This is a genomic window from Paucibacter sp. DJ2R-2, assembly GCF_025717675.1.
GTDB lineage: Bacteria > Pseudomonadota > Gammaproteobacteria > Burkholderiales > Burkholderiaceae_C > Paucibacter_A.
Genome location: NZ_JAJIRT010000010.1, coordinates 113,683 through 222,428, shown reverse-complemented (window position 1 = coordinate 222,428; position 108,746 = coordinate 113,683). Strand labels below are relative to the sequence as shown.

The window sequence follows — 108,746 nt, the reverse complement described above, 5'->3', positions numbered from 1 at the left end:
ATCTCACCGTGCGCAAAATTGATCAGGTTGATGATGCCGTACACCATCGTGTACCCCAGCGCCACCAGCGCATACATGCTCCCGAGCACCAGCCCGTTGATGATTTGCTGGAAAAAAGTTTCCATGAAGCCTCTCCGGTTCGGGGATCCACGCCGCGCGCAGACCCACCCATTGGTTGTGCTGAAAGACGAGCAAAAAAAAGGCCCGCCACAAAGTCGGCGGGCCCACTTGGCCATCTAGTCCTGCAGCCTGCGAGTCATTGTAGGAGTCGCTTTCCGCCGGACTTCGCTGGTAAATACCCCTAGCGCGGGCCGCAAAAAACCTCGGCAAATTGGACTCATTCGTCGCCCCCGCGAGCTTCTTCATTGCGCCGCCGCAGCTCGGCCAGCCGCTCACCGATGCGCAACTCCAAACCCCGGCCAACAGGCTCGTAAAAGCGTTGATCCTCCAGCCCATCAGGGAGGTAATGCACGCCCGCCGCAAAGCCCTCGGGCTCATCGTGGGCATAGCGGTACTCACGTCCATACCCTAGCTCGCTCATCAAGCGGGTGGGAGCGTTGCGCAGATGCAGCGGAACCGGTCGGCTGGCATCGGTTTTCACGAAAGCCCGCACCGCCTTGTAAGCGCTGTAGACGGCGTTGGACTTCGGTGCCACAGCCAAAAACACCAGGGCCTGCGCCAGGGTGAGCTCGCCCTCAGGCGAACCCAGGCGCTCGTAGGTCTCGGCAGCATCGAGGCAGATGCGCAGCGCGCGCGGATCGGCCAGACCGATGTCTTCACTGGCCATGCGGATCAGGCGGCGAGCAATATAGCGCGCATCGACACCGCCATCGAGCATGCGGGCGAACCAGTACAGCGCGGCGTCGGGGTCTGAGCCGCGCACGGACTTGTGCAGGGCCGAAATGACGTCGTAGAACTGTTCGCCGCCCTTGTCATAACGGCGCAGTTGCTCGCCCAGGGCACGCTCAAGCACAGCCTCGTCAATCTCGGCGATGCCAGCGGGCGCGAGTGAAGCGACCGACTCCACGGCATTGAGCAGGCGCCGGGCATCACCGTCGGCATAGGCGGCCAGGCGTTTGGCCGCCGCCGGCGTGATCGGCGGGCAAGCCAGCAGCTGCGTGCCGCGCTGCACCAGATTGAGCAGGTCCTGCTCATCCAGAGCCTTGAGCACATGGACGGTGGCCCGCGACAGCAGCGCCGAGTTCACCTCAAACGACGGGTTCTCGGTGGTGGCCCCAATGAAGGTGAACAGGCCCGACTCGACATGCGGCAAGAACGCGTCCTGCTGCGATTTGTTGAAGCGGTGGACTTCGTCCACGAACAGAACGGTGCGCCGCCCTTGCGCCGATACGCTGAGTGCCCGCTCGACCGCATCGCGGATGTCCTTGACCCCGCCCAAGACGGCCGAAATGCTGATGAACTGAGCCTCGAAGGACTGCGCCATCAGGCGCGCCAGCGTGGTCTTGCCGACTCCAGGCGGCCCCCAAAGAATCATGGAATGCAGGCGCCCCGATTCAAAGGCGGTTCGCAAGGGCATGCCGGGGCCGAGCAACTGGCGCTGGCCGATCACCTCGTCCAGGTGCTGAGGCCGCAATCGTTCGGCAAGCGGAGGATGCAAAGAAGACTGCACTTGCGAGGACCCCGGCGCGGAAATTCGAGCCGGAGCCGGCTCACTCTCAGGAAACAGGGAATCGTTCATCAACACTCAATCAAGCCAGCCCGCAGCGGCTGACGGGTCGCAGGCCTCATTGCTCGACCAGATCCGCACCGGCTGGCAGCACAAAACGAAAGCGCTCGGCCGGCAGGTTCGCATTCGTCGCCATGGCGCTGAAGTCCAGGCGCGACTGCTGCCCAAAGCCATCGACGATTTCCAGCGCCGCCAATTCGCGCCCCTTGAAGCCGATTTTGAGCGACTGGAAACCGCCGTCGGCCTGCCGCGGCAAGGCCTGGACCCAGTCCAGCCCACCCTCACTGGGCAGGGCCTTGAGGCTGAAATCGCGCTCGAGATTGCCGCCCGCCAAAAGGGCCGCAGGCGTAGCGCCCAAGGCCTGCGACATGCGCCGCGAGCTGGCCTGATTCAGGTCCGGATCGAAGATCCACACCTTCTGTCCATCACCGACGATCAGCTGTTCGAAAGGCTTGCTGTAGGCAAAGCGGAACTGGTTGGGCCGCTGGAACTCAAAGCTGCCCATGGACACTTTTTTGCGCTTGCCGTCGGGCGAATTGACCGTCTGCTTGAACTGGGCACTGGCGCTCTTGACCTCACCGACAAAGGCTTTCAACGCCGCCACGGCGTCCGCCTGAGCCGTCAGGGTTGCGCTCACCAGCAGGGTCGCGCACAGGCCGTTCTTCAGGGACATCAGTCGCTGTCTCATTCATTCATCTCGCTTGGGCACGATCAAATCGCGGTTGCCATTGGTGGCCATGCTGCTGACCAGGCCCGATTTCTCCATCTGCTCGAGCAAGCGGGCGGCACGGTTGTAGCCGATGCGCAGATGGCGCTGGACCAGTGAAATCGAGGCCCGGCGGTGCTGCAGCACGATGGCCACGGCCTGGTCGTACATGGGGTCGGCCTCGCCTTCGCCGGCACCACCACCGGCCGCACCCGCCTCACCGCCCTCACCTTCGAGCACGCCGCCTTCCAGAATGCCCTCGATGTAATTGGGTTCGCCCTGGCTCTTCAAGTACTCGACCACCCGGTGCACCTCCTCATCGCTGACAAAGGCACCATGGACACGAATCGGCAGGCCGGTGCCCGAGGGCATGTACAGCATGTCACCCATGCCGAGCAGGGCTTCGGCGCCCATCTGGTCGAGGATGGTGCGGCTGTCGATCTTGGAGCTGACCTGGAAGGACAGACGGGTCGGGATATTGGCCTTGATCAGGCCAGTGATGACATCGACCGAGGGCCGCTGCGTGGCCAGGATCAGGTGGATGCCGGCCGCCCGGGCCTTCTGGGCCAGGCGCGCGATCAGCTCTTCGATCTTTTTGCCGACCACCATCATCAGGTCGGCCAGCTCGTCGATCACGACGACGATGAAGGGCAGACGCTCCAGCGGCTCCGGTTCTTCCGGCGTCAGGCTGAAGGGGTTGCCGATGTGCTCACCGCGCTCCTTGGCCTCGTCGATCTTCTTGTTGTAGCCGGCCAGATTGCGCACGCCCATCTTGCTCATCAGCTTGTAGCGGCGCTCCATTTCGCCGACACACCAGTTCAGCGCATTGCTGGCCTGCTTCATGTCGGTGACCACAGGCGCCAGCAGATGCGGGATGCCTTCGTAGACGCTCATTTCAAGCATCTTGGGGTCGATCAGGATCAGGCGAACGTCGCGCGCTTCGGCCTTGTAGAGCAAGGACAGGATCATGGCATTGATACCGACCGACTTGCCCGAGCCGGTGGTACCGGCCACCAGGCAGTGCGGCATCTTGGCCAGATCAGCCACCACCGGCAGGCCGACGATGTCCTTGCCCAGGCCCATGGTCAGCTGCGAGCTGGCATCGGCATAAACCTGGGAGCCCAGAATTTCCGAGAGGCGAATGGTCTGGCGACGCGCATTGGGCAGCTCCAAGGCCATGAAGTTCTTGCCCGGAATGGTTTCCACCACACGGATGGACACCAAGCTCAGCGAACGCGCCAAGTCCTTGGCCAGGCCGACGATTTGCGAGCCCTTGACGCCGGTGGCCGGCTCGATCTCGTAGCGCGTGATCACTGGGCCCGGCGATGCCGCCACCACGCGCACTTCGACGCCGAAGTCACGCAGCTTCTTTTCAATCATGCGCGAGGTCATTTCCAGAGACTCGGGCGTGACCGACACCACCTGCACCGGCGCTGTGTCCAACAGGTCGACTTGGGGCAGCTTGGTGTCGCTGGAGTCAACAAACAGCGTGGTCTGGCGCTCCTTGGCGACCCGCGTGGACTTTGGAACCTCCATCACCGGCGCTTCGATGACGATGGGAATGTGGTGTTCCTCCACCACCTGCCGCTCGACCTCCACCACCAGTTCGCGCTCTTGCGCGGCCTGCTCGCCAAAGCGCTGGTCCTCGGCCTTCTCGCGCTTCTCGAGGCGCTGTTCGCGCCATTGATCCAGGCGCGCACCCAGTTGTTCGGCCAGATGGGCCCAGGAAAACTTCAGCGCCAGACCGGTGCCAAGCAGCAAAAGGCTGATCCAGACCACGCCAGAACCGGCGAAGCCGAGCACCCGCATGCTCCAGGGGCCGAGCGAGTAACCCAGCACACCGCCGGCATGACCAGGCAGACGGGTTTCCCAGGAATAGAGCCGGGTCCATTCGAGCGCCGAACTCGCACACAGCAACAGCAGCAAGCCCAGGAACCAAAAAATCAGCGGTCGCCGGCTGCCCGGCGCTGGCGAACTCTCGGCGCGCAGCAGGTCGGCGAGGTGACTCAGCCAGACGCGCAGCCCGATCAGAAGCAGCCACCAGGCCGAAAAACCGAAGCTGAACAGCAGCAGATCCGCGATCCAGGCCCCAACGGCACCCATGCGGTTGCCATACATGGCGTGCTGCCCTGAAATGGAGAAGGCCGCGTCGGCGCGGTCGTAACTCACAAGGGCCAGCACCACCAGGCACCAGACGGCGCCGCTCAGCAATAGCCAGACCGGCGTACGCAAGGGGTTGGTGCGCGGCGGCGGTGGCGCTGCCGCCTTCTTGGATTGGCGTTTGTAGACTTTGTCGGGCGCGCCGACCTCGTCGTCACGCAACAGGGAACCCAGCGGAAAACTCATGCCACCATTGTGGCGCAGGATTCACACGAACCAGTCCTGCCGGCTAAGCCGACGCCACCATCAGGCAAGGGGGTCAGCCTGGGAATCGTTCCTTGATGACCACCGAGCCGTTTTCCAGGGTCTCGATGACACCGCGCTCCTCCAGATCCTTCATCACCCGGCTGACCATCTCGCGCGAGGCGCCGACGACCTTGGCCATGTCCTGGCGGGACACCTTGCCGCGGATGATCTTGAGGCCCTTTTCTTCTTCGGACATGTCCAGCAAGGTGCGAGCGACCCGGCCATAGACATCCAACAAGGCCAGGGATTCGATCTGGCGGTCGGCATTGCGCAGGCGCGCCACCAGGCCGCGCAGGATGGCGTAAGACAGGCTGCTGCTCTCGGGCAGGCAACGGGCAAACTCATTGCGCCCCAGCACCAGCATGTCGGTCTGAACTTCGGCACGCACGGTGGCCGAATGCGGTTCGTGGTCGATCAGGCTCATTTCACCGACGTAGTCGCCGGGCTGCAGCACAGCCAGGATGACTTCGCGGCCACGCGTGTCGGCCGTCAGCACCCGCGCACGGCCGTTCAGCAAGATGAACAAGGCATTGGACTTGGTGCCCTGCTCGACGATCAACTCACCGCGCTTGAAGCGACGCTTGACCACGCTGTCGGCGATCGACTGCGCCTGGTCGGTGGTGAGCAGAGAAAACAAGGGCACCCTGCGGATCAGATCCAGATTGGACAACATCGCCATGAACAGCCTCCTTTGGATTAAGCCTGAATTTGGCACGCCCTCAGAGCGTCCGTGACATGCCTAGAATGCACGGGATTGTGCCCACCCGCCTCATATTTCAAACCATGTTTAGCCGGGAAAATCCGGCCATTACCGCCGACGCAACAGCACAGGCCGGAGGCACGAAAGATGCGCGATCCTGCTGCTTTCGACTTGGCCTTTAACTTCCCGCGCTTGCGAAACGATCCAACCGCCCCATCTGAGCCCCCATGAACGCAAACACCCAACACCATACGCTGCTGATCCTGGGTTCCGGCCCGGCCGGCTACACCGCCGCCATCTACGCCGCTCGCGCCAATCTGAAGCCGACATTGCTCACCGGCATGGCCCAGGGCGGCCAACTGATGACCACCACCGAGGTGGACAACTGGCCCGCCGATGTGATGGGTGTGCAAGGCCCGGAACTGATGGAGCGCTTCCAGAAGCACGCCGAGCGCTTCCAAACGCAGATGATCTTCGATCACATCAACGAGGTCGATTTTTCCCAGCGCCCCTTCAAGCTCAAAGGCGACAGCGCCAGCTACAGCTGTGACGCTCTGATCATCGCCACCGGCGCATCGGCCAAGTACCTCGGCCTGCCCTCGGAAGAGGCTTTCATGGGCCGCGGCGTCAGTGGCTGCGCCACCTGCGATGGCTTTTTCTATCGTGGCCAGGAAGTTTGTGTGGTCGGAGGCGGCAACACTGCAGTCGAAGAAGCGCTCTACCTGAGCAATATCGCCAGCAAGGTGCACGTGATCCACCGTCGCGACAAGTTCCGTGCTGAGCCCATCTTGATCGACAAGCTGATGGCCAAAGCCGAGTCCGGCAATGTGGTTCTCCACCTCTGGAACACGCTGGACGAGGTGCTGGGTGACCAGAGCGGCGTGACCGGCGTTCGCATCAAGAGCACCCAAGGTGGCGGAACGCAAGACTTGACCCTGCAAGGCTGCTTCATTGCCATCGGCCACCAGCCGAACACCGACATCTTCAAGGGCCAGCTGGAAATGAAGGATGGCTACATCGTCACCAAGAGCGGCTTGAACGGTTTCGCCACCATGACCAGCGTGCCGGGCGTCTTTGCCGCCGGCGACGTCCAGGACCATGTCTATCGCCAGGCCATCACCAGCGCCGGCACCGGCTGCATGGCCGCCCTGGATGCGCAGCGCTTCCTGGAGCAGCAAGAGCAAGGCTGAGCGACAGCACAAGTCTGCCCCAAGGGCACGCCAGGGCAAGCGGCCTGGCGTGCCTTTTCATTTTCAGCTATACTCTTTGGCTTGCTTGCTGGATGGACCGCGCCCAGAAGACAGATACCAGGGCAACCTGCGTGATGTCAGATAGGTTTAGCTTGCATAAAGCGGTCATGAGGTCATCGCGGGTCTTGAGTGTGCGGAAAGCAGGCTCGACCGAGATGGCTGGTCATCAAATCAAACCGGAGAAGCGTCATGGCACGCGTCTGTCAAGTCACGGGCAAGAAGCCCATGGTGGGAAACAATGTTTCTCACGCCAATAACAAAACGAAGCGTCGCTTCCTGCCGAATCTGCAGTACCGCCGTTTCTTCCTGGAAACCGAGAACCGCTGGGTTCGTCTGCGTATCAGCAATGCTGCTCTGCGTTTGATTGACAAGGTCGGCATCGACCAAGTCGTCGCCGATCTGCGCGCCAAGGGCGAGCTCTGATCTAGTACTGAGAATCAAGGAGCATCATCATGGCAAAAGGCGCACGCGAAAAGATCAAGTTGGAGTCGACCGCAGGTACGGGTCACTTCTACACGACCGACAAGAACAAGAAGACCACGACCGGCAAGCTCGAATTCATGAAATTCGACCCCAAGGCTCGTAAGCATGTTCTGTACAAGGAAACCAAGCTGAAGTGATTCAGCTCGGCGACTCCCCGGCAACGGGGAGTTCCACAAAAAACCCCGCAAGGCGCAAGCCGGCGGGGTTTTTTCATGGGCGAGGCAAACTCAAGGCTGCGGGATCTTCGCCTCAGCCACGGCCGGCGCCTTGAACTCATCCCGGAACCAGTTGTCGATCATGCGGCGCTCATAGCGGATCGGGTCAGAGTCGGAGTAGCGATTGAAATTGGACATGTAAGCCATATCGTGCAGCCGGATCTTGCCGCTCTGCAGCGTCTTGCCCTTCTCGCTGAGCACATAGCTGAATTCGATGGCTGGAGAACTGACACCGCGCAGCACCCGAATCATCTCCATGCGAGGCCCGACAGGTTCCCAATCTCCTGCCAGATCGATATTGCTGATTTCAAACTTGAGATCCTTGCCGGGCAACTGAGCACCGAGTTTCTCCAGATGCGCCTTGATCCCATCCAGGACCGGCGCACGCTCGCGGCGGCTGAAGTCGGCGCTGGCGTCACTGAACTTTTCTGGCTCGATGAAACGAACCTCGACATCGGCCAGAGCCAGCGAAGCCGAGGCACTCAAAGCCAGAACCAGACCGGCAGTACGAAGCAGTTTGCTCATGGTGACTCTCCTTGTGTGTTCCGTTGCTGTGCCTTCAGTCTAATCCTCGGACGCAAAAAAGGCGCCTCTCAGGGCGCCCTTTTACCGCAGGATTACTTGCGGTCACAGACGGCAGACCAGCCGTCACAAACTGTCAAATCAAGCGGCCACTCAAACCCTCGCCATGCGCAGATTCATGGAGAAGCTGCGCAACTCTGCAATGCCGCTCTCCTCGGCACGGCGGCACCAAGCCTGCAAATCAGCCACCAGCTGCTCGGCCGACACATTGGTACGCGTCCACAGCTGACGCAGCTCTTCGCGCATGGTCAGGAGCTTGTCCAGCGCCGGGCTGGCAGCGCGGGCCTTGGCGATCTGCGGCAGAAGACTGTCAGGAATATTGACTTCGTCGCGATGCGACCAGCGCATGGCCAATTTGAATTCCGCCCATTGCGCACTGTGCTCCTGGCCTTGCGCCTTGAGCTTGTCTAACTCCAATGCGCAGGTCGCCTTCAAACCGCGACCATACTTGGCCATCACTTCATAGCGATTGGCGATGATGGCCTCCAGCGTGTCCTTGTCGGCAGGCTTGATGTCACCGTGACGCAGCTTGGGCGCGGTCTTGCGGACCTTGGCCCAGCCCAGCATCTCGAAGGCACGGATATAGCCCCAACCGATATCGAACTCGAAGGGCTTGACCGAGAACTTGGCCGAGGTTGGGTAGGTGTGGTGGTTGTTGTGCAGTTCTTCGCCGCCAATCAGGATGCCCCAGGGCGAAACATTGGTCGAGGCATCGGGTGCCTCGAAATTTCGATAGCCCCAAAAGTGACCGATGCCGTTGATGACGCCGGTCGCCCAGACCGGGATCCAGACCATCTGGATGGCCCAGACCGTGGCACCGATGGCGCCAAACAGCGCCAGGTTGATGATCAGCATCAAGCCCACGCCTTGCCAGGAGAAGCGGGTGTAGAGATTGCGCTCGATCCAGTCATTTGGCGTGCCCAGACCATATTTGGCGATGGTCTCGGGATTCTTGGCTTCGGCGCGATAGAGCTCCACGCCGGTCAGCAACAAGGCCTTGAGGCCGCGGGTCTGCGGGCTGTGCGGGTCTTCCTCGGTCTCGCACTTCGCGTGGTGCTTGCGATGCACGGCCACGAATTCCTTGGTCACCATGCCTGTGGTCAGCCACAGCACGGCGCGGAAGAAATGCGAGGGAATGGGCCCCAGGTCCAGCGCTCGGTGCGCTTGCGCACGGTGCAGGAAGATGGTCACGGCGAGGATGGTGAAGTGCGTGATGACCAGAGTGAATGCCACCACCTGCCATGCACTGGCCTCGAGCAGGCCATGGGCCAGCATCTGGACCACCGCATCGTGTACCGACATCAAGAAGTTCATGGGTTCCTAATCCTGCCCAGTGCTGGGCAAATCTGTGGATTCAAGTCGCTGAATTGTAGGTGCCGGACTCTAAGCACCTCAGTGCATAAGTCTGCTTCAGGTCAAGAACGGGCAACTTTCGACCGGGGCCTGGGCTGACAGGCCCCGCCGGCGATCAGCTGGGCTGTTTTTCCCACACCGCGGCGAAGAAGCCATCGGTCTGGTGCTGGTGCGGCCAGAGGCGCAAATAGCCGTTCTCAACCAGACGGTCCGCCTGCTCGACATGGGCGCGGCTCAGCACCTCGGCGGCGTCGAGCTTCTTGAACTGGGGATGAGCGGCCGAGAAGGCTTCGGCGATCGCCTCGTTCTCAGCATCCAGCAGGCTGCAAGTGGCATAGACCAGCCGACCGCCCGATTTCAGCAAGCGCGCGGCACTGGCCAGAATGGCCGTCTGCTTGGCCTGCAGCTCTTGTATCGCATGCAAAGACTGGCGCCATTTCAGATCCGGATTGCGGCGCAAGGTACCCAGGCCCGAGCACGGCGCATCGACCAGCACTCGGTCGATCTTGCCGGACAGGCGCTTGATGCGCTCATCACGCTCATGGGCGATCTGAGTCGGATAAATATTCGACAGACCACTGCGCGCCAAGCGAGGCTTCAAGGAAGCCAAGCGGTGACCCGAGGTGTCGAAGGCATAGAGCCGGCCAGTGTTGCGCATGGATGCACCGAGGGCCAGGGTCTTGCCGCCGGCACCAGCGCAGAAGTCCACCACCATCTCGCTGCGCTTGGCGTCCAGCATCAGGGCCAGCAACTGGCTGCCTTCGTCCTGGACCTCGACACCGCCGCCAGTGAACAGCTCTAGCTTGTTCAAGGCCGGCTTGCCGTGAATGCGCAGGCCCACAGGCGAGAACGGCGTGAGTTCAGCCGCGATGCCGGCAGCCGCCAAAGTGGCCTGAGCCTCTTCGCGCTTGCCTTTCAAGGTGTTGACGCGCAGATCCAGCGGAGCCTGCTCATTCATGCTGGCGGCCAAGGACCAGAACTGTTCCTCGCCGAGGCGGGCCATCAAAGGCTGGGCCAGCCACTCGGGCAGGTTGTGGCGCAGGCGCGGCGCGAGCTGGGTCTTGTCAATTTGACGGACCTGCTCCAGCCATTGCTGTTCTTGGGTGTTCAGGGCGCCACGCAAAAAGGCCTCGTTGCCCTGCCAGCCCAGAATGGCCAGGCGGCGCTCGATCGGGCCACTGCCAGACTGGGCCAAATGCTGCAGCAGCGGGCGCTGACGCAGCACGGTGTATGCGGTCTCGGCCAAAGCATGGCGTTCGCGCTGGCCCAAGGCCTTGTGTTTGCGGAAGAAGGCGGACACCACGCTGTCGGCGGGAGTGTCCAACTGGAGGACAGCGCGCAAGAGCTCGCTGCTCATTTCAAGAAGGGCATTAGGATGCATCTCGCGATTATCCCAGGCCCGAGGGCTTCCCCTGCCCTGCCGCCGTATTTATCCCTTGCTGCCCCCGACATGAGTGCCGACGACCTGCCCCCCCTGCCCGCCACACCGCTGGGCCGCTACCGCCATTACAAGGGCGGCGAATACGAAGTGATCGGTACCGCCAGGCATAGCGAAACGCTGGAACCCTTGGTGGTCTACCGCCCGCTGTACAACGCCACCGGCTTGTGGGTGCGGCCTCATGCCATGTTCTTCGGCAGCCTGAAAGTGGGCGGCGCGCTGACGGCGCGCTTCAGCGCCATCGACGACGCGCCGGCGCCCTGATGATGCGCGCGCCCCGCTGGCTGCAACAGCTGCGCCTTCGCCCGCGCCTTTTGCTGGCCCTGGGTCTGGGCGTGCTGGTCGGCCTCGCCTGCCCTTCGCATTGGAGCTTGTCGGCGCGCCTGCTCTGCGGCTGGAATGCCGGCGTCTGGTTCTATTTGCTGGCCGTGCTGCAGATGATGCTGGCCGCTGACCATGAGCATGTACAGCGCAAAAGCGTGGCGCAGGCGGACGGTGTGGCCGCCGTGCTGCTGCTGGCGGCGGCCGGCGCACTGGCCAGCCTGGCGGCCATCACTTTAGAGCTGCGCCAACCGGCCGGCCCGCCAGGCGCCACCTTGGCGCTGGCCTTGTTGACGGTGGCGGGCAGCTGGCTGCTGCTGCCGGTCGAGTTTGCCCTGGCCTATGCCAGCCTCTACCACCGTAACACGGGCCAGGACAAAGGACCGCACGGCCTGGAGTTTCCTGGCCTGCAAGGTCTACCGGACTACACCGACTTCATGTACTTCGCTGTCACCCTGGCCGCGACCTCGCAGACCTCGGATGTGGCGGTCAGCGCCAGGCCCATGCGGCGCTTGGTCTTGCTGCACGCCTTGCTGTCCTTCATGTTCAACACCGGGGTACTGGCGCTCTTGATCAATATCCTGGCCGGCATGATCCGCTGAAGGTTCAGCTGAACGACTGACTCGCCCCGCTGAGTTGCTCGACACGGCCATCGACCCGGCGTAGCTGGCCTTCGACAAACCAGCGCACAGCCTGCGGATACATGCGGTGCTCCAGCTTGAGCACGCGGGCCGACAGCGTGTCTTCATCATCACCGGGCAGCACCGGCGCCACGGCCTGAGCGACGATAGCGCCATGGTCAAGCTCTGCGGTCACGAAATGCACGGTGGCGCCGACGAATTTGCAGCCCATCTCCAAGGCCCGTGCGTGCGTGTGCAGGCCGGTGAAGGCCGGCAACAGCGAGGGGTGGATGTTGAGCATGCGCTCGGCATAGTGGGCGGTGAAGGCCGGAGTCAGGATGCGCATGAACCCCGCCAGCACCACCAGATCGGGCGCAAAACCATCGATCACTCGCTGCAGCTCGGCATCAAAAGCCTCGCGGGCCTGCTGCGCATCCATGCCGGGCTGGCGAAACGCCTTGTGGTCGACCACGGCCGTGGCAATGCCGTGCTCGGCTGCAAAGCTCAGGCCGGCGGCATCAGGCTTGTTGCTGATCACGGCGGCGATCTGGGCCGGCCAGCCCTCGGCGGCACAGGCGCGCACGATGGCCTCCATATTGGAGCCACGGCCGGAAATCAGGATGACGATGCGTTTCATGGGGCGGCAGTGTAGCTGCCTACAATGCCCGACCTGATCTTTGCTGCGGCCCGCCGATGAGCTCCCTGCCTTCCCCCGAACCGACTTCCGCCGCCACGCGTCCGCGCGTGCTCTCGGGCATGCGCCCGACCGGCGCCCTGCACCTGGGTCATTACCATGGCGCGCTGAAGAACTGGGTTCGCCTGCAGAGCACACACGACTGTTTCTTCTTCGTCGCCGACTGGCATGCCCTGACCACCCAGTACCAGGACCGTCAGAACCGCAACAGCATCGAACGCAATGTCTACGACATGGTGGTCGACTGGCTGGCCGCCGGCATCGACCCCGAGAAGGCCACGCTCTTCATCCAAAGCCGCATGCCCGAGCACGCCGAGCTCTTCACCCTGCTGGCCATGAGCACGCCCACCTCCTGGCTGGAACGCATTCCCAGTTACAAGGACGCGGTCGAGAAGCAACGCGCCAGCAGCACCCCGGGTGAAGGCGCCACCTACGGCTTCCTCGGCTACCCCCTGCTGCAGGCCGCCGACATCCTGATCTACAAGGCCGGCTTCGTGCCGGTCGGCGAAGACCAGGCCGCCCATGTGGAAGTGACCCGCGAGGTGGCACGCCGCTTTAACCGCATCTACAGCCCGGATGCGCCCATCCTGCCCGAGCCGCAAGAGCTGCTGACCGAGACCGCGCGCCTGCCCGGCCTGGACGGCCAGAAGATGAGCAAGAGCTACAACAATGCCGTCGCCATGCGCGATGCGCCCGAGGTGGTGGACGAGAAGATCCGCACCATGCCCACCGACCCGCAGCGCGTGCGCCGCAGCGATGCCGGCGAGCCCAGCCGCTGCCCGGTCTGGCCCCTGCACCAGCTCTACTGCGACGAGTCCACCCGCAGCTGGGCGGCCGAGGGCTGCCGCTCGGCCAGCATCGGCTGCCTGGACTGCAAAAAACCTTTGATTGAGGCCATCCAGAAAGAGCAAGCGCCTTGGCGCGAGCGGGCCAATGAATACCTGGCCAATCCCAAGCAGGTGCAATGGATTGTCGAAGTCGGCACCGAGCGGGCCCGCGCCGTTGCCCGCAAGACCTTGCGGGAAGTCCGCACCGCCATGGGCCTGGCCTACTGAATCCGCATGAGCGGCATCCACATCACCGACATTGAGGCCGCCATCAACTGGTGGCGCGAGCGTCACCCGTCGACCGACGGCCTGAGCGCCTGCCCCGAGGTGCAAGCCCTGGCCGAGGTCTACGGCCTGCTGGTCTACCACCGCGATCATGAGTGCGACGAAGACAGCATGCCCGCCGTCGCCAAGGCCGCCTGGCTGCGCTGGTACGACAGCACACCCGACGCGCCCTGTATCGCCATCTGTTCCACCAGCCAGGGCGACGCCTTGTGCAAGGGCTGCGGCCGCACCTTTGACGAAGTTCAGCACTGGCCGGTGATGAGCCCGGCCGAGAAGCGCATCACCTGGCGCCGCATCACCCAGGAAGGCACGGCTTGGCGCTTCAACCGCTATGCCGAGCGTGCGCGCGAGTTCAGCGGCCTCGACCACCCCCAGCAGCAGACAACAGCCCAGCCGCCGGCGGAGCCGGCATGATGGGCCGCGCCCATCTCGAGAGCCTGCGCCGCATCGCGCCGCTGGCCTGGCCGGTGCTGGTCGGGCAGCTGGCCGTGCTGGCCTTCAGCACCATCGACACCGTGCTGGTGGCCCGGTACTCGGCCGTCGACCTGGCTGCGCTGGCCGTGGGCAGCGCGATCTTCATCACCGTCTTCGTGGGCTTGATGGGCGTGGTGCTGGCGATCTCACCCATCGTCGGCCGCCTGTTCGGCGCCGGCCAGATGCGGGAAGCTGGGGCGCAGTTGCATCAGACTCTGTGGCTCTGCCTCGGCTTGATGGTCCTGGGCAGCCTGATCCTGCTGCTGCCCGAGCCCTTTCTGGCGGTGTCGCAGGCCAGCCCCGAGGTTGAGGCCAAGGTACGCCATTACCTGATGGCCCTGGCCGCCAGCCTGCCGGCCACGCTGTTCTTTACCGCCTTCCGCGGCTTCAATGTGGCGGTTTCCCGGCCCAAGGCGGTCATGGCCTTGCAGGTCGGCGGCCTGCTGCTCAAGCTGCCGCTGAGCCTCTTGCTCATTCAAGGCTTTGCGCTCGGCCCTTGGCAGGTGCCGGCCTTGGGCGCCGTGGGTTGTGGCATTGCCACGGCGATCGCCATGTGGGCCCAGGCCGCCATCGCCTTCGCTTGGATGCGGCGAGACCCTTTTTACGAGCCCTTCGGCTTGCGCCGCGGCGGCCTGCAAGCGCCCCACTGGCCCGACATCCGCGCCTTGCTCAAGCTGGGTGTGCCCATGGGCGGTTCCATCTTGATCGAGGTGACCGGTTTCACCTTCATGGCCATCTTCATTGCCCGCCTGGGCGCCACGCCCGTGGCCGGCCACCAGCTGGCGGTCAATCTGATCAGCCTGATGTTCATGCTGCCCCTGGCCCTGGCCAATGCGACCGGCACCCTGGTGGCGCAGTCGGTCGGCGCCCATGACCCGGCCGGCGCACGGCGCCTGGGCTGGCATGGTCTGGAGATCGGCCTGGCCGCGTCCTTCCTGATCGGTGCCCTGGTGTTTTTTGCACGCGAAGCGGTGCTGGGCCTGTACACCAGCGACCCGGTGATCCTGGGCGCCGCCCTGCCCTTGCTGCTCTGGGTCTGGCTTTTTCACGTGGCCGATGCCGGACAGACCCTGGCAGCCTTCGTGCTTCGCGCCCACCACATCGCCACCGCACCCATGGTCATTTACGCGCTGGCGATCTGGGGCGTGGGCCTGGGCGGCGGCTACTGGCTGGCCTTCGGCCACAGCCCCTCGATCCCGGCCGAGTTCCAGGGCGCGCGCGGCTTCTGGTCAGCGGCCACAGCCGGCCTGGTGCTGGCAGCCGTGGGATTGAGCGCCTTCCTGGCCTGGGTGCACCGCCAGGAAGAACGCGAGCAGGCCGCCGCTGCCCTCAGTTCGCCGCGTTCGGCAGGCTGAAGACAAACACACTGCCACCGCCGGGCCGCGCTTCGCAGCGCACCTGGCCTTGGTGGCGCAAGGCAATCTGCTTGACCAAGCTCAGACCGAGCCCCACCCCTCCAGCCTGTTCGGCGTGGCCGGGCAGGCGGAAAAACGCCTCGAAAATCTGTTCGCGCATGGCCTCGGGGACGCCGGGGCCACGGTCGCTCACGCGCAGCTCGGCCTGGCCCTCGCTGCCTCGCGAGAGCTCCAGCAAAAGCTCCTTCCCGCCGTAGCGCTTGCCGTTTTCCAGCAAATTGCGCAGAGCGCGGCGCAGCAGGCGCTCGTCGCCAGGCACGACCAGTTCAGTCAAGCCTGCAGCAGGCTGAAAGTCCGCAGCGCTGCGCGCCGCCTCTTCAGCCGCCAGACCCATCAAGTCGACCTTGAACTCATGCACAGCCGGCGTCGCCGCGCGGGCGGCCGCTTCCAGGCGGCTGGCCAGCAACACCTCTTCGACCAGGGCGTCCAGCTCTGAAATATTGGTATGGATCTCGGCTTGCAGGCGCACACGCTGCTCCGGGCCGGCGTTGTCCAGCATGGAAAAAGCCATCTTCAGCCGCGCCAGGGGCGAGCGCAGCTCATGGCTGGCATTGGCCAACAGCGACTGCTGAGAGCGCAGCAAGGTCTCGATTTGGGCCGCCGCGCGGTTGAAGCTGCCGGCCAGCGCCGCGACCTCGTCGCTGCCGCTGTCATCGACCCGCTGTGTCAGCTGGCCCGAACCAAACTGCTCGACACCGGCCTTCAGGCTTTCCAGACGCCGGGTCAGTCGTCGCACCACCGGGTAGGCACCTAGGGCGACGCCAAGGAACAGCAGCACCAATAAGACCAACAGGACCTGACCGTTGGGACGAGGCCCAAGGAAAGGCAGACCCCAGGGCAAGGGGGCGTTGTCTCCGCGTTTGAAGAAGGGCCGGTCTGGCCCCGGACCACCACCCAAGCGAGCGCCCGGCCCAATGCGAAAGCCACCGCGCATCACCAGGAGACTGCGGCGATCTTCCAAAGGCACACGCACGCTGGGCGGCCCCCCCATGGTTTCACGTTCGATGAATTCTTCGGAGGCGGCAATACGTTCGCCTCGCTCATCAATCAGGGCGATGGCCATATGCAGGCGCTGCCCCCATTCCTGCAAGGCCTCGGCTTGCTCGGAGCGGGGTGCCGTAGCGGGCGGCAGGGAGCCATGAATCAGTTCGGCAATCGCCAACACGCGCTCGTTGGCGGAGGACTCGAAACTGCCACGCTCCTGCTCGAAATGGCGCTGGAACAACCAGGCCGAGCCGAAAGCAAAGGCCAGCAGCACGACCACCAAGGTCAGGTAGATGCGCAGGTACAGCGACTTCATCTCAGACGCCCCAGCGGCATCGCGCCTCAATGGCCATGGTCGGCGTCCTGCTTGCGGGCAAACACATAGCCGGCACCGCGCACGGTCAACACCCGGCGCGGGGTCTTGGGATCCTCTTCGATCAGCGCGCGGATGCGCGAAATGTGGACATCGATCGAGCGGTCAAAGGCATCGAGCGGATGGCCCTTGAGCGCGTCCATGATTTGGTCGCGCGAGAGCACGCGGCCTGGGCTTTGCGCCAGCACCACCAGCAAGTCGAACTGATGGCCGGTGAAATCAAGCGGCTTGCCGTCCAGGCGTGCCATGCGTGCGGCCAGATCAATCTCAAGGCGACCGAAGCGCAGCACATCATCGGCCGGCGCCTCGGGTTCGGCGCGGCGCAGCAAGGCTTTGATGCGGGCTTGCAGCTCACGCGGTTCGAAAGGCTTGGCCAGGTAATCGTCGGCGCCCAGTTCCAGACCCAGGATGCGATCCATGGGTTCACCACGCGCCGAGAGCATGAGCACAGGCAGGCGGCGCGTGAGCGCATCGCTGCGCAATTCACGGCAGAAATCCAGGCCGTCACCGTCAGGCAGCATCAGGTCCAGCACCAGCAGGTCAAAGGCCTGCTCGGCCAAGGCGGCGCGGCCGGCGGCCAGGGAAGCTGCCAGGGTCACCTCGAAACCGGCCGCACTCAGGTAGTCGCACAACATGGCCGTGAGCCGGGTGTCGTCGTCAATCAGCAGCAGTCTGGAACTCATGGCGGATGCAAAAGGGAAAGTGGCCGAGACCGTTCGCCGGCCTCGTCGCGGCGCAGGTTCAATGTGCGCGACGCCACTGAGCATAAACGAGCGCGGCAACTCAGCTGCCATGCTTGCCGCCGCGCATCTCCTGGTGCTTGGCCATGCGGGCCTGCATCTTCTTCATGCGCTCGGCCATCTTGGCACGCTGCTCCGGGCTCAGCACCCGGGCGGCGTCCACCATGGCCTGGCTCATGCGCTTGCTGATCACGTCGTGATGAGCGCTCATCTGCAGACGCAGGGCCTCGATGGCAGCGGCATCGACATTCGGCGCGGCGAACAGGGTCTGCGCCTGATCGCGCAGCTTGCGGGCGGTCTCGTGCTCGGCCTTCATATCGGCCCGCGCGGCGTCCATGATCTGCTTGATCTGGCTGCGCTGCGCATCGCTCGCGTCCACCATGTCCAGCATGTGCTCAACATGACCGCCGCCCATGGCCATCATCTCGTGGCCGCCACGGTGGCCCATAGGACCCTGGGCCTGAGCCAGCAGGCCCGACAAGGACAGGCTGGCTGCCACGGCGCCGAGGGCGAACAACTTCTTCAGATTCAGCTGGGACATGACAGATCTCCGTCGGGGTTGGGGTGAATGAATCTTCAGCCCCGCACGTAAGCCTGCTGTGCCCCGGCAGTAAAGATCTGTGAATGCCCGGCGCCAATGAAAAGAGCGCCCACAGGCGCTCTTTCGTTCAGCCGCGAACACCCTCCTGACTGCACAGGACGGTGGCTGGCAGCATCACTTGATCGGCTTGAAGCGCATGCGCTTGGGGCGCGCGCCTTCCTCGCCCAGGCGCTTCTTCTTGTCGGCTTCGTACTCGTGGAAGTTGCCGTCAAAGAAGAACCACTGCGAATTGCCTTCGCAGGCCAGGATGTGGGTGCAGATGCGGTCCAGGAACCAGCGATCATGGGAGATCACCATGGCCGAGCCGGCGAACTCCAGCAGTGCCTCTTCCAGCGCGCGCAGAGTTTCGACGTCCAGGTCGTTCGACGGTTCATCGAGCATCAGCACGTTGCCGCCCTGGGCCAGGGTCTTGGCCAGGTGCAAACGACCACGCTCACCGCCCGACAGGCTGCCCACCAGCTTTTGCTGGTCATTGCCCTTGAAGTTGAAGCGGCCCAGATAGGCGCGGCTGGGCATCACGAACTTGCCGACCGTGATGTTGTCCAGGCCACCCGACACGTCTTGCCACACGGTCTTGTCAGCTTCCAGGCTGGCGCGGCTCTGGTCCACAAAAGCCATCTTGGCGGTCTTACCGATCTTGACGGTGCCGCTGTCCGGAGTCTCGGTGCCTTGCAGCATGCGGAACAGCGTCGACTTACCGGCGCCGTTGGGGCCGATGATGCCGACGATGGCGCCGGCGGGCACCTTGAAGCTCAGGTTGTCGATCAGCACGCGGTCGCCAAAGCTCTTGCTGACGTTTTCGAACTCGAGCACTTCATTGCCCAGGCGCTCGGCCACGGGAATGAAGATTTCGTTGGTGACGTTGCGCTGCTGGTACTCGACGTCCGACAGTTCCTCGAAGCGGGCCAGACGCGCCTTGCTCTTGGCCTGACGGCCCTTGGCGTTCGAGCGCACCCACTTCAGCTCTTCCTTCATCGCCTTCATGCGGGCGTCTTCGGACTTCTGTTCACCTTCCAGGCGCTTTTCCTTCTGGTCCAGCCAGTCGGAGTAGTTGCCCTTCCAAGGAATGCCGTGGCCGCGGTCCAGTTCCAGAATCCACTCAGCGGCGTTGTCCAGGAAGTAGCGATCGTGGGTGATGGCCACCACGGTGCCGGGGAAGCGCTGCAGGAACTGCTCCAGCCACTCGACCGATTCGGCGTCCAAGTGGTTGGTCGGCTCGTCGAGCAGCAGCATGTCGGGCTTGCTCAGCAGCAGGCGGCACAAGGCCACGCGGCGCTTCTCGCCACCGGACAGCACGCCGATCACGGCGTCCCACGGCGGCAGGTTCAGTGCGTCGGCGGCCAGCTCCAGCTGCAGATCGGTGTTTTCGCTGCCGGCGGCGGCGATGATGGACTCCAGCTCACCCTGCTCGGCGGCCAGCGCGTCGAAGTCAGCGTCTTCTTCGGCATAGGCGGCATAGACCTCGTCCAGGCGCTTCTTCGCGGCCAGCACGCCGCCGATGCCCTCTTCGACCGCTTCACGCACGGTCTGGGTTTCGTTCAGGCGCGGTTCCTGCTCCAAATAGCCGATCTTGATGCCGGGCATGGCGATGGCTTCGCCTTCGTACTCCTTGTCCACGCCAGCCATGATCTTCAAGATGGTGGACTTGCCCGAACCGTTCACACCCAGCACGCCGATCTTGGCACCGGGGAAGAAGGACAGGGAAATGTCCTTGAGGATGTGGCGTTTCGGGGGAACCGTCTTGTTGACGCGGTTCATGGAAAAGACATATTGCGCCATGGCGTGATTCCTGGAGAGTGCGGGTTCGGTACGAAGTGCTGAGAGCGCGGGGCCAGCCCGAAAGTTGACCGGGCCGCAGGGACGCGGGCCGGGCGTGGCGCCAAACCGCACATTGTCGCAGCATCTGCGGCACGGTCGACGCGGACCTGCGTCACAAGATCACGGCTCATGGCCCGCCCCACAGGGAGAAACCCGGCCGCGCCACCCTGGCCGGCTATACTGCGAGCTGTCGCCACGGCTACCAGTCTTGCCGTGGCGTTCATTTTTTTGAGCTCCAGCGCCCCTCCTTTTCGCAGGCTCGAAGACTGGCGATGCACCCCGTGCACGCGGCCCAGCACCCGATGAGTTGCGCTCAACAAGCAATCAATGACATTTGAATCTTTGGGCCTTGCCGCGCCCCTGCTGAAGGCCATCGCCGACGCCGGCTACACCACCCCCACCCCGATCCAAGCACAAGCGATCCCCGCCGTCATGCAAGGCGGCGACCTGATGGCCGGCGCCCAGACCGGCACCGGCAAGACCGCCGGCTTCACCCTGCCCCTGCTGCACCGCTTGAGCGAAGGCGCTCCGGTGCTGAACAAGCGCGGCAAGCCCGCCATCCGCGCCCTGGTGCTGACCCCCACCCGCGAACTTGCGGCCCAGGTCGAAGAAAGCGTCAAGACCTACGGCAAGTACCTGCCCCTGAAGAGCATGGTCATGTTCGGCGGCGTGGGCATGCAGCCGCAAATCAACCGTCTGCGTGACGGCGTCGACATCCTGGTGGCCACCCCCGGCCGCCTGCTCGACCATGCGCAGCAAGGCACGCTGGATCTCTCACAAGTGCAGATCCTGGTGCTGGACGAAGCCGACCGCATGCTGGACATGGGCTTTGTGCATGACATCAAGAAGGTCCTGGCCCTGCTGCCCGCGAAGAAGCAGTCGCTGCTGTTCAGCGCCACTTTCAGCGATGACATCAAGAACCTGGCCGACCGCCTGCTGAACCAGCCCGCCCTGATCGAAGTGGCCCGCCGCAACCAGACCAACGAGTCGATTGCGCAGAAGGTCCACCCGGTCGGCCGCGAGCGCAAGAAGGAACTGCTGGTCCACCTGATCAAGGGCGGCCTGGACGGAGCGCCTTGGCACCAGGTGCTGGTGTTCACGCGCATGAAGCATGGCGCCAACCGCCTGACCGACTACCTGAATGACCAGGGCATCAGTGCCATGGCCATCCACGGCAACAAGAGCCAAGGTGCACGCACCAAGGCCCTCGCCGACTTCAAGAGCGGTGAGCTGACCTGCCTGGTGGCGACCGACATCGCCGCGCGCGGTATCGACATCGACCAGCTGCCCCACGTCGTCAACTACGAACTGCCCAATGTCCCCGAGGACTATGTGCACCGCATCGGCCGCACCGGCCGCGCCGGCGCCCAGGGCGAGGCGGTCAGCCTGGTCTGCGTGGACGAGAACGGCTTCCTGCGCGAGATCGAAAAGCTGATCAAGCGCGAGATCCCCAAGGAAATCGTGGCCGGCTTCGCACCCGACCCGAGCGAGCGCCCCGAGCCCATCGTGCTGGGCCGCATGATCCTGAACACCAACGGCAGCCGCTCCGGCGGCGGTGGCCGTGGCGGCAACTCGCGCGGCGGTGGTGGTGGCGGTGGCCGCCCCGGCGCGCGCCCCGGTGGCGCACCGGGCCAGAGCCGTGACGGCGGCGCCCCGCGCTCGGCCGCGCCGCAAGGTCGCTCCGGCGGTGGCGGCGGTGGTGGCGGTGGACGTCCCTCGGCAGGCCGCCCGGCCGGCGGTGGCGGCGGCCGTCCCCAAGGTGGTGGTGGCGGCGGTGGTGGTGGTGGCGCAGGCCGCGGCCAAGGCTCACGCCTGACCAGCCCCAAGCGCTGAACACGTTTCAGCCCTGACCCGAGCCCGGCCCACGCCGGGCTTTTTTCATGGCCGCGCGGACGTAGGATGCAGGCCACGCATATCGCGGATTGGAGTCATCGCTTGAGCCCACACATGCCCAAGGTCTGGATCGCCGGCGCCACCGGCCTGGTCGGCCGCGCGCTGCTGGCCGAGCTTTTGGCCCGGCCGCTGGAAGTCCACGCCCTGCTGCGTCGCGACGCGCCAGAACTGGGCCGCCACGCGAACCTGCATCCCCAGCGCGTCAACTTCGGCCGCCCCGATCTGGGCCCGGCCCATATTCCGGCACCGGACGAGCTCTACATCACCCTGGGCACCACGATTGCTGCGGCGGGCTCACAAGAAGCCTTCCGCGAGGTGGACTTCGACGCTGTGCTCCACGTCGCCCGGGTCGCCCGGGCCGGTGGTGCACGCCGCTGCGCCGTCGTCTCGGCCATGGGGGCCGCCCCGAGCTCGCGGGTGTTCTACAACCGCGTCAAAGGTGAGATGGAGCAGGCCTTGATGGGCTTGCACTTCAAGCGCCTGGTGATCGCCCGCCCGGCCCTTCTGCTCGGCGAACGCGGCGGCCTGGGCCAGCCACACCGTGCCGGCGAGGCTTGGGGCCAGCGCTTGCTGCGCCCTTTGAGCCCCCTGCTACCAGCACGCTGGCGGCCGATTCAAGCGGACACCGTGGCGCGGGCACTCACCCTTGCCCTGCATCAAGACGGGCCGGCCGTACAGGTGCTGGAATCCGATGCCTTGCAAAACCTGGGAGCCCTGCCCTCATGAAGCTGACCTTTCTCGGCGCCGCCGACTGCGTCACCGGTTCGCGCCATTTGCTGGAACTGGGCAAGCAGCGCCTGCTGCTCGATTGCGGACTGTTCCAGGGCTTCAAGACCCTGCGCGAACGCAACTGGGCACCGCTGGGCGTGGCGGCTGCCAGCGTCGATGCGGTGCTGCTCAGCCATGCCCACCTCGACCACAGCGGCTACATCCCGGCGCTGCGCCGCCAGGGTTTCCGGGGTCAGGTCTTTTCCACCTCGGCCACCCGGGACCTGTGTGAGGTGTTGCTGCTGGACAGCGCCCATCTGCAGGAAGAAGACGCACGCCAGGCCAACCGCCACGGCACCTCCAAGCATGAGAAAGCCCTGCCGCTCTACACCGTCAGCGAAACCAAGAAGGTGATCGAGCATTTCGTCGGCGTCCACCGCGACGGCCGCCTCAAGCTCGGCAAGGCCGAGATCCGCTTCACGCCGGTCGGCCACCTGCTGGGCGCCTGTGCCATCACGGTGCGCCATGGCGGCAAGACCCTGGTCTACAGCGGCGATGTCGGCCGCAGCAATGATTTGCTGATGCCGGCGCCGCAGCGTCTGGAAGAGGCCGATGTGCTGCTGATCGAATCGACCTACGGCAACCGCCAGCACCCGCCCGAGGACGTGCAGGCACGCCTGGCGCAAGTCCTGCGGCAGACCTTCCAGCGCGGCGGCAGCGTCCTGCTGCCCAGTTTCGCGGTCGGCCGGGCGCAAGCCCTGCTGCTGGTGCTGCAGCGTCTGCGCGAAGCGGGTGAGCTGAGCCAGGATGTGCCCATCTACCTGGACAGCCCCATGGCCATCGAGGCCACAGAGCTGACCCTCAAGCACAAGAAGCTGCTGCGCATCTCCCCGTCCGACGCCCAGGGCTTGTGCGACGGTGTCACCGTCATCAGCAAATCGGCCGAGTCCATGAAGCTGGCGCGCAGCATGAGCAGCCCGCGCACCCGGCCTTCCATCATCATCTCGGCCAGTGGCATGGCCACCGGCGGCCGCGTGCTCAACCACATCGAGACCATGGCGCCGCAGGCCCGCCACCACATCGCCTTCCCGGGCTTCCAGGTCGGCGGCAGCCGCGGCGCCAAGATGGTGGCCGGCGAACGCCAGATCAAGCTGCATGGCCAGTATGTGCCGGTCAATGCCGAGATCAGCCATCTCGAAGGCTTCTCCGGCCATGCCGACGCCGACGGCCTGATGGCCTGGCTGCGCGGCTTCAAGCGCGCGCCCGAGCAGGTCTTCGTGGTGCACGGTGAACCGGGCGCCAGCGACGCCTTGCGCAGCCGCATTCAAGACGAACTCGGTTGGCGCGTGCGCGTGCCGCAACATGGGGAAACGGTCGAGCTCGGATGAATCTGCTGGAACAAGCATTTGGTGCCCAAGCTGGCTTGGCCATGGGCTTGATGGCCGCCCTGGGCAGCGGGCTCTTGATCGGACTGGAGCGCGAGCGCCACAAAGGCCGAGGCCACGCGGGCACGCGTGCCCAAGAGCCTGCCGGCCTGCGCACCTTCACCATCGCCGCCCTGGCCGGCGCCTTGGCTCATGGCCTGGCTGTGCCGGGCTTGGTGGCGGTGGGCGCGCTGGCGATCACGGTGCTGGCGGCCATGGCCTACTTCCGCAGCAGCGAGCGAGACCCGGGTCTGACCACCGAGATGGCCCTGCTGGCGACCTATCTCATCGGCGTGCTGTGCGTGCAAGCGCCGCTGCTGGGCGCACCGGCCGCGGTCACCCTGACCGCCTTGCTCAGCGCCCGCACCGCCCTGCACCGCTTTGCCACCCGCATGCTGCGCGAGGATGAATTGCACGACGGACTGCTGCTGGCAGCCCTGGCCCTGGTCGTGCTGCCCCTGATGCCGACCGAGCCCCTGCCCTGGCTGGCGGGCATGAAGGCACATTCGCTGATGGGCCTGATGCTCTTGCTGCTGGGCCTGCAGGCTTTCGGTTATGTGGCGCTGCGTCTGCTGGGTGCGCAGACCGGCTTGGCGCTTTCGGGCTTGATGTCGGGTCTGGTATCCAGCACCGCCACCATCGCCGCCATGGGCCAGCGCGCGCGCGCCGAACCGCCGCTGTTCCTGGCCTGTGCGGCCGGCGCTGTCATGTCCAGCGCGGCCACCTGGCTGCAGGCCAGCTTGATGCTGCTGGCCCTGGCACCGGAGGCGGCCATGAGTTTTCTGCCCATGGGCGGGGCCGGTATCGCGGTGGCTGGCGGGGCCGGTTTGCTATTGGCTCGCCAGGCCCGCCTTACTCAGAAAGCGCAAGCCAGCGACGCAGCGCCCGCGACGGCCAAGGCCGTGCAGCGCGGCGGGCCGCTGCGGCTGAAGGAAGCGGCACTGATTGCCTTGCTTTTGAGCGTGGTGACCGTGGTGGTCAGCTGGGCCGAGCAGCGCTTCGGCAGCTCGGGCCTGTTCGGCGCGGTGGCGCTGACCGGTCTGGCCGATGCCCACGCGCCGGTGGCTTCACTGGCCGGCCTGGCCCATGCCGGCCAGATCGACGCCCGCCTGATGTGCCAGGGTGTGCTGGCCGCCATCGCCAGCAACAGCCTGACGCGCAGCCTGACCGCCTGGCTGGCGGGCGGCCCGCGCTTCGCCCTGATCGTGGCCTCGGTGCTGTTCAGCTCCCTGGCGCTGGCCGCCGCCCTGCTGTGGCTGCTGCTGCCTTTTCTGAGCTGACGATGTCGATCCGAAACAAGAAGCTCGTCACACTGACACCCGCCCGCATCGACTTCGCCGACCCCAGCGCACCGCTGGCGCCGGATTTCGGCGATGTCTATCACAGCCGCGCCGGCGCCCTGGCCCAGGCCCGCCATGTCTTTCTCGGCGCCAACGGCCTGCCCGGTCGCTGGGCCGGGCGCGATGAGTTCGTGATCCTGGAGACCGGCTTCGGCCTGGGCAACAACTTCCTGGCCACCTGGGAGGCCTGGCGCCAGGACTCGCAGCGCTGCGAGCGCCTGGTCTTCATCAGCATCGAGAAGCACCCCGTGCTGCGCGCCGACCTGACACGCGCCCATGCACAGAGCGAGCTGCCCGAGCAGGCGGCGGCGCTGCTGGCCGCCTGGCCACCGCTGACGCCCGATCTGCACCGCCTCAGCTTCGAGCAAGGCCAGGTGCAGCTGCTGCTGTGCTTCGGGGACGCCCAGCACTGGCTGCGCGAACTGGTGGCCGAGGTCGATGCCTTTTACCTGGACGGTTTCAACCCACAGCAGAACCCGGAGATGTGGGACCGCCACCTGCTCAAGGCTCTGGGCCGCCATGCAGCTCCTGGCGCCACGGCCGGCAGCTGGAGCGTGGCGCCGCAGGTGCGCGAGGGTCTGACGGCAGCCGGCTTCGAGGTCGAGCGCCAGCGTGGCTTTGCCAACAAGGGTGGCATGTGTGTGGCCCGCTATCTGCCGCGCCATCAGCTGCAGAAGCCAGCCGCCAGGGCCGCCCTGGCGCCGGGCGCGCGCACGGCCCTGGTGCTGGGCGCGGGTCTGGCCGGTGCAGCCTGCGCCTGGGCCTTGGCGCAGCGCGGCATTGCGTGCACGGTGATCGATGAGCATGGCGGGCCGGCCCAGGCCAGCTCGGGCAACCCGGGTGGCTTGTTCCACGGCACCCTCAACCCCGACGACGGCATCCACGCCCGCTTCAACCGCGCCGCTGCCTTGGAGACCGAGCGGGTGCTGCGCAGCCTGCCCGATTTGCCCTGGCTGCAGCGCGGGCTGCTGCGCGTCGAGAGCGAACGTGATGCCGTGCAGATGCAGGCCTTGATCGAGCGGCTGAGCCTGCCGCCCGACTATGTCCAGGCAATGGATGCAGCGCAGGCGCAAGCGCTCAGCGGCCTGGCCCTGGACCGGCCGGCCTGGTTCTACCCCGGCGGTGGCGCCTTGCCGCCGGCCGCCTATGTCGCAGCCCTGCTGGCACACAGCCGCGCGGCGCTGCGCTGGCACAGTCCGGTGCTGCGCCTCAGCCAAAACACGGATGCCAGCTGGCAGGCTTGGGGGGCGGACGGGCAATTGCTCGGCGAGGCCCCGCTGCTGGTGTTGGCGGGCGGCCACCGGGCGCAGGCCTTGCTGCAAGACCTGGCCCCGGATCTGCCGCTTCTGCGCCTGCGCGGCCAGCTCAGCCATGTGGCCGAGGGTGGGCCTCGACCGCTGCGGCCGGTGGCCGGGCAAGGCTATGCCATCGCTGACCCTGACAAGGGCTTCTGGTGCGGCGCCACCAGCCAAGAAAACGACCCGGAGGCCGAGTTGAGGGTCGCCGACCATGCGCACAACCTGGGCCAGTTCGCCGACCTGGCCGGCTTGGGCCTGGCTCAAGCCGAGCGCCTGCAAGCCAGCGGCGGCCGCGTGGGCTGGCGCCTGGCCACGCCGGACCGCCTGCCGCTGGTCGGTGGCCTGACACAGACTGCACCGGCTCCATCTACTGAGGAGTCGGCCAGCGCCCTGCCGGACCAGCTCCGATTCATGCCGCGCCGGACCGGCCTGGCGGTCTGCATGGCCCTGGGCTCCCGTGGCATCGGCTGGGCGGCCTTGTGCGCGCAGGTGCTGGCGGCACAGGTGACCGGGGCACCGGTGCCCTTGCCGGCCAGCCTGATTGAGGCCATTGACCCGGCGCGCTTCCTGCTGCGCCGGCAGCGACAGGGCCGCAGCGCGGGCTGAATGCGCAACCCGGCGTCTATGGCCTGTTAACACTGCGCCGATGCGACAAAAGCTGCACAGTTTTCGCAAAGCGTCGGTTGTGCGATAGGCGAGCCGCCACGCCCTCGCTTAGCATGGACCCCAGCGCCCCGATTTGCCGCGGGCGCCAGCCGTCCACTCTCCAGGCCGACATGAGCGACATCGACCGCCCTGGCATGCCCAACACCGCGCCCCTGAGCGAGGGCGGCGCCATCGACCGGACGCTGGAGCAGGCACGCTCTCATGCCACCAGCTTCGAGCAGTCCTTCTTTGCCGAGCGCCTGAGCCAGTTGCAGGACCAGGCCTTGACGACCGAGCAAGCGCTAGAACTCGAGGCCTTCCGACTGCTCGCCCTCGCGACGGCGCCCGCAGTCGAGCCTCAAGACCTGCTGCTCAAGGGTCGGGACCTGCTCGATCTGTCCCAGGCCCACGGCTTCAAGCTGGCCGAAGCCGCTTGCTGGCGAGCCATCCAGTGGGTGCAGACGCGGCTCAAGCTTCACCATGCGGCCCTGGAAAGCATTGCCCACGCGGCGGCCTTGTACGAGCAAGCCGAGCGCCTCGATCTGGCGCAGCTGATGCGTGTGGCGCGCTGCCCCGTGCTCTTCATGGCCGAGATGTACCCGGAGCTGCGCCAGACCAGCGCGGCCTTGCTGCAGCAGCGTGCCGAGCTGCCGCCGGCTTTGCAGCAGCTGGTGCTCAACAATGCAGCCTCGGCGGCCTATTACCTCGCCAATGAAGAGGTCGACGCCAGCCAGGCTCGCCGCTTCTGGGAGGAATGCCTGGCGCTCCATCAGGAAAGCCTGTGCCTGACACAGGCCCATGGTCTGGGCTATGCCGAGCTGGTGGCCCACTTGAACCTGGCGGTGGTGCACGCCACCTTGGGCCACGGCAGCGCCTGCCGAGAGCATCTCAGCCGGCTTCATGCCCAGGCCGGCGACGGCCCGTTGCAGCCGTCCTGGCTGCTGTGGGAGCGCCTGTGCGGCGTGCTGCTGCGCTGCCGCGAAGGCGGGCGAGACGAGGCCTGGCATGCCCTGCTGGCGCTCGACGCTGAGCTGAGCAAAGCGCCGGCGATCAGCGTCGGGCACCGCGATGCAGTACTGCACGCCCTGCGCTATTTCGGTGAGCGCTGGGGCTTTATGGACCAGGCCTTGCGGGCCAGCCTGACCCAGCTGCAGCAGGAACGCGAGCGCAAACGCGAGCTCTCACGCGCACTCGGTGAGACCGTCCAAGCCGTGATGGAACGGCCGCGCCTCTTGCAGGCGAATGAGCTGCTGAGCCGCCACGGCAGCGAGCTGGAGCAGTCGCTCGCTCAGCGCAACCAGGAGCTCAGCCATGCCTTGGCCAAGGTGCAGGCCGAGGCCAGCATCCGCGCGGCGGCAGAAGCGGCCCTGAAGCGTGCCCATGATGAGCTGGAAGCCCAGGTGCTGCAGCGCACGGCCGAGCTGGAGGTCGCCCTACGCACCTTGATGCAACAGGAAAAGCAGCTGGCGCTCTCGCGCATGGTGGTCGGCGTGGCGCATGAGATGAACACCCCGCTCGGCAATGCGCGCATGGCGGCCAGCACCATGCAGGACCAATGCCAGTCCTTGCGCCAGCAGGCCCGCGACGGCCTGCTGCGACGCAGCGATTTAGACCAAGGCCTCGCGCGCCTGCAAGAAGGCAGTGCCATGGTGGACCGCGGCCTGGCGCGCGCCGGCCAGTTGGTCGAGCGCTTCAAGGCCCTGGCCATCAGCCAGCACCAGGAAGTCGCCCAGGACTTCGATCTGGCAGTGCAGCTGCGTGAATGGGCTGAGGTTTGGCGCGGCCGGCTGCCGGGCGCAGGTTTTCAGCTGGAGCTCTGCGGCCTGCCGCCCACCCTGCCCTGGCACGGTCATCGGCGCGCCCTGCACGAAGTGCTGGAGCAGCTCTTTGACAACAGCATTCAGCATGCTTGGGCAGGACGCAACGCTGGCCGCATCGTGGTCAAGCTGGGCCTCAAGGCGGGTGAGCCCCTGCTCGGCTTGGATTGGCAAGACGACGGGCCGGGCATTCCGCCCGAGCATCTGCCCCATGTGCTGGAGCCCTTCTTCAGCGCCCGGCTCGGCCAGGGCGGCAGCGGCTTGGGCCTGAGCACGGTGCACAGCCTGGTCTGCGCCCTGATGGGAGGGCGCATGGCCGTACACAGCGAAGCCGGCCAGGGCTGCCGAGTGGCCATCGAGCTGCCCGCCCGACCCAACCGCGCCGCAGCCGCCATTCCGGATGATGTGCCCATGCCACTGGGCGAAGCACAGCACCGCACTTGAACAGACACATGAGCAGCAGTCGCAGTACCCAGCCCGCAAATCCGCAGCCCCAGGCCAATGAAGCGCCCAGCAGCAGCAGCAACAACACGGTCGGAACGGTCGGGGAACGTCTGGCCCGCTTGCGCCATGCCCTGATCGGCTGGTTGGACCTGCAGGCCAAAGAAGAGTTGCGCCTGCTGCAGACCCAGGGGCCGAGCAGCGCCGAGGCGGTCGAGATCGAGGCCTACACCTTGCTGCTCGATCTGCGCAACGAGCCGCAGCAGGCGCTGCTGGCCCTGCAGCGCTGCAGCGAGCTGATGAGCTTGGCCCAGGGCTTGAAGAAGCCGCTGTGTGAAGCGGCGGTCTGGCGTGTCATGCAGACGCTGCAGAGCTTTCTGATGCTGCACCCGGCGGCCCTGCACAGCGTTGGCATGGCGGCCCGGCTCTACGCCGAAAGTGGCGAGCCCGAGCTCGAGCAGATGATGCTCGAGTCGCGCCACTATGTGCTCTTCCATGCGCAGATGTATGAGGAGCTCTACCGCTCTTGCCAGGCCCAGCTGAGCCTGCCCGGCAACCGCGAGCGCAGCTTCGGCTACCGTCTGCTCTCGGGGGCCGCCGGCGCCGCTTACAACATGGGCATACGCTGCCCGGATGCACGGGCCCGGCAGACCTGGTGGCGCGAGGCCCTTCAGCTGCACCGCGAGGCCCTGGACATGAGCCGGCAGCAAGGTCAGCGCATGATGGAGGCGATCAGCCTGCTCAATATGTGCGTGGTGCTGGCCTCGCTGGGTGAAGTCGAGGAAGCGCGCAACGCCCTGCGCGGGGTCGATGCCTTGCCTCAAGTCGACCAGGGCCGGCCCGGCTGGATGGCCTGGTACCGCTTGGCCGAGGCCTTGATCCAGGTGCACGAAGATCCCACGCAGACCGCTGCGGCCACGACCGCCTGGACTGGGCTGCTGGAGATCACACGCTCGCTTCAGGACGGCGGACTCAACCACGCCGCCGCCGCGGAAGTGGCGCTGCGCACGGTGCGCATCCTAGGCCAGGAGCGCGGCCAACTGCAGGACGCACTCTGGGCCGCCGACACCTTGCTGGAGCAGCAGGTGCGCAGCATGCGTGAGCTGGCGCAGAACATGTCCGACACCTTGAGCGCCGTCATCGAGCGCCCCCGTCTGATGCAGGAGAAAGAGCGCCTGGCCGAGCATGGCTTTGCGCTCGAAAGCTCGCTGGCTCAGCGCAATGCCGAGTTGTCCTCGGCCCTGGCCAAGGTGCAGGCCGAAGCCAGCATCCGCGCCGCGGCCGAAGCGGCCCTGAAGCGGGCCCACGACGAACTGGAAGCACAGGTGCAACAACGCACGGCCGAGCTGGAGCAGGCCATGCGGGCCCTGATGAAGCAGGAGAAGCAGCTGGCCTTGTCACGCATGGTGGCCGGCATGGCCCATGAAATGAACACGCCGCTGGGCAACGCCCGCATGGCCGCCAGCGCCATACAGGCCCAGGGCGAAGGCTTGAGCCGAAGCATGGCGGCAGGCACGGTCAAACGCAGCCAGCTCAGCGAGCTGATCGCCGGCTTGCACAAGGGCAGTTCGCTGATGGACCGTTCCCTGCAAAGAGTGGCCGCCCTGGTGGAGCGCTTCAAGTCCCTGGACAGCCAAGGCACGAGCGAGAGCGCCCAAACCTTCGATCTTTGCGCCCTGGTTCAGGAGCTGAGCCTCAGCTGGCAAAACCAGCTCAAGGAAGGACAGATCCTGCTGCAGCTGGAAATGCCGGCCTCACTTGAGATCCACGGCCACGCCCATGCCTGCGTGCAGGTGCTTCAAGAGCTGTTCGCCAACAGCTTGAGCCACGGCCTGGCCGGCCAGCAAGAGCCGCCTCCGCACCTGCGTCTCACCCTGCGCCTGCGCCCCGACCTGGGTCAGGGCCAAGGCCGTGAGCTGATCGAGCTGAACTGGCATGACAACGGCGCCGGTGTCGCCGCCGAGCATCTGGCGCGGGTGCTGGAGCCTTTTTTCTCCACCCGTTTGGGCCAGAGTGGTGCGGGCCTGGGCTTGTCCATGGTTCACAACTTGGTGGTCGATCTCATGGGGGGCCAGATCCAGGTCATCAGCCCGGACCGGCCGGCCGACCGAGGCACCTGTGTTCAGCTGCTATGGCCGCGTGCTTTGCCTGGCCCTGACAGGAGCTCCAAAGACACCCAGGCCAGCCCAGAAGCCCGGCCGGGCACCTCACTCAATCAAAGCTGAGTGTCTTGACGCCTTCGCTGGTGCCAAGCAGGCAGACCGAGGCCCGGTTGCGCGCGAACACACCGACGGTCACAACACCGGGCCATTGATTGACATCGGCCTCGAAGGCGCGCGGGTCGGTGATCTGCAGGCCGGTGACATCGAGGATGTGGCAGCCGTTGTCGGTGACGACGCCAGCTCGCAGGGTAGCCACGCCGCCCTGTGCGGCAAAACGACGCGCCAGTTGCGCGGCGGCCATGGGAATCACCTCGACCGGCAGCGGGAACTTGCCCAGGGCCTGGACCAGCTTGGATTCGTCGGCAATGCAGACAAACTGCTGCGCCAGATCGGCCACGATCTTCTCGCGCGTCAGTGCGGCGCCGCCGCCCTTGATCATGTGGCCGCCATGGTCGATCTCATCGGCACCGTCGATGTAAACGCCCAGGCTTTGCACCTCGGCGGCATCGAGCACGGGAATGCCCAGAGCCTTCATGCGCTCGGTGGAGCGCACCGAGCTGGACACAGCACCCGCCACCTTGATGTCGCTGGCGGCCAGTGCGTCGATGAACTTGTCCACCGTCGAGCCGGTACCGACGCCGACGATGCTGCCCGGCTTCACATATTGCAGAGCGGCTTGGCCAACCAGGGTCTTGAGTTCGTCTTGGGTCATGGTGCGTCGAGAGCAAAAAGGGAATGAAAGAGCGGCGCGCTTCGAGCACGCCGCAGCCGCGACATTATCGACGAGGCGCCAGCCCAACCCCGCTTGGACCGCGCTGCCCCCGTGAATGCGCTCCGCATACCCCCATGGCAAGACCCTCGAACAAATACTGTTTGCACATACAGCTGTTTGTTTATACAGTTGCCTCAGCGCTGCGACGGGACACCCGGTCTTCCGCATCTGCAGCCCGCGCCCAAACCTGAGACTCTGGAGCACTGACGATGAACCTGGCACCCCACCCCACCCCCGCGGCACAAACCCACGAAGCACAAGGCCAAGCGTCCCACCTGCCCGCCTGGGTGGCGCGCGTCGGTCAAGCGCCTCAACGCAACTTCCAAGGTAGCTTTCAAGGCAGAAACACGCCAGGCAGCCGCGCAAACGGCAAGGTCGGAGCAGGTATTGGCCGCAACCCCGTCACCCGTCTCTTGCGCCTGCTGCGCGACCCACAATCCTGGATCACGGCCATCGCCGTGCTCACCGTGGTGGGCCTCAGCGGCGGTGCCTTTGAGGCAGAAGAGTCCCACAGCGAACGCAGCGTCCTGCACCTGAACAGCGGCATGACCAATGACGCGGTGGTGGCCGAATTGAGCAGCAGCCAGCGCTGAAGGTTCAAAGTGAACGAGTGAATGAATGAACAGGTGACAGGCCCACCGGCTCGATTCACGATTCACGATTCACGATTCACGATTCACGATTCACCTGTTCACCTGTTCACCTGTTCACCTGTTCACACCCTCCCCATAGAACTTGCCGTGGAAGCCGTAAGTGACCCAGTACGGCAACCACACCCGGGCCAGCGGACCGGCGCTGAGCGCCTGGGCATCGAAGACGCTGGCAAAGCTGCGCTGGCGGCGGCAGTCATAGCCCAGGCCCAGCAACCAGCCTTGTCCCTCGCCGGCCGCCCCTTGCGGCGTGCCGGGCTTGGGCACCAGCACATGTTCTTCCAGCACTACTTCGGGGCCGAAGGCGAAGCGTTCGCGGCGGCCGCTGTCCAGGTCCAGGTGCATCAAGCCGTTGAAGCCCCAGCGTGAGCCCAGGTCCACGGCGGTCGGATAGTAGACATGGCGATGGCGCTGGCCGACCACGCGTGGGTCCACCACCGGGAACTCGACCGATTCGCTGCGCGACTGCAGCGTGATGCGGCCCGCTGATGCGGGGCTGAGTCCGGCAGCACCCGCCGCGGCCGCCCCCATCTGCAAGCGCATGAAGCGCGGCTGCGAACTCTGCGGCACCGGCCGCTCACCGCGCATCACCTGGCGCAGTTCAGCATTGACCTGAGGCAAGGGACGAGACTCCACATAGTCCAGATGCAAGGTCTCGGCACCGGCCGGCCCCTCGTCCCATGCGTTGCCGAAGTGAAAGACCAGGCTGGCCGGCATTTCGAAGACCCGACGGCGGCTGAAATCTGCCTTGTCCACCACCAGCACCCGGGTCGCGTCTTGCGCCTGCCAGCGCATCGAATCCAGCATGCTTTGACCACCGCGCAAGGCGGCCATGTCCAGTTGAATCGGCGGCAGCAGAAACACCAGAAAGCGCTGCGAGACCGCGAAGTCGTGGACCATGGGCACGGGGACGGGTGAATCAAACACCTCGCTGCGCAAGACCTGACCCTGGGCCGAGATCTGGTAGACCGCCATGCGATCGCCGGCCGTGCCAAAGTTCCAGACCGTGCCGTCCGGCTCCACCTTGGGGTGGGCCGAGAACGGCATGCCGGCCAACTCGGGCGACCAAACCCGCGGGCCGCGGGTGGCCAGGGTCTGCGGATCCAACTCGTAGGCGCTGCCGCCTTCCCAGAGTGCATGAAGGCGGCCATTCAGCAGCAGCACGCTGGTGTTGGCCACATTGAGGCTGTCGGGGTTTTGGATGGCCATGCGCGGCGGAATCGCCGTGCCAAAGGCTGGCAACAAGAAACGCCCGGCTTCCGCCTCGGCCTTGAACTTGCGCGTCTGCACAAAGCGCGCCTTGTGCGTCACCTGGGCCCGACCGGCGCTACCGCCGAAGGTCCAGGCCTGGACCAGACCATCGCCATCGAACCAATGGCGGTAGCGCTCCTCGCCGCGCGCCATCAGGCCGGGGCCGTTGCGGTAATAGGTACCGCGCAGGCCATCAGGCAGGCGGCCTTCGATCTGCAGGTCACGAGCGTCCAGGTCCTGGCCTCGCAAGCCCTGCAGCGGGGCCAGTTCGGGCGCGGCGCTGGCGAAGGCCGGCGCCGCCAAGCCCTGAGCCAAGGCTTCTTGCACACCGCTCCAGGCCAGGCCGCCGGCCACACCGAGCTTGAGCCAGTCGCGTCTTTGCATCTTCATGTTCATGGCATCCACTCCTTGTTGCGTCCGCTGCCCAGTCACTTCAAAGACACGCTCAAGCGCGCACCGGCCTTCACCTCGAACAGCGCCGCCTCGAACTTCGGCGGACCGAACATGCCGGTGGCATTGTTGGAAAAGGCAAAGGGTTCGGTGGGCATGCGCATGGCGTTCATGTCCAAGCGGCCATTGCTGTTGAGGTCATGGGCCACGTTCAAGGCCAGGCGGCCGGCCGGCAGAGCGCCGAGCTTGATCAGCAGGCGCCCATCTTTTTGCGAGCTGGCCTCGGCGCGCACGACGGCCACCGGTTTCTTGAGCCAGTCCTCGGGCGAGGCAAACACGCTGATCAGGATCTGGCCCTCGCTGCTGGCGATGCCGGTCAGCTCCAGTTCCATGTCGGCCGTCGCAGCGCCAGCGGCAGGCACAACATCGGCCGCCCAGGCCGGCCCGGCCGGCAGGCTCAAGGCCAGAGCCGCGCTCAGCGCGAGCCCGCAGGAAGCAAGAGACAAAAACATGCGCAGTGCAAGCGGCTTGCGGTTCGACTTCTTCATGGCAGGACCTCTGGGGTTCAGTGACGATGGCTGAACTCTAGAAAGACCTGCGGCGCCGGCCCAGCGCGATGCGACCAAGCGAAGCGCTGCGGTGCCAGCGGCAGCCGGCGGGCGCGAAATGAAGGGCTGCGGTCCGATCCCTAGGGCCAAGCCCCGACCCGGAAAGAAAAAGGGCGACCGCACGCGGTCGCCCCAGATTTGATGAAGGTCGGACGCAGAGGGTGAGAAGTTTTGTAGCGAGCGGCAGTCAGACTAGGCGGGCGAAGCGCAGGAACCGGAACGTACTCTATGTACGTGAGGATTCCGAGCATTCGACCAACGACGTATGGCAGCCGCGCAGTAAAAAGTTCTCAGCCTCTCAGCCGCGCCGTGCACGCACGGCTGCCGCCAGTTCGCGCAGCAGTGGCTCGGTCTGCGACCAGCCCAGGCAAGCGTCGGTGATGGAGACACCAGGCAACAGGTCGTGCTTGGTCTGACCATCAGCCAGGTCCTGCCGGCCCGGCTGCAGATGCGACTCGATCATCACGCCGGTGATGCGTGCGTCGCCGCCGGCGATCTGTGCGGCCACGTCGCGGCCGACATCAATCTGGCGCTCGAACTTCTTGCTCGAATTGGCATGCGAGAAGTCCACCATCACCTGCTCGCGCAGGCCGGCGCTGCGCATGGCCTCGCAGGCCGCGGCAACAGACGCCGCGTCGTAATTGGGCGCCTTGCCACCGCGCAGAATGATGTGGCAGTCGTCGTTGCCGCGGGTTTCGAAAATCGCAGCCGCGCCCATCTTGGTCATGCCCATGAAAGCATGGCTGGCCTGGGCGGCCTGCACCGCATCGCTGGCGACCTTGATGCCGCCGTCGGTGCCGTTCTTGAAGCCCACGGGGCAGGACAGGCCGGAAGCCAGCTGGCGGTGGCTCTGGCTCTCGGTCGTGCGCGCGCCGATGGCGCCCCAGGACACCAGATCGCTGATGTACTGCGGCGACAGCAGGTCCAGGAACTCGGTACCGGCCGGCAGGCCCAGGGCCGTCACATCGAGCAGCAGCTTGCGCGCCAGGCGCAGGCCTTCGTTCATGTGGAAGCTGCCGTCCAGGCGCGGGTCATTGATGTAGCCCTTCCAGCCGACTGTGGTGCGCGGCTTTTCGAAGTACACGCGCATGACGATCAGCAGGTCTTTCTGCAGCTCGGCGCGCAGGTCCTTGAGCAAGCGGGCGTAGTCCATGGCCTGGTCGTGGTCATGGATGGAGCATGGGCCCACCACCACCAGCAGGCGGTCATCGCGGCCATGCAGCACATCGCTGATGTCGCGGCGTGCTTGCTCGACCAGCTGCAGCGAACTGTCCGGCGGCGGCAACTCATCCAGCAGCAGGGCCGGCGAAATCAAGGGGCGAACGGCGCCGATGCGGGTGTCATCGGTGCGGGTGCTGTCCAGCGTGCTGGCATCGCCAGCATCGCTGCGGCGGCCGATTTCGCGGTCCTTTGCGGGGTTGTCGAGAGACTGCATGACTCAAACTCCAAGAAACATTGCAGGCATTATCCGTGCAGGGCCTAAGCCGGTGTCCGCGCGGACAAGAAGACCGCAGCTGCCGACAACGCCAGGCCCAGCAAAGCCAAGACCGGCAAAGCCTCCCCAAGCAAGGCCCAGCCCATCAGCGTGGACATGGCCGGGATCAGGAAGAACAGCGCCGCCACCCGGCTGGCCGAGCCGCGCCGCACCATGCTGAACATCAGGCTGAAGGCACCAATCGAATTGACCCCGGCCAGCCACAGCAGCACCCACCAAAGCTCCTCGCTGCGCCACTCGACCTGCACGCCGCCCTCGACCACCACAGCAAGCACCAGCATGGCCAGCGCTGCCACCGTCATCTGGATGGCGCTGCCGCTGCGCAAATCCATGCCGGCGCAGAAGCGCTTCTGGTACAGCGTGCCCAGGACCAAACCGGCCAAGCCCAGCAGACCCATGCCGTAGGCAAGCCCCGCCGTGCCGCCGTCCCCCGCACCCTGCTGGGCGATAGGCTTGGCCAGCACCACCAGGCCTACACCCGCCAAACCCAAGGCCAGGCCCCAAGCCTGGCGAGGCCGTATGCGTTCGGCCAGCCAGAGATGGCCGCCCAGGGCCGTCAGCAAGGGCATGAGCCCGATCAGCAGCGCGGCCACGCCGCTGTGCAGGCCCCAGCGCATGGCCTGGTAGACGCCGGCGAAATGCAGTACCTGGATCAAAAGCCCCACCACGCCCAGATGCAGCCAGGCCCGCGCCGACTGCGGCCATGGCGCGCGGCTGAAGCCCGCGATCGCCACCAAGAGCAGCGCCGCCAAACCAAAACGAAGGCTGAGCAGGCTCAGCGGTGCCGCGTGCGCCAGGCCCAGCTTGCCCATGGGATAGCCGCTGCTCCAGAACAGAATGAACAGCCAGGGCAAGGCCCGCGTTGGAACGGCCGCAGCGGATGACGCCGAGGCGGGTGAAGCCGAAGCAGGTGAGCGATGGGGAACCAAGACCGGTGCAGCAGGATTCATCAGGTGCCGGCGCAAACGCCGCTCGCTGGAAACAAGAAAGAGGTGAAGCCACTGTAGAAACAAGCTAGTCAAGCCACAATCCATCAACTCTTCATTTCAAAGTTTCCACGAAGGAAACAATCACGGCGCCGAAATTGGCCATAGAACGGGTGAACATGGGGCGTTTGGAAGACTTGCAGAGCTTTGTCCGCATCGTCGAGACGCGCAGCTTCTCGGCCGGCGCACGGCTGGTGGGCAGCAGCAAATCGGCGCTGAGCAAGCAGATCAGCCGGCTGGAAGCCGAGCTGGGCACGCGCTTGCTGCACCGCAGCACCCGCAGCCTGAGCCCCACGCCAGAAGGCCAGGCCGTCTACGAGCGCGCCCTGCGCCTGCTGGACGATGCCCAGGCCCTGGACGCCGAGCTGCGCGACCGGCGCGAACAACCGCGCGGCCTCTTGCGCCTGAGCACATCCACCTCCTTCGGCAATCTGCAACTGACCGCGCTCCTGGCCGGCTTTTGCCGCCAGCACCCGCAGCTGCAGGTGGTGCTGGGTTTGAATGACCGTTACGTTGACCTGGCCGAGGAAGGCTTTGATGTAGTGCTGCGCCTGACCGGCGCGCCCTCACCAGGCCTGGTGGCGCGGCGCTTGGCACCCATCCACTACCGCCTCTGTGCCTCGCCGGCTTACCTGGCCGAAGCGGGCCAGCCCGAGGCTGTGGCCGACTTGGCTTCGCACCGCTGCCTGCGTTTTGGCTATCTGCAAGCGCCCGAGCGCTGGCGCTTTCGCCACGCCGGCAGCGGGCAGGAGAACAGCGTCGATGTGCAAGGCGCCCTGCGTTTTGAGAGCGGCCTGACCGTCAACAGCAGCGAATCGCTGCGCGTGGCCTCACTGGCGGGATTGGGCATCGCCGTGCTGCCCAGCTATGCCGTGGGCGCCGATCTGCGCGAGAGCCGGCTGGTGCAGCTGCTGCCCGAATGGCGGCCGATCAGCGGCATTGCCGAGGCCGACACCCTCTATGCCGTCTACCTGCCCAACCGCCAGCCCAGCACCAAGGTGCGGGCCTTGATTGACTACCTGCTGGAGCAGTTGGACGAGCTGCCGCCCTGGGACCGCGAACCGGCCACCCAGCCAGCCACCTAGGCTGCGCAGCTCAAAGCTGCGCAGGGGGCGGGGTCGGGCCAATGCGACAATTCCCCGCTATGCCTCTGATCCCCTACGCCCTCACCCGCCCTTTTCTGTTCGGCCTGGACCCCGAACATGCCCATGAGCTGACGCTGGGCGCCATCGCCCGGCTGCAGAACACACCGGCGCAATGCCTGTGGTCGCAGCCGCGCATCGCCGATCCGATCGAGCTGGCCGGGCTGAAGTTCCCCAACCGCATCGGCCTGGCCGCCGGCCTGGACAAGAACGGCCGCTGCATCGACGGCCTGGGTGCCATGGGTTTCGGTTTCATCGAGGTGGGCACGGTCACGCCCAAAGGCCAGCCCGGCAACGACAAGCCGCGCATGTTCCGCCTGCCCGAGGCCGGCGCCCTGATCAACCGCCTGGGTTTCAACAACGAAGGCCTGGCCAGTTTCCTGGCCAACGTCCAGCGCGCACACAGCTTCCGCGCGGCCGGCGGCCTGCTGGGCCTGAACATCGGCAAGAACGCGGTCACTCCGATTGAAGACGCGGCCAGCGACTACCTGCTGGGCCTGGACGGTGTGTTCCCGCACGCCGACTACATCACCGTCAACATCTCCAGCCCCAACACCAAGAACCTGCGCGCCCTGCAAAGCGACGAAGCCTTGGACGCCCTGCTCGGCCGCCTGCAGGAACGCAAGCTGCAGCTGGAAGCGAATGCCAAGCGCCAGGTGCCCATGTTCGTCAAGATCGCGCCCGATCTGGATGAAGAGCAGGTGGCCGTGATCGCCCAAACCCTGCAAAAGAACGGCATCGACGGCGTGATCGCCACCAACACCACCATCTCCCGAGAGGCCGTCAAAGGCATGACGCACGCCGAGGAAACCGGTGGCCTCTCGGGCCGGCCGGTGTTCGAGGCCAGCAACCGCGTGATCCGCCTGCTGCGCTCGGCCCTGGGGGGCAACTACCCCATCATCGGCGTGGGTGGCGTGATGAGCGGCGAAGACGCTCGCGCCAAGCTGCAAGCCGGCGCCGACCTGGTGCAGATCTACACCGGCCTGATTTACCAAGGGCCTGCCCTGGTGCGCGACTGCGCTCGCGCCATGGCCCGAGTCTGATCGGCCACGTCTCATGGCGGTCGAAATCGAACGCAAATTCCTGGTCCTCGGCGAGGCCTGGAAGGCCAACGGCCCCGGCGAGTTCATCAGCCAGGGCTATCTGAACCGCGACCCGGCGCGCACGGTGCGTGTGCGCATCAAGGGCGAACAGGCCTGGCTGACCATTAAAGGCCGCAGCGAAGGCGTGGCCCGGGCCGAATTTGAATACCCCGTGCCGGTGGCCGACGCGCGCGAGCTGCTGGCCCTGTGCGAAGGCCCGCGGGTCGAGAAGATCCGCCGCGAGATCCGCCACGCCGGCATGCTCTGGGAAGTGGACGAATTCCTCGGCGACAACGCCGGCCTGGTGGTGGCCGAGATCGAGCTCAGCGAGGCTGACCAGGCCTTCGAGCGCCCCGACTGGCTGGGCGAGGAAGTCAGCCAGGACCCGCGCTATTTCAACTCGGCGCTCAGCAAGCTGCCCTACAGCCGCTGGTGAACCCGGCCAGGCCGGCCACGCCGACCCATCGGGTTAGTCCCGAGATGCAACGAAACCACGTTTGCATCCATTCTTTCGTTTTGGGCGCATTCCGTACAAGCCGCCCGCGCTGAGTTTCACGACCATGGCGCTCCGTCATCCCCTGGTTGGGCCACCCGCTCGACCGCAACCGATGGAGCATGCCCATGAAGCATTGGAACCCACTCTCACTCTCGATTCCTGGCGCCGCTTTGGCGCTCTTCGCCGTCACGGCACAGGCCCAAGACCTGCTGCTGCGGCTGTCCGCCGACGCCAGGCTCGGCAGCACCAGCCTCGACATCAGCCATGCCCAACGCGGCAGCTTTGCCCAGCCAGGCGCCAAGCGAACGCCGCGCGAGGGCGACCTGCTCGTGATCGGGCGCAATGCCCAAGGGCAGGAGCTGTTTCGCCGCTCGGTCGCCAACCCCAGCCGCAAGACGGCCGAGATCTTCCATGAGGAGACAGGGCACATCGAGTTGTCACGCCCCCTGGCAGCCCAGGGTGCGATCGAACTGAGCATCCCAGAGCCCAGCCAGCTCGCCAGCATTGAGTTGAGCGAATACCGCAGCCAGCTGGGCCTGAGCGCGACTCCAGGCCGACGCCTCGGCCGCAAGGAGCTGGATGCCCTGGTTCAACGCACAGAGCAGCAAAACGCCTTGGCGGCGAGCGCCGTGCCAACGGGCAGCACCCTGCTCTGGGAAAGCGGCAGCAGCGCTCAGCGCATGGACATCGTGATCATCGGCGATGGCTTCACGCGGGCCGAAATGCCGGCCTGGCAAACCGCGGCCAAGCGGGTGTCGGACGGCATCCTGGCCGACCCGCTGTTCGCCCGCTTCAAGGGCGCGCTGAACATCCGCCGCGTCGACATCGAGAGCGCCCAGTCGGGCGTGAGCGAAGGCGGGGTGGTGCGCAACTCGGCGCTGGGCAGCCAGGTGGGCTGCTTCAATATCGCGCGCCTGGTGTGCACCGACGAGGCCAAGGTGCTGGCGGCCGTGTCGGCCGTGGCGCCGGCCAATGGCCGAGATGTGATCATCGTGCTGGTCAACAGCAGCACCTATGCCGGTGCCGCCAGCGGCAATATCGGCGGCTTCTCCCTGCACCCCCAGTCGATCGAAATCGCCCTGCATGAGATCGGCCATGCCGCGCTCCAGCTGGCCGACGAATACGACAACGGAAGCTGCGACACCAGCAGCGAACCCCGCGCCGCCAATGTCACCCGCGTGGCCACGCGCAGCGGGGTCAAATGGGCGCCGTTGATCGCCGCCACCACGCCGGTGCCGACCAACCCGGGCTCGGTCAGCAATGGCACGGTCGGGGTGTTCCAGGGCGCCGACTACTGCCCCAGCGGCAAGTACCGCCCGACCGAAACCTCGCGCATGCGCGCCCTGTCCAACCCCTGGCATGCCGTCAACGAAGCGCGGGCCAAGGTGGTGTTCGACAGCTACACCGGTGGCGCTGGCGACGCACTGCCCGTGATCAGCAGCCCGCCGCGCAGCGTGACGGTCAATGCCGGCCAAAGCGCCAACTTCAGCGTCAGCGCCAGCGGCAACGGCCTGGGCTATCAATGGCGCAAGAACGGCAGCGCCATCGCCGGCGCCACGGCAGCTAGCTACAGCACCGGCCCCACCAGCCTCAGCGACAACGGCGGGCAGTTCACGGTGCTGGTCAGCAACAGCGCCGGCAGCGTGAGCAGCGCGGCAGCCACGCTGACGGTCAAGAGCAGCGAGGTCCTGCCGCCCACCATCAGCAGCCAGCCGGCCAGTGTCAGCGTTCGCCTGGGCAGCCCGGCCAGCTTCTCGGTGAGCGCGGCCGGCACCGGGCCGCTGAGCTACCAATGGCGCAGGAACGGCAGCGCCATCGCCGGCGCCACAGCGGCCAGCTACACGACCGCCGCCAGCACCAGCGCCGACAACGGCGCGCAGTTCAGCGTCGTCGTGGCCAACAGTGCCGGCAGCGTCACCAGTGCCAACGCCACCTTGACCGTCACCGCGGACAACGGCGGCGGCAGCACCGTGAACAGCACGCTGGCGGCAGGCGCCAGCCTGACCTACCCCAGCGGCAGCCCGGGCTACCACCAAAGCAGCGCCGGGGGCAGCTTCAGCGCCACGCTCAAGGGCCCGGCCGGCGCCGACTTCGACCTCTACCTGTACAAGTGGAATGGCAGCAGCTGGGCCGTGGTCGCCAAGTCTGAAGGACCGGACGCCAACGAGGCCTTCAGCTACACCGGAACGCCCGGCTTCTACTACCTGCAGCTCCAGTCCTACGCCGGCAGCGGCGCGTTCACACTGAGCTACACCCTGCCGAAGTAAGGCCTTAGTTCACCACACCCAGCCCCAACGCCCGCCCGCTGCGCTCCAAGCCGCAGCGAGGCGCCCTGGCGCGCCCTCTCGAACGAACTCACCACAGACACAGCAGGGCGGCGCCAGCCATGGCACGCCCCCGCTGCAGGCGCAGGCACGATCGTCAGCGCCATGTTTCAAACACATAAGGAGACTTCCATGAGACACATCTTCAAGCAATGGACCTTGTCCTTGCTGGCCGCCCTGGCGCTCAGCGCCTGCGGCGGCGGCCAAGACCGCAGGCCCGAGCTGGCCATGAAGGCCGAGTCGGCCCCGATGCGCAAAGCACAAGCGGCAGCAGCATCCCCGACCACAGCGGCCGCCCAGCAAGGCATCGCCTTGGGTGACATCGACAAAGGCAGCTTCTGCTACAGCGAGCCCATCAACTTCAGCGCCGATGTCAGCGACCTGAAGGCGTCCTACCAAGCCAACAACTGGCTGCAAACCATCACCGGGGTCTACGGCCGCCGCTGGCCCAGCGGCAAGGCCCTGGCCACCGCTCAAGCCAATGATCAGTACTTCAAGGGCTTCGTCGACACCAGCAGCTTCAACAAGCTGGCCGAGTCCCTGATGGTGGCCATCCATGAAGAGACCCATATGTGGGACCTGGCGGCCGAACGGACGCAATGGAACAACTACAGCTCGTCCTGGATTGACGAGCAGACGCAGTTCCTCAAGTTCAATCTCTACGACAGCGACGGCGGCTTTGCGCGCAAGGAGATCTTGAGCCTCATCACCGATGACGCCTCGTCCGAGACCGATGAGGTCTATCTCAAGAATGCCCAGCAAGGGGAGTACCACCTGCACGGCGTCACGGCCGAACTCAATGCCAGCTTGATGGGCCTGCCGGCGGCGGCGGCGGTCGGGGAGTTCATCGACGGCATCGGCGCCAGCAACTCGCGTGACCTGGCTTTGACCAACACCAGCTATCTGCAGCTGTATCTGCGCGTGGCCAAGTCCAAGCACAGCGCCTACTACGACAAGCTCAAGAGCGACCCCACGCTGCGCAAATGGGTGCTGGTTCAGTTCCTGCGCAATGCCTACCACATCAAACAATCGGAGCGCTGGGCGGCCAAGCTGGGCAGCGCCAAGGTGCCGCGTCTGATCGCGCGGGTCTACGCCGCAGAGAACCTGGCCATTCTGGAAGACTTCACCGGCTACACCCTGCCCAAGACCATCGACAGCGCCTGCATGGGCGCCGCCGGTGCACCGGTCATCAACAGCCAGCCGCAGAACGTCGTGGCCAACGTCGGCCAGACGGTCAGCTTCAGCGTTCAGGCCAGCGGCTCGGGCCTGAGCTACCAGTGGCGCAAGAACGGCAGCCATCTGGGCAGCAACAGCAGCTCGGCCAGCTACAGCATCGGCGCCGTGCAAGCCAGCGATGCCGGCAGCTACAGCGTGCTGGTCAGCAACTCGCTGGGTTCGGTCAGCAGCAGTGCCGCTTCCTTGACGGTCAACCCAGCCAGTGAGATCCGCATCAGCATCACCCCGGCCTCGGTGACCCTCAGCCCCGGCGGCAGCCAGCAGTTCAGCGCCAATGTCACCGGCAGCAGCAACACGGCGGTCAGCTGGCGCGTGCTCGATGCCGGCGGCGGCAGCATCAGCAGCAGCGGCCGCTACACCGCGCCTCAGGTCGCGGGCAGCTACCGCGTCCAGGCCAGCAGCGTGGCCGACGCCAGCAAGACCGCGCAAGCGACCATCACCGTGAGCGGCGGTGGCGGCGGCAGCACCGTGAGCGGCTCGCTCAGCGGCGCGGGTGCCAGCGCCACCGTGCCAGGCGGCAGCCCGGGCTATCTGCGCACCACCGTGCAAGGCCTGTTCAAGGCCCAGCTCAGCGGCCCCGCCAACAGCGACTTCGATCTCTACCTCTACCGCTGGAACGGCAGCAGCTGGGCCGTGGTGGCCAAGTCCGAAGGCCCGGCATCCAACGAAGCCCTCAGCTACACAGGCGCCGCCGGCTTCTACTACTTCCAGATCAAGTCCTATGCGGGTGGCGGCGCTTACACCCTGAGCTACAGCACGCCCAAGTGAGGCGGGCGACCAGAGCCGATCGGCCCCGCCTTCAGCGCGCCGCCTCTGCCGGCGGCGGCGCAATCAGCTGAGCCAGGGCGCGCGTGGCCAGCTCCGCATGGGCCGCCTCCAACGCGGCCTGCGGCTGGCTGGAGCCGCTCATGAACACCGCCATCAGGATGGGCGCGCGGTCGGGTGGGAAAAACACCGCCACATCGTTGACCGCGCCGCGGGCACCGGTGCCGGTCTTGTCGGCCGCAGGCCAGCCCTGCGGTGCCCCGGCGCGCAAGCGGCGCAGGCCGGTCTCCGAGGCATTCATCCAGACCAGCAGCTGCTGTCGCAACTCCTCCGACAGCACGGAGCCAAGAATGCGATCCAGCAGGCTGACGAAGGCCGCAGGCGTACTGCTGTCGCGCGGGTCCTCGGGCTCATTGCTGTTGAGCGCCGGTTCGATGCGGTCCAGCCGGGTGATCGGGTCGCCCTGCTCGCGCGCGAAGCGGGTCAGGCCCGGCGGGCCGCCGACCAAAGGCAGCAGCAGATTGGCGGCCGGGTTGTCGCTGTGCACCAGGATGGCCGCACACAACTCGGCCACCGTCAGCGAGGCCGATTGCGAGCCGCCCGACAGCAGTGCGCCGGTGACCGGCGCATGCGGCAGCAGATCACGCGGGCCATAACGCAGGCGTTGATCGGATCGCAGCTGGCCGGCGTCGATGCGCGCCAGCACGGCGGCGGCCAGCAGCAGCTTGAAGGTGGAGCACATGGCGAAGCGCTCATCGGCGCGGTAACCAAGCTGCATCTGGTTCTCGGTGTTCAGCGCAAACACACCGATCTGACCACCGAGCCTCGCTTCAAGCGCCTGACAGGCAGCCTGGAAATCGAGGCTATCCAGGCTCACGGCCGTGGCCCAGGACGGCCGGACCAGGCTCGCCCCCAGGCCTACGGCTGCCAGGCCTCGCCTCAGAAAGTCGCGACGCATCGATCAGGGCGCCAGCACGCGCAAGACCTTCTGGAAGGCTTCGACCGGCTTGCCCTTGCGGGCGCGCTTGCCGGCATAACTGGCCAGGCCCACGCCCTTGAGGGTTTCCTCCTTGGGCTTGGCGCCGCGGCCGGTGCCGATCACCAGCAGGCTTTGCGTGAAGGCGGCCACGCTGAGCAGCGCGTCCTTGTCCTCCAGGTCGACCAGGGTCAGGCCACGGCCACCCTTGGGTTGGTGCTTGAGTTCGTCCAGACCATAGGTCAGCAGGCGGCCACTCAGGCTCAGGCAGGCCAGCTGCACGCCCAGCACCTCACCCGCGGGCACCACGGCCGGCGGCAGGGGCTGCTCCGTGCCTTCCAGGCTCAGGAAGGTCTTGCCCGCTTTTTGCCGGCCAACCAAGTCGCCCACCTGGGCGATCAAGCCGAAGCCGCCGGTGCCGGCCAGCACCAGGCGCTGCTGGGCATTGCCGGCGAAGTAATGCGCAATCTGGCTGCCACTTTCCAGCTCGATCAGGGTGGTGATGGGCTGGCCATCGCCGCGCCCGCCGGGCAGGGCCGACACCGGCACCGAGTAGACCCGGCCGTTGTTGCCGAAGACGATCAGCGGGTCGACGCTGCGGCAGGGGAAGGTGCCGTAGAGCTGGTCGCCCGACTTGAAGGCCAGAGCCGCAGGCTCGACCTCATGGCCCTTGAGTGCGCGCACCCAGCCCTTCAAGCTGACCACCACGGTGACGGGTTCATCCACCACCTTGACTTCGGCGGTGGCGCGCTTTTCTTCCTGAATCAGGGTGCGGCGATCGTCGCCGTACTGCTTGGCGTCGGCCTCGATTTCCTTGATGACGGTGCGCTTGAGCACGCTCGGATTGGCCAGGATGTCGGCCAGCTTGGCCTCGTCCTCGCGCAGGCTCTTGAGCTCCTGCTCGATCTTGATCGCCTCCAGGCGCGCCAGCTGGCGCAGGCGGATTTCCAGAATGTCCTCGGCCTGGCGGTCGGACAGGCGGAAACGCTCGATCAGAGCCGGCTTCGGCTCATCGGCGTTGCGGATGATGCGGATCACCTCGTCGATATTCAGCAGCACCAGCTGCCGGCCTTCCAGCACATGGATGCGGTCACGCACCTTGTCCAGGCGGTGCTGGGTGCGGCGCTGCACCGTGGTCTGGCGGAAGCCCAGCCATTCGCTCAGAATCTGGCGCAGCCCTTTTTGCGTCGGCCGGCCGTCGGCACCGACCATGGTCAGGTTCAGCGAGGCCGAAGTCTCCAGGCTGGTGTGGGCCAGCAAGGTGCTGATCAAGTCCTGCTGCTCAACGGTGCGACTCTTGGGCTCGAAGACCAGGCGCACGGCGGCGTCTTTGCTCGACTCATCGCGCACGCAGTCCAGCACGGCCAACACACTGGCTTTGAGCTGCACCTGCTCCTGGCTCAAGGCCTTCTTGCCGGCCTTGACCTTGGGGTTGGAAAGCTCCTCGATCTCTTCCAGCACCTTCTGCGAGCTGCAGCCATGCGGCAACTCGGTGACAACCAGTTGCCACTGACCCCGCGCCAGGTCTTCAATCTTCCAGCGCGCGCGCAGCTTCATGCTGCCGCGGCCGCTGAGGTAGGCCGCGCGGATGTCATCGGCCGGGCTGATCAGCTGGCCGCCGCCGGGGTAGTCCGGGCCGGGCAGCAGGGTGAAGAGCTCGTCGTCGCTGAGGTTCTCGTTCTTCAGCAAGGCCACGGAGGCGGCCGCCACCTCGCGCAGATTGTGGCTGGGCACCTCGGTGGCCATGCCCACGGCAATGCCGCTGGCGCCGTTGAGCAGCACGAAAGGCAGGCGCGCCGGCAGCTGGCGCGGCTCTTGGGTGGAACCGTCGTAATTGGGTGTGAAGTCCACCGTGCCTTCATCGATCTCGTCGAGCAGCAGGCGGGCGATCGGCGACAGCCGCGCCTCGGTGTAACGCATGGCGGCCGCACCGTCGCCGTCGCGGCTGCCGAAATTGCCCTGGCCATCGATCAGCGGGTAGCGCAGGGAAAAGTCTTGGGCCATGCGCACCAGGGCGTCGTAGACCGATTGATCACCGTGTGGGTGCAACTTGCCCATCACATCGCCGACCACGCGCGCGCCCTTGACCGGCTTGGCGCCGGTGTTGCCGCTGTAGGACAGGCCCATGCGCTCCATGGTGTAGAGGATGCGGCGCTGCACCGGCTTCTGGCCGTCGCAGACATCAGGCAGAGCCCGGCCCTTGACCACGCTCAGCGCATATTCGAGGTAAGCACGCTCGGCGTAATGGCCCAGGGTCAGGTTGTCACCGTCGCCCGCGCCGCCGCTGCCACCGCCACCGGAGTTCGGCGGCGGGTTGTCAAAAATGGAAGTCTGCTGGGTCATGCGATTCGTCGTCAGGGTTCGTTCTTGTGAATCTTGAGTTGCTGGGCTTGGGCGGGCAGGCTGTGTTGCAGCAAGGCCCAGTACAGCTCCAGCACCAGGTGAACATGGGCTTGGGTTTCGGCAAAGGGCGGCATGCCGCCACTGTGGCGGCGCACCGCACCCTCGCCGGCATTCCAGGCCGCCAGGGCCGCATCGATGCGGCCGAAGCGTTGAATCAGATCGGCCAGCATGCGGGCGCCGGTCAGCACATTGGTGCGCGGGTCCAGCATTTGCTTCTTGCTCGGCGCGCTCTTGGCCACCGGGCCGTAGCGCTGGGCGGCCTCGGGCATCAGCTGCATCAGACCGAGCGCACCGCGCTTGGATTCAGCATCATGCTTGTAGCCCGACTCGACCGCGATCACGGCCTTGAGCAGTTCCATATCGACACCATGCCGGGCCGCGGCCTCGCGCAAAAAAGGCTGGACCGCCTTGACCTCGGGCGCGAACTCCAGCCAGGTCAAGAGGCCCTGGCCGCCGTCGCTCTTGCCCGGCACCTGCGATTGGGCCGCGGCCGCACGCCGCGCCTGCGTACCGCCCAGCACCAGGCTGTAGCGGCTGTCGACCTGGTGCGGCGCCAGATGCGCCATGCCCTGGCCATCGACATAACCCCAGAGTTCGGCTCGCGCGCCGCCGGCCAGGCTGAGCAGCAGCCCAAACAAAAGGAAAAGGCGACTCAAGCCCCCTCCTCGCCCAGGGCCAGGCGGGCCTGGTATTCGCGATCCAGCAGGGACATCACGACCAGGCTGTCATAACCATCGGCGCCCTCGGTGGTGACGCGCACGCTTTCGCGCAGGCGGCCCTCTTCAACAAAGCCCTCGCTGGCGTAGAGCTTGAGTGCGCGCGTGTTGAGCGCTTTGACGTCCAGCCAGAAACGGTGCGCCTTGAGCTGGGTGAAGGCCAGAGCCTTGAGCAGGCGCACCGAGCGCCGACCCAGACCCGCGCCCTTGGGGCCCAGCACGATGCGCTTGAGCTCGACCGAGCCATGCGGGTTGCGGCAGCCCTGCAGGATGACAAAACCGGCGCGCGTGGCCTCGGGCCCGGCCTCGATGATGAAGTGGCGAGAGTCGGGGAAGCGCAGCGCACCCTCGTGCTGCACCCGTTCCCAGGGCGTGATGAAGGGGCGGTTGGCGCCGTCCTGCTCGATGGAGACGACATAGTCCAGGTCCGACAACATGGTCGGACGCAGGTGCACGCGCGGCGCGGCCTTGCTCATGGCCGGGGCTCGAAACCTTGCAACACCGCGACCACGTTGTGGCCAATGGCCTCGGTGGCATAACCGCCTTCCTGCAGGAACAGGGTGCGGGCGCCGAAGGCCGCCAAGCGCTGACCGAGGCGACTGAACTCGGGGCGATCCAGCTTGAAATGAGAGATCGGGTCGCCGCCGTAGGTGTCCACGCCCAGGGAGACGATCAGCAGCTCGGGCGCATAGGCTTGCAGTCGTTCCAGCGCGGCCTCCAGCGCGGTGAACCAGGCCTCGTTGCTGGCGCCAGCCGGCAGCGGGAAGTTGGCATTGAAGCCCTGGCCGGCGCCGGCGCCAGTCTCGTCGGCATGGCCGAGGAAGAAGGGAAACTCCGTCTGCGGGTCGCCATGCAGGCTGGCATAAAAAACGTCCGCACGGTCGTAAAAAATGGCCTGCGTGCCATTGCCGTGGTGGTAGTCCACATCGAGGATGGCCACGCGCTGCAGGCCGGCATCGAGCGCCGCCTGGGCCGCCACCGCCGCGTTGTTGACAAAGCAGTAGCCGCCAAAGAAATCCGCCCCGGCATGGTGGCCCGGCGGGCGGGTCAGCACATAGGCGCTGCGCTCGCCTGCCAGCACCTGGTCCAGGCCGGTCAGGCTGGCTTGCGCGCCCCAGTAGGCGGCCTCCCAGCTGCCGGACGTCAGCGGCGTGCCGCTGTCCATCGAGTACAGGCCCATGCGGGCGGCAAAGCTGGGCGGCACAACATCGCTACGAAGCGAGCGAACCGGCCAGACAGCGGGGAAAGCATCACCCTCGCCGCCCAAAGCCTGCCACTCGGCCCAAGCGCCTTGCACAAATCGCAGGTAGGCCGGCGCGTGAACGCGCTCCAAGGGCGCCAGGCCATGGTCTACCGGCTCCAGCAACGCACCCAGCTGGGCGGCCTGCACAGCCGCCAGCACATAGTCGGCCCGGGCCGGCACCTCGAAGGCCGGCACCAGGCGGCCGCGGAAGAACTCGTGTGTGGCCGCATGCGCCGCATGTCGGGCGTTGTAAACGGTTTTCATGGTGGCCGATTCAAACGTCCACTTCGACCGAGTCGCCGTGGATTTCCATCAGCTCGCGGCGCGAGGAGGCCTCGCCCTTGCCCATCAACTTGTTGATGGCGACCTCGGTTTCGCCCAGGTCGAGCGCGCCGTAGGTGACCGGGCTCAGGCGGCGCGTCTCGGGGTTGAGTGTGGTGTCCCAGAGCTGCTCGGCACTCATTTCGCCCAGGCCTTTGAAGCGGCTGATGCTCCAGCTGCCTTCGCGGGCGCCTTCCTTGCGCAGCTTGTCCAGGGTGGCGCTGAGTTCGCCTTCATCGAGCGCATAGATCTTGGCGGCCGGCTTCTTGCCGCGCGCCGGTGCGTCGACGCGGTAGAGCGGCGGCCGTGAGACGAAGATGTGGCCGGTTTCGATCAGCTTGGGGAAATGGCGGAAGAACAGGGTCAGCAAGAGCACTTGAATGTGCGAACCGTCCACGTCCGCATCGGACAAGATGCAGACCTTGCCGTAGCGCAGGCCGCTGAGGTCGGGCGAATCGTTCTTGCCATGCGGGTCCACCCCCAAGGCCACCGAGATGTCGTGGATCTCGTTGTTGGCGAACAGGCGGTCGCGCTCGACCTCCCAGGTGTTCAGCACCTTGCCGCGCAGGGGAAGCACGGCTTGGGTTTCCTTGTTGCGGCCCATCTTGGCGCTGCCGCCGGCCGAATCACCTTCGACCAGAAAGACCTCGTTGTGCAACAGATCGCGGCTTTCGCAATCGGTCAGCTTGCCCGGCAGCACAGCCACGCCCGAGCCCTTGCGCTTCTCGACTTTCTGCGAGGCGCGCTGGCGGGTCTGCGCCTGCTTGATGACCAACTCGGCCAGCTTTTTGCCGAACTCCACATGCTGGTTCAGCCACAGCTCCAAGCCCGGCTTCACATAGGTGGACACCAGGCGCAAGGCGTCGCGGCTGTTCAGGCGCTCCTTGGTCTGGCCCTGGAACTGCGGGTCCAGCACCTTGGCCGAGAGCACGAAGGACGCGCGCGAGAACACATCGTCCGGCATCAGCTTGACGCCCTTGGGCAGCAGGCTGTGCAGCTCAATGAAGCCCTTGATGGCGCCGAACAGGCCATCTTTCAGGCCCGACTCATGCGTACCGCCGGCCACAGTAGGGATCAGGTTGACATAGCTCTCGCGCATGGTCTGGCCTTCTTCGGTGAAGGCCACGCACCAGGCGGCGCCTTCGCCCTCGGCGAAGTTCTCGGTCTCGCTGCGGCCGGCGTACTGCTCGCCTTCGAACAGCGGGATCAGCGCGTCGGCCGTCAGGGTCTGCTGAAGATAGTCACGCAGGCCGCCTTTGTAGGACCAGGTCTGCACATCACCGGTTTTCTCGTTCGTCAGCGTGACGATGACGCCCGGCATCAGCACCGCCTTGCTGCGCAGCAGGTGGACCAGCTCGTTCTTGGGCAGCTCGGCGCTTTCGAAATACTTGGCATCGGGCCAGACGCGCACCGTCGTGCCCTGCTTGCGGTCGCCGCGCTCGGCCTTGCGGGCCGTGACCGGCTCGACCACATCGCCGTTCTCGAACGCGAGGCTGGCCACTTCGCCGCCACGCCAGACCGTCACCTCCAGGCGCTTGGCCAGGGCATTGGTGACACTGACGCCGACGCCGTGCAGGCCGCCCGAGAAGCTGTAGGCGCCGCCCGAGCCCTTGTCGAACTTGCCGCCGGCATGCAGGCGGGTGAAGACGATCTCGACCACGGGCACCCCTTCTTCGGGGTGCAGGCCGAAGGGAATGCCACGGCCGTCGTCGGCAATGGAGATGGAGCCGTCGCTGTGCTGGATCAGGTCGATGCGCTTGCCGAAACCGGCCAGAGCCTCGTCGGCCGCGTTGTCGATGACCTCCTGGATGGTGTGCAGGGGGTTGTCGGTCCGGGTGTACATCCCCGGGCGCTGCTTGACAGGCTCCAGGCCCTTGAGCACGCGGATCGAGCCCTCGCCGTAGCTGCCGGGCGTGGCGGAAGAAGTGTTGGGAGAGGAGGAAGCTTTGGTGGCCATGGGGGCGGATTCTAGGGTTTGCCTCGGGGGCGGCCGGCAAATCGGAGCTGGGGTGTGCACTCTCAAACTCGCTACCATGCCCGGCCTATGCCAGCATTTGCCACTTTCCTGTTCCGCCCGGCCGGCGCTTGCGCCACCGCTCTGGCCCTGTTTCTTTTCACAGCACCCGGCCGGGCACAGAGCCAGCCTCTGCCTGCGGAAGACGATCTACGCCCCGGCGCCTCGGTGACCATGGAGCTGAAAAACGCCCAATGGTTCGACGGTCAGGGCTTCCGCTCCGGCACGCTGTACGTCAAGGACGGCAAGTTCAGCGGCCAGAAGATCAAAAAAGCCCAGCGGCACATGAATCTGAAGGGCCAGTTCCTGATTCCACCTTTGGCCGACGCGCACAACCACAATCTGCAAAACGCCTGGGCCTGGGGCCGCTACGGCCAAGGCTATCTGCGCGACGGCGTGTTCTACGCCCTGATGCAATGCGCCGAACCCAAGGGCGCCGGCGCCGTACGCGCCCTGGCCGCCGCCGGCGCCCAGGCAGCCGGGCCGGAGCTGGTGTTCGTGACCGCCTGCATCACCTCTCCGGACGGCCAGCCCTTGGCCCAGTTGCTCAGCGAAGAGCCGAATTCCGCTGGCCCGAAGCCCAAGCCCGAGGACCACATCGACAAGACCGTGCTGGTGATGGACAGCCTAGAGCAGGTCGAGAAGAAGTGGCCACTGGTACAAGCACGCAAGAGCGAGGCGCTCAAGTTCATGCTCAGCCGCTCGGAAAGCCCCGAGCTGCACGCCGACCCCAAGCAGTTCGGCCGCCTGGGCCTCAAGCCCGAGCTGCCCGCGGCCATCGTCAAGAAAGCGCTGCAGGACCGTTTGCTGGTGATCGCCCAGGCCGACACGGCCGCCGACTTCAACATCGCCGTACTGTCCGGCGCCCACTGGGTGGCGCGTCTGCCGGGCCTGTTTTTTTTTGAGGGGACGGGCGCCGAGAGCTACCGCATCAGCCCCGAGATGGCCGCCGAGGCCGCGCGCCGCAAGGTGGCCGTCATCACCGCCACGGCCGCCAGCGAGCTGTTCCGCATGTCGCCCGAGCAGCTGACCAAGGTGCGCGCCCAACAGGCCGACAATTTGCGCACCCTGCAAGCGGCCGGCGTGCCCTTGCTGCTGGGCTCGGACCTGTTCAACGGCTCGGTGTTGGGTGAGCTGCGCAACCTCGACCGCCTGGGCGTGATCGGCCGCCCGCAGCTGCTCAAGATGGCCACCATCACCACGCCCCATGTGCTCTTTCCCAAGCGCCGCCTGGGCTGCTTCGAGCCCGGCTGCGAGGCCAGCTTCCTGCTGCTGCCAGCCAACCCGATCCACGATCTGGACGCGCTGAGCAAGATCCAGATGCGGGTGCGCCAGGGACGGGTGCTGGGCGCCGGCTGAGCGCTTTGGTTACAGTCGCTCGATGACCGCCAGCCCCACGCCCACCGCCGCCCCGCGCCTGTCCATGTTCCAGGTGCTGCTCTGCGGCGCCATGATCGTGACCATGTCCATGGGCATACGACATGGCTTCGGCCTGTGGCTGCAGCCCATCACCATGGACCGTGGCTGGACACGCGAGACCTTTGCCTTTGCGCTGGCGGTGCAAAACATCGCTTGGGGCGTCGCAGGGCCGTTTGCCGGCATGCTGGCCGACCGCTTCGGCCCCTTCCGGGTCTTGCTGGTCGGCGGCCTGCTCTATGCCCTGGGCCTGGTGCTGATGGCGCTCTCGACCTCGGGCTTGGCCTTCACGGGCAGCGCCGGCCTCCTGATCGGCATCGCCCAATCGGGCACCACCTATGCCGTGATTTACGGCGTGATCGGACGCAATGTGGCGGCCGACAAGCGCTCCTGGGCCATGGGGGTGGCAGCCGCAGCCGGTTCCTTTGGCCAGTTCCTCATGGTGCCGGTGGAGAACTGGCTGATCGCCACGACCGGCTGGCAGAACGCGCTATTCATCCTCGCTTGCGCTGCCCTGGTCATCCTGCCCTTGGCCCTGGGTCTGCGCGAGCCCAAAGTGGCCAAACCGGTGCACAGCCAATCGCAGAGCATCGTCCAGGCCTTGCGCGAAGCCTTCGGCTACCGCAGCTTCCAACTGCTGATGGCCGGCTACTTCGTCTGCGGCTTCCAAGTCGTGTTCATCGGCGTGCACATGCCCAGCTACCTCAAGGATCAGGGCCTGTCGCCCCAGGTGGCCACCTACGCCTTGGCCCTGATCGGCCTCTTCAATGTCTTCGGCACCTACGGCGCCGGCGTGCTGGGCCAGCGCTACCCCAAGCGCTACCTGCTCTCGGCCATCTACGGCCTGCGCTCCGTGGCCATCGTCGTTTTCTTGCTCACGCCGCTGACACCGATGTCGGTCTACATTTTTTCGGCGGTGATGGGCGTGCTCTGGCTGTCCACCGTGCCGCCCACCAATGCGGTGCTGGCGCAGATCTTCGGCGTGCAGCACATGTCCATGCTCAGCGGTTTCGTGTTCCTGAGTCACCAGGTGGGCAGCTTCCTGGGGGTCTGGCTGGGCGGCAAGCTCTACGACAGCACCGGCAGCTACGACGTGGTCTGGTGGCTGGCCGTGGCCCTGGGCGTGGCGGCAGCCCTGGTGAACCTGCCGGTGCGTGAAGGCCCGATCTTGCGCGGCGAGCCGCGCCCCCAAGCCGCATGATTTCGGCCCAGATTTCCGCCAAAATCAAGCCGGCGCTGCGCTGGGTTTTGATCCTGCTGGTGCTGGGCCTGGTGTTTCTGGCCTATCTGCAGCCGGCGCTGATGGTGCAGCTATCGGAACAAATCTGGGCTTGTTTCTGAGCATGAGCATTGAGATTTCCCCCTGGTTGCGCCGCTGGACCCAGGCCCAGACCGCCGGTGCCACGGCGCTGGATCTGGCCTGCGGATCGGGCCGCCATCTGCGCCACCTGGCCGCACAGGGCATGAAGGTCTGCGGGGTCGACCGGGATGCGGCGGCACTCGCCGCCTCTGAAAGCGCGGCGGCCGAACTAATCTGCGCCGACATCGAGAACGGTCCCTGGCCGCTGGAAGGCCGTCAGTTCGACCTGGTGCTGGTCAGCAACTACCTGTGGCGGCAGCTGTTCCCACAGATCCGTGCGGCCGTGGCGCCCGGCGGCTGGCTCATCTACGAAACCTTTGCGTTGGGGCAGCACCGCATCGGCCGCCCGGCGCGGCCGGATTTTCTGCTTCAGCCCGGTGAATTGCTGAGCCTGTGTCAGGGCCTGCGCATCGTCGCCTTTGAAGATGGCTTTGAAAAAGGCCGTGAGGGCGTCAACCCGCGCTATGTCCAGCGCGTTGCCGCTGTTTGCGAAGCGCCGAGCGCCACCTCGGGCACAGTTTTTCAGGCCTATGCACTCGATTGAGCCGCCCGGCCCTGAGCGCACACGCGCCGCTGAGTAGAATCCACCGCATCAAATAGGACATTCCTCCATGAACCCGATTGTTGGCAGCATCGTTGCGCTCGTGACGCCGATGCAAGAAGACGGCAGCGTTGACTACCCGGCCCTGCGCGGCCTGATCGACTGGCATATCGCCGAAGGCACCGACTGCATCTGCGTCGTTGGCACGACCGGCGAGTCCCCCACGGTCAGCATGGAAGAAAACCGCCAGATCATCCAGGCGGCCGTCGAGCATGCCCGCGGCCGTGTGCCCATCATGGCCGGCACCGGCGCCAACAGCACCTCGGAAGCCATCGAGCTGAGCCGCTTCGCCAAGGAAGTCGGCGCCGACTGCACCCTGTCGGTCGTGCCCTACTACAACAAGCCCTCGCAAGAAGGCATCTATCAGCACTACAAGGCCATCGCCGAGGCTGTCGACATCCCCATGATGTTGTACAATGTGCCCGGCCGCACCGTGGCCGATATGGCGCCAGAGACCACCCTGCGCTGCGCCACGCTGCCGGGTGTCTTCGGCGTCAAGGAAGCGACCGGCAATATCGAACGCGCCGCGCAGTTGATCAAGTCGGCCCCCAAGGGTTTTCACATCTACTCGGGCGACGACGGCACTGCCATCGCCCTGATGCTGCTGGGCGGCAGCGGCAATGTCAGCGTGACTGCCAATGTGGCGCCGCGTGCCATGCACGAGCTGTGCAAGGCGTCCCTGGCCGGCAATATCGCTGAGGCCCGCCGCATCCACTTCCAGCTGCTGGGCCTGCACAAGCACCTGTTCTGCGAACCCAGCCCTGCGCCTGCCAAGTGGGCGCTGTCGCAGCTGGGCCGCATCAAGAACCAGTTGCGCCTGCCCATCGTGCCCCTGACCGAAGCCGGCCAGGCCCAGGTTGGCGCCGCCATGCGCGAGGCCGGCCTGCTCTGAGCAGGCGCTGCGCGCAATTTCCATTGCTCACCATTTCCAGTCTGCTCTAATCCGCAGCAGCTTTGCGTGCCACCCGCCCCTCGGGGCCGGCTCACAAAGCCCAACCGTCGCTCCCTTGCCCCCGGAGATGTCTAGCGTGACTCGTTCCTCCTCTTTTGTTTCCTCCTCGGCCACCCCGGTGCGCCTGGCTTGCCTGCTGATGCTGGGTTCGCTGGCTGCCTGCAGCACGACGGACGGCATCTTTTCCTCGGACAAGGTCGATTACCGCGCCAACGCCCGCCAGACCGCCGGCCTGGACGTGCCACCGGATCTGACCCAACTGGCCCGCGACAGCCGCAGTGGAAATGCTGGCGGTTCGGTCAGCGCCAACGCGCTGCAACAAGCCAATACCGCACCCAAGGTCAGCGCCAGCGGCCTGAGCCCGGCCAACACCGTGGCCCTGAACGCCGTCGGGGACATGCGCCTGGAGCGCAATGCCAACACGCGCTGGTTGCGCAGCTCGCTCACGCCCGAGCAACTCTGGCCACAGCTGCGTGAGTTCTGGCAACAGCGCGGCTTCGAGCTGAGCAAGGACGCCGCCGAAGTCGGCGTCATGGAAACCAACTGGAACGAGAACCGCGCCAAGCTGCCGCAGGACCTCATCCGCTCCACCATTGGCAAGGTCTTCGACGGCCTCTACTCGACCGGTGAGCGCGATATGTTCCGCACCCGCATCGAGCGTGCCGCCGATGGCAAGGGCACCGAGATTTTCATCAGCCACCGCGGCATGATCGAGGTCTACACCGGCCCGCAAAAAGACAACACCGCCTGGCAGCCGCGCCCGAATGACCCGCAGCTGGAAGCCGAACTGCTGTCGCGCCTGATGCTCAAGCTGGGCGCCAAGGAAGAGCTGGCCAAGGCAGCCGTGGCCGATGTGCCGGCCGCCGCGCCGGGCAAGAGCGCCGCTCCGACCACCGTGATCACAGCCGGCCGTCCGCTGTCGGAAGTGCCGGACGCCATCAAGGTCAGCGAAGGCTTCGAGCGCGCCTGGCGCCGTGTTGGCCAATCGCTGGACCGCCACGGCTTCACGGTGGAAGACCGCGACCGCAAGCAGGGCCTGTTCTTCCTGCGTTACGCCGACCCCAACCAGGCCGGCAAGGAAGAACCCAACTTCTTCGAGCGCCTGTTCAGCGGCGACAAGGCCGCCACGTCCACGCGTTACCGCGTCTCGGTCAAGTCCGAGGGCGAGCAGTCGACCGTCACCGTGCTCGACGACAAGGGCCAGCAACAGACCAACGAGATTGCCAAGCGCATCCTCAATCTGCTGATGGACGATCTGCGCTGATCGTCAGAAGACAGCCGGACCAAGCAGCAACGCCGCCGCCCCAAGGGTGGGCGGCGTTTTTCATTGACCATCAGGATCGAACAAGCAGCATGGCCATGCGTTTTTGCAGCCTGGGCAGCGGCAGCGGCGGCAACGCCACGCTGATCGAGGCCAGTCAGGGCATCACCGACACGCAGATCCTGGTTGACTGCGGCTTCAGTCTGCGCGAACTGAAACGGCGCCTGATGCGCGCCGGCAGCACGCCGGAGGCGCTCAGCGCGGTCTTCATCACCCATGAACATGGCGACCATGCCGGCTGCGTGCTCAAGCTGGCGCAAGCGCACCGGATTCCGATCTGGACGAGCCGCGGCACTTGGGGCGCCATTGAGCGCCGCGCCGCTGACCTGGACGGCTTCGACCGCAAGCTGCTGCATTTCACCCGCAGCGGCGACACCCTGGAACTCGGTGACTTGCAGCTGCAGCCCTTCGCCGTGCCGCATGACGCCGAAGAACCGCTGCAGCTGCGCTGCAACGATGGGCGACAGCATCTGGGTGTGATCACCGACTTGGGCCATGTCTGCGCCAGCGTGGTTCAGGCACTGCAAGGCCTGGACGCCTTGCTGCTGGAATGCAATCACGACGAGGCGCTGCTGCGCGCCTCCAACTACCCGGCCAGCCTCAAGCGCCGCATCCTCGGCAGCCACGGCCATTTATCCAACGAGGCCAGCGCAAGCTTGCTGACTTCACTGCTTCATTCGGGCCTTGGCGCCGTGGCCGCCGCCCACCTGAGCGAACGCAACAACCGCCCGGATCTGGCCGCGGCGGCCGTGGCAGCGGTGCGCGGCTGCCGGCCCGAGGAAGTGGCCGTGGCCTCGCAAGCCGAAGGGCTCGACTGGATCACGCTCTGAAGCGCGGGGCCGGCAGAAAACAACAGACGTGAAAAAACCGCCGGGCCTTGCGACCGGGCGGTTTTATCAAGTGATCGGAGACCGATTACTTGCTGGCAGCAGCCGAAGCAGCGTCAGCAGCGGCAGGAGCCGATGCGTCAGCAGCAGGAGCCGAAGCGTCCATGGCGGGAGCAGCAGGAGCCGAAGCTTCCACAGCGGGAGCGGCCACGGGAGCGGCTTCTTCCTTCTTGCCGCAAGCGGTCAGAGCAACAGCAGCCAGCACAGCAGCCAACAGGATCGACTTGTTCATACTTGTCCTCAAAATTCGTTAAACGAAGATGCAATTACCGGTAATTTTTTGAAGCAACGCCACGACGCAAACACTTTTCAGCAGCGCGCCGTCGCAGAACTTCGGCATGACAAGGCGAGGAAAACCTCGAGCGCTTTCTTCACCTAGCCGCCAATTATAGCCATTGCTTTTGGCATCTTTTACAGGCCCAAGGTGGTCGCTGCAAAGCTTTCGTAAGAATGTTGTGCGATCGCGTCAAACCATTCCTTCCATCGCACAAGTTCGGCCGCATCGAAAGACACGCTGCCGCGCCAGTTGCGCGTACTCAACAAACGCACGGTGACACAGGCCAACTCAGAGCGGGCCCAGAACAAGGCCACCGGCCCGCCCGGCCCGACAGCGGCCATGGCCTCGGGCTCGAAGGCCCGCGCTTGCACGCAGTGCCCGTAGCGCCCCCGCCAGGCCACAAAACGCGGATGCGCACGGCGCATGCCGTCGAACTGCGGCGCAAGCAAGCGCAGGCAGCGAGCGGATGGCAGCGGCCGCGCCCAGCCGCTCAGCTGGTCCAGCAGCCCAGCCTCTGACCAGGGCCAAAGGCTGAAATCCGGATCGAACGCACCGAGCTCAACACTGTCCTGCGCGCATGCCTGGGCGACAGCCAGACGCAAGGCCTGCTGAAACTCGGCACGGCCGCTGAACTCACCGGCTTGCAGCGGAGCTGGGCCCGCTGCCAATCAAGCCTCCGCGCTGGCATCGGACACTCGCACCCAACCGTCTTCGGCCCAGAGGTTCAGCAAGTCGCGCGCATCCTCGGACAGCTGCAGCACCTGCTTGGCCGTCAGCTCGCGCTGGTCAGCCAAGACCCGCATCAGGCGCGCATCGCGGCCGCCGGCTCGGAAGGACTCGCCGTTGATGAAGACATGGGCCGCGTCGTACATCATGCGGCTGCGACGATCCAGGCAGGCACCCGCCCCAGCCGGCAAGGTTTGCCCCGGATCGAACCACACCCGCGGCTTGGGCTCGGTGAGCGCCTCGCCCAGCGCCCGTTCCAGGGCCAAAGGCTCGCGCAACGCACGCTCGACCGCGTCGCGGGAGAAGTCCAGCAACTGCTGCGGCACCAAGCCCGGCGCCTCGGTGGCCAGCTGCTTGGGGTCGGCATACATGCGGTTGGCATAACTCTTGGAATCATCGTCCATCAAGCGCTGGAGCAGCTCGCGCGCCAGCTCGGCACGCCAGGGCGTGCGAAAGCCCACCGAGCAGGTCATGCACTCGCCGATGGCAATGCCGTCGTGAGCCCAGCCGGGCGGCAGGTAGAGCATGTCGCCGGCTTCGAGCACGAACTCTTCTTCCGGCTCGAAATCAGCCAACAGCTTGACCGGCACGCCTTCACGCAGCTCACCCGTGGTCGCCACACCCTGGCGGCCGATGCGCCAGCGGCGCTGGCCATGAACCTGGATCAGGAAGACATCGTAGGAATCGAAGTGCGGGCCAACGCCGCCGCCGTCGCTGGCGTAGGAGATCATCAAGTCGTCCAGCCGCGCCTCGGGCACGAAACGGAACTGCGCCAGCAGCTCATGCGCAGCCTGCACGTGCAAATCCAAGCCTTGAACCAAGAGAGTCCATCCCGGCTTGCTGAAAGGCGGCAGCTTGGCCACCGGCCCCTGCTTGAGGGCCCACTTGTCGTTGAATTGCGAGACCAGGCGTGACTCCACATCCTCGTTGGCAGCCAGCACAGCCAACTCGCTACGGCTGACCGGCGGGCGGATGCCGGGCAAAGCCTGACGCACCAGCAGCGGCTTTTTCTGCCAATGGCGACGCATGAATTGTTCGGGGCTGAGGCCGCCCAGCAGCGGAAGTTTGGCTTGGATGTTCATGAGCGCATTGTCGCCTGTGCCTCGCCGGCCGCTGTCCCGAAAGCGGGACGGGATGCCGATCCGCCGTCCCAATATCGCAATGCCTCCCCTGGCATTGGGTGCCGATCCGTGTCGCCAAGCCCTTGAACACGGCCCTGGCGCGCCTGCCACGCAGCTGGCACGGCTCCTGCAGTAGCTTGAGGCATGGACCTTCACAGAACCCTCACCCCCGCCCAGCGCTGGCGGCGCCGCGCCAGCCGGCCGGCCTTTCTGATCCTGGCCTTGCTGCTGGTCTTGAGCTTGGCCGGCGGACTGCTGGCCCTGCGCCTGCGGGCCGCGCCGATCGAGCTGACCGCATCCGCTCGCGGCATCCAATTCGCCGCCGTCGAACGCGGGCCGCTGGCCCTTGATGTGCGGGGCAGCGGCGTGCTGGTGTCCAGCGATCCGCGCTGGATCACCGCGCAAAGCGAGGCCCGCGTGGAGCGCCTGCTGGCCCAGGCCGGCAGCAGCCTGCGCCAAGGCGAGCCCCTGATGGTGCTGAGCAACCCGCAGCTGCAGCAACGCGCCCAGGAAAGCCGCTGGCAGCTGGAACAAGCGCAGGCCGAGCTCAAGGCCTTGCAGGCCAGCCTGGACAGCCAGGCCATGAATGCCCAGGCGGCAGTGCAGCGCGCGGAATTCAGCGCCCGCAGCGCCGAGCTGCAATGGCAGGCCGACCAAGAGCTGCTCAAGGACGGCATGGTCTCCAAGCTGGCCTTCCAGCGCAGCCGCTTCAGCGTCGAGCAAGCCGGCCAGACCTTGCAACTGGAGCGCGAGCTGCTGCTGCAGCACCGCGCCGCCATGCAAGCGCAACTCGCTGCCAAACGAGCGGCGCTGGCACGCCTGCACAAAGCCTGGCAACGCGATCTGGAACTGGTCGAGGCCCTGCAGGTGCGTGCGCCCAGCGACGGCGTCGTGCAAGAGCTGACCCTGCAAGCCGGCCAGAGCGTGGCCGCCGGCGCGCTGCTGGCCAAGCTGGCCCGCGCCGACGCCTTGTACGCGGAAATCCAGGTGCAGGAGGCACAGGCGCGCGACATCGCCGTCGGCCAGAGCGCGCAGATCGACCTGCGCAGCGGCGAGCCCGCGGGCCTGCTGCGGGCCGAGGTCAGCCGGGTGGCACCCAAGCTCAGCAACAGCCTGCTCAAGGTGGATCTGCGCCTGCTCGACCCCCTGCCCCGCGGCGCCCGACCCGACCTCGGCATCGACGGCAGCATCGCCCTGAGTCGCCTGGCCGAGGCCGTGCAGGTCCAGCGCCCGGTCTTCAGCCAGGCCATGAGCCAGACCCAGGTCTACCGCCTGGTCGGCGACGACCTGGTCGAGCGGGTCAGCGTGCAGTACGGCCCCGCCTCGGTCGGCCGCATCGTTATCCAAAGCGGTTTGCAAGCCGGCGACCGCATCGTCATTTCTGACACCAGCAGCTGGCGCCTGGCCGAGCGCGTGCGCCTGCGCTGAACAGCACCAGTTTTTTGAGCCCTATATTCATCGCCACGAAGAAAAGAGAGATACGCACCATGAACCCGAACAGCAACCAGCACAGCCAGGCGGTCGAAGCCCCGCTGATTCGCCTGCAAGGCATCCAGAAAAGCTTCCTCAGCGACGAGCTGGAGACGCGCGCGCTCGACGAGGTCAGCCTGGAGGTGCGCAGCGGCGAGTTCCTGGCCGTCAGCGGCCCTTCAGGTTGTGGCAAGTCCAGCCTGCTGTCCATCCTCGGCCTGCTCGACAGCCCCAGCGCCGGGCGCTATGAACTGAACGGCCAGCGTGTCGACCAGTTGGACAAGCGCGCCCGTGCCCTGCTGCGCAACCGCCAGATCGGCTTTGTCTTCCAGGCCTTCAATTTGATCGGCGACCTGAACGTCGAAGACAACGTCGCCCTGCCGCTGAGCTACCGACCCGAGATGAGCCGCGCCGAGCGACGCGCCCGCGTGGCCGAGGCCCTGGCTCAAGTGGACATGGCTCACCGGGCTCGCCACCATCCAGCCCAGCTCTCGGGCGGCCAGCAGCAGCGCGTGGCCATCGCCCGCGCCCTGGTCGGCCAGCCCAGCCTGATCCTGGCGGACGAACCCACCGGTAACCTCGACTCACGCAATGCCGAGCTGGTGATGGAGCTGCTGCAAAGCGTTCATGCTCGAGGGGCCACACTCTGCATGGTCACCCACGACCCGCGCTACGCCGCACTGGCCCAGCGCACCGTGGCCCTGTTCGATGGCCGCATGGTGGCGGATCTGCCGACGGCTGCCTTGTACCCCGGCAGCGCCAAAGCGGCTGCAGGTGCGTCCGCAGCGGCGGAGGCCCTGTGATGCTGGACGATCTGCGCCACACCTGGCAGTCCTTGCTGCGCCATCCCGGCCATGCCCTGCTGAGCCTGCTGACTCTGAGCTGCGGCCTGGGCTTCGCCATCTACGCCGCTGGCGTGTACTTCAGCTTCACCGCCGGTGACCTGCCCTTCCCAGAGCCCGAACGCCTGGTCGCCATCGAAGCCAGTCGCGACGGAGAGCGCAGCCAGGCCAAGAGCGTGCACTACCTCGACTTGCTCGAGTACCAGCGCCAGACGCCCAGCCTGGAGGGGCTGCTGCCCCTGCAGACGGGCATTGCCACCCTGGGCGGCCACAAGCAGTACCCGGCCAATTTTCAGGTGGCCCATATACCGGCCGAGATCTGGCCCTGGCTGGGCGCGGCGGCTCGCCCGCAGCTGGGCCGAGCCCTGCAAGCCAGTGACAGCCAACCCGGCGCTGCACCGGTGGCGGTGATCGGCGCCGAGCTCTGGCGTCGCTTTCTCGGCGCCGACCCCTCCATCGTCGGCAGCCGGCTCAAGATCAACGGCGTGGACACCGAGATCGTCGGTGTCTTGCCCGGCGCCTTGCGCTTTCCCATGACACAGGAACTCTGGCTGCCCTTCCGGCCGCCGGCCGGTCCGCTCACACGCGGCCAGAGCTACTCCATGGGTACGCCGCAGCATGTGTTGGCCCTGGGTCGACTCAAGCCCGGCGCCAGCCGGGAACAAGCCACGAACGAGCTGAACTTGAGCGCCCAGCGCCTGGCCCAGGACTTTCCGGCGAGCAACCGCCGCGTCGGCGCCCTGGCCCTGCCCTATGCCGCCTGGGGCATGCCGGATGTCGAGATGATTTATCTAGGCCTGGCCGGCGCCGGAGCGTTGTTGCTGGCCCTGGTCTGCCTGAACACCGCCAATCTGCTGCTGGCGCGCGCCAACGAACGGCGGCAAGAGCTGGCCGTGCGTGCCGCCCTGGGAGCGCCGCGCGGCCGCCTGGTGATGCAAATGCTGATCGAGACCTGGCTGCTCTGCCTGGTCGCCGCCGCACTGGGAGTGTTCTTCAGCGCCTGGGCCCTGGAAGCCACCCAGCAGGCCGTGGCCGCCACGGCCGATGGACGCCTGCCCTTCTGGATTCATTTCGCCATGCGTCCGCAAGCGGCCCTTGTCGGCCTGGGCCTGAGCTTGCTGACGGCCCTGGCCACCGGCCTGCTGCCGGCCTGGCGCGCCTCGGCGGTGGACCTGAACGCTGTGCTGCGTGACGGCCGCGGAGGCCAGGGCCGGGCCAGCGGACGATTCGCCCGCGCCCTGGTCTGCTTGCAGATCGCACTCTCGAGCCTGCTGCTGCTGGCCTCGGGCCTGCAAACCTATGTGGTGCACCAGCGCCTGACGGCAGGCACCGGCGCTCGCATGGAGGGCGTGTTGACTGCCCGTCTGACGCCGCGCCAGGCCGAATACGCTGGCAACAGCGACGCAGCCCGCGCGGCACGTGAGGGCTTGTGGAACCGCCTGGAGGCCCGGCTGGCCGAGGCCGCCGCCAGCGCCGGAGCCCGTCTGGCCCTGTCCACCAGCCTGCCCGGCGGCGGCATGATCGACACCGATGAAATCCTGCCCGAAGGCATGACGGTGCAGGAGAACCACTACCCCCTGGGCGGCAACTACCGCATCAACGCTGGCTTCTTCCAGGCCATGGAAGTGAAGCTGCTGGCCGGTCGCGAGTTCGGCCCGCAGGACCGCGTCGACAGCCTCAAGGTGGCGGTGGTCAACCAGAACTTTGCCCAGCAGCACTGGCCCGGGCAAGACCCGCTGGGCAAGCGCTTTGCCATCGTCGAAGGCGATGCGCAAAAGCGCATCGGCGCCTGGATCACCGTGGTCGGCGTCACCCCGCATGTGCTGCAAGGCATCGGCCGGGAGAGAGGCCTGCGGGCCGCCAACTTCTACCTGCCGATCAGCCAGCACGCGCCGGGCGATATGGGCATCGCCCTGGTCGGCGTGCCCGACAACACCGCCAGCCGCGAGCTGCTGGCCCGCGCCGTGGCCCAGACCGACCCAGGCTTGGCGCTGGAGCAGGTGTTCAGTGCCGAAGAACGCCAACGCATCGCCCACGGCGGCGAAGACGTGATGGCCGCCATGAGCCTGATCCTCGGTCTGCTGACCCTGGGCCTGGCCAGCAGCGGCATCTACGGCGTGACCAGCCGCGCGGTGCAACTGCGCAGCCAGGAAATCGGCGTGCGCCGTGCCGTCGGCGCGAACGATGCGCAGCTGATGCGCATGCTGCTGGGTCAGGCCTTGCGTCTGCTGGCCCTGGCCCTGCCCCTGGGTTTGCTCGGCGGCGCCCTTGCCCTGGCTGGCGAGCTGGGCAGCAGCTTGCCGCTGGGACTGGGCGTCACGGCCGTGGCCTTGCTGATCACGGGCCTGGTGCTGTTCTCGACCTGGCTGCCGGCGCGACGGGCCTTGCGCCAATCGCCCACGGCGGCCCTGAACAGCCCTTGAAAGCCGACCCGAAAGCCTGGGCGAGAATGCCCTTGCCATGAGTCCAACGCATCGATGAGCGCCACACCTGCTTCCAGCCTGCCCATCCTGGTGGTCGACGACGACGCGGCCGTGCGCAGTGCCTTGCGCATGTTCATCAAGAGCGAGGGCTGGTCCTGCGAGCTGGCTGACTCGCCCGAGCAGGCCCTGGCGGTCCTGGCCAAGGCGGAATTCGGTCTGCTGTTGGCCGACCTCAACTACGCCCGCGACACCACCTCGGGCCAGGAGGGTCTGGACCTGATCGCCCGCGCCCGCGCGCTCGATGCCCATCTGCCCATCGTCGCCATGACGGCCTGGGGCAGCGTGCCCCTGGTCGTGCAAGCGCTGCAGGGCGGCGCCAACGACTTCATCGAAAAGCCCTGGGACAACACCCGCCTGGCCGGCATCATCCGCAGCCAGCTGGCCTTGGGAGAGAGCCAGCGTCGCGCCCAGCGCCTCGCGGCAGAGAACGCGCTCTTGCAAGCCGGCAGCGGTGAACGCCCCTGGATCGGCCGCTCGGCACCCATGCAGGCCTTGATGGCCCAGGTGGCGGCGGTGGCGCCGGCGGATGTGAACCTGCTCATCCGGGGTGAAAACGGCAGCGGCAAGAGCCAGTTGGCGCAGGCCATCCACCGCCAGTCCGCGCGCGCCGCTGGGCCTTTCATCAGCGTCAATATGGGCGCCATCCCCGAGACCTTGTTCGAGAGCGAGATGTTCGGCCACGAGAAAGGCGCCTTCACCGACGCCCGCCAGGCCCGCATCGGCCGCTTCGAGCTGGCCGACGGTGGCACGCTGTTTCTGGATGAGATAGGCAACATCCCCCTCGGCCAGCAGGCCAAGCTGCTGCAGGTGCTGGAAGGCGGGCAGTTCGAACGCCTGGGCTCGGCCCGCTCGCGCCGCGCCGATGTGCGCCTGATCGCGGCCAGCAATGCCGATCTGGACGCCATGGTCGAGCAGGGCCTGTTCCGGCGCGACCTGCTGTACCGAATCAACAGCGTGCAACTGACCCTGCCACCGCTGCGCGAGCGCGGCCAGGACATCCTGGACCTGGCTCGGCATTACCTGGCTGAGTTCGAGCGCCGCTACCAGCGGCCGCCCAAGCAATTGAACGAGGCGGCGCAGGCCGTGCTGCTGGCCCATGCCTGGCCCGGCAATGTGCGGGAACTGGCCCATTGCATGGAACGCGTCAGCCTGCTGGCACCGGCGGAGCAGATCACGCCGGCCGACCTCGGCTTGAGCCCAGCGGCTACGACGGTTCCGGCCAGCTCCTTGCTACCGGCCGAGTTGACGCTGGAGGAGGCCGAAAAGCTGTTGATCCGCACCGCCTTGCGCCGCTGCGGCGGCAATGCCTTGCAGGCGGCCCAGGCCCTGGGCCTGAGCCGCTCGGCCTTCTACCGCCGGCTGGAGAAGTACCAGCTGTGAGCACTGCGAGCGAAGGCGTCACTCCGGGGCTGGCACTGGCGGCCGGTCGCGGCTTTGCAGGCCAACTGCGCCGCGCAGCCCTGATCGGCGGCGCGCCGGCCTGGGCTCTGGTCTGTCTGCTGGTCTGGCAACAAACCTGGCTGATCTATCCCAAGCTGCTGTGCATCGCCCTATGCAGCCTGGCCTGGCTGGGCACGGCCGCCTGGCTGCATGCGCGGGCCGAACACCAGAGGCGCCTGCTCGGCCATGTCATCGAAGCCATGGCCAGCGGCGACTACAGCCAGCGCCTGCGCCTGCAAGGCGGCTCGGCCGAGCCCGACGAGCTGGCCACCCAGCTCAACACCCTGGTCGACAGCCTGCACCGCCAGCGCCTGCAATCCCTGGCCGCCGAGCGCCTGGCCGAGAACGTGGTGCAAACCTTGGATGTGGCGGTGTTCGCCTTTGACGCGCAGCAGCGGCTGCAGCTGGCCAACCCCAGCGCCCTGGGCCTGCTGCAACGGCGCCGCGAACAGGCCATCGGCCGCAGCGCCACCGAGCTGGGCCTGGACGAACTGCTGGGTGCCGACCCCGAGGCCTTGCGCGAACAGGTCTTTCCCGGCGCCGCCGGTCTCTGGCGGCTGCGCCAGCATCACTACGAGGTCGAGGGCCAAGCGCGCCGCCTGCTCTTCGTCAGCGACCTCAAGCAAGTCTTGCGCAGCGAGGAGCTGCAAGCCTGGCAGCGCCTGCTGCGCGTGCTCAGCCACGAAGTGAACAACTCGCTGGCGCCGATTGCCAGCCTCAGCGACACACTGCAGCGGCGCCTGGAGGCCCTGGGGCCCGAGACATCAGAACCCAGCGCCGATTGGCGCGCCGAGCAGGCCGAAGCCCTGAGCCTGATCCACGAACGGGCCCGCCACCTGGCCGATTTTGTGCGCCGCCATGCGCAGCTGGCGCGGCCTCTGGAGCCGCGCAAGCGTGTGTTTGACCTTCTGGCCCTGCTGCGCCGTCTGCCGGCTCTGCTGCCACAAGCGCAGCTGACGCTGGAATTCGACGGCAGCATGCCGGAGGCCCTCGAGTTCTACGGCGACCCGGGTTTGATGGAGCAGCTCTTCATCAATTTGCTGAAGAACGGCATCGAGGCCGGCGGCGCGCCGCTGCAGCTGCGCTTGCAGGCCGAACCGCTGCAGATCACCTTGCTGGACCGCGGCTGCGGCCTGGCCAACCCGGCCAATCTGTTTGTGCCCTACTACACCACCAAGCCCCAGGGCAGCGGCATCGGCCTGGTTCTGGCGCGCCAGATCGCCGAGTGCCACCAAGGCAGCTTGCAGTTGCAGGCGCGCTCGGACGGCCCGGGTTGCCAAGCCCAGCTGCGCTTTGCCCGGCCCCAGGGCTGAGCCAGGGCAAACCCTTGTGGAACAATACGGCCATGCAAATTTCCGCCCCCTGTGTGATCTCCCTGAGCTGGAGACTCGAAGATGCCCAAGGCCAGTTGATCGACGAGCTGGCCGAACCGCTGGAGTTTTTCTACGGTGGCAATGATCTGTTCGCCAAGGTTGAAGAAGCCCTGCTTGGCCAGGAAGCCGGCTTCGAAGCGGCCGTGGCCCTGGAGCCCGAGCATGCCTTCGGCGACTACGACTCCCGTCTGGTCTGTTTCGAGGCGCGCAGCCTCTTCCCCGATGGCGTCGAACCCGGAATGCAGATCGAAGGCCTGCCCGAAGGCGCCGTGACCGAAGACATGCCGGACGGTCTGATCTTCACCGTCACCGAAGCCTACCCCGAGCATGTGGTGCTGGACGGCAACCACCCGCTGGCCGGTGTGGGCCTGCGCATGTACATCAAGGTGCGCGATGTGCGCGAGGCCACGGCCGAGGAAATCGAGGTCGGCAGCCTGGGCGAAGCCGTGTTCAGCGTCGGCATGGCCGGCGCACCGGACGGTGAGCCGCTGCACTGAAGTCGCGAAGTCGCCTCAGTAGTGAGGCGGCAATTCGTCGCGCAGGCTGCGAAAGCCCGGCCCGCTCGCTTCGGCAGCCGGCCGCTCACGCAAGGCCAGCAGTTCCCGCGTCAAGGCGTGGAGCTGCTGCTGCTGGCGAACGATGATCTGATTCAGCTGTTCCACCAGGTCTTCGGTGAACGAAGCCTTGATTTCCAGATCGACCAGGCGGGTCTCGATATTCTGCAGGGTGTCCATCTGCACATTGGAACACCGGCCACGCCGACCTGACTGCCTACAATTCGCCCGACCATGCCGAACGCCAACGCCCTGCCCGTTCTCAATATTTCTTCCTACAAGTTCGTGCCGCTGCCGGACTGCGCAGCGCTGCGCGACCTACTGCACGAGCGCGCCCTGGCCCTGGAGCTCAAGGGCACGGTGCTGCTGGCGGAAGAAGGCATCAATCTGTTTCTGGCCGGCCCCGGCGAGGCGGTGATGGCCTGGGTGGACGCCTTGCGCCAGGATGCACGCTTTGCCGACCTGACGCCCAAGGAAAGCTGGAGCGAGGCCGTGCCCTTCAAGAAGCTGCTGGTCAAGGTGAAGCCGGAAATCATCCGCATGAACCACCCGACCATACGCCCCGACCAGCAGGCGCGCGCCCCGGCCCTGCCCGCCGCGACTCTGGCCCGCTGGCTGGACCAAGGCCATGACGACGAAGGCAGGCCGGTGGTGACCCTGGACACACGCAATGCTTTCGAGGTCGACTACGGCACCTTTGAAGGTGCCATCGATTGGCGCATCCACAAGTTCAGCGAGTTTCCCGAGGCCGTACAGGCCCATCGCGAAGAGTTGCTGGGCAAGACCGTGGTGAGCTTCTGCACCGGCGGCATCCGCTGTGAAAAGGCGGCCATCTATCTGCAGCAGCAGAATCTGGACGGCCCGGTCTATCAGCTCGAAGGCGGCATCCTCAAGTATTTCGAAGAGACCGGCGGCCCGCATTACCAGGGCAGTTGCTTTGTCTTCGACCAGCGCGAGGCCTTGGGCGCCGCGCTGGAGCCGGCCACCGAAATCCAGCGCCCGGCCAGCGAGGCCCACCGCGCCGCGGCGCCACGATGAGCCGCCGGCCTCTCAAGGAGGACGCCGACGGCGGGCGAACCATGGGGCACAAGCTGGCCGCTTGGTCGCTGCGTGTCTTCGGCGCGCTGCTGTTCATCGCGGCGCTGCTGTTCGGCGCCAGCAAGGCCCCGGACCGCAGCCTGGAAAGCCTGGTGCCGCAATGGGCACCGCCGCCCTCGGACTTCATCGAACTGCGCGGTCAGCCCATCCACATACGTGACCAGGGCCCGACCGGCGACTCCGTGCCTGTGCTCCTGCTGCACGGCACCAGCAGCAGCCTGCACACCTGGGAAGGCTGGGTGAAGACTTTGGCGGCCCAGCGCCGAGTCATCAGCGTCGATCTGCCCGGCTTCGGCCTCAGCGGCCCCAGTCCCACGGCCGACTACCGCGACGAGGCTTACCTCGATTTCATGGCCGCCCTGCTCGATCATCTGAAGCTGGAGCGTGTCATCCTCGGCGGCAACTCCCTGGGCGGGCAGATCGCCTGGCAATACGCCGTGCGAGCGCCCGAGCGGGTGCAGGCCCTGATCTTGGTCGATGCCGCCGGCTACCCCTTCGCACCTCAAGAGGTGCCGCTGGCCTGGCAGGCGAGCCGCCTGCCCTTGATCGGACCGCTGAGCGAGCATGTGCTGCCACGCAAGCTGGTCGAGTACAGCGTCCGCCAGGTCTATGGCAACCCGAATCTCGTCAACACTGCGCTGGTGGATCGTTACTTCGAGCTGACGCTGCGGGCCGGCAATCGCACAGCACTGCGCCAGCGTCTGGACCAATGGCGCGGCGGCGAGCAGGCCGCCAAGATCCAATCCCTGCGTCAACCCACCCTGATTCTCTGGGGCGAACGTGACCGCCTGCTGCCTCCGAGCGACGCGCAGGCCTTTGCGCGCGACATCGCCGGCAGCCGCCTGGTGATGCTGCCCGGTTTGGGCCATGTTCCGCAGGAAGAAGACCCCGCCGCCTCGCTAAAGCCGGTGCTCGAGTTCTTGCATACGCTCAAACCCTAGGTAGCAAGTGCTGCGAAGCAATGCAAGATCAACCCTTCCTTTTTTGACCCCTCTGGAGAGGCCATGCAAAAACGTCATCTGATTGTCCTGAGCACCTTTGTCGCCCTGGCTTGCGGTTCTTTCGCCGCCCAGGCTCAAGCCCCGGAATGGAAAAAGATCCGCATCGGTGTGGAAGGCGCCTACCCGCCCTTCTCCGAAGTTGGTTCCGATGGCAAGCTCAAGGGCTTCGAGATCGACCTGGCCATGGCCTATTGCGCCGAAATCAAGGCCGAGTGCACCTTGGTGCAGCAGGACTTTGACGGTCTGATCCCGGCCCTGCAAGCGCGCAAGGTCGACGCCATCATCGCCTCCGTCTCCATCACCGACGAGCGCAAGAAGGCCATCGCCTTCTCCAATGCCTACTACAACACCCCGGCCCGCTTTGCCGCCAAGGCCGATGCCAAGCTGGACGTCTCGCCGGCTGGCCTCAAGGGCAAGAAAATCGGCGTGCAGCGCGCCACCATCCATGAAAAATTCGTGGACGCCACCTTCAAGCAAAGCCAGATCGTGCGCTACGCCACCCAGGATCAGGCCTTCCTGGACCTGAAGTCGGGCCGCATCGACCTGACCCTGGCTGACCTGGTCGCCATCGACCAAGGCTTCCTGGCCAAGCCCGAAGGCAAGGGTTTCGCCTTCGTTGGCCCGAGCTATGACGATGTCAAGTACTTCGGTGTGGGCTCCGGCGTGGGTATGCGCAAGGCCGATGCCGCCTCACTGGGCAAGAAGTTCAATGACGCGATTGCTGCGGTCGCCGCCAACGGCACCTTCAAGAAGCTGAACGACAAGTACTTCGCGTACGACATCGCCCCCAAGAAGTAAGTCAGAAGTAAAAGCGACGTTTTCGATGTTCCTGCATGGCTTTCTGAACAGCCTGCTGGAGGGAGCCGGGGTCACGCTGAGCGTGGCCCTGGCCTCTTTGGCGATGGCCATGGCCCTGGGTTTGCTCGGCGCCATCGCCAAGCTCTCCAAGTTGCGCTTTGCACGCGGTCTGGCCTATCTCTACACCACGCTGATCCGCGGCGTGCCCGATCTGGTACTGATGCTGCTGATCTTCTATGGCGGCCAAGTGGCGGTGAACGAGATCGCCCTCAGGCTGGGCCATGAGGAATACATCGACATCAACCCCTATGTCGCCGGGGTGCTGACCATCGGCTTCATCTTCGGTGCCTACCTGACCGAGGCCTTCCGCGGCGCCTTCCTGGCCGTGCCGCCAGGGCAGCGCGAGGCCGGCCTGGCCTTCGGCCTGAGCGGCTGGCAAATCGCCTGGCGCATCACCCTGCCGCAGATGTTCCGCCATGCCCTGCCGGGCCTGTCCAACAACTGGCTGGTGCTGATCAAGAGCACCGCCATCGTCTCGGTGATCGGCCTGTCCGACCTGATGACGCGCGGCCAGCAAGCCGCCGGCTCGACCCGCGAGCCCTTCGTCTTCTACCTGGCCGTGGCCCTGATCTACCTGAGTTTCACCAGCGTGTCGGAGCTGATCTTCAACTGGCTGGAAAAGCGCTTCTCCATCGGTGTGCGCAAGGGGACGCTGTGAACCTGGAAGCGATTCAAGAAAACCTGCCGCTGTATTTGAGCGGTGCCCTGGCCACCTTTGAGCTGCTGGTGATTTCACTGCTGCTGGGCCTGCTGATCGCCGTGCCCCTGGGCGTGCTGCGCAGCCTGCGCGGCAGCTGGATCTCGCGTGTGATCTGGGTCTACACCTATGTATTCCGCGGCACCCCCATGCTGGTGCAGCTGTTCCTGATCTATTACGGCCTGGCTCAGTTCGAGGCCGTGCGCGAGAGCTTTGCCTGGCCCTGGCTGAGCTCGGCCTGGTTCTGCGCTTGCCTGAGCTTTGTGCTCAACACCGGCGCTTACACCACCGAAATCATCGCAGGCAGCATCCGCGCCCTGCCCGCCGGTGAAATCGAAGCCGCCAAGTCCCTGGGCATGAGCCGCTGGGTGATGTTCCGCCGCATCGTCCTGCCCTCGGCCCTGCGCCGCTCCCTGCCGGCCTACAGCAATGAAGCGATCTTCATGCTGCACGGCACCTCGCTGGCCAGCATCGTCACCATCATGGACCTGACCGGCGCGGCCCGTCAGGTCAACTCGACCTACTACATCCCCTTCGAGGCCTTCATCACCGCCGCGGTCTTCTACTTCCTGATGACCCTGAGCCTGGTGGCCCTGTTCCACAAGGCCGAGGCACGCTGGCTCAAGCCCTTGATGCCGCGCTGAAACCCGAACCCGACACTGTCCTCCCATGCAGATCCAGACCCACCCCTTGATTTCCCCGGCCCCGGGCACCCAGCGCGAACTGATCTCGCTGCACTACGGCCAGCCGGCCGGCGATCGCATCGGCCAGAAGGCCTACATCCAGGCCTCGCTGCACGCGGATGAGTTGCCCGGCATGCTGGTGGCCCACCACCTGCGTAAGAAGCTCGATGCGCTGCAAGCCGCCGGCCGCATCACGGGCGAAGTGATCCTGGTGCCCATGGCCAACCCCATCGGCTTGTCGCAGCAGATGCTGTACATGCATATGGGCCGCTTCGAGACCACGACGGGTGAGAACTTCAACCGCCACTATCCCGACCAGATCGAGGCCTCGGCCCTGGCCGCGGAAGGCGAGCTGAACCAGGACGCCGACCACAACACCCGCGTGCTGCGTCGCGAGCTGAAGAAGGCCGTGGCCGCCGCCCCAGTGGACACGGAGCTGCAAGCCCTGCGTCGCACCCTGATGAGCCTGAGCTGCGATGCCGACATCGTGCTCGACCTGCACTGCGATGCCCAAGCCGTGATGCACCTCTACACCGAGACGCCCTGCTGGCCCGAGTGCGAGGTGCTGGCTCGTTTCATCGGCTCGCGCGTCACCCTGCTGGCCCAGGAAAGCGGCGACTCGCCGTTTGACGAAGCCTGCTCGCAGACCTGGTGGAAATGGGCCAAACGCTTCGAAGGCAAGTTCCCGATCCAGCAGGCCTGCATGTCCGTGACGGTCGAGTTGCGCGGCGCTGCCGATGTCGAACACGCGCTGGCCGAGGCCGATGCCCAGAACATCATCGACTTCCTGATCTACCGCGGCCTCATCAGCGGTGAGGCGCCGGCCCTGCCCGAGGCCGTCGGCGACGCCCGCCCACTGGCCGGTTGCATGCCGATCAAGGCGCCGGTGGCCGGCGTGCTGACCTTCCTGCGCCAGCCCGGCGAGACCGTGGCGGCTGGCGATGTGCTGGCCCATGTGATCGACCCGATCAGCAATGCCGTGACCGAGCTCAAGAGCCCTGTCGACGGCCTGTTCTTCGCGCGCGACTTTGTGCGCTTCGCACCGGCCGGTATGAAGGTCGGCAAAGTGGCCGGCCTGCAAGCCTTGCGCACCGGCAAGCTGCTGGGCGCCTGAGTTCGAAGATAAGAAAACCAAGAAGCTGTCCGAGATGTCCACCGTGCCAGAAACCCAGCCCGCCAGCCTGATCGTCGAGAACCTGCACAAGCGCTACGGCGAACGCGAGGTGCTGAAGGGCGTGTCCCTGTCCGCCAAGAAGGGCGATGTGATCACCCTGATTGGGTCCTCCGGGTCCGGCAAGAGCACCTTTCTGCGTTGCCTGAACCTGCTGGAACAACCCTATGAGGGCCGCCTGTCCCTGCGCGGTGAAGAGCTCAAGCTGGTGCGCGACCGCGACGGCAGCCTCAAGGCGGCGGATGCCAAGCAGCTGCAGCTCTGGCGCGCCCGCCTGGCCATGGTGTTCCAGAACTTCAACCTCTGGGCCCACCGCACGGTGCTGGAAAACGTGATCGAAGCACCCGTCCATGTGCTGGGCGTGCCCAAGGCCGAAGCGATTGCCAAGGCCGAGGCCTTGCTGGCCCGCGTCGGTGTCTCGCACCGCAAGGATGTCTACCCGGCCCAGCTCTCGGGCGGCGAGCAGCAACGCGTGGCCATCGCCCGCGCCTTGGCGGTCGAGCCCGAGGTGATGCTGTTTGACGAGCCCACCTCGGCCTTGGATCCGGAGCTGGTCGGCGAGGTGCTCAAGGTCATGCGCGACCTGGCGGCCGAAGGGCGCACCATGATCGTCGTCACCCACGAGATGGGTTTTGCCCGCGAGGTGTCCAACTACACCTTGTTCCTGCACCAGGGCAAGGTCGAGGAAGAAGGCCATCCGCGCGAGGTGCTGAGCAAGCCCAACAGCCCCCGCCTGCAGCAGTTCCTCAGCGGCGGCTTGAAGTAAGTCGGTAAGCCCGGGGCGCTCATTCGCCCGGCACCTGCTCATCGCGCAGGACTTCCAGCACGTCCGAGTGGAACTCGCGCTGGTAAAGCACATAGATCACGCCCAGCGTCGAACCCATCAAGGCCAGCGGCGAGAAGAACCAGGCGATGGCGGCGAAGCTCAGGTAGTAGGCGCGCAGACCGTCGTTGAAGGTTTCGGCCGCCAGGCCCATGACGCGGCCGGCGCGCTTGGCAAAGGCTTCACGCGAGAGCTCGCCGCTCTCGAACTGCTCGGCGGCCGGCGCCGAGCCCACCAGCAAGGCGCCAAAAGTGTACTGACGCATGCTCCAGGTGAAGCGGAAGAAAGCGTAGACAAAAATCGCCGTCAGCAGCACCAGCTTCATCTCGAACACCAGGTTCGAAGTGCGGGCGGCAAAGGGCAGATCGCGAACCAGCTCAGTGGCCTTGTCGCCCGCGCCCAGCACAGCCAGCAAGCCACCGATGATCAGGATGGTGGTCGAGGCAAAGAAAGACGGGCTGGTGGACAGGTTCTGCACCACCACCCCATCGATCACCCGCACCTCGCGGTAGGTGACCTGCATCATCCAGCGCGTGCGCTCGCGGTTGGTGGCGGCCAGCAAGGAGCCGCTGAACTGAGACTGGCGCCGGGCGAACACCGCGTAGCCAAGCCAGGCGCCAAAAAACAGCAGCAGCGCCGCCCAGTCCAACAGTGGCAGCAAAGAGAGGGCCGAAAACAGACTTGTCATGGTCTCAACTGTAGAGCTAGTGGCTCCGCCCGATCGCAGGAAATGCTCAGGCGATCAGATCAAACACCAGCAACTCGGCATCCTGTCCAGCCTCCAGTCGCACGGCACTTTCACCGCGCAGCTGCAGGGCATCGCCGCCTTGCAGGGCCTGTCCGTTGACCACCAAGCTGCCGCGCACCAGGTGCACATAGGCAATTCGTCCGGCCGCCAGCGGCAGTTCCGACTGCTCGGCACCGTCAAACAGGCCCGCGTAGAGCTTGGCATCGGCATGGATGTAAACCGCATCCGCGCCGGCTTCGCCCGAGGCCACCAGACGCAGGCGACCACGCTTTTCTTCAGACGCAAAATGCCGCTGCTCGTAACTCGGCTGCACGCCACGCTGATTGGGCTGGATCCAGATCTGCAGGAAATGCGTGGTCTGACCCTCGGCATGGTTGAACTCGCTGTGGCGCACGCCGCTGCCGGCGCTCATGCGCTGCACATCGCCGGGGCGGATCACGCCGTCATGGCCGCCGCCACCGGCCGCGCCATTGCCCATGCTGTCCTGGTGAGCCAGCTCGCCCTCCAGCACATAGCTGATGATTTCCATGTCGCGGTGACCGTGGGTACCGAAGCCGGTGCCGGCCGCAATGCGGTCCTCGTTGATCACGCGCAGATCGCCAAAGCCCATGCGGCGCGGGTCGTGGTAATCGGCGAAAGAGAAGCTGTGGAAAGACTTCAGCCAGCCGTGATCGGCAAAGCCACGTTCAGACGATTTGATCAGTTCCAGCATGTCCATCTCCTGTGTGAGCGCGCCATCGGCGCGGCATGGATGAACTGTAGAAGCCTTGACCTCGGGCTTGGCGCTGGCCGCTTGAAGCCATCATTCAAATAAGATGAAGCCATGCCTCAACACCTCGACAAGCGCCGCGCCCTGACCCCCGAGGCCCTGTCCATGATGGATACCATCGCCCGCACCGGCAGCTTCGCCGCCGCAGCCCGAGAGATGGGCCGCGTGCCCTCGGCCCTGACCTACAGCGTGCGCCAGCTCGAAGAGGCACTCGATGTGCTGCTCTTCGACCGCCGCAGCCGCCAGGCCGAGCTGACCGCCGCCGGCCAAGAGCTGCTGCTCGAAGGCCGGCGCCTCCTGCAGGAAATGGACGCCGTGGCCAACCGGGTGCGTCGCATTGCCACCGGCTGGGAAAGCGAGCTGACGATAGCCATCGACGATGCCATCGCCCGCCGCGCCATCTTCGACCTGATGGAGGCCTTCTACCAGCTGCGCGACGACGCCGGCCAGGCGCCGCCGACGCGGCTCAAGCTGCGAGTGGAAGTGATGGTGGGCACCTGGGAGGCACTGATGTCGGGCCAGGCGGACCTGGCCATCGGCACCTCGACCCAACCGCCCAGCGCCGGATTCAAGTGCGAGTTGCTGGGGCAAATGGAGATGATTCTCTGCGTCGCCCCCCACCATGCCCTGGCTTCGGCGACTGCGCCGCTGACCACGGCGCAAATCGCCGAGCACCGCATCATCGCCGTGGCCGACACCGCACGCAGCCTGGCGCCGCGCACGGTCGGCGTGCAGCCGGGCCAGGAGGTGCTGACCATGCCCACGATGGCGGCCAAGCTGGAAGCAATGATGCGCGGTCTGGGCTGCGGCTCCCTGCCGACACCCATGGTGCGCCGACAGCTGGAAGCCGGCCGCCTGGTGCACAAGCCGACCGACCAAGAGCCGCGTATCGTGCCCATGCACTACGCTTGGCGCGACAACGGCCAGCCGCCGGCGCGCGCCCTGGCCTGGTGGTTGAGCCAGTTGCAGAGCCCGGCCACCCGACGCGCCCTGCTGGAACAGCACGAGGGGCTGCTGCTCTGATGCCGGCAAGCCTCGCTCGGCCCGCTTACACCGGCCGCTTCGCGCCCTCACCCACCGGCCCACTGCATGCCGGATCCCTGGTCGCTGCCCTGGCCAGCTGGCTGGACGCACGCGCCCACAAGGGCCGCTGGCTGATCCGCATCGAGGATGTGGACGGCCCGCGCTGCCCACCGGGCGCCGACCAACTCATCTTGGAGCAACTGGCCCGCTGCGGCCTGCTGCCCGACGCGCCGCCGCTCTGGCAATCGCAACGCGGCAGCCTCTACCAAGCTGCGCTGGAGCGCCTGCAGGCCCTGGGCTGGGCCTATGGCTGCGCCTGCTCACGCAAAGAGATCGCTGAAGCGCTGCTGGCCCAGGGCGGCGCACCCGAACGCCATGGCGAGCTGGTCTACCCCGGCACCTGCCGCGCGGGCACCCAGGGCCGGGCGCCGCGCGCATGGCGCCTGCGCAGCAGCGCCGGGCCGCGGGACCAAAGCCATGTTCAGATCACCTGGCAAGACCGCCGCCTGGGCACCCAGACGCAAGACCTGACCCTGGCCGTGGGCGACTATGTGCTGCGCCGCGCCGACGGGCTCTGGGCCTATCAGCTGGCGGTGGTGGTCGATGATGCCGAGCAAGGCATCAGCGATGTGGTGCGCGGCGAAGACCTGGCCGACAACACGCCGCGCCAGATCCGCCTGCAGCAACTGCTGGGCCTGCCCACGCCGCGCTATCTGCACACGCCTCTGGTGCTGGGTGCCAATGGCGAGAAGCTGTCCAAGCAGAACGGTGCCGCGGCGCTGCAGCTGGACGATCCCGTCCTGGCCCTGCGCAGCGCCGCCATGAGCCTGAGCCTGCCGCCGGACTTGCCCGGAACGAGCACAGGCGAGTGGCTGGCGAGCGCCGTACAAGCTTGGCGGCTTTTGATGGCATGATGCCGGCCTCTTCGTCCCCCTCTGGCGACTTGCGCTTTTTGAAGGAACCATCCATGAACACCACCCCCAGCGGCCTGCAGTTTGAAGACACCGTGGTCGGCGAAGGCGCCGTCGCCAAGTCCGGCCATGACGTGACCGTCCATTACACCGGCTGGCTCTACAACAAGGACGCCGACGGCAACTGGAGCAAGGGCGCCAAGTTCGACTCCAGCAAGGACCGTCGCGACCCCTTCAAGTTCGAACTGGACGGCGGCATGGTGATCCGCGGCTGGGACGAAGGCGTGCAAGGCATGAAGATCGGCGGCACGCGCGTGCTGGTGATCCCGGCCGAGCTGGGCTATGGCGCACGCGGCGCCGGCGGCGTGATTCCGCCCAACGCCACCCTGATGTTTGAAGTCGAACTGCTGGCCCTGGCCGGTGGTGATGAAGCCATCGAGTTGAAGCTGAGCAGCCTGCCCAGCGGACTGCAGTTCGAGGACACCGTGGTCGGCGACGGCGCCGAGGCCAAGGCCGGCCAGCGCGTCACCGTGCACTACACCGGCTGGCTCTACAAGAACGGCAACAAGGGCAAGAAATTCGATTCCAGCAAGGACCGCGGCGATCCGTTCCGCTTCCACCTGGCCGGCGGCGAAGTGATTCGCGGCTGGGACGAAGGTGTGCAAGGCATGAAGGTCGGTGGCACCCGCATGCTGGTGATCCCGGCCGAGCTGGGCTACGGTGCGCGCGGCGCCGGCGGCGTGATCCCCCCCAATGCCACCCTGCTGTTCCAGGTGGAGCTGCTGGCTGTCTGAGCCACACCACGCTGCTAGCAAAAAGGTCCTGCGGGACCTTTTTTCTTGGCCGAAGCCCGTAGACACAGGACTAGTATCGCGCGAGGGAGTCCGGCTTTTCAGAGACCGATTGCGGAGAACGCCGATGAGCTTGCTCGACCTCGACCACCTGCTGCGCTACTGGACCGCCACCCAGTGGCAAGCCAATGTGCTGATGCTGCTGCACCTGCTGGGCGCCATGATTCTGGGCCTGGTTCTTGGCTACGAGCGGGCCTACCATGGCCGCGCGGCGGGCATGCGCACCTATGCCCTGGTCTGCATGGCCTCGACCGCGGTCATCATCCTGCTGGCCTACCCGCAACAATGGTTCGGCGGCCTGCAGGCCGGCGCGGTGCTGCCGCCTTCCTCCGACCCGACGCGGGTGATCCAGGGCGTGGTCACTGGCATCGGTTTCCTGTGCGCCGGCGTGATCATGCGGGAAGGCATGAACATCAGCGGCCTGACCACGGCCGCCTCCTTGTGGTCAGCCTCGTCGATCGGCATTTTGGTCGGCATGGGCTTCTACTTCGCCGCCATCATGCTGACCCTGCTCTGCGCCAGCTTGATGATGTGGGGCGCCAAGCTGGAGAGCCAACTGCCATCACACCCGGCCATTGCCGTGATGCTGCGCGGCGAGCCCGGGCGCCTGTTTCAGCAGGCCGAGCTGGCCGAGTTTGCCGACCGCCTGGGCTTTCGCTTCGCGCCGGGCTCGCTGAGCATCGAATCCAGTGCCCAGTGCGAAGAATGGCGCTTTGTCTGCACCGCCCGGCGCAACTTCCGCGGCGAAACTTTGACCCGCTTCGCCAACCATGTGATGGAGATTCCCGGCGTCAGCGAATACCGGGTGACCCACGCTCGCAACTGAGGCCGGGCGCGCTGGCCTCGGCGGCTCGCTCAGCGACGCTTGAGCACGTGGATGTATTCCTCGCCCTGGCTGCTTTGCTGCACCAGCTCATTGCCGGTCTGGCGGGCAAAGGCCTGAAAGTCACGCATGGAACCGGGGTCAGTGGCCACCACTTTGAGCAGCTGGCCGCTCTCCATCTCGGCCAGGGCTTTCTTGGCCTTGAGGATGGGCAGGGGGCAGTTCAGGCCGCGGGTGTCGATTTCTTTGTGGGCGTCCATGGAGATCCTCGTTTGCGCTGCATTTTAGGTGGCGAGCGCCTCGCCCAGGCGCAGATCTGCACCCGGGCTTGCCCCCTGTTGCAGGCCACTCAGTCCATCCACTGCGGCTCCAGGCCCTTGCTGCGTACCCAGGTCGCCAAGGCCTGGCCCGTGCCGCCGCGCCAGCAGCGCAGGCGCTCGGGCGCGATCAGCTTGTACTCGGCCAATTCGGGCGAGAGCCTGATCTCGCCACTGACACGCACATGGTAGGCAATGATGAGCTGGTTCTTGCGCTGGAAGTCCCAGACGCCCAGGAGGCTCAAGCCCTCGACGCGTAAACCGGTTTCTTCCAGCACTTCACGGCTGACACCGGCCTCGGGCGACTCGCCGGCCTCCATGAAGCCGGTGATCAGGCCGAAGAAGCGCTCGGTCCAGGCGGCATTGCGGGCCAGCAAGACCTGACCCTCGCGGTCCACGCACTCCACCACCGCGGCCAGCACCGGCGTTGGATTGTTCCAGTGGGTGAAGCTGCAGGCGCTGCAGCGCAGCCGTGTGGTCGGGCCGCTGTCTTCCAACTCGCTGCGCATCTCCAGCCCTGCCGCGCACAGCGGGCAGAAACGAAACGGCGCTGCGGTTTCCTGACTCATGCCGGGAACACGCCCGTGGACAGATAGCGGTCGCCACGGTCGCAGACGATGAAGACAATGGTCGCGCTCTCCAACGTGCGGGCCAGTTGCAGCGCCACCCAGCAGGCGCCGGCCGCGGAGATACCGGCAAACAGCCCTTCCTGGCTGGCCAGGCGGCGCGCCATGTCCTCGGCATCGGCCTGGCTGACCAGCATCAGCTCGTCCACCGCTTCGGGCCGGTAAATCTTGGGCAGATAAGCCTCGGGCCACTTGCGGATGCCAGGAATGCGCGAACCTTCAGAGGGCTGGGCGCCGATGATGCGCACGGCCGGGTTCTGCTCTTTCAGGTAGCGCGAAGTGCCGGTGATGGTGCCGGTCGTGCCCATGGCACTGACGAAATGGGTGATCTGGCCTTCGGTGTCGCGCCAGATCTCCGGGCCCGTGGTCTCGTAGTGCACGCGCGGGTTGTCGCCGTTGGCGAACTGGTCGAGCACCCGGCCCTTGCCATCGCGCTGCATCTGCTCGGCCAAATCGCGGGCGTATTCCATGCCGCCGGAACGCGGCGTCAGGATCAGCTCGGCACCGAAGGCCTTCATGGTCTGGGCTCGCTCGATGGACAGGTCCTCCGGCATGATCAGCACCATGCGGTAACCGCGGATGGCCGCGGCCATGGCCAGGGCAATGCCGGTGTTGCCCGAGGTGGCCTCGATCAAGGTGTCACCGGGCTTGACCTCGCCGCGCTCCTCGGCGCGCCGGATCATGCTGATGGCAGGCCGGTCCTTGACCGAGCCGGCCGGGTTGTTGCCCTCCAGCTTGCCCAGGATGACGTTGCCGCGCGCGGCCAGTTCAGGCGTCAGCAAACGCTGCAGGCGGACCAGGGGCGTGTTGCCGATCAGGTCTTCCAGGCTGGGGTAATGCTTGCGCTGCGAATGGGGGTTGGGGCTGCTCATGAGCAATATTCTCGCAGCCAATCGCTGGGCATGTTTTGCACGACTCTAAAAACGTGGCATAATCGTGGGCTTCAGCAGCGACACTACTGCGATCCCGGCCCGGGTGGCGGAATCGGTAGACGCAGGGGACTCAAAATCCCCCGCCGCAAGGTGTGCCGGTTCGAGTCCGGCCTCGGGCACCATAGGTAAAACTAGGGTCGCAGATAGATCAGAGCTGAAAGCGTTGCGCAGTTTCACTGCAGCACGCTACGCATCAAGCCACCCCCGAGGTGGCTTTTTTGCGTCCGGCTGAAGCGAGCGGGCAAGCACGCGGCGCAGTCTCCGCGGCCATGAATGCCAACTACGTCGCGCATCTCACCACTTGTGGCGGCACGTAACGTCGAGATCACCGCCGCCGAGCCTGGCCGCTGCGCTTACACTTCGCCCGACGCAGGGGCCGAAAAAGAAGTAAGAAGCGCCCTGCCCGGCCCACCCCAACCCCCCCGAGCCCATGCCCCCGATCCCTTCGGTTACCAAAGCCTTCATGCTGGCCTGCGTGGGCCTGTACTGTTTGTTCTATCTGGTGCCGGGCCTGCAGGTCCCGTTCGAACTCTGGCCTCTGGAGTCGGGGCGCTTCATGCCATGGCAGCCCCTGAGCTACGCCTTCTTGCATGGCGGCGAGTTCCACCTCTTCTTCAATATGCTGGGCCTGTGGATGTTCGGCTCCGAGTTGGAGCGAGTCTGGGGCGCCAAGCGCTACACCCAGATCCTGGTCGCCAGCACCATCAGCGCCGCCCTGGTGCAGCTGATCGTCACTTTTTTGATGGGATCGATGGCGCCGACCGTGGGGGCCTCGGGCGCGCTGTTCGGTCTGCTGCTGTCCTTTGGCATGCTGTTCCCTGACCGCATCATCGTGCCTTTGTTCCCACCCATCCCGATGAAGGCCAAGTACTTCGTCGCCATCTTCGGCACGCTGGAGTTGCTGCTGGGCCTGAACAACAACAGCGGCGTGGCCCACTTCGCCCATCTGGGCGGCATGCTGGGCGCCTACCTCTTGATCCGCTACTGGCGCACGGCACGCCGGCGCTGACGGAAGAATCGCGCTCAGGCCAGCAGGCCGTCCTCGGGTCGCGGGTAGCGCAGCTTCAAACCCAGCTCGGTCTTCAACCGGCGGTTGCTCAGGCGGCGTGATTCGCTCATGAAGCTCAGCTGCATGGCCGACATCTGGCTCTGCGCCTCTTCGCGGCTGATGCGCGGCGGGCGCCTCAGGCCGCAGAGATCGGCCGCCAAGTCGAAATAGTCCCCCATCAAGAGCTCGCTGTCGTCGCAGACATGAAGCACCCGCTGCGGCGCCCCGCGCCAGAGCGCGCGCAAGCAAGCCCGCGCGAGATCGTCGGCATGGATGTGATTCGTGTAGACATCCTCTTCGCGCCGTAGCACCGGCGCACCACGCTGCAGGCGTTCACGCGGATGGCCGCCGACCCGGTTACCGGCGTAGATGCCCGGCACGCGCAGAATCGTCACCCGGCAGCCAAAGGTCGGGCCGAAGCCGCGCAGCAAGCGCTCGGCATCGACCCGCCGGCGCGCCCGATCGCTGCGCGGCGCCACCGGGCGCGACTCATCGAAGCGCGCGCCGCCGCAATCACCGTAGACGCCCGTGGTGCTGGCATAGACCAGATGCGCCGGCTTGGAGCGCCGGGCCAGCGCGCGCAAGAGATTCAAGGTGCGCAGGTCGCGCTCACCATGGCCCTGCGGAGGCGCCAGATGCAGGACGGCATCGGCCCAGCCGGCCAGACCCGCCAAAGACGCCGGTTCATCCAGATTGCCCAGCACCGGCTGGGCGCCCGCCGCGCGCAGCTTGGCAAATCGCTCAGGGCTGGAGCTCAGCGCCCGCACCTGCCAACGACCGGCCAGCAAGCCCAGCACCCGCATGCCGACATCGCCACAACCCACGATCAAGAGCCGCGGTCGACCCAGACGGCGCGCAGGGTGGCCGAGCTTGGCCGAGGGCAATGAAGGCAGGCTGAAGGACATCGGATCCGGCTCAGGCAAAATGGCGGCACAGTGTACGGCCCGGCATTCCCGGGCCGAATTTGCTTTTTGGCCCGACGGCCGCTTTGCATCCCTCAGCTCTTGTCCCTCCCGCATCCAACATGAACTTCCAGGTCACCGTCCAGCCCAGCGGCCGCGTCTTCTCCGTGGAACGCGATGAAACCATGCTCAGCGCCGCCATCCGCGCCGGCGTCGGCCTGCCCTACGGCTGCAAGGACGGCGCTTGCGGCTCGTGCAAGAGCCGCCTGCTGGAAGGCCGCGTGATCCACGGCGCCCACCAGCCCAAGACCCTCACCCCCGAGGAAGAAGCCGCCGGCATGGTGCTGACCTGCTGCGCCACGCCACAAACCGACTGCACGCTGGAAGCGCGCGCCGTGCCCGGCGCCGGCGAGTTCCCGGTCCTCAAGCTGCCCAGCCGCGTGCTGAGCATGAGCCAGCCCAGCGGCGATGTGGCCGTGATCCGCCTGCAGCTGCCGGCCACGCAGAACTTCCAGTTCCACGCCGGCCAGTACGTCGAATTCATCCTGCGCGACGGCGCCCGTCGCAGCTACTCCATGGCCAACGCGCCGCACAATCTGGGCACACCGGCCGCGGTGGAACTGCACATCCGCCACATGCCCGGCGGCAAGTTCACCGACCATGTCTTCAGCGGCATGAAGGAAAAAGACATCCTGCGCATGGAAGGCCCCTTCGGCAGCTTCTTCCTGCGCGAGGACAGCGACAAGCCCATCGTGCTGCTGGCCAGCGGCACCGGTTTTGCGCCGATCAAGGCCATCATCGAACGCATGCAGCACCTGGGCACGACCCGCCCGGCCGTCCTCTACTGGGGCTGCCGCAGCAAGGCCGATCTCTACATGCATGATTGGGCCGTGCAGGCCGCGGCCCAGATGCCGAACCTGACTTATGTGCCGGTGCTGTCCGAGCCCAAAGCTGAGGACGGCTGGACCGGCCGCTGCGGCTTCGTCCACCAGGCGGTGCTGGCCGACCTGCCCGATCTGTCCAGCCACCAGGTGTATGCCTGCGGGGCGCCCATCATGGTCGACTCAGCACGAGCCGATTTCACGGCCAAAGCAGGCCTGCCGGCGGAGGAGTTCTATGCCGACTCCTTCACCTCAGAAGCCGACAAGCAATCTTGAACCCCTGCATCGATTGAGACCCCGCCGCGATGTTCACGCCCCCCTACGTTCCCGCCGCTGACTTCGAAGCGCAGCTGCGCAGCCAGGGGGCCGCGGTGCTGGCCCCCGCCAGCCTGCCGGACTGCCTGCAGCTCTCGGCCCAGGACCTGGCCGCGCTGAGCCCCTTCTGGAACGACCTGCCGACCGACGCTTATCTGCGTGACGGCGGTCGCTACCGTTACCGCCGCCATGGCTGCTTTGTCGCCGAGGCGGGCCAGTTGGCCCAAGCACCACACCGCGCACACTGGCAGCCGCTGGACTACAACGCCTTGCACGGCGGCATCGAGCGCTGGTTTGAGCCCATGGCCGAGGCCGCCGTGGCCTTGCCCGCCTGGCGCCAGCTGCTACTTGGCCTGGCCGGCATCGCCTCGCGGCTCAAGGGTGAGCAGGCATGGTTCATCGAGGCCCACCAGTTCCGTATCGACACCACCGACGGCATCGGCCGCCCCACACCGGAAGGCGCGCACCGTGACGGCGTCGATTTCGTGGCAGTGTTTCTGATCGACCGCCAGGGCATCAAGGGCGGCGAGTCGCGCGTGTTCGAGGCCCATGGCCCGCAAGGCCAGCGCTTCACCATGAACGAGCCCTGGACCCTGCTGCTGCTGGACGACGAACGCGTGATCCACGAAACCACGCCCATCCAGCCCACGGCCGAACATGGCCACCGAGACACCTTGGTGCTGACCCTGCGCCGCGGCGGCTTCCAGGCCTCGGCTTGAGTCTGATCAGCCAGAACACTCACTCGACAAAACGCGAAGTCTGACCGCCGCCCGGCGGCAAGGGCAAAAGGCAGAATCGCGCCAGCACGTACACTGTGCGGCTGCGTTCGCCACAAGCGAGCGCTTCTTTTTGGGGCCTGCTTGTCCGGTGGGCCCTGCGAACTTTGTCTGCATCACGAGTGCCTACCACCATGAACGATCTCGCCCGCGCGATTGCCGCTGCTCCGGCCGCCTCCATCCCTTCTTCGCTGTTCGGCCTGCCCGATCAAAAGCCGCATGAGCGCGTGCTGCTGGCCGCCGACGCCGAAACCGGCCTCAAGGCCATCCTGGCCGTGCACAGCACCGCGCGCGGCCCTGCCTTCGGTGGCTGCCGTTTCTGGACCTACGACAACGAGCTGGCCGCGCTGAACGACGCGCTGCGCCTCTCGCAAGGCATGAGCCTGAAGAACGCCCTGGCCGACCTGCCCTTCGGCGGCGGCAAGGCCGTGATCATCAAGCCGGCCGGTGATTTCGACCGCCCCGCCCTGTTCGCTGCCTTCGGCCGCGCCGTGCAATCGCTGCAAGGCGCTTACATCACCGCTGAAGACGTGGGCACCACCACGGCCGACATGCTGGGCATGCAGGCCCACACGCAATTCGTCAGCGGCATCCCGCGTGCCGGCGCTTTCGGTGGCGACCCGAGCCCCAAGACTGCCTGGGGCGTGTTCGTCTCGATCGAAGCCGGCGTGCGCCTGCACCTGAAGCGCAGCTCGCTGGACGGCGTGCGCGTGGCCCTGCAAGGCCTGGGCGCTGTGGGCTGGCATCTGGCCGAGTTCCTGCACAAGGCCGGCGCCAAGCTGGTGGTGGCCGATGTGGACGCTGCCAAGGTGGCCCGCGCGCAGGAGCAGCTGGGCGCCACCGCCGTGGGCATCCATGACATCCTCTCGGCCGATGTGGACGTGCTGGCGCCTTGCGCCCTGGGCGCATCGCTGAATGCCAGCAGCATCCCCACCATCCGTGCCCAGCTGATCGCCGGCGCCGCCAACAACCAGCTGGCCACCGTGGAAGATGGCGACACCCTGCAACAGCGCGGCATCTGCTACCTGCCCGACTACCTGGTCAATGCCGGCGGCATCATCAGTGTGGCGCGCGAGTACCGCAATGAAGGCGAAGAGTCGGCCGTGATGGCCGAAGTCAGCCGCATCGGCGAGCGCGTCGCCGAGCTGCTGGAACGCGTCAAGGCCGAGGGCACGACCCCGGGCCGCGCCGCCGACGCCTGGGCCCGCTCCAAGCTGGTCAAGCCGGTCTGATTCAAAGACCAGCGCGCAAGAGAAAAGGCAGCTTCGGCTGCCTTTTTTTCGCCCCTGCCGGACACCCTGGTACGCGGCGATGGCCTTGATTTCTTGCCATACTCCATGCCGCCCCGGCCGGCACCTCGCTTGCCGGCGGCCCCAGCAAGTACGTATAATCAATACATACTTTCAAACGCATACTGCGGAGCAGCCCATGGAAGCCACCGTCGCTGAGCGCGGGCAGATCACCCTGCCCAAGGCCGTGCGTGATGCACTGGGCCTGACCAAGGGCACCATCCTCAAGGTCGAGCTTGAAGGCGGCCGCATCATCCTGCGCAAAAACGTCGACGACGCCATCTCGCGCGCCCGCGGCAAGTTCAAGCTCGACGGTTTTGCTTCGGTCGATGAAGCCATGCGCGCCGTGCGCGGCCGCGCACCCGGCGACCCGCTCGATCAGTAAGCCCAAAGAGCCACACATCAACACCCATGATCGCCATCGACTCCTCCGTCCTCGTCGACCTGCTCAGCGACAGCGAGCGCGCCGACCTGGCCGAGGCTGCGCTGCGCGATGCCCTGTCGCTGGGCCCGGTGGTGGTCTGTGATGTCGTGGTGTCGGAAATCTGCTCCTCGCTGCAAGACGGCGACCAGGCCATGCAGGCCCTGGAAGACATGGGCATCAGCTTCCACGCCGTCGAACAAAAAGCCGCCATCCGCGCTGGCGAAATGCAGCGCCGTTACCGCAGCCGCGGCGGCCTGCGCCAACGCACCGTTCCCGATTTCATCGTGGGCGCTCATGCCTTGCTGCAATGCAATGCCTTGATCACCCACGACGAGACCTTCTTCCGTGACTACTTCAAGGGCCTCAAGGTCATCACGCCCAAGGCCACCTGACGCGGTCTCACCCTCACACCCCTCGCAACACCTGGAGAGCTCATCATGCTGCAAGCCTATCGCCAACACACCGCCGAGCGCGCCGCGCTGGGCATCCCGCCCCTGCCCCTGGATGCCAAGCAGACGGCCGAGCTGATCGAGCTGATCAAGAACCCTCCCGCCGGCGAAGGCGAGTTCCTGCTGGACCTGCTGACCCACCGCGTGCCCCCGGGCGTGGACGATGCAGCCAAGGTCAAGGCCAGCTTCCTGGCGGCCGTGGCCCACGGTGACCTGGCAGTCGCCCTGATCTCCAAGACCAAGGCCACGGAGCTGCTCGGCACCATGGTCGGCGGCTACAACGTCAAGCCCCTGATCGACCTTCTGGACGACGCCAGCGTGGCCGCCACCGCCGCCGCTGCGCTGAAGAAGACGCTCTTGATGTTCGACTTCTTCCACGACGTGGCCGAAAAAGCCAAGGCCGGCAATGCGCAGGCCAAGGACGTGATCCAGAGCTGGGCCGAGGGCGAGTGGTTCACCAGCCGCCCCGAAGTCGAGAAGAAGATCACCGTCACCGTCTTCAAGGTGCCCGGCGAGACCAACACCGACGACCTGTCGCCCGCCCCCGACGCCTGGAGCCGCCCGGACATCCCGCTGCACTACCTGGCCATGCTGAAGAACACCCGCCCCGATGCGGCCTTCAAGCCCGAGGAAGACGGCAAGCGCGGCCCGATGCAGTTCATCGAGGACCTGAAGAAGAAGGGCCATCTGGTCGCCTACGTGGGCGATGTGGTCGGCACCGGCTCCAGCCGCAAGTCCGCCACCAACAGCGTGATCTGGGCCACCGGCCAGGACATCCCCTTTGTGCCGAACAAGCGTTTCGGCGGCGTGACCCTGGGCGGCAAGATCGCCCCCATCTTCTTCAACACGCAAGAAGATTCGGGCTCCCTGCCGATCGAAGTGGATGTGTCCAAGCTGGAAATGGGCGATGTCATCGACATCCTTCCCTACGAAGGCAAGATCGTGAAGGACGGCGCCACCGTGGTGGAGTTCAAGCTCAAGAGCGATGTGCTGTTCGACGAAGTGCGCGCCGGCGGCCGCATCAACCTGATCATCGGCCGCTCGCTGACGGCCAAGGCGCGTGAGTTCCTGGGCCTGCCCGCCGCCACCCTGTTCCGCCTGCCGGCCGCACCGGCCGCCACCAAGGCCGGCTTCACGCTGGCGCAGAAAATGGTCGGCCGCGCCGTCGGCCTGCCAGAAGGCCAAGGCGTGCGCCCCGGTACCTACTGCGAGCCCAAGATGACCACGGTCGGCTCGCAAGACACCACCGGCCCCATGACCCGTGACGAGCTGAAGGACCTGGCTTGCCTGGGCTTCAGCGCCGACTTGGTGATGCAATCCTTCTGCCACACTGCGGCTTATCCGAAGCCGGTGGACGTGAAGACCCACCGCGAGCTGCCCGCCTTCATCTCCAACCGCGGCGGCGTGGCCCTGCGTCCGGGCGACGGCGTGATCCACAGCTGGCTGAACCGCCTGCTGCTGCCCGACACCGTCGGCACCGGCGGCGACTCGCACACCCGCTTCCCCATCGGCATCTCCTTCCCGGCCGGCTCTGGCCTGGTGGCCTTCGGCGCCGCCACCGGCGTGATGCCGCTGGACATGCCCGAATCGGTGCTGGTGCGCTTCAAGGGCCAGATGCAGCCCGGCATCACCCTGCGCGATCTGGTGCACGCGATCCCGCTGTACGCCATCAAGGCCGGTCTGCTGACCGTTGCCAAGGCCGGCAAGATCAATGCCTTCTCGGGTCGCATCCTGGAAATCGAAGGCTTGCCTAACCTGAAGGTCGAGCAGGCTTTCGAGCTCAGCGACGCTTCGGCCGAGCGCAGCGCCGCCGGTTGCACGGTCAAGCTGAACCCCGAGCCGATCAAGGAATACCTCAGCAGCAATATCGTGCTGATGAAGAACATGATCGCCGACGGCTATGCCGACGCCCGCACCCTGCAGCGCCGCATCGAGAAGGTCGAAGCCTGGTTGGCCAACCCCAATCTGCTGGAAGCCGACAAGGACGCCGAGTACGCCCATGTCATCGAGATCGACCTGGCCGACATCAAGGAACCCATCCTGTGCTGCCCGAACGATCCGGACGATGCCAAGACCCTGTCCGATGTGGCCGGCACCAAGATCGATGAAGCCTTCATCGGTTCTTGCATGACGAACATCGGCCACTTCCGCGCCGCAGCCAAGCTGCTGGGCGGCCAGCGCGACATCCCGGTCAAGCTGTGGGTCGCCCCGCCGACCAAGATGGACCAGAGCGAGCTGATCAAGGAAGGCCATTACGCGGCCTTCGGCACCGCCGGTGCACGCACCGAAATGCCAGGCTGCTCGCTGTGCATGGGCAACCAGGCGCAAGTGCGCGAAGGCGCCACCGTGGTGTCCACCTCGACCCGCAACTTCCCCAACCGTCTGGGCAAGAACACCAACGTGTTCTTGGCCTCGGCCGAGCTGGCCGCCATCGCGTCCAAACTGGGCCACATCCCCAGCGTGGCCGAGTACCACGAGGCGATGGGCGTGGTGAACAAGGACGGCGCAGCGATCTACAAGTACATGAACTTCGACCAGATCGAAGAGTACGCAGAGAACGCCAAAGGTGTGAACGCCGCCAGCTGCGCTTGAGCACGGGCGCTGCCCCACAGTGAAAGGCCCGCTTCGGCGGGCCTTTTTGTTTCTGCGGCGCAGTTCGGGCCACCGCCCGCGCATTGCGTCGGATCGTGCTGGCCTGCCTCTGAACGAGTCCGAACAATGGCACCACGTTCACTGCCTGCCTTACTGCAATCTGCCCATGCGAACCCCCACCCTTTCTGCCTGGACCTCGGGACTCTCGACGTTCTTCCTAAGCACCATGCTCAGCGTCAGCCCGCCGCTGCAGGCTGGCACCCCGCCTGCCTTGCTCAAGGACCTGGATCAAGGCATGGCAGGGCAACGATCGCAGGTTTTGGTGCTTGGCACCGTCCATCTGCGGGAGATGGGCCAGGACTTCAAACCCGGCTCGCTCGACCGTCTTCTGGAACGACTGGCCGGATTCAAGCCCGAGATCATCACCGTCGAGGACGAGTCGGGCGAGGAGTGCGATCTGGCTTTGCGCCACCCGGCCAAGTACGGCGAGGACTACTGCAAGCGCCCGGCCGAAGCGCAGGCGGCCACCGGCCTGGACATTCCGGCCGCACTGGCCGAAGTCGAGCGCACGCTCAAGAGCTGGCCGGACGCGCCCATTGCCGCACAGCGACGGCGCCTTGCCGCATTGTTCCTGGCCGCCAAAGAAAGCGCTTCGGCTGCTGCCCAATGGCTGCAACTGCCAAAGGCGGAACAACATGCGGGCGATGGCTTGAACGAAGCCCTGGTCGGGCAATTGCAGCGCCTGGTCGAACGGCCCAATGAGTCGATACAAATCGCCGCGCGGCTGGCGGCACGCCTGGGCCTGCAGCGGGTCCATCCAACCGACGATCACACCGGCGACAACCTCAAGCTCGACGACACGAAAGCCTTTGTGGCCGAGCTGGAAGCCGCCTGGAAATCAGAGGGCGACCTCTTGAAGCGCGAGGATGAGCGCAACCTGGCGCAACTCAAACGCGGCGACGACCTGCTGCCGCTCTACCGTTTCATCAACCGCCCCGAGTACCTGCGCACACTGGCACGCGCAAACATCGTCGGCCCCATGGCTGCCGATTCCCCGCGGCGCTATCCGCAGATATGGGTGGGGGGCTGGGAAGTGCGCAATCTGCGCATGGTCGCCAACATTCGCGAGACCTTTCGCGAGCGACCCGGCGCCAGGGTGCTGAGCATTGTCGGCGCCTCGCACAAACCTTGGTTTGACCAATGGCTGAGCCAGATGCAAGGCCTGGACCTCGTCGACGCCCTGCAAACGCTCGATCAACAAGCGCCACGGCCACTTCCCGCCAGCCTGCCTTGAAGCACATGCCGCGGTCCGCTGACACGCCGCTTCACAGCTGAGGCCGTTCAGCGCAATTCAGCGCGAATCAATGCAGCGAGACTCGCCACCTTGCCGGCCATCTGCTCGGCCGGCACCTGGGCATAGCCGAGCATCAAGCCGGACCATGCGCTGGCGCGGCGCCCGACGCGGTGCTGACTCAAGGCCGGCGCGACGATGCCGGCCTGCAGGGCGGCGGCGCTGATGGCCTGGTCATCCAGACCCAGCTCGGGCTCGAAGCACAGCGCCAGGTGCATGCCGGCCGAGGCGCCCCGCACCTGAGCGATGTCGCCGAGCTGCCGCTCCAGCGCCGCGACCAAGGCATCGCGCCGCTGCTGGTAGAGCCGGCGCATGCGCCGCAGATGCAGGCCGAAATGTCCCTCGCGCATGAACTCAGCCAAGGCCAGCTGTTCGGCCGCGCGCCCGCGTGGCGCCGAACGGGCCAGCAGGTGATGGAGCAGCTGCACCCGATCGGGCGGCACCACCATGAAACCGATGCGCAGGCCAGGGAACAAGGTCTTGCTGAAGGTACCCAGATACAGCACGGGCGCGTCGCTGGCCGGCTGTGCCGCATCCAAGGTGTCGATGTCGGTGCCCAAGCCTTGCAGCGCTGCCAGCGGCGGGCCGTCGTAACGAAACTCGCTGTCGTAGTCGTCCTCGATGATCAGAGCTCCGGCCTGTCGAGCTTGAGCAATCAAGGCCAGGCGACGCTCCAGGCTCATGGCCGCGCCGCTGGGGTACTGGTGAGAAGGCGTCACATAGATCAGACGCGGCCGGTGCTGCAGCCAATCCTGTGGCCGCGGTGCCAAGCCGTGCGCGTCCACCGTGATGCCGATCGGTCGCAGCTGGGCGGCGCGGAAGGCGGTCAAGGCGCCGCCATAACCCGGGCTTTCGATCCAGACCTTGTCGCCGGCATCGGCAAAGGCGCGCGCGCACAGGTCCAGGCTGGCCTGCGTGCCGTCAGTGATGAAGACCTGTTCGGCGCTGCAACGCACCGCCCGCGAGGCCCGCAGATGCGCGGCAATCGCCTCGCGCAAAGCCGGCTCGCCCGCCGGCGGCCCGTAGTTGAGCTGACTGCTGACGAGCGAACGCCAGGCCCGCATCATCAGGCGGCGCCAAAGATCAAGCGGAAACGCATCCAGCGCCGGCACGCCGGGTGCAAAGGCCGCGGCCAGATCCGCAGCCACGGGCAAACAAGCCAGACCCGCGCTGCGACGTGACAGACCGCGACTCTCAGGCGCCGGCGCTGGCAGGTCTCGCGCTGCCAGCGCGCCAGGACCCACCGACCGGCCCGATCCCGCCAGCACCGAAACCGGGCGCGCATGAACCACCGTGCCGCGGCGACCTGCACTGATCCAGCCTTCGCTGGCCAGCTGTTCGTAGGCATAGATCACGGTGTTGCGCGCCCAACCGAGTTCGGCCGCCAAGGCGCGGCTGGCCAAGAGACGGCTGCCGGGCGGCAGGCTGCCGCTGCGGATCGCATGACGCAAGGCCTCATGCAGCAGACGCTGGCGCGACCAGCCAGGCTGACCTTGCTGGGCGGCGTAGCGAGAGATCAGAAGCGCGTGATCCATGGTTCTATCCGTGGTTCGGTGTGGTTCTATGAAATTAGCAGAACCTGGATCTTCTCCTGGAACCAGCTGGCCACTACATTGCGCTCTGAAATTTCTTGCGCGCGCCGGCTTTCACTTGCTCATCAGCTCCACTTTTTCTACGACACCATGAACCCAGTCCCTCCCCGCCCAGCCACAGCGCCCAGTGACCGCACGCGTGTGCGCCGCGTGGCCGAGAACGCCCGCTACGAGCGCGAGACCGTGCACGCCATCGTTGACGCCGCCTACCTCTGCCACATCGCCTTCGCCGACGAACGCGGCAGCCATTGCATCCCCATGGCCTGCTGGCGCGAGGACGATCACCTCTACATCCATGGTTCCAATGGGGGCCGCATGGTCAAGAACTTGTTGCGCCCCGAGACGCAAGCTTGCGTCACCCTCACCTTGCTGGACGGCCTGGTGCTGGCCCGCTCGGCCTTCAACCACTCGATGAACTACCGCGCCTGCATGATCTACGGTCAGTTCGAAGCGGTTCGTGATGAAGCCAAGAAGCGGGCGAGCATGGACATCTTCATGCACAAGATCGCCCCCGGCCGCGAGCACGAGGCCCGGCGCGGCAATGACAAAGAGTTCGCCGCCACCACCGTGTTGCGCATCCCACTGGATGAAGCCGCTTGCAAGGTCCGCAGCGGCCCGCCGCTGGACGACGAGGAGGACTTGCATCTGCCCGTGTGGACCGGCGTGCTGCCCCTTCGCCTGGCCCAAGCAGCGCCACATGCAGCGGCCGACAACAGAGAGGCGACGCCCGCCTATGTGCGGCAATGGGGAGTGAAGTCTGAGGAGGCCTGAACGCCAGGCTTCCGGGCGTTCACTCAGCGTGTAATTTCTGTGTTGACAGAAATTACAGACGGGCTAGACTTCGCGCCATGGAACTCAGCGAAGTCGCACGCAAATTTGTCGTCCACTGGGGTGAGATGGGCAATGCCTGGGGCGTGAACCGCACCGTGGCCCAGATCCACGCCCTGCTCTTCTTTCACGGCCGGCCGCTGCATGCAGAAGAGATTGCCGACACCCTGACGGTGGCGCGCTCCAATGTCAGCACCAGCTTGAAAGAGTTGCAGAACTGGAACCTGATCCGGGTGGCCCATGTGCTGGGCGACCGACGCGATTACTTCGAGACCTCCGTCGACGTCTGGGAGCTGTTCCGCACCATCGTGCGCGAGCGAAAGGAGCGGGAATTCGACCCGACCGTTCGCGTGCTGGGATCCTTGGTCGCTGACCCTGGCTTTGCCAGTGAAAGCGCCGACACCCAGGACCGCGTGCGCGAAGCCCTGCGCTTCATGGACACCCTCGGTGCCTGGTCCGAGGAAATGCTAAGGCTCTCGCCCACCACCCTGGAGAAGGTCTTGAAGCTCGGCGCCAGTGTGCAGAAGTTTGTGCGCGGCTCGGACGGCAAGGACTGAAGCGCAAGGCAGCGCCTGTCGTCAAAGATGGGCGCCTTTTTTTGACTCTAAATTTCTGTCATTACTGAAATATCGGACGAATCATGAATATCAGCCTCATGCATCCCGGCGCCTTCCCCCTGACCCTGTTCTACGAATCGGCCTGCCCCTTGTGCGACAGCGAGATGCGCAATCTGATGCTGCGCAATCGCGAGGGCCTGCTGCGCTTTGTGGACGTCTCGGCCCCTGATTTCGCCGGCCCGCCGCCGGGCTGCAGTCGCGAAGACCTGCTGAGACTGATGCACGGTCTGCGGGCCGATGGCCAGGTGATCCGCAGCGTCGAGGTCTTCCGCCTGGCTTACGCGGCCGTGGGCCTGCCCGGTGTCAGTCGCGCCCTGTCCCTGCCCGTACTGCGACCCTTGGCCGAGACGCTCTACCCCTGGATTGCCCGCCACCGCCACCGCGTGCCGGCCTGGATCAGCGGCCTGGTCTTCGGCCGCGCCCTGCGGCGCGCCGCCGAACACGCCGCCCGCCAGCCGCGCTGCACGGCCGAGCGCTGCACGCGCTGAGAAGCTGACAACAACTGCATAGCGCATCACCATGAACATCCTGCTCTGCGGCGCCCAAGGCTTCATCGGCCGCCATGTGCTGGGCCGATTGCTCAGCCAGGGTCACTCGGTTCGGGCCACAAGCCGAACAGCACGCCCCAGCTCGGGCTGGCCGGGTGTGGAATGGATCCAGGCCGATTTCAGCCGCGAGCTCGCGGCCAGGGACTGGCTGCCACGGCTGCAAGGTGTCGACGCCGTGATCAACGCGGTGGGCGTCCTGCGCGACCGACCAGGGCAGCCCATGGACGCCATCCATCACCGGGGCCCGGTGGCCTTATTCGAGTCCTGCGCCGAAGCGGGCGTGCGCCGCGTGCTGCAGATCTCGGCCCTGGGCATTGCCGAGAGCGACACGCAGTACGCGCGCAGCAAGCGGGCTGCGGAAACGAAGTTGCTGGCGCTGCAGCAAGCCGGGCGCCTGGACGCCACAGTCTTGCAACCCAGCATCGTCTTCGGCCCGGGCGGCGCCAGCAGCGAGTTGTTCCTGAATCTGGCGCGCTTGCCCTTGCTGATCCTGCCCGGCGTGGCCCTGAACACCCGTGTCCAACCAGTGGCCGTGCAAGACCTGGCCGAAGCCTGCCTGCGTCTGCTGCCACGGACTGGACCGCCGCAGCTCGCCGTGGTGGGGCCACAAGCCTTGCGCCTCAGCGATTTCATCGCCAGCCTGCGCCTGCAACGAGGCCGGCCGCCGGCTCGAATGCTGCGCCTGCCCGATGTGCTGAGCCGGCTCAGTGCCCGCATCGGCGACCACCTGCCCTTCCAACCCTGGGGTCGAGAAACGCTGGCCCTGCTGCAGCAGGACAACACAGCCGACCCCGCGCCGCTGCGCCAACTGCTGGATCGAGACGCACGCTCACCGACCGAGTTCTTGAGCACCTGGGAGGACGCATGAGCCACACACTCCATCCCGCCGGACGCCGCGCCGCGCGCCTCAGCCTGGTCGGCCTCTGGCTCTGGACCGGCGTGGTCAGCCTCTGGGAGCTGTATGGCCAATCGGCGGCCCTGCTGCACGCAGCCGGCCTGGATGCAGCGCTGGCCCAAACCCTGATCCTCAGCGGCGCCGGCCTGGACCTGCTGATCGGTACGGCGCTTTGGCGCTGGCATGCGCCGCGGCTTTATTTGGCGGCAGGCCTGGCCATGCTGGTGATGACCGTGCTGGGCAGCCTGCTGCTGCCCTCGCTCTGGCTCCACCCCTTGGGCCCACTGAGCAAGAACCTGCCCATCGCCGCCCTGCTCTATCTGCTCTTTCTCGATGCCCGCGAGGGCGGCAGCTCATCATGAACACCTATCTGCTCATCAAGACCATGCATGTGGTCTCCAGCGTGCTGCTGGCCGGCACCGGCTTCGGCTCGGCCTTCTATCTCTACTTTGCCAACCGCAGTGGATCGCTGGCCGCGCAAGTCGTGGTCTGCCGCCTGGTCAAGCGGGCCGACCTTTGGTTCACCACGCCGGCGGTGATCGTCCAGCCGCTCAGCGGCCTGTGGCTGGCCCAGCAGGCCGGCTGGCCGGTGCTGGGCACGCCCTGGCTGACCCTGGGCCTGGCGCTCTACCTGTTTGCCGGGGCCTGCTGGCTGCCGGTGGTCTGGCTGCAGCTGCGCATGTCCGACATGGCCGAGGTAGCGCTGAAGAGCGAACAAACCCTGCCCGCACGCTACTGGCGGTATGCCCGATGGTGGGAAGGGCTGGGCTACGCCGCCTTCGTGGCCATGCCCATCATCTTCTACCTGATGGTGGCCAAGCCCGACTTGCCTGCGGGCTTGGCGAACCTGCTCCTGCCGCTCAGTCGATGAAGAGCAAGGCCGGCGATTCCATCAAGCCGCGCAGGGCCTGGATGAACTCGGCCGCATCCTGACCATCGACCACGCGGTGGTCGAAGGAAGAGGACAGGTTCATCATTTGCCGCGCCACCACCTGACCGTTGCGGATCATGGGCCGCTCGACGATGCGGTTGACGCCGACGATGGCGACCTCGGGGCTGTTGATCACCGGGGTGGTGACGATGCCGCCGAGTGCGCCCAGGCTGGAGATGGTGATGGTGGAGCCGCTGAGCTCGTCGCGGGTGGCGCGGCCGCTGCGGGCGGCTTCGGCCAAACGCCGAATCTCGGCGGCACAGCTCCACAAATCATGGCTCTCGGCATGGCGCAGCACCGGCACCATCAGCCCGGCCGGCGTTTGCGCCGCCACGCCCAGATGGACCGCGTCGAAACGGTTGATCACGCCCGCCTCGTCGTCCAGGCGCGCATTGATCTGCGGGAAGTCCGGCAGCGTGCGCACGATGGCCCGGGCCAGCAGGGGCAAGAGGGTCAGCTTGCCGCGGCTGGCGCCGTACTGGATGTTGAGCTTGAGGCGCAGCGCCTCCAGCTCGGTGACATCGACCTCTTCGACATAGCTGAAATGCGGGATGCGGCGTTTCGCGTCCTGCATCTTCTCGGCGATCTTGCGGCGCAGGCCAACGATGCGAATGGCCTCGACGCCATCGCCGCGTGAGCCTGAGCGGGGCAGGCGCGGCGCGCTGGTCGGCGCTGCAGCAGGTGCAGCCGGTGCCGCAGCAACAGCAGGCGGACGCAGCTGGCTGCCATGGCTGGCGACAAACGCATCCAGATCGGCCTGCATGATGCGGCCGCCGAGGCCGGTGCCGCCCACCTGGGCCAGATCCACACCCAGCTCCCAAGCGCGGCGGCGCAGCGAGGGCGAGGCGATGGGCTTGTCGGCCAGGCTCAGGCCCAGGTCCTGCGGGGCATGGGCGGCCACAGCAGGCTGCGCGATGGGAGTCGGCGATGGTGCCGGGGCTTGCACGGGAGCCGGCGCCGCCGCGGCAGAAACAGGTGCCGGCGCCGGTGCGGGTGCAGTTGCAGCAGAAGCCGCAGGTGCTGAAGCGCCGGCCTCGCCCTCAACCTCGATGCGGATCAGGGCCGAGCCCACGCGCATCAACTCGCCCACCTCACCACCCAGCGCCAGCACACGGCCTTTCACCGGCGAGGGGATTTCCACCGTGGCCTTGTCGGTCATCACATCGGCCAGGATCTGGTCTTCGCTGACTTGATCACCGGCCTGCACGCGCCAGGCCACCACTTCCACTTCGACGATGCCTTCGCCAATGTCCGGCATCTTGATCACATGTTCGCTGCTCATCATCTTCATTTCTCCATGGCGCGCTGCAGGGCCGCAGCGACGCGGGCCGGGCCCGGAAAGTAATCCCATTCCTGGGCATGCGGATACGGCGTGTCCCAGCCGCTGACGCGCTCCACCGGCACCTCGAGGTGGTAGAAGCAATGCTCTTGCACCAGGGCCACCAGCTCGGCGCCAAAGCCGCTGGTGCGTGTGGCCTCATGCAGCACCACGCAGCGGCCGGTCTTCTTGACCGAGGCGATGATGGTGTCCAGATCCAGCGGCCAGATGCAGCGCAGGTCGATGATCTCGGCATCGATGCCGGTCTCGCGCGCTGCCGCTTCGGCTACCCAGACCATGGTGCCGTAGGTCAGCACCGTGATGTCGGCTCCGGGGCGGAACACCGCGGCCTGGTCCAGCGGCAGGCTGTAATGACCCTGCGGCACCAGGCCCAGCGGGTGGGCCGACCAGGGGGTCGAGGGCCGGTCGTGATGGCCATCGAAGGGGCCGTTGTAAAGGCGCTTGGGCTCCAGAAAAATAACGGGGTCGTCGCACTCGATGGCGGCGATCAGCAAGCCTTTGGCGTCATACGGGTTAGACGGCATCACCGTGCGCAGGCCGCAGACATGGGTGAACAGCGCCTCCGGGCTTTGGCTGTGGGTCTGGCCGCCGTAGATGCCGCCGCCGCAGGGCATGCGGATGGTCAGGGGCGCGGTGAAGTCACCGGCCGAGCGGTAGCGCAGGCGCGCCGCTTCCGAGACGATCTGGTCCGAGGCCGGGTAGAAGTAGTCGGCGAACTGGATCTCGGCCACCGGGCGCAGGCCATACGCCCCCATGCCCACGGCCACGCCGACGATGCCGCCTTCAGAGATCGGCGCATCAAAAACACGCTGCTTGCCGTACTTGGCCTGCAGGCCGTCGGTGCAGCGGAACACGCCGCCGAAATAGCCCACGTCCTGGCCGAAGATGACCACATCGGGGTCGCGCTCCAGCATCACGTCCATGGCCGAACGCAGGGCCTGGATCATGGTCATGGGCAGGCGGGCTGGGCTGGCCTCGCTGGCTTCGGCCGCCAGCGCCAGCTGCGCTTCCATCTGTGCTTCCGGTTTGCCGCTCATGGCCGACCTCCGTAGTGGCGCGCCTGCGCCAGTTGATCTTTCAAATGCGCGGGCATGTCTTTGTAGACATCGGTGAACATGGACTCGATGCTGGGGATGTGGCCATCGGCCAAGGTGCCGAATCGTTCGGCTTCCTTCTGCGCCGCGATGACCTCGGCTTCCAGCTCTTTCTGCAAGGCCTCATGCTGTGCCTCGCTCCAGAGGCCGCGGTCGATCAGATGGCGCTTCAGGCGCGCGATCGGGTCGCCCAGGGGGAAGCGCTGCCATTCATCGGCGGGGCGGTATTTGCTCGGGTCGTCCGAGGTCGAGTGCGGGCCGGCGCGGTAGGTGACCCATTCGATCAAGGTCGGACCCAGATTGCGCCGCGCGCGTTCGGCTGCCCATTGAGAAACTGCGTAGACCGCCAGGAAATCATTGCCGTCCACCCGCAGCGAGGCGATGCCGCAACCACTGCCACGCGCCGCAAAGGTCGTGCCCTCGCCGCCGGCAATCGCCTGGAAGGTCGAGATCGCCCACTGGTTGTTGACCACGTTCAGGATCACCGGCGCGCGGTAGACATGGGCAAAAGTCAGCGCGGTGTGGAAATCGGACTCGGCGGTGGCGCCATCGCCGATCCAGCCCGAGGCGATCTTGGTGTCGCCCTTGATGGCCGAGGCCATGCCCCAACCCACGGCCTGGATGAACTGCGTGGCCAGATTGCCACTGATGGTGAAGAAGCCGGCCTTCTTGATCGAGTACATCACCGGCAGCTGCCGGCCTTTGAGCGGGTCGCGCTCGTTGGACAAGAGCTGGCAGATCAGCTCCACCAAAGGCACATCGTCGCGCCCCAGAAGCAGGCTTTGCTGGCGGTAGGTGGGGAAGCACATATCGCCATCGCGCAGCGCCATCGCATGGGCACTGCCGATGGCCTCTTCGCCTAGGCTTTGCATGTAGAAGCTGAGCTTTTTCTGGCGCTGGGCGATCAGCATGCGGCCGTCAAACACACGGGTCTTGACCATGGTGCGCAAGCCGCGCAGCAATTGCTCGGGGCTCAGCTCGGGCGCCCAGGGGCCACGGGCCACGCCGTCTTCATCGAGCACGCGGATCAGGCTGTAGGCCAGGTCCGCCGTGTCCACCGCCGCCACATCGAGCTCGGGCTTGCGCACGGCGCCGGCAAGCGAAAGGTGGAGGTAGGAAAAATCGGTGTGACAACCGGGGCGGCCGGTCGGTTCGGGAACGTGCAGACGCAGGCCCTCGTAGCTTGGCTCGGTCGGGGTGGCTGGCGCGCGATCGGCGTCAGACGCGGGCGGCAGCGGATCCAGCTGGCCCGGCGGGGGGATAGGACTCATACGGCACTCCTGCGCGGATCACGCGCCAAGGCTTTGTTGTCGACAGGGTCGGGAGCTCGACCAGTGCCAAGGGTGGCGGCACCGGTCGGGTTCCTCTCAAGAGCCGCACCGTTCAGGCAGCAGCTCCGGGCTCCAGCGTAGCGGATTGCCGGCTCGGCCCTGGGCAGTAAACCCTAGAACTAACCCTGGAACGCGGTCCGGAGGGGCTAGCATGCGCCCTGCCCCATCCCCTTGCCCTATTGCCCTGCAGCACCACACTCCAGCCCATGCGCCGCATCACCTCCGTCGTCCTGCATTCCGTCTTCGCCCTCGGTCTCGTCTGGAGTGGCCCACTGCAAGCCACGCCAGCCACGCTCAAGCTGCGATTGCTGCAGACCAGCGATCTGCACATGAATCTGCTGAACTACGACTACTACCAGGACCGTGAAACCGAAGACTACGGCCTGGCCAAGACCATTCCGCTGATCCAGCGCGCCCGCGAAGAGGCTCCGAACAATCTGCTGTTTGACAACGGCGATCTGCTGCAGGGCAGCCCGCTTGGTGACCAGGTCGCACGCATTCAGCCTTTGCGTGCGGGCGAGACCCACCCCGCCTACAAGGTGTTGAACCTGCTGCGCGTGGACGCCGCCAATGTCGGCAACCACGAGTTCAACTACGGTCTGCCTTTTTTGCGCCAGGCCCTGGCCGGCGCCAGTTTCCCCTACGTCAGTGCCAACGTCATGGAGCGCGGCGCACAAGGCCAAGCACGCCACGCTTTCACCCCCTATGTGCTGCTGAAGCGCCAATTCAAGGACGAAGCCGGCCGTATGCAGACGCTGAAGATCGGCGTGATCGGCTTTGTGCCGCCGCAGATCATGCAATGGGACCGCCGCCATCTGCAGGGTCAGGTCGAGGCGCGCGACATCGTCGAGACCGCCCGCACCCTGGTGCCCCGAATGCGGGCGCAAGGCGCCGATCTGGTCGTGGCCTTGGCCCACTCGGGTTTCGAGAAGACGGAGCAAGGCCGACTGGCCGAGAACACCGTGGCCGAGCTGGCCCGCGTTCCCGGCATCGACGCCCTGCTTTTCGGCCATGCCCATGCCGAGTTCCCCAGCGCACAGTTCGCCGGCTACCCCGGTGTGGACTTGGTGCAGGGCCGCATCCATGGCGTGCCGGCCGCCATGCCCGGCCGCTGGGGCGACCACCTGGCCGTGGTGGACCTGACTCTGCAACGTCAGGGCCGACGCTGGGTGCTCAGCCAGAGCCACGCCGAGCTGCGCCCCATCTTCGACCGCGCCAGCCGTCGTGCCCTGGTGGCGGCCGACCCCATGGTCGCCCATGTGATCGCGCGTGAGCATGGCGACACCCTGAAGGCGATGCGGGCCCCGGTGGCGCACAGCGAGCTCGCCATCCACAGCTACTTCTCTCAAGTGCAGCCCAGCCTCGCCGTGGAGCTGGTGGCCCGAGCCCAGCTGGCCTATCTGGAGCGTGCGGTCCAGGGCACGGCGTTTGAAGGCCTGCCGCTGGTGTCCGCAGCCGCGCCCTTCAAGGCCGGCGGCCGCCAAGGATGGAGCTTCTACACCGACATCCCAGCCGGCCCCCTGGCCGCCAAGCATGTGGCCGACCTCTACCTCTACCCCAACCAGATCAAGGTGCTCAAGCTCAGCGGCGCCGAGTTGCGCGAATGGTTGGAGATGTCGGCCGGCCAGTTCCGCCGGATCGATCCCGAAGGCCCGGCCGAACAAGAACTGCTGGACGATGACTTCCGCGCCTACAACTTCGACAGTCTGTACGCCGCGCCCCTGGCCGACGGTCAGCCCGGTCTGAGCTATGCGATCAACGTCAACCAGCCGGCCCGCTACAGCGCCGAAGGGCAACTGCTGCAAGCCCAAGCCCGGCGCATCGAGGACCTGCGCTACCACGGCAGGCCGCTCGATGCCCAAGCGCAGTTCCTGGTCATCACAAACCATTACCGTGCCCATGGTGGCGGCGGCTTTCCGGGTTTGAACGCCAGCAAGGTCGTGATCGACGCCCCCGATGAAAACCGCGAGGCCGTGGCCGCCTATCTGGCCAAGCTGGGGCGGGTCGAGGCCCTGCCAGCCGGCACCGCGCCCCTGCCGTCCTGGCGCGTGCTCCCGGTGCCCGGCGTGGCGCTGAAGTTCCGCAGTGGCCAGGGCGGTGTGGCCCAGCTGCCCTACGGTTCGGGCGCCGCGATCGAGCTGATCAGCCGCGAGACCGACGGCTCGGCTTGGTACCGCTTGAAGCCTTGATGCCGTGATGCACACGGGCATGCGCCCGCACGGATGCGGGGCTGACAAAGGCCGAGTGCCGGCATCACAATCAAGCCGTCGCGGAGCCGCTTCGGGCTGAAGCGGCCGGCACCCACACCGGAGCTTGCGCACGTGCACCCTCAGTCAAGACCTGCCCCCCTGCCTGTACCGTCGGACCCGACCGGCAAAGATGACGCCAAGGCCCAAGTCGTGCGAACCCAGCTGCTGCAGGCCCAGCAGTGGATGAGCCAGATGGATCTCGCGCACGCTGCGCCCTTGCTGGAGCAGCTGCAAGGCCGCTTGAACAACACCGCCGACCGTCTGCTGGCCCAAGCCTTGCAATTGGGCTTGCGCCTGCAAGCAGACGCGAGCCAAGGCGATGTCGCGCAGTTGCAAACGGCCTATGAGCTGAGCCAGCAGGCGGCCGCTCTGGTGGACGACCCCATCGTCGAAGCGCTGGCCCTGCTCACCCTGGCCGAGCTGCAGACCCGGCTGCGCCTGCACCATGCGGCCCTGTCCAGCCTGGAGCGGGCTCAACAGCTCTGCCAGGGCGCGCAGGCCCTGGCTTTGTCCGAGCAGTTGCTGGCCATGCGCGGCCGCATACTGGCTCAGGCAGGCTTGTACGAAGACCTGCTGCAGGCCAGCGAAGCCTTGTTGGCTCGGCGCGAGCAGTTGCAGCCGGGCACCGTGCACCGCATCCTCAATTACTGCGCCACGGCCTGCTTTTACCTCGCGGATGAGCAGCTGGCACCACCTGGCCACCCGCTCTGGCTGCGCTGCCACAGTCTTCACACCGATGCATTGCAACTGGCAGAGAGTACGGGTCTGCAGGAAGACGCCATGCTCTCACTGCTCAATCTGGCCTACATCGATGTGCTCGCAGGCAGTACGACATCCTGCCGGCAATATCTGACACGGCTGGAGGGTTCGAGCGAGAACAGCGTCTGGCGCCAGATCGCCGGCGCCAGCCACGCCATGCGCCTGACCCAGGTTTTGCTGGACTGGCGCGAGCACGCCGACACCGCGCACTGGCAGCCGGTGCTAGCCCTGGAGCAGGAGCTTGCGGCAGCCGGCGACAAGATGCGTTTTGTGCACGAGTACCTGCTGCGCGCCATCGTTCGCTTCGGCGAGGCGGCCGGTGACAGCGCTGCCGCCCTGCGCAGCAGCCAGCGCCTGCTGAGCTTTCAGCGCCAACGCCTTCAGGCCGTGACGTCCACCCTGTCGCGCGCCGTGGACGATGTCTTCCTGCTGCAACGCGTGCGCCTGGAAAACGAGCAACTGGCCCGCCATGGCGGCCAGCTGGAGCAGTCGCTGGCGGCCCGCAATGCCGAGCTGCAACAGACCCTGAGCCGCCTGCAGGCCGAAGCCAGCATCCGGCGCGCGGCCGAAGCTGCCCTGCAGCAGGCCAATGAGGAGCTGGAAGCGCGGGTATTGGCCCGCACGGCCTCCTTGGAGCAAGCCCTGCGCACCGTCATGCAACAGGAAAAGCAGCTGGCCCTGGGCCGCATGGTGGTCGGCATGGCGCATGAGCTGAACACGCCGCTGGGCAATGCGCGCATGGGCGCCTCGGTGATCCGGGACCGGGCCGTGGAGCTGGAGCAGTGGCTGCAGAACGGACCGCTGCGCCGCCAGGCCCTGAGCGAAACCGCCAGCTCGCTGCAGCAGTGTTCTTCCCTGGTCGACCGCTCGCTGGAGAGTGCCAGCCTCCTGATCCAGCGCCTGAAAGCCTTGTCGCGCGACAGCGAGCAGGAAATGGCCCAGGACTTTGATGTCAGCGCCTTGCTGCGCCGCTTGATCGATCACTACCAAGGGCGCTGCAGTGCGGCGGGCATCGTCATCAAGGCCCAAATGCCCGCCCAGCTGGCCATGTTCGGACCGATGCAATCGCTGCACAACGTGGTGCAAGAGCTGCTGGACAACGCCATCCACCATGGGCTCAAGGCTTGTACGGACGGTCAGCTCGACATCGAACTGCAGGCAGGGGACGCAGAGGACGGCAGCCTGCGCCTGTCGATTCAGGACAATGGCTGCGGTATCCCGTCTGAAGCGCTACCGCGGGTTTTTGACCCCTTCTTCAGCGGCCGGCTGGGCAGCGAAGGCGCCGGCTTGGGCCTGAGCGTGGTGCGGACGGTGGTGGAGGAGCTGATGCTGGGTCAAATCCACATCGAAAGCACAGCCGGGCAAGGCACCCGGGTCACACTGCGCCTGCCCTTGCGCTGAGGGCCGGCCTCAGGCGTGAATGTCCAGCATGGTGCCGCTGGCACGCAGCTGGGTCTGCAGGACGCGCAGATTGGCCACGAAGGCGTAGGTCGCAGACTTCTGGGTGGCGAGGTCTGCTTCCGCGGACTGGCCGGCGGCCGGCACCTGACGCAGCTGAGCGCTGCTTTGATCCGACTGCTGGGCCTGCAGCTGCTGGCGCCGGAAATCGGCCGCGCCATTGCTGACCGTGTTCTGCGCCGAGGCACGCAGGCGCTCGTTGGCGGCAGAAATGCCGGACAGGGCGGTGGACAGACCGATGGACATGGCGACGACACTCCGAAACTGCTGGTGTTGGCCAGGATTGTCCCGAGTGAATCGGCCGCTGCGCGCCGAACTTTAGAAAAGAATGCGTTTTTCCGGCTATTTCCTCACGCCAGGCTCGGCGGCTTGAAACGCTGGGCACAAAAAAGCCCGCCGGCATGAGCGGCGGGCTGTGTTTCGGAGCGGCGGTCTGAGCTCAGCCGGCCAATTCCTCGAAAGCGCCGGCCGAAATGAAGACCCGCACGCTGTCGCCCCCGGAAGCCTTGGCCTCGGTGCAGGCCAGAGCGGCAGCGCCCAGCACGGCATCGACCGACTCCAGCGAGGTCTGCAACTGCACCACGCCCAAGCAGGCCTTGACGCGGGTGCGGTGCAGGCCCCAGCGCAGGCGGTAAGCGGCGATGCCGGAGCGCATCTTCTCGGCCACGATCTCGGCGTAGTGCTGGTCGCAATTCGGCAGCAGCACGGCGAAATGATCGTCTTCCAGGCGGGCGACCAGGTCGGAGGCGCGCACCTTGGTGATCAGCAACTGACCCAGGCCGTAGAGGAAATGGTCCCCCACCTCGGCGCCCATGCCGGCCACGATTTCACCGAATTTGTCGACATCGATCCACAAGACCGAGACCGGCTCGTGGCGACGGCTGCCCACATGCTCGGCCAGGCGGCGTTCGAACTCGCGGCGGTTGGCCAGCTCGGTCAAGACATCGTGCTTGGCCGTCCAGGTCGGCTGCATGCGCTGCTGGCGCGCAACGGTGACGTCGTCGACGATCCAGAGCGCTTCGCCGCCCGGCTGGTCCCAATGAACTGGCGTGGCCTGCAACCGGCCCCAGAAGCGGCTGCCATCGCGGCGCACGAACTCGACCTCGTCATCAAGCGGCTTGCCACTAACAAAAGCCGCGTGGCTGCGCTCGAGCAGGGATTGATGGGACGGGTCGGACACCTGCACGCTGCGGGTGCTTTGGCCACCCAGATCGGTGTCGTCGCCGTGACCAAAGAGGTGATTGAACTGTTCGCTGACCACCTCGAACTGAGCGTTCTTGACGAAGCCCACCGCCATCGGTGCGCGCACCATCAGCGCGCGCATGCGCGCTGCGATCACATCGCCGGCGCCTTCAGCTGCGGCTTGCGGCTGTGTTGCCATCTGCATCTCCTTTGTGTCGGCTGTCCCACCGATGTTTCAACTATCGCAGGTGTAAGGCTTTTCAGCCATCCGCAAAGCGCCGAACAGGGCAGAGAAGCCGCTTCATTTGATGCAGGGCCAAGAATCAGCAGGAAAGGCATCCAGCCAGCCCGGGCCGGCCGCTGTGGCTTGGCGCCGACAGTGCGGGCGCCGACGGCCTCGGTTCAGTGTTTGCCGGTCGAGCCGAAACCGCCCTCGCCCCGGCTGCTGGCGTCGCCAAACTCCTCGACGCGGCGGAAGGCCGCCTGCACCACGGGCACCAAGACCAGCTGAGCAATGCGCTCGAAAGGCTGGATCACAAATTCACTCTGACCCCGGTTCCAGCAGCTGACCATCAGTTGGCCCTGATAGTCGGAGTCGATCAGGCCGACCAGATTGCCGAGCACGATGCCATGTTTGTGGCCCAAGCCCGAGCGCGGCAGGATGACGGCGGCCAGGCCGGGGTCGCCAATGTGGATGGCCAAGCCGGTGGGAATCAGGGTGGTCTGACCCGGCGCCAGAGTGATGGGCGCATCGAGGCAGGCGCGCAGGTCCAGGCCGGCACTGCCGGGCGTGGCATAGCTGGGCACCTGCTCGGCCATGCGGGCGTCCAGAACTTTGAGATCGACGGTGGTGGTGGTCATGGGAATCGGAAGAGAAAACGAAGAAGGCGGTCAGGCGCGGCGGGCAATCTCGGCCACCAGCTGACGGGCCAGGCTGAGCTTGTCGGCGCGGGGCAACTCGCGCTCGCCCTCGGCATCGATCAAGAGCAAAGCGTTGTCATCGCGGCCGAAGGTGGCCGGGCCGATATTGCCGACGACGAGCTCCACCTTTTTGCGCAGCAGCTTGTCGCGGCCGTGGCGGGCCAGATCCTGGCTCTCCGCCGCAAAGCCCACACACAGGCGCGGGCGCTGCCCGGCCGGCAGGGCCGCGACCGACGCCAGGATGTCGGGGT

At 66.2% G+C, this 108,746-nt stretch carries 103 protein-coding genes, 1 tRNA gene and 1 pseudogene (1 of these 105 running past the window's edge); 63 read left to right on the top strand and 42 right to left on the bottom strand.

Annotated features, from left to right (window positions below; genetic code table 11):
- The 5 genes from LNV28_RS20825 to LNV28_RS20805 all read right to left on the bottom strand — a co-directional run.
- A partial coding sequence (locus LNV28_RS20825; RefSeq protein ID WP_411970005.1) for an ABC transporter permease subunit occupies positions 1 to 125 on the bottom strand: 125 nt, incomplete at its 3' end.
- A 212-nt stretch (positions 126 to 337) separates the two neighbouring features.
- A complete protein-coding gene (locus tag LNV28_RS20820) occupies positions 338 to 1,699 on the bottom strand; it encodes a replication-associated recombination protein A (RefSeq protein WP_263520500.1) in 1,362 nt (453 codons plus the stop codon).
- Between the two features lie 46 nt (positions 1,700 to 1,745).
- Positions 1,746 to 2,360: an outer membrane lipoprotein periplasmic chaperone LolA gene (lolA, locus tag LNV28_RS20815; protein WP_263520499.1), complete on the bottom strand. Its 615-nt coding sequence runs from the start codon at positions 2,358 to 2,360 to the stop codon at positions 1,746 to 1,748.
- Between the two features lie 15 nt (positions 2,361 to 2,375).
- A complete protein-coding gene (locus LNV28_RS20810) occupies positions 2,376 to 4,739 on the bottom strand; it encodes a DNA translocase FtsK (protein WP_263520498.1) in 2,364 nt (787 codons plus the stop codon).
- A gap of 73 nt (positions 4,740 to 4,812) precedes the next feature.
- A complete protein-coding gene (locus tag LNV28_RS20805) occupies positions 4,813 to 5,478 on the bottom strand; it encodes a Crp/Fnr family transcriptional regulator (protein ID WP_263520497.1) in 666 nt (221 codons plus the stop codon).
- A gap of 248 nt (positions 5,479 to 5,726) precedes the next feature.
- On the opposite strand from LNV28_RS20805, the gene trxB reads away from it, so the two are divergent.
- The 3 genes from trxB to rpmG all read left to right on the top strand — a co-directional run bounded on the left by trxB (position 5,727) and on the right by rpmG (position 7,369).
- Entirely contained in the window at positions 5,727 to 6,689 is a 963-nt protein-coding gene (gene trxB, locus LNV28_RS20800) for a thioredoxin-disulfide reductase (RefSeq protein WP_263520496.1), read from the top strand.
- Positions 6,690 to 6,938: 249 nt separating this feature from the next.
- Positions 6,939 to 7,172: a 50S ribosomal protein L28 gene (gene rpmB, locus LNV28_RS20795; protein WP_102766965.1), complete on the top strand. Its 234-nt coding sequence runs from the start codon at positions 6,939 to 6,941 to the stop codon at positions 7,170 to 7,172.
- Positions 7,173 to 7,201: 29 nt separating this feature from the next.
- Entirely contained in the window at positions 7,202 to 7,369 is a 168-nt protein-coding gene (rpmG, locus tag LNV28_RS20790) for a 50S ribosomal protein L33 (protein WP_263520495.1), read from the top strand.
- Positions 7,370 to 7,459: 90 nt separating this feature from the next.
- Here rpmG and LNV28_RS20785 read toward each other — a convergent pair whose 3' ends face one another.
- From LNV28_RS20785 to LNV28_RS20775, 3 genes are all read right to left on the bottom strand, one after another.
- The gene (locus tag LNV28_RS20785) at positions 7,460 to 7,972 is read right to left on the bottom strand and encodes a DUF3016 domain-containing protein (protein ID WP_263520494.1); all 513 of its coding nucleotides are present in this window, start codon (positions 7,970 to 7,972) and stop codon (positions 7,460 to 7,462) included.
- A gap of 150 nt (positions 7,973 to 8,122) precedes the next feature.
- Positions 8,123 to 9,343 carry a DesA family fatty acid desaturase gene (locus LNV28_RS20780; protein ID WP_318013887.1) on the bottom strand — a complete coding sequence of 407 codons (1,221 nt, stop codon included), beginning with the start codon at positions 9,341 to 9,343 and terminating at the stop codon, positions 8,123 to 8,125.
- A gap of 154 nt (positions 9,344 to 9,497) precedes the next feature.
- Positions 9,498 to 10,763: an RsmB/NOP family class I SAM-dependent RNA methyltransferase gene (locus LNV28_RS20775; RefSeq protein WP_263520493.1), complete on the bottom strand. Its 1,266-nt coding sequence runs from the start codon at positions 10,761 to 10,763 to the stop codon at positions 9,498 to 9,500.
- A 69-nt stretch (positions 10,764 to 10,832) separates the two neighbouring features.
- On the opposite strand from LNV28_RS20775, the gene LNV28_RS20770 reads away from it, so the two are divergent.
- Both LNV28_RS20770 and LNV28_RS20765 read left to right on the top strand, forming a co-directional pair.
- Positions 10,833 to 11,084, top strand: a complete 252-nt coding sequence (locus LNV28_RS20770) for a DUF1653 domain-containing protein (protein ID WP_263520492.1) — start codon at positions 10,833 to 10,835, stop codon at positions 11,082 to 11,084.
- Entirely contained in the window at positions 11,084 to 11,743 is a 660-nt protein-coding gene (locus LNV28_RS20765) for a DUF1345 domain-containing protein (protein ID WP_263520491.1), read from the top strand. The genes LNV28_RS20770 and LNV28_RS20765 overlap by 1 nt, the downstream gene beginning before the upstream one ends.
- A gap of 4 nt (positions 11,744 to 11,747) precedes the next feature.
- Here the strand turns inward: LNV28_RS20765 and purN are convergent, their stop codons facing one another.
- On the bottom strand, positions 11,748 to 12,398 hold the full coding sequence (purN, locus tag LNV28_RS20760; protein WP_263520490.1) for a phosphoribosylglycinamide formyltransferase: 651 nt from the start codon (positions 12,396 to 12,398) through the stop codon (positions 11,748 to 11,750).
- A gap of 119 nt (positions 12,399 to 12,517) precedes the next feature.
- Between purN and trpS the strand changes: the two genes are divergently transcribed.
- The 3 genes from trpS to LNV28_RS20745 are packed head-to-tail and all read left to right on the top strand — an operon-like array spanning position 12,518 to position 15,396.
- Positions 12,518 to 13,510, top strand: coding sequence for a tryptophan--tRNA ligase (gene trpS / locus LNV28_RS20755; RefSeq protein ID WP_411970004.1), 993 nt, complete (start codon positions 12,518 to 12,520; stop codon positions 13,508 to 13,510).
- Between the two features lie 6 nt (positions 13,511 to 13,516).
- Positions 13,517 to 13,981, top strand: coding sequence for a DUF3717 domain-containing protein (locus LNV28_RS20750; protein WP_263520488.1), 465 nt, complete (start codon positions 13,517 to 13,519; stop codon positions 13,979 to 13,981).
- A complete protein-coding gene (locus LNV28_RS20745) occupies positions 13,978 to 15,396 on the top strand; it encodes an MATE family efflux transporter (RefSeq protein ID WP_263520487.1) in 1,419 nt (472 codons plus the stop codon). Before LNV28_RS20750 ends, LNV28_RS20745 begins: the two co-directional genes overlap by 4 nt.
- On the opposite strand, the gene LNV28_RS20740 is transcribed toward LNV28_RS20745, so the two are convergent.
- The 4 genes from LNV28_RS20740 to ettA form a co-directional block, all read right to left on the bottom strand.
- Positions 15,371 to 16,756, bottom strand: coding sequence for a HAMP domain-containing sensor histidine kinase (locus LNV28_RS20740; RefSeq protein WP_263520486.1), 1,386 nt, complete (start codon positions 16,754 to 16,756; stop codon positions 15,371 to 15,373). The genes LNV28_RS20745 and LNV28_RS20740 overlap by 26 nt on opposite strands.
- A gap of 26 nt (positions 16,757 to 16,782) precedes the next feature.
- Complete coding sequence (locus tag LNV28_RS20735; RefSeq protein WP_263520485.1) at positions 16,783 to 17,496, bottom strand: response regulator; 714 nt, start codon at positions 17,494 to 17,496, stop codon at positions 16,783 to 16,785.
- 100 nt (positions 17,497 to 17,596) lie between these two features.
- Positions 17,597 to 18,094 carry a Spy/CpxP family protein refolding chaperone gene (locus LNV28_RS20730; RefSeq protein WP_263520484.1) on the bottom strand — a complete coding sequence of 166 codons (498 nt, stop codon included), beginning with the start codon at positions 18,092 to 18,094 and terminating at the stop codon, positions 17,597 to 17,599.
- A 174-nt stretch (positions 18,095 to 18,268) separates the two neighbouring features.
- Positions 18,269 to 19,933: an energy-dependent translational throttle protein EttA gene (ettA, locus tag LNV28_RS20725; protein WP_263520483.1), complete on the bottom strand. Its 1,665-nt coding sequence runs from the start codon at positions 19,931 to 19,933 to the stop codon at positions 18,269 to 18,271.
- A gap of 366 nt (positions 19,934 to 20,299) precedes the next feature.
- Between ettA and LNV28_RS20720 the strand changes: the two genes are divergently transcribed.
- The 7 genes from LNV28_RS20720 to LNV28_RS20690 all read left to right on the top strand — a co-directional run bounded on the left by LNV28_RS20720 (position 20,300) and on the right by LNV28_RS20690 (position 31,763).
- Positions 20,300 to 21,805 (top strand): DEAD/DEAH box helicase, encoded by a 1,506-nt coding sequence (locus LNV28_RS20720; RefSeq protein ID WP_263520482.1) that lies wholly within the window; start codon positions 20,300 to 20,302, stop codon positions 21,803 to 21,805.
- A gap of 102 nt (positions 21,806 to 21,907) precedes the next feature.
- Positions 21,908 to 22,591: an NAD(P)H-binding protein gene (locus LNV28_RS20715; protein ID WP_263520481.1), complete on the top strand. Its 684-nt coding sequence runs from the start codon at positions 21,908 to 21,910 to the stop codon at positions 22,589 to 22,591.
- On the top strand, positions 22,588 to 23,961 hold the full coding sequence (locus LNV28_RS20710; RefSeq protein ID WP_263520480.1) for an MBL fold metallo-hydrolase RNA specificity domain-containing protein: 1,374 nt from the start codon (positions 22,588 to 22,590) through the stop codon (positions 23,959 to 23,961). Before LNV28_RS20715 ends, LNV28_RS20710 begins: the two co-directional genes overlap by 4 nt.
- Positions 23,958 to 25,277, top strand: a complete 1,320-nt coding sequence (locus tag LNV28_RS20705; RefSeq protein ID WP_263520479.1) for an MgtC/SapB family protein — start codon at positions 23,958 to 23,960, stop codon at positions 25,275 to 25,277. Before LNV28_RS20710 ends, LNV28_RS20705 begins: the two co-directional genes overlap by 4 nt.
- Before the next feature lie 2 nt (positions 25,278 to 25,279).
- Positions 25,280 to 27,241 (top strand): bifunctional tRNA (5-methylaminomethyl-2-thiouridine)(34)-methyltransferase MnmC2/FAD-dependent 5-carboxymethylaminomethyl-2-thiouridine(34) oxidoreductase MnmC1, encoded by a 1,962-nt coding sequence (gene mnmC, locus LNV28_RS20700; protein WP_263520478.1) that lies wholly within the window; start codon positions 25,280 to 25,282, stop codon positions 27,239 to 27,241.
- A 170-nt stretch (positions 27,242 to 27,411) separates the two neighbouring features.
- A complete protein-coding gene (locus LNV28_RS20695) occupies positions 27,412 to 29,541 on the top strand; it encodes a sensor histidine kinase (RefSeq protein ID WP_263520477.1) in 2,130 nt (709 codons plus the stop codon).
- Positions 29,542 to 29,549: 8 nt separating this feature from the next.
- Positions 29,550 to 31,763 (top strand): sensor histidine kinase, encoded by a 2,214-nt coding sequence (locus LNV28_RS20690; protein WP_263520476.1) that lies wholly within the window; start codon positions 29,550 to 29,552, stop codon positions 31,761 to 31,763.
- Here the strand turns inward: LNV28_RS20690 and rpiA are convergent.
- On the bottom strand, positions 31,750 to 32,412 hold the full coding sequence (gene rpiA, locus LNV28_RS20685) for a ribose-5-phosphate isomerase RpiA (protein WP_263520475.1): 663 nt from the start codon (positions 32,410 to 32,412) through the stop codon (positions 31,750 to 31,752). The two genes, LNV28_RS20690 and rpiA, sit on opposite strands and share 14 nt — an antisense overlap.
- 269 nt (positions 32,413 to 32,681) lie before the next feature.
- Between rpiA and LNV28_RS20680 the strand changes: the two genes are divergently transcribed.
- The gene (locus LNV28_RS20680) at positions 32,682 to 33,065 is read left to right on the top strand and encodes a hypothetical protein (RefSeq protein ID WP_263520474.1); all 384 of its coding nucleotides are present in this window, start codon (positions 32,682 to 32,684) and stop codon (positions 33,063 to 33,065) included.
- Positions 33,066 to 33,179: 114 nt separating this feature from the next.
- On the opposite strand, the gene LNV28_RS20675 is transcribed toward LNV28_RS20680, so the two are convergent.
- The 4 genes from LNV28_RS20675 to LNV28_RS20660 all read right to left on the bottom strand — a co-directional run bounded on the left by LNV28_RS20675 (position 33,180) and on the right by LNV28_RS20660 (position 37,720).
- Positions 33,180 to 34,769 carry a carotenoid oxygenase family protein gene (locus LNV28_RS20675; RefSeq protein WP_263520473.1) on the bottom strand — a complete coding sequence of 530 codons (1,590 nt, stop codon included), beginning with the start codon at positions 34,767 to 34,769 and terminating at the stop codon, positions 33,180 to 33,182.
- 32 nt (positions 34,770 to 34,801) lie between these two features.
- Positions 34,802 to 35,311 (bottom strand): DUF2141 domain-containing protein, encoded by a 510-nt coding sequence (locus LNV28_RS20670; RefSeq protein WP_263520472.1) that lies wholly within the window; start codon positions 35,309 to 35,311, stop codon positions 34,802 to 34,804.
- Positions 35,312 to 35,669: 358 nt separating this feature from the next.
- Positions 35,670 to 36,806 carry a 3-deoxy-7-phosphoheptulonate synthase gene (locus LNV28_RS20665; protein ID WP_263520471.1) on the bottom strand — a complete coding sequence of 379 codons (1,137 nt, stop codon included), beginning with the start codon at positions 36,804 to 36,806 and terminating at the stop codon, positions 35,670 to 35,672.
- A 44-nt stretch (positions 36,807 to 36,850) separates the two neighbouring features.
- On the bottom strand, positions 36,851 to 37,720 hold the full coding sequence (locus tag LNV28_RS20660) for a DMT family transporter (protein WP_263520470.1): 870 nt from the start codon (positions 37,718 to 37,720) through the stop codon (positions 36,851 to 36,853).
- Positions 37,721 to 37,971: 251 nt separating this feature from the next.
- On the opposite strand from LNV28_RS20660, the gene LNV28_RS20655 reads away from it, so the two are divergent.
- From LNV28_RS20655 to LNV28_RS20635, 5 genes are all read left to right on the top strand, one after another.
- A complete protein-coding gene (locus tag LNV28_RS20655; protein ID WP_263520469.1) occupies positions 37,972 to 38,937 on the top strand; it encodes a LysR family transcriptional regulator in 966 nt (321 codons plus the stop codon).
- A gap of 59 nt (positions 38,938 to 38,996) precedes the next feature.
- Positions 38,997 to 40,037, top strand: coding sequence for a quinone-dependent dihydroorotate dehydrogenase (locus tag LNV28_RS20650; RefSeq protein WP_263520468.1), 1,041 nt, complete (start codon positions 38,997 to 38,999; stop codon positions 40,035 to 40,037).
- Positions 40,038 to 40,050: 13 nt separating this feature from the next.
- Positions 40,051 to 40,512 (top strand): CYTH domain-containing protein, encoded by a 462-nt coding sequence (locus LNV28_RS20645; protein ID WP_263520467.1) that lies wholly within the window; start codon positions 40,051 to 40,053, stop codon positions 40,510 to 40,512.
- Positions 40,513 to 40,697: 185 nt separating this feature from the next.
- Entirely contained in the window at positions 40,698 to 42,839 is a 2,142-nt protein-coding gene (locus LNV28_RS20640) for a M64 family metallopeptidase (protein ID WP_263520466.1), read from the top strand.
- Between the two features lie 189 nt (positions 42,840 to 43,028).
- On the top strand, positions 43,029 to 44,900 hold the full coding sequence (locus LNV28_RS20635) for an immunoglobulin domain-containing protein (RefSeq protein ID WP_263520465.1): 1,872 nt from the start codon (positions 43,029 to 43,031) through the stop codon (positions 44,898 to 44,900).
- A gap of 31 nt (positions 44,901 to 44,931) precedes the next feature.
- Here LNV28_RS20635 and bla read toward each other — a convergent pair whose 3' ends face one another.
- The 6 genes from bla to LNV28_RS20605 all read right to left on the bottom strand — a co-directional run bounded on the left by bla (position 44,932) and on the right by LNV28_RS20605 (position 52,513).
- On the bottom strand, positions 44,932 to 45,774 hold the full coding sequence (gene bla / locus LNV28_RS20630) for a class A beta-lactamase (RefSeq protein ID WP_263520464.1): 843 nt from the start codon (positions 45,772 to 45,774) through the stop codon (positions 44,932 to 44,934).
- Positions 45,775 to 45,858: 84 nt separating this feature from the next.
- Complete coding sequence (gene parC, locus LNV28_RS20625) at positions 45,859 to 48,216, bottom strand: DNA topoisomerase IV subunit A (protein WP_263520463.1); 2,358 nt, start codon at positions 48,214 to 48,216, stop codon at positions 45,859 to 45,861.
- 11 nt (positions 48,217 to 48,227) lie between these two features.
- Positions 48,228 to 48,932, bottom strand: coding sequence for a lytic transglycosylase domain-containing protein (locus tag LNV28_RS20620; protein WP_263520462.1), 705 nt, complete (start codon positions 48,930 to 48,932; stop codon positions 48,228 to 48,230).
- Positions 48,929 to 49,468 (bottom strand): GNAT family N-acetyltransferase, encoded by a 540-nt coding sequence (locus LNV28_RS20615; RefSeq protein WP_263520461.1) that lies wholly within the window; start codon positions 49,466 to 49,468, stop codon positions 48,929 to 48,931. The genes LNV28_RS20620 and LNV28_RS20615 overlap by 4 nt, the downstream gene beginning before the upstream one ends.
- Positions 49,465 to 50,499, bottom strand: a complete 1,035-nt coding sequence (locus LNV28_RS20610; protein WP_263520460.1) for a histone deacetylase family protein — start codon at positions 50,497 to 50,499, stop codon at positions 49,465 to 49,467. Before LNV28_RS20610 ends, LNV28_RS20615 begins: the two co-directional genes overlap by 4 nt.
- A gap of 10 nt (positions 50,500 to 50,509) precedes the next feature.
- Positions 50,510 to 52,513, bottom strand: coding sequence for a DNA topoisomerase IV subunit B (locus LNV28_RS20605; protein WP_263520459.1), 2,004 nt, complete (start codon positions 52,511 to 52,513; stop codon positions 50,510 to 50,512).
- A gap of 87 nt (positions 52,514 to 52,600) precedes the next feature.
- Here LNV28_RS20605 and LNV28_RS20600 point away from each other — a divergent pair, with 87 nt between their 5' ends.
- The 7 genes from LNV28_RS20600 (at position 52,601) to LNV28_RS20570 (ending at position 59,050) form a co-directional block, all read left to right on the top strand.
- Positions 52,601 to 53,929, top strand: coding sequence for an amidohydrolase family protein (locus tag LNV28_RS20600; protein ID WP_263520458.1), 1,329 nt, complete (start codon positions 52,601 to 52,603; stop codon positions 53,927 to 53,929).
- Between the two features lie 22 nt (positions 53,930 to 53,951).
- Complete coding sequence (locus tag LNV28_RS20595; RefSeq protein ID WP_263520457.1) at positions 53,952 to 55,187, top strand: MFS transporter; 1,236 nt, start codon at positions 53,952 to 53,954, stop codon at positions 55,185 to 55,187.
- Positions 55,184 to 55,327, top strand: coding sequence for a hypothetical protein (locus tag LNV28_RS20590; protein WP_263520456.1), 144 nt, complete (start codon positions 55,184 to 55,186; stop codon positions 55,325 to 55,327). The genes LNV28_RS20595 and LNV28_RS20590 overlap by 4 nt, the downstream gene beginning before the upstream one ends.
- 2 nt (positions 55,328 to 55,329) lie before the next feature.
- Positions 55,330 to 55,890 carry a class I SAM-dependent methyltransferase gene (locus LNV28_RS20585; RefSeq protein WP_263520455.1) on the top strand — a complete coding sequence of 187 codons (561 nt, stop codon included), beginning with the start codon at positions 55,330 to 55,332 and terminating at the stop codon, positions 55,888 to 55,890.
- Between the two features lie 67 nt (positions 55,891 to 55,957).
- Positions 55,958 to 56,839 (top strand): 4-hydroxy-tetrahydrodipicolinate synthase, encoded by an 882-nt coding sequence (gene dapA / locus LNV28_RS20580; RefSeq protein WP_263520454.1) that lies wholly within the window; start codon positions 55,958 to 55,960, stop codon positions 56,837 to 56,839.
- A 127-nt stretch (positions 56,840 to 56,966) separates the two neighbouring features.
- Positions 56,967 to 58,163, top strand: coding sequence for an NlpB/DapX family lipoprotein (gene bamC, locus LNV28_RS20575; protein WP_411970003.1), 1,197 nt, complete (start codon positions 56,967 to 56,969; stop codon positions 58,161 to 58,163).
- An 89-nt stretch (positions 58,164 to 58,252) separates the two neighbouring features.
- Entirely contained in the window at positions 58,253 to 59,050 is a 798-nt protein-coding gene (locus tag LNV28_RS20570) for an MBL fold metallo-hydrolase (RefSeq protein ID WP_263520453.1), read from the top strand.
- A gap of 85 nt (positions 59,051 to 59,135) precedes the next feature.
- Here the strand turns inward: LNV28_RS20570 and LNV28_RS20565 are convergent, their stop codons facing one another.
- The 3 genes from LNV28_RS20565 to LNV28_RS20555 all read right to left on the bottom strand — a co-directional run bounded on the left by LNV28_RS20565 (position 59,136) and on the right by LNV28_RS20555 (position 61,192).
- Positions 59,136 to 59,339, bottom strand: coding sequence for a hypothetical protein (locus LNV28_RS20565; RefSeq protein ID WP_263520452.1), 204 nt, complete (start codon positions 59,337 to 59,339; stop codon positions 59,136 to 59,138).
- Positions 59,340 to 59,518: 179 nt separating this feature from the next.
- Positions 59,519 to 60,052 carry a hypothetical protein gene (locus LNV28_RS20560; protein ID WP_263520451.1) on the bottom strand — a complete coding sequence of 178 codons (534 nt, stop codon included), beginning with the start codon at positions 60,050 to 60,052 and terminating at the stop codon, positions 59,519 to 59,521.
- The gene (locus LNV28_RS20555; RefSeq protein ID WP_263520450.1) at positions 60,053 to 61,192 is read right to left on the bottom strand and encodes a JmjC domain-containing protein; all 1,140 of its coding nucleotides are present in this window, start codon (positions 61,190 to 61,192) and stop codon (positions 60,053 to 60,055) included.
- A 183-nt stretch (positions 61,193 to 61,375) separates the two neighbouring features.
- Here LNV28_RS20555 and LNV28_RS20550 point away from each other — a divergent pair, with 183 nt between their 5' ends.
- The 6 genes from LNV28_RS20550 to LNV28_RS20525 are packed head-to-tail and all read left to right on the top strand — an operon-like array spanning position 61,376 to position 69,336.
- Positions 61,376 to 62,659, top strand: a complete 1,284-nt coding sequence (locus LNV28_RS20550) for an efflux RND transporter periplasmic adaptor subunit (protein WP_263520449.1) — start codon at positions 61,376 to 61,378, stop codon at positions 62,657 to 62,659.
- 59 nt (positions 62,660 to 62,718) lie between these two features.
- The gene (locus LNV28_RS20545) at positions 62,719 to 63,504 is read left to right on the top strand and encodes an ABC transporter ATP-binding protein (RefSeq protein WP_318013885.1); all 786 of its coding nucleotides are present in this window, start codon (positions 62,719 to 62,721) and stop codon (positions 63,502 to 63,504) included.
- Positions 63,504 to 65,966 carry an FtsX-like permease family protein gene (locus LNV28_RS20540; RefSeq protein WP_263520448.1) on the top strand — a complete coding sequence of 821 codons (2,463 nt, stop codon included), beginning with the start codon at positions 63,504 to 63,506 and terminating at the stop codon, positions 65,964 to 65,966. Before LNV28_RS20545 ends, LNV28_RS20540 begins: the two co-directional genes overlap by 1 nt.
- A 54-nt stretch (positions 65,967 to 66,020) precedes the next feature.
- Positions 66,021 to 67,406: a sigma-54-dependent transcriptional regulator gene (locus LNV28_RS20535; protein ID WP_263520447.1), complete on the top strand. Its 1,386-nt coding sequence runs from the start codon at positions 66,021 to 66,023 to the stop codon at positions 67,404 to 67,406.
- Complete coding sequence (locus LNV28_RS20530; protein ID WP_263520446.1) at positions 67,403 to 68,779, top strand: sensor histidine kinase; 1,377 nt, start codon at positions 67,403 to 67,405, stop codon at positions 68,777 to 68,779. Before LNV28_RS20535 ends, LNV28_RS20530 begins: the two co-directional genes overlap by 4 nt.
- Positions 68,780 to 68,811: 32 nt before the next feature.
- Positions 68,812 to 69,336 (top strand): FKBP-type peptidyl-prolyl cis-trans isomerase, encoded by a 525-nt coding sequence (locus LNV28_RS20525; RefSeq protein ID WP_263520445.1) that lies wholly within the window; start codon positions 68,812 to 68,814, stop codon positions 69,334 to 69,336.
- A gap of 15 nt (positions 69,337 to 69,351) precedes the next feature.
- On the opposite strand, the gene LNV28_RS20520 is transcribed toward LNV28_RS20525, so the two are convergent.
- Positions 69,352 to 69,573: a SlyX family protein gene (locus LNV28_RS20520; protein WP_263520444.1), complete on the bottom strand. Its 222-nt coding sequence runs from the start codon at positions 69,571 to 69,573 to the stop codon at positions 69,352 to 69,354.
- Positions 69,574 to 69,627: 54 nt separating this feature from the next.
- Between LNV28_RS20520 and LNV28_RS20515 the strand changes: the two genes are divergently transcribed.
- From LNV28_RS20515 to LNV28_RS20485, 7 genes are all read left to right on the top strand, one after another.
- Positions 69,628 to 70,431, top strand: coding sequence for a sulfurtransferase (locus LNV28_RS20515; protein ID WP_263520443.1), 804 nt, complete (start codon positions 69,628 to 69,630; stop codon positions 70,429 to 70,431).
- Positions 70,428 to 71,432, top strand: a complete 1,005-nt coding sequence (locus LNV28_RS20510; protein ID WP_263520442.1) for an alpha/beta fold hydrolase — start codon at positions 70,428 to 70,430, stop codon at positions 71,430 to 71,432. The genes LNV28_RS20515 and LNV28_RS20510 overlap by 4 nt, the downstream gene beginning before the upstream one ends.
- Before the next feature lie 63 nt (positions 71,433 to 71,495).
- Positions 71,496 to 72,290: an ABC transporter substrate-binding protein gene (locus LNV28_RS20505; protein ID WP_263520441.1), complete on the top strand. Its 795-nt coding sequence runs from the start codon at positions 71,496 to 71,498 to the stop codon at positions 72,288 to 72,290.
- Between the two features lie 25 nt (positions 72,291 to 72,315).
- Positions 72,316 to 73,008, top strand: a complete 693-nt coding sequence (locus LNV28_RS20500; RefSeq protein ID WP_263520440.1) for an ABC transporter permease — start codon at positions 72,316 to 72,318, stop codon at positions 73,006 to 73,008.
- Positions 73,005 to 73,691 carry an ABC transporter permease gene (locus tag LNV28_RS20495; RefSeq protein WP_263520439.1) on the top strand — a complete coding sequence of 229 codons (687 nt, stop codon included), beginning with the start codon at positions 73,005 to 73,007 and terminating at the stop codon, positions 73,689 to 73,691. The genes LNV28_RS20500 and LNV28_RS20495 overlap by 4 nt, the downstream gene beginning before the upstream one ends.
- Before the next feature lie 25 nt (positions 73,692 to 73,716).
- Positions 73,717 to 74,844 (top strand): succinylglutamate desuccinylase/aspartoacylase family protein, encoded by a 1,128-nt coding sequence (locus LNV28_RS20490; RefSeq protein ID WP_263520438.1) that lies wholly within the window; start codon positions 73,717 to 73,719, stop codon positions 74,842 to 74,844.
- Between the two features lie 34 nt (positions 74,845 to 74,878).
- Positions 74,879 to 75,667: an ABC transporter ATP-binding protein gene (locus LNV28_RS20485; protein WP_263520437.1), complete on the top strand. Its 789-nt coding sequence runs from the start codon at positions 74,879 to 74,881 to the stop codon at positions 75,665 to 75,667.
- Between the two features lie 19 nt (positions 75,668 to 75,686).
- Here LNV28_RS20485 and LNV28_RS20480 read toward each other — a convergent pair whose 3' ends face one another.
- Entirely contained in the window at positions 75,687 to 76,412 is a 726-nt protein-coding gene (locus LNV28_RS20480) for a DUF599 domain-containing protein (RefSeq protein WP_263520436.1), read from the bottom strand.
- A 46-nt stretch (positions 76,413 to 76,458) separates the two neighbouring features.
- Positions 76,459 to 77,184 carry a pirin family protein gene (locus LNV28_RS20475; protein WP_263520435.1) on the bottom strand — a complete coding sequence of 242 codons (726 nt, stop codon included), beginning with the start codon at positions 77,182 to 77,184 and terminating at the stop codon, positions 76,459 to 76,461.
- Between the two features lie 111 nt (positions 77,185 to 77,295).
- Here LNV28_RS20475 and LNV28_RS20470 point away from each other — a divergent pair, with 111 nt between their 5' ends.
- From LNV28_RS20470 to LNV28_RS20450, 5 genes and pseudogenes are all read left to right on the top strand, one after another.
- Positions 77,296 to 78,264, top strand: a complete 969-nt coding sequence (locus LNV28_RS20470; RefSeq protein WP_263520434.1) for a LysR family transcriptional regulator — start codon at positions 77,296 to 77,298, stop codon at positions 78,262 to 78,264.
- Positions 78,264 to 79,178, top strand: a complete 915-nt coding sequence (gluQRS, locus tag LNV28_RS20465) for a tRNA glutamyl-Q(34) synthetase GluQRS (protein ID WP_263520433.1) — start codon at positions 78,264 to 78,266, stop codon at positions 79,176 to 79,178. The genes LNV28_RS20470 and gluQRS overlap by 1 nt, the downstream gene beginning before the upstream one ends.
- Positions 79,179 to 79,231: 53 nt before the next feature.
- A pseudogene (locus LNV28_RS20460) lies at positions 79,232 to 79,591 on the top strand (FKBP-type peptidyl-prolyl cis-trans isomerase); the annotation flags it as partial.
- A 30-nt stretch (positions 79,592 to 79,621) separates the two neighbouring features.
- Positions 79,622 to 79,969 (top strand): FKBP-type peptidyl-prolyl cis-trans isomerase, encoded by a 348-nt coding sequence (locus LNV28_RS20455; protein ID WP_263520503.1) that lies wholly within the window; start codon positions 79,622 to 79,624, stop codon positions 79,967 to 79,969.
- A 124-nt stretch (positions 79,970 to 80,093) separates the two neighbouring features.
- On the top strand, positions 80,094 to 80,852 hold the full coding sequence (locus LNV28_RS20450) for an MgtC/SapB family protein (RefSeq protein WP_263520432.1): 759 nt from the start codon (positions 80,094 to 80,096) through the stop codon (positions 80,850 to 80,852).
- Between the two features lie 29 nt (positions 80,853 to 80,881).
- On the opposite strand, the gene LNV28_RS20445 is transcribed toward LNV28_RS20450, so the two are convergent.
- The 3 genes from LNV28_RS20445 to cysM form a co-directional block, all read right to left on the bottom strand.
- On the bottom strand, positions 80,882 to 81,109 hold the full coding sequence (locus tag LNV28_RS20445; RefSeq protein WP_102767028.1) for a sulfurtransferase TusA family protein: 228 nt from the start codon (positions 81,107 to 81,109) through the stop codon (positions 80,882 to 80,884).
- Positions 81,110 to 81,198: 89 nt separating this feature from the next.
- Positions 81,199 to 81,735: an NUDIX domain-containing protein gene (locus tag LNV28_RS20440; RefSeq protein ID WP_263520431.1), complete on the bottom strand. Its 537-nt coding sequence runs from the start codon at positions 81,733 to 81,735 to the stop codon at positions 81,199 to 81,201.
- Positions 81,732 to 82,664: a cysteine synthase CysM gene (gene cysM, locus LNV28_RS20435; protein WP_263520430.1), complete on the bottom strand. Its 933-nt coding sequence runs from the start codon at positions 82,662 to 82,664 to the stop codon at positions 81,732 to 81,734. The genes LNV28_RS20440 and cysM overlap by 4 nt, the downstream gene beginning before the upstream one ends.
- 97 nt (positions 82,665 to 82,761) lie before the next feature.
- Between cysM and LNV28_RS20430 the strand changes: the two genes are divergently transcribed.
- Positions 82,762 to 82,846: transfer RNA gene (locus tag LNV28_RS20430), tRNA-Leu, on the top strand.
- Positions 82,847 to 83,154: 308 nt separating this feature from the next.
- Positions 83,155 to 83,733, top strand: coding sequence for a rhomboid family intramembrane serine protease (locus LNV28_RS20425; protein WP_263520429.1), 579 nt, complete (start codon positions 83,155 to 83,157; stop codon positions 83,731 to 83,733).
- 14 nt (positions 83,734 to 83,747) lie between these two features.
- On the opposite strand, the gene LNV28_RS20420 is transcribed toward LNV28_RS20425, so the two are convergent.
- The gene (locus LNV28_RS20420; protein ID WP_263520428.1) at positions 83,748 to 84,677 is read right to left on the bottom strand and encodes an SDR family oxidoreductase; all 930 of its coding nucleotides are present in this window, start codon (positions 84,675 to 84,677) and stop codon (positions 83,748 to 83,750) included.
- 119 nt (positions 84,678 to 84,796) lie between these two features.
- Between LNV28_RS20420 and LNV28_RS20415 the strand changes: the two genes are divergently transcribed.
- From LNV28_RS20415 to LNV28_RS20385, 7 genes are all read left to right on the top strand, one after another.
- The gene (locus LNV28_RS20415) at positions 84,797 to 85,831 is read left to right on the top strand and encodes a CDP-6-deoxy-delta-3,4-glucoseen reductase (RefSeq protein ID WP_263520427.1); all 1,035 of its coding nucleotides are present in this window, start codon (positions 84,797 to 84,799) and stop codon (positions 85,829 to 85,831) included.
- A gap of 29 nt (positions 85,832 to 85,860) precedes the next feature.
- Entirely contained in the window at positions 85,861 to 86,589 is a 729-nt protein-coding gene (locus tag LNV28_RS20410; RefSeq protein WP_263520426.1) for a 2OG-Fe dioxygenase family protein, read from the top strand.
- A 191-nt stretch (positions 86,590 to 86,780) separates the two neighbouring features.
- Complete coding sequence (locus LNV28_RS20405) at positions 86,781 to 87,878, top strand: Leu/Phe/Val dehydrogenase (protein WP_263520425.1); 1,098 nt, start codon at positions 86,781 to 86,783, stop codon at positions 87,876 to 87,878.
- Positions 87,879 to 88,074: 196 nt separating this feature from the next.
- The gene (locus LNV28_RS20400; protein WP_102767035.1) at positions 88,075 to 88,320 is read left to right on the top strand and encodes an AbrB/MazE/SpoVT family DNA-binding domain-containing protein; all 246 of its coding nucleotides are present in this window, start codon (positions 88,075 to 88,077) and stop codon (positions 88,318 to 88,320) included.
- Positions 88,321 to 88,346: 26 nt separating this feature from the next.
- The gene (locus tag LNV28_RS20395) at positions 88,347 to 88,751 is read left to right on the top strand and encodes a type II toxin-antitoxin system VapC family toxin (RefSeq protein WP_102767036.1); all 405 of its coding nucleotides are present in this window, start codon (positions 88,347 to 88,349) and stop codon (positions 88,749 to 88,751) included.
- 45 nt (positions 88,752 to 88,796) lie between these two features.
- Positions 88,797 to 91,400: a bifunctional aconitate hydratase 2/2-methylisocitrate dehydratase gene (acnB, locus tag LNV28_RS20390; RefSeq protein ID WP_263520424.1), complete on the top strand. Its 2,604-nt coding sequence runs from the start codon at positions 88,797 to 88,799 to the stop codon at positions 91,398 to 91,400.
- Positions 91,401 to 91,566: 166 nt separating this feature from the next.
- Entirely contained in the window at positions 91,567 to 92,694 is a 1,128-nt protein-coding gene (locus tag LNV28_RS20385) for a DUF5694 domain-containing protein (protein WP_263520423.1), read from the top strand.
- Between the two features lie 47 nt (positions 92,695 to 92,741).
- On the opposite strand, the gene pdxR is transcribed toward LNV28_RS20385, so the two are convergent.
- On the bottom strand, positions 92,742 to 94,286 hold the full coding sequence (gene pdxR, locus LNV28_RS20380) for a MocR-like pyridoxine biosynthesis transcription factor PdxR (RefSeq protein ID WP_263520422.1): 1,545 nt from the start codon (positions 94,284 to 94,286) through the stop codon (positions 92,742 to 92,744).
- A 147-nt stretch (positions 94,287 to 94,433) separates the two neighbouring features.
- Here pdxR and LNV28_RS20375 point away from each other — a divergent pair, with 147 nt between their 5' ends.
- The 6 genes from LNV28_RS20375 (at position 94,434) to LNV28_RS20350 (ending at position 98,102) form a co-directional block, all read left to right on the top strand.
- Positions 94,434 to 95,114, top strand: a complete 681-nt coding sequence (locus LNV28_RS20375; RefSeq protein WP_263520421.1) for a pyridoxamine 5'-phosphate oxidase family protein — start codon at positions 94,434 to 94,436, stop codon at positions 95,112 to 95,114.
- 77 nt (positions 95,115 to 95,191) lie between these two features.
- Complete coding sequence (locus LNV28_RS20370; RefSeq protein ID WP_263520420.1) at positions 95,192 to 95,728, top strand: GbsR/MarR family transcriptional regulator; 537 nt, start codon at positions 95,192 to 95,194, stop codon at positions 95,726 to 95,728.
- Positions 95,729 to 95,811: 83 nt separating this feature from the next.
- On the top strand, positions 95,812 to 96,276 hold the full coding sequence (locus LNV28_RS20365) for a thiol-disulfide oxidoreductase DCC family protein (RefSeq protein WP_263520419.1): 465 nt from the start codon (positions 95,812 to 95,814) through the stop codon (positions 96,274 to 96,276).
- 31 nt (positions 96,277 to 96,307) lie between these two features.
- Entirely contained in the window at positions 96,308 to 97,204 is an 897-nt protein-coding gene (locus LNV28_RS20360; protein WP_263520418.1) for an NAD-dependent epimerase/dehydratase family protein, read from the top strand.
- Positions 97,201 to 97,593: a DoxX-like family protein gene (locus LNV28_RS20355; protein WP_263520417.1), complete on the top strand. Its 393-nt coding sequence runs from the start codon at positions 97,201 to 97,203 to the stop codon at positions 97,591 to 97,593. The genes LNV28_RS20360 and LNV28_RS20355 overlap by 4 nt, the downstream gene beginning before the upstream one ends.
- Positions 97,590 to 98,102, top strand: coding sequence for a DUF2269 family protein (locus LNV28_RS20350; RefSeq protein ID WP_263520416.1), 513 nt, complete (start codon positions 97,590 to 97,592; stop codon positions 98,100 to 98,102). The genes LNV28_RS20355 and LNV28_RS20350 overlap by 4 nt, the downstream gene beginning before the upstream one ends.
- On the opposite strand, the gene LNV28_RS20345 is transcribed toward LNV28_RS20350, so the two are convergent.
- Genes LNV28_RS20345 through LNV28_RS20335 form a run of 3 tightly spaced genes read right to left on the bottom strand, consistent with a single transcriptional unit; the run spans position 98,092 to position 101,866 of the window.
- Positions 98,092 to 99,447: a dihydrolipoamide acetyltransferase family protein gene (locus tag LNV28_RS20345; RefSeq protein ID WP_263520415.1), complete on the bottom strand. Its 1,356-nt coding sequence runs from the start codon at positions 99,445 to 99,447 to the stop codon at positions 98,092 to 98,094. The two genes, LNV28_RS20350 and LNV28_RS20345, sit on opposite strands and share 11 nt — an antisense overlap.
- A gap of 2 nt (positions 99,448 to 99,449) precedes the next feature.
- Entirely contained in the window at positions 99,450 to 100,514 is a 1,065-nt protein-coding gene (locus LNV28_RS20340) for an alpha-ketoacid dehydrogenase subunit beta (protein WP_263520502.1), read from the bottom strand.
- A 20-nt stretch (positions 100,515 to 100,534) separates the two neighbouring features.
- The gene (locus tag LNV28_RS20335) at positions 100,535 to 101,866 is read right to left on the bottom strand and encodes a thiamine pyrophosphate-dependent enzyme (protein WP_263520414.1); all 1,332 of its coding nucleotides are present in this window, start codon (positions 101,864 to 101,866) and stop codon (positions 100,535 to 100,537) included.
- 266 nt (positions 101,867 to 102,132) lie between these two features.
- On the opposite strand from LNV28_RS20335, the gene LNV28_RS20330 reads away from it, so the two are divergent.
- The gene (locus LNV28_RS20330) at positions 102,133 to 104,115 is read left to right on the top strand and encodes a bifunctional 2',3'-cyclic-nucleotide 2'-phosphodiesterase/3'-nucleotidase (RefSeq protein WP_263520413.1); all 1,983 of its coding nucleotides are present in this window, start codon (positions 102,133 to 102,135) and stop codon (positions 104,113 to 104,115) included.
- Between the two features lie 210 nt (positions 104,116 to 104,325).
- Positions 104,326 to 106,335, top strand: a complete 2,010-nt coding sequence (locus LNV28_RS20325; RefSeq protein WP_263520412.1) for a sensor histidine kinase — start codon at positions 104,326 to 104,328, stop codon at positions 106,333 to 106,335.
- Positions 106,336 to 106,344: 9 nt separating this feature from the next.
- On the opposite strand, the gene LNV28_RS20320 is transcribed toward LNV28_RS20325, so the two are convergent.
- The 4 genes from LNV28_RS20320 to coaBC all read right to left on the bottom strand — a co-directional run.
- Entirely contained in the window at positions 106,345 to 106,638 is a 294-nt protein-coding gene (locus tag LNV28_RS20320) for a flagellar basal body rod protein (RefSeq protein ID WP_263520411.1), read from the bottom strand.
- Positions 106,639 to 106,831: 193 nt separating this feature from the next.
- Positions 106,832 to 107,773, bottom strand: coding sequence for a sensor domain-containing diguanylate cyclase (locus tag LNV28_RS20315; RefSeq protein WP_263520410.1), 942 nt, complete (start codon positions 107,771 to 107,773; stop codon positions 106,832 to 106,834).
- 203 nt (positions 107,774 to 107,976) lie between these two features.
- Positions 107,977 to 108,435 carry a dUTP diphosphatase gene (dut, locus tag LNV28_RS20310; RefSeq protein ID WP_263520409.1) on the bottom strand — a complete coding sequence of 153 codons (459 nt, stop codon included), beginning with the start codon at positions 108,433 to 108,435 and terminating at the stop codon, positions 107,977 to 107,979.
- A gap of 30 nt (positions 108,436 to 108,465) precedes the next feature.
- Positions 108,466 to 108,746, bottom strand: partial view of a bifunctional phosphopantothenoylcysteine decarboxylase/phosphopantothenate--cysteine ligase CoaBC gene (gene coaBC / locus LNV28_RS20305; protein ID WP_263569037.1) — the end only. It continues 940 nt past the right edge of the window; only the last 281 of its 1,221 coding nucleotides appear in the window; the start codon falls outside the window, past its right edge; its stop codon occupies positions 108,466 to 108,468.

Excerpts from the sequence above, each read along its gene's own strand:
- LNV28_RS20820 (WP_263520500.1), bottom strand. The coding sequence starts at position 1,699 with ATGAACGATTCCCTGTTTCCTGAGAGTGAGCCGGCTCCGGCTCGAATT.
- lolA (WP_263520499.1), bottom strand. The coding sequence starts at position 2,360 with ATGTCCCTGAAGAACGGCCTGTGCGCGACCCTGCTGGTGAGCGCAACC.
- LNV28_RS20810 (WP_263520498.1), bottom strand. The coding sequence starts at position 4,739 with ATGAGTTTTCCGCTGGGTTCCCTGTTGCGTGACGACGAGGTCGGCGCG.
- LNV28_RS20805 (WP_263520497.1), bottom strand. The coding sequence starts at position 5,478 with ATGGCGATGTTGTCCAATCTGGATCTGATCCGCAGGGTGCCCTTGTTT.
- trxB (WP_263520496.1), top strand. The coding sequence starts at position 5,727 with ATGAACGCAAACACCCAACACCATACGCTGCTGATCCTGGGTTCCGGC.
- rpmB (WP_102766965.1), top strand. The coding sequence starts at position 6,939 with ATGGCACGCGTCTGTCAAGTCACGGGCAAGAAGCCCATGGTGGGAAAC.
- rpmG (WP_263520495.1), top strand. The coding sequence starts at position 7,202 with ATGGCAAAAGGCGCACGCGAAAAGATCAAGTTGGAGTCGACCGCAGGT.
- LNV28_RS20785 (WP_263520494.1), bottom strand. The coding sequence starts at position 7,972 with ATGAGCAAACTGCTTCGTACTGCCGGTCTGGTTCTGGCTTTGAGTGCC.
- LNV28_RS20780 (WP_318013887.1), bottom strand. The coding sequence starts at position 9,343 with ATGAACTTCTTGATGTCGGTACACGATGCGGTGGTCCAGATGCTGGCC.
- LNV28_RS20775 (WP_263520493.1), bottom strand. The coding sequence starts at position 10,763 with ATGCATCCTAATGCCCTTCTTGAAATGAGCAGCGAGCTCTTGCGCGCT.
- LNV28_RS20770 (WP_263520492.1), top strand. The coding sequence starts at position 10,833 with ATGAGTGCCGACGACCTGCCCCCCCTGCCCGCCACACCGCTGGGCCGC.
- LNV28_RS20765 (WP_263520491.1), top strand. The coding sequence starts at position 11,084 with ATGATGCGCGCGCCCCGCTGGCTGCAACAGCTGCGCCTTCGCCCGCGC.
- purN (WP_263520490.1), bottom strand. The coding sequence starts at position 12,398 with ATGAAACGCATCGTCATCCTGATTTCCGGCCGTGGCTCCAATATGGAG.
- trpS (WP_411970004.1), top strand. The coding sequence starts at position 12,518 with ATGCGCCCGACCGGCGCCCTGCACCTGGGTCATTACCATGGCGCGCTG.
- LNV28_RS20750 (WP_263520488.1), top strand. The coding sequence starts at position 13,517 with ATGAGCGGCATCCACATCACCGACATTGAGGCCGCCATCAACTGGTGG.
- LNV28_RS20745 (WP_263520487.1), top strand. The coding sequence starts at position 13,978 with ATGATGGGCCGCGCCCATCTCGAGAGCCTGCGCCGCATCGCGCCGCTG.
- LNV28_RS20740 (WP_263520486.1), bottom strand. The coding sequence starts at position 16,756 with ATGAAGTCGCTGTACCTGCGCATCTACCTGACCTTGGTGGTCGTGCTG.
- LNV28_RS20735 (WP_263520485.1), bottom strand. The coding sequence starts at position 17,496 with ATGAGTTCCAGACTGCTGCTGATTGACGACGACACCCGGCTCACGGCC.
- LNV28_RS20730 (WP_263520484.1), bottom strand. The coding sequence starts at position 18,094 with ATGTCCCAGCTGAATCTGAAGAAGTTGTTCGCCCTCGGCGCCGTGGCA.
- ettA (WP_263520483.1), bottom strand. The coding sequence starts at position 19,933 with ATGGCGCAATATGTCTTTTCCATGAACCGCGTCAACAAGACGGTTCCC.
- LNV28_RS20720 (WP_263520482.1), top strand. The coding sequence starts at position 20,300 with ATGACATTTGAATCTTTGGGCCTTGCCGCGCCCCTGCTGAAGGCCATC.
- LNV28_RS20710 (WP_263520480.1), top strand. The coding sequence starts at position 22,588 with ATGAAGCTGACCTTTCTCGGCGCCGCCGACTGCGTCACCGGTTCGCGC.
- LNV28_RS20705 (WP_263520479.1), top strand. The coding sequence starts at position 23,958 with ATGAATCTGCTGGAACAAGCATTTGGTGCCCAAGCTGGCTTGGCCATG.
- mnmC (WP_263520478.1), top strand. The coding sequence starts at position 25,280 with ATGTCGATCCGAAACAAGAAGCTCGTCACACTGACACCCGCCCGCATC.
- LNV28_RS20695 (WP_263520477.1), top strand. The coding sequence starts at position 27,412 with ATGAGCGACATCGACCGCCCTGGCATGCCCAACACCGCGCCCCTGAGC.
- LNV28_RS20690 (WP_263520476.1), top strand. The coding sequence starts at position 29,550 with ATGAGCAGCAGTCGCAGTACCCAGCCCGCAAATCCGCAGCCCCAGGCC.
- rpiA (WP_263520475.1), bottom strand. The coding sequence starts at position 32,412 with ATGACCCAAGACGAACTCAAGACCCTGGTTGGCCAAGCCGCTCTGCAA.
- LNV28_RS20680 (WP_263520474.1), top strand. The coding sequence starts at position 32,682 with ATGAACCTGGCACCCCACCCCACCCCCGCGGCACAAACCCACGAAGCA.
- LNV28_RS20675 (WP_263520473.1), bottom strand. The coding sequence starts at position 34,769 with ATGAACATGAAGATGCAAAGACGCGACTGGCTCAAGCTCGGTGTGGCC.
- LNV28_RS20670 (WP_263520472.1), bottom strand. The coding sequence starts at position 35,311 with ATGAAGAAGTCGAACCGCAAGCCGCTTGCACTGCGCATGTTTTTGTCT.
- LNV28_RS20665 (WP_263520471.1), bottom strand. The coding sequence starts at position 36,806 with ATGCAGTCTCTCGACAACCCCGCAAAGGACCGCGAAATCGGCCGCCGC.
- LNV28_RS20655 (WP_263520469.1), top strand. The coding sequence starts at position 37,972 with ATGGGGCGTTTGGAAGACTTGCAGAGCTTTGTCCGCATCGTCGAGACG.
- LNV28_RS20650 (WP_263520468.1), top strand. The coding sequence starts at position 38,997 with ATGCCTCTGATCCCCTACGCCCTCACCCGCCCTTTTCTGTTCGGCCTG.
- LNV28_RS20645 (WP_263520467.1), top strand. The coding sequence starts at position 40,051 with ATGGCGGTCGAAATCGAACGCAAATTCCTGGTCCTCGGCGAGGCCTGG.
- LNV28_RS20640 (WP_263520466.1), top strand. The coding sequence starts at position 40,698 with ATGAAGCATTGGAACCCACTCTCACTCTCGATTCCTGGCGCCGCTTTG.
- LNV28_RS20635 (WP_263520465.1), top strand. The coding sequence starts at position 43,029 with ATGAGACACATCTTCAAGCAATGGACCTTGTCCTTGCTGGCCGCCCTG.
- parC (WP_263520463.1), bottom strand. The coding sequence starts at position 48,216 with ATGACCCAGCAGACTTCCATTTTTGACAACCCGCCGCCGAACTCCGGT.
- LNV28_RS20615 (WP_263520461.1), bottom strand. The coding sequence starts at position 49,468 with ATGAGCAAGGCCGCGCCGCGCGTGCACCTGCGTCCGACCATGTTGTCG.
- LNV28_RS20610 (WP_263520460.1), bottom strand. The coding sequence starts at position 50,499 with ATGAAAACCGTTTACAACGCCCGACATGCGGCGCATGCGGCCACACAC.
- LNV28_RS20605 (WP_263520459.1), bottom strand. The coding sequence starts at position 52,513 with ATGGCCACCAAAGCTTCCTCCTCTCCCAACACTTCTTCCGCCACGCCC.
- LNV28_RS20600 (WP_263520458.1), top strand. The coding sequence starts at position 52,601 with ATGCCAGCATTTGCCACTTTCCTGTTCCGCCCGGCCGGCGCTTGCGCC.
- LNV28_RS20595 (WP_263520457.1), top strand. The coding sequence starts at position 53,952 with ATGACCGCCAGCCCCACGCCCACCGCCGCCCCGCGCCTGTCCATGTTC.
- LNV28_RS20590 (WP_263520456.1), top strand. The coding sequence starts at position 55,184 with ATGATTTCGGCCCAGATTTCCGCCAAAATCAAGCCGGCGCTGCGCTGG.
- LNV28_RS20585 (WP_263520455.1), top strand. The coding sequence starts at position 55,330 with ATGAGCATTGAGATTTCCCCCTGGTTGCGCCGCTGGACCCAGGCCCAG.
- dapA (WP_263520454.1), top strand. The coding sequence starts at position 55,958 with ATGAACCCGATTGTTGGCAGCATCGTTGCGCTCGTGACGCCGATGCAA.
- bamC (WP_411970003.1), top strand. The coding sequence starts at position 56,967 with ATGTCTAGCGTGACTCGTTCCTCCTCTTTTGTTTCCTCCTCGGCCACC.
- LNV28_RS20570 (WP_263520453.1), top strand. The coding sequence starts at position 58,253 with ATGGCCATGCGTTTTTGCAGCCTGGGCAGCGGCAGCGGCGGCAACGCC.
- LNV28_RS20565 (WP_263520452.1), bottom strand. The coding sequence starts at position 59,339 with ATGAACAAGTCGATCCTGTTGGCTGCTGTGCTGGCTGCTGTTGCTCTG.
- LNV28_RS20555 (WP_263520450.1), bottom strand. The coding sequence starts at position 61,192 with ATGAACATCCAAGCCAAACTTCCGCTGCTGGGCGGCCTCAGCCCCGAA.
- LNV28_RS20550 (WP_263520449.1), top strand. The coding sequence starts at position 61,376 with ATGGACCTTCACAGAACCCTCACCCCCGCCCAGCGCTGGCGGCGCCGC.
- LNV28_RS20545 (WP_318013885.1), top strand. The coding sequence starts at position 62,719 with ATGAACCCGAACAGCAACCAGCACAGCCAGGCGGTCGAAGCCCCGCTG.
- LNV28_RS20540 (WP_263520448.1), top strand. The coding sequence starts at position 63,504 with ATGCTGGACGATCTGCGCCACACCTGGCAGTCCTTGCTGCGCCATCCC.
- LNV28_RS20535 (WP_263520447.1), top strand. The coding sequence starts at position 66,021 with ATGAGCGCCACACCTGCTTCCAGCCTGCCCATCCTGGTGGTCGACGAC.
- LNV28_RS20525 (WP_263520445.1), top strand. The coding sequence starts at position 68,812 with ATGCAAATTTCCGCCCCCTGTGTGATCTCCCTGAGCTGGAGACTCGAA.
- LNV28_RS20520 (WP_263520444.1), bottom strand. The coding sequence starts at position 69,573 with ATGGACACCCTGCAGAATATCGAGACCCGCCTGGTCGATCTGGAAATC.
- LNV28_RS20515 (WP_263520443.1), top strand. The coding sequence starts at position 69,628 with ATGCCGAACGCCAACGCCCTGCCCGTTCTCAATATTTCTTCCTACAAG.
- LNV28_RS20510 (WP_263520442.1), top strand. The coding sequence starts at position 70,428 with ATGAGCCGCCGGCCTCTCAAGGAGGACGCCGACGGCGGGCGAACCATG.
- LNV28_RS20505 (WP_263520441.1), top strand. The coding sequence starts at position 71,496 with ATGCAAAAACGTCATCTGATTGTCCTGAGCACCTTTGTCGCCCTGGCT.
- LNV28_RS20500 (WP_263520440.1), top strand. The coding sequence starts at position 72,316 with ATGTTCCTGCATGGCTTTCTGAACAGCCTGCTGGAGGGAGCCGGGGTC.
- LNV28_RS20490 (WP_263520438.1), top strand. The coding sequence starts at position 73,717 with ATGCAGATCCAGACCCACCCCTTGATTTCCCCGGCCCCGGGCACCCAG.
- LNV28_RS20485 (WP_263520437.1), top strand. The coding sequence starts at position 74,879 with ATGTCCACCGTGCCAGAAACCCAGCCCGCCAGCCTGATCGTCGAGAAC.
- LNV28_RS20480 (WP_263520436.1), bottom strand. The coding sequence starts at position 76,412 with ATGACAAGTCTGTTTTCGGCCCTCTCTTTGCTGCCACTGTTGGACTGG.
- LNV28_RS20475 (WP_263520435.1), bottom strand. The coding sequence starts at position 77,184 with ATGCTGGAACTGATCAAATCGTCTGAACGTGGCTTTGCCGATCACGGC.
- LNV28_RS20470 (WP_263520434.1), top strand. The coding sequence starts at position 77,296 with ATGCCTCAACACCTCGACAAGCGCCGCGCCCTGACCCCCGAGGCCCTG.
- gluQRS (WP_263520433.1), top strand. The coding sequence starts at position 78,264 with ATGCCGGCAAGCCTCGCTCGGCCCGCTTACACCGGCCGCTTCGCGCCC.
- LNV28_RS20450 (WP_263520432.1), top strand. The coding sequence starts at position 80,094 with ATGAGCTTGCTCGACCTCGACCACCTGCTGCGCTACTGGACCGCCACC.
- LNV28_RS20445 (WP_102767028.1), bottom strand. The coding sequence starts at position 81,109 with ATGGACGCCCACAAAGAAATCGACACCCGCGGCCTGAACTGCCCCCTG.
- LNV28_RS20440 (WP_263520431.1), bottom strand. The coding sequence starts at position 81,735 with ATGAGTCAGGAAACCGCAGCGCCGTTTCGTTTCTGCCCGCTGTGCGCG.
- cysM (WP_263520430.1), bottom strand. The coding sequence starts at position 82,664 with ATGAGCAGCCCCAACCCCCATTCGCAGCGCAAGCATTACCCCAGCCTG.
- LNV28_RS20425 (WP_263520429.1), top strand. The coding sequence starts at position 83,155 with ATGCCCCCGATCCCTTCGGTTACCAAAGCCTTCATGCTGGCCTGCGTG.
- LNV28_RS20420 (WP_263520428.1), bottom strand. The coding sequence starts at position 84,677 with ATGTCCTTCAGCCTGCCTTCATTGCCCTCGGCCAAGCTCGGCCACCCT.
- LNV28_RS20415 (WP_263520427.1), top strand. The coding sequence starts at position 84,797 with ATGAACTTCCAGGTCACCGTCCAGCCCAGCGGCCGCGTCTTCTCCGTG.
- LNV28_RS20410 (WP_263520426.1), top strand. The coding sequence starts at position 85,861 with ATGTTCACGCCCCCCTACGTTCCCGCCGCTGACTTCGAAGCGCAGCTG.
- LNV28_RS20405 (WP_263520425.1), top strand. The coding sequence starts at position 86,781 with ATGAACGATCTCGCCCGCGCGATTGCCGCTGCTCCGGCCGCCTCCATC.
- LNV28_RS20400 (WP_102767035.1), top strand. The coding sequence starts at position 88,075 with ATGGAAGCCACCGTCGCTGAGCGCGGGCAGATCACCCTGCCCAAGGCC.
- LNV28_RS20395 (WP_102767036.1), top strand. The coding sequence starts at position 88,347 with ATGATCGCCATCGACTCCTCCGTCCTCGTCGACCTGCTCAGCGACAGC.
- acnB (WP_263520424.1), top strand. The coding sequence starts at position 88,797 with ATGCTGCAAGCCTATCGCCAACACACCGCCGAGCGCGCCGCGCTGGGC.
- LNV28_RS20385 (WP_263520423.1), top strand. The coding sequence starts at position 91,567 with ATGCGAACCCCCACCCTTTCTGCCTGGACCTCGGGACTCTCGACGTTC.
- pdxR (WP_263520422.1), bottom strand. The coding sequence starts at position 94,286 with ATGGATCACGCGCTTCTGATCTCTCGCTACGCCGCCCAGCAAGGTCAG.
- LNV28_RS20375 (WP_263520421.1), top strand. The coding sequence starts at position 94,434 with ATGAACCCAGTCCCTCCCCGCCCAGCCACAGCGCCCAGTGACCGCACG.
- LNV28_RS20370 (WP_263520420.1), top strand. The coding sequence starts at position 95,192 with ATGGAACTCAGCGAAGTCGCACGCAAATTTGTCGTCCACTGGGGTGAG.
- LNV28_RS20365 (WP_263520419.1), top strand. The coding sequence starts at position 95,812 with ATGAATATCAGCCTCATGCATCCCGGCGCCTTCCCCCTGACCCTGTTC.
- LNV28_RS20360 (WP_263520418.1), top strand. The coding sequence starts at position 96,308 with ATGAACATCCTGCTCTGCGGCGCCCAAGGCTTCATCGGCCGCCATGTG.
- LNV28_RS20355 (WP_263520417.1), top strand. The coding sequence starts at position 97,201 with ATGAGCCACACACTCCATCCCGCCGGACGCCGCGCCGCGCGCCTCAGC.
- LNV28_RS20350 (WP_263520416.1), top strand. The coding sequence starts at position 97,590 with ATGAACACCTATCTGCTCATCAAGACCATGCATGTGGTCTCCAGCGTG.
- LNV28_RS20345 (WP_263520415.1), bottom strand. The coding sequence starts at position 99,447 with ATGATGAGCAGCGAACATGTGATCAAGATGCCGGACATTGGCGAAGGC.
- LNV28_RS20340 (WP_263520502.1), bottom strand. The coding sequence starts at position 100,514 with ATGGAAGCGCAGCTGGCGCTGGCGGCCGAAGCCAGCGAGGCCAGCCCA.
- LNV28_RS20335 (WP_263520414.1), bottom strand. The coding sequence starts at position 101,866 with ATGAGTCCTATCCCCCCGCCGGGCCAGCTGGATCCGCTGCCGCCCGCG.
- LNV28_RS20330 (WP_263520413.1), top strand. The coding sequence starts at position 102,133 with ATGCGCCGCATCACCTCCGTCGTCCTGCATTCCGTCTTCGCCCTCGGT.
- LNV28_RS20320 (WP_263520411.1), bottom strand. The coding sequence starts at position 106,638 with ATGTCCATCGGTCTGTCCACCGCCCTGTCCGGCATTTCTGCCGCCAAC.
- LNV28_RS20315 (WP_263520410.1), bottom strand. The coding sequence starts at position 107,773 with ATGGCAACACAGCCGCAAGCCGCAGCTGAAGGCGCCGGCGATGTGATC.
- dut (WP_263520409.1), bottom strand. The coding sequence starts at position 108,435 with ATGACCACCACCACCGTCGATCTCAAAGTTCTGGACGCCCGCATGGCC.